This is a genomic window from Novosphingobium decolorationis (assembly GCF_018417475.1).
Classification (GTDB): Bacteria; Pseudomonadota; Alphaproteobacteria; order Sphingomonadales; family Sphingomonadaceae; genus Novosphingobium; species Novosphingobium decolorationis.
This window is the reverse complement of the sequence record NZ_CP054856.1, coordinates 1-110,867: the sequence shown is the minus strand read 5'-3', so window position 1 is coordinate 110,867 and position 110,867 is coordinate 1. Positions and strand designations below refer to the sequence as shown.

The window sequence follows — 110,867 nt, the reverse complement described above, 5'->3', positions numbered from 1 at the left end:
ATGCCGCCGAGGAGCGCCTCGACGATATCGACGCCTTCCGCAGCCGCCTGGAACAGCGCATTGCGCGCACCGTCAGCTACATGAACGAGATCGACGGCTCGAGCCTGCTGCGCGTCACGCACCTGCTGCGCGACGCCTCGGCCCTGCCGCTCGAATGGGACGATGCGGTAGAGGTTCCCTCCGAGCTGACCGATCCCGTGCGCCACTGGGGCCCGGACAGCCTTGCCGCACCGACCGCCCGGCGCATCGTCGCCCCGCCCAGCCCGGTGCGTACATCCACGGTCGATCCCGCAATGATCGCCTACGACCATTCGCAGAAGGCCTACCTCCTGCGCCTTGCCGTCACGCCGCAGAAGATCGCCGACTATGTCGAGCGGAACCTGGGCGAACGCGACGCGCTCGACGCAGACGCCTTCGGCATTGCAACCCCGGAGGAAGCGCTGCTGCTGCAAGGCGCGCGCCAGCTCGACATGTACGCCAGCAAGGACCTCTCCCGGCGGTTTCGCGTCGTCCATGATCCGGGCCGCGTGGTCGAGACCGACTGGTCCGCCTTCACCGCCTTTCGCATCGAACGTCTTTCCCCTGAACCTGCGAGCAACGAGCAATGAACGGCCCCACGCTGTACGATCTTGAAGAGCTGCTGGAGCACCCGCAGAACCGCGACCTCTCCAAGGAGATGATGGTGCGCGCGGCCGACCGCCTGCTCTACCAGCAGTGCCTGTTTCGCGACGACCACAACGCGGCCGGGACCTATGACCTGCTCGTGCGCCACCGGGTCTACTTCGCGGGGCTCTTCGATGCGCTGGGCCGCGATCTGGTGGTCCGCCCGGACGAGATGATGGTCGAGCTGCGCCCGCAGGAGAGCCTGACCCGCACGATCCTCTCGCTCGACGAGACAATCCTCCTGCTCGCCCTACGCGCCACGTTCGAGAACGGCGTCCTCACCATGAGCCAGGAGGAGTTCGGCCACGTCGAGACGACCTCGATGGAGGTCATGGAGCGCTACGACCAGTGGGTCGCGCGCACCCGTCCGCCATGGTCGCGCGTGCGCCGCATCCTCGACAGCTTTCGCCGCCGCCGCTTCATCGACCTGGGCGATGAAATCCCGCAGGAAAACGGCATTGCGATCACCATCCGCCCCTCGATCCGCAGCGTGACGGGCGACGCCTGGCAGACGCGCATCGAGGAATGGATGGAGGCCACCCGCGCCCGCCTCGAGACCGAGGCCGCGCAGGATGAGCCCGAACCTGAGGTCGAGGCCGAAGACGTTGCCGCGCCCACGAACACCGAGGCACAGGCGCCCGACACCGCTCCGGAAACGGACGCCACCACATCCGAAGACGCCAAATCCGAAGACGGGGACGACACCTCGCAGGAGACCACCTCGTGATCACGCTCAGCCGCATCAACCTCATCAACTGGTACACCTTCGAGCGCCTCTCGGTGGACCTGCGCGGCAGCACCTCGCTGATCGGGCCCAACGGCGCGGGCAAGTCCTCGATCCTGGATGCGATCCAGGTCGTCCTCACCGGCAACAACCGCAACTACTTCCAGCTCAACGCCAGCGCCAACGTCACCGCCGGGCAGACCCGCAAGGTGGGCGAGAACCGCTCGGTCTTCGACTACTGCCTGGGCCGGGTCGCCGGTGAAACGCTGCGCACCAATTGCCTCAGCTACGTCAGCCTCGTCTTCGAGCGCGAGAGCGACGGCTACTGCTGGACGGTCGGCATCGCGATGAGCGCGGTCGAGGGGGAGCAGACCGAAACCGTGCTGGGCGCCTTCATCGCGCCGGGCCAGTCGCTGCGCGACGCCGACTTCATCGAGGAGAGCGAGGACGGCGCGTCCTACGTGCTGCCCTATGCCGATCTCGTCACCCGCCTGCGCACGCACGAGGGCTTCGAGAACTTCGGCCACCGCCCGACCCACTTCACCCGCCGCGTGCTCTCGGTGCTCGGCGGCAAGGGCCACCACGCCGACCCGGAAAAGTTCCTCAAGGCCCTGCGCAACGGCCTGCGCATCCGCGAGATGAAGTCCGCAACCGAATTCGTGCGCGAGTTCCTGCTCGATCCCGCCGGACTCGATGTCGATGGCCTGCGCAAGTCGGTCGCCACCTGGCGTGGCCTCCTCAAGAAGATCGACGACCTCGAAATCCAGAAAAAGCAGGTCACCGAAGCCATCGCGGCCTACCGCGAGCTGGACGAGAAGGTCTCCGAGGAAACCCGGATGCGCTGGATCGCCAGCAAGGCCGAGCGCGACCGGCTGGAGGAGCACCTGCGCGTCGTCACCGGCCAGCATGAGGCCAAGCTGGCCGAGCAGGACCTCGTCGACCGCCGCGTCGTGCGGACCCGCGAGACGGTGGGCCGCCTGCGCGAGGAAATCCGCGACATCTCGCGCGCGCTCGACAACGACACGCGCGAGCAGGCGATCCGGGAGTTCCGCGATCTCAACCTGCCCATCGCCGAGCGCGCCTTCACCGAGGCCGATGGCCAGTACCAGGCTTATTTCGCCGCCATCGGCGCGGTCGCCGGGCTCGCCGACCGGATCGTGCGCACCTATGCGGGCGAGGAATACCGCCACGCCAGCGAAGCGCTCGAAGCGCTGAAAGCCCGCATCGCCGATGGCGCGGCGCTCTCCGCGCGCGACATCGACCAGATCGTCGCCCAGCTCCTGCCCCCACTCGAACGCTACGTGACGAGCGCGCAGGACGCACGCGAGGCGCACCTCGCCAGCCTTGCCAGCCTCAGGCAGCAGCTGCGCGAGAACCGCGAACAGCTCCAGGGCCTGGAGCGCGGCGGCGCGCTGATCGAGGGGCCGACCGCACGCCTCATCGACTACCTCGACGAAAACGGCATCACCGCCCGCCCGATCTGCGAACTTGTCGAAGTCATCGACGAGCGCTGGGTCGAGGCCGCCGAGACCTTGCTGGGCGCCGCACGCGACGCACTGGTCGTCGATCCGGCCGACGCGCAACAGGCCATCGGGCTGCTGCGCAAGCGCCGCCGCGACTTTCCCGGCACCCAGATCGTCAACACCACCAAGACGCGCGGCGACTGGCAGGAGCCCGACGCGACGAGCTTGGCCGCGATCATCGCCACCGATGACATCCACGCCCGCGCCTTCGTCAACCGCCGCCTCAACACCGTGCGCCGCGTCGAAACCGAGCGCGAACTGCTCCAGTATGACCGCGCCGTCACCGAGGACTGCCTCTACTCCTCGGGCGGCTCGATCGAAAACCGCCGCCCTGCGCAGGTCCACCGCCTGGGCAAGGAAGCCAGCCGCAAGAACCTGCCCATGCTGGAGGAGCGCGTCGCCGAGCAGGAACGCACGCTCGAACAGACCAGCACCCAGGCTAATCGTCTCAAGGACTTGATCGCCGACATCCAGCGCTTCCTCGAGATCGCGGCCGGGCGCAGCCTCGCCGACCTCGAACGCGCGCGGCAGGACGCAGGCGAAGGCGTCGCCCAGATCCAGGACAACATCCGCAGCCTCGAAGGCGAACGCCCGGTTGAAATCCGCGAGCGCCTGGAAGCGCTCAAGGTCGACCTTGCCGCCTACGAGGAGGAACTCGAGGAAGACGAACGCACCCAGCGCGTGACCGGCCACCACGTCGGCAGCGCCAGCGAGAAGCTGGCCGTCGCGCAGGAGGAATTTGCCAAGGCCGAGGCATCCTTCGCCGAGCGCGACACGCTGGCCGAACTCGCCCGCGAGGATGCCCTGCGCGATTTCGCCTATCTCATGGAGGAACACCGCAAGGTCGTGCCCGCCGTGCGCAACGCCGCCCAGGAACAGGCCGCGCGTGCCCGCGCCCGCGTGACGCAGCTCCTCGGCCAGGCCCCGCAGAAGGCCTATGCCTATGCCCACGATGCGGGCATCGTCGAACAGTTCGACAAGGAAGCCCCCCACGAGGTCCAGCTTGCCTGGCTCGAAAAGCAGCTCGGCGCGATCATCACGAACACGCTGGGCGAATACCGCGAGCAGGCCGAAGAGGCCCGCGCCTCGATCGAGACCTCGCTCAAGACCGACATGCTGGTGAAGCTGCACGACCGCCTCGAAGGCGCCAAGCGGCAGATCCGCAACATCAACCGAAGCCTTCAGATGCGCCCGTTCCACGGCGAACTCTACCGCTTCGAGGTCAAGCCCGACCGCTTCTTCGCCGAAATCGTCGAGATCGCGCGCCTCGTCCAGCTCAACAGCATCGATGTCAGCACCCTCTTCGACGAGGGCGCGAACGAGATCGAACCGAGCCTGATGAAGGGCGTCGAGCGCATCAAGCGCATGATCGATGAGGGCGAGAACGTCGAACAGATCAGCGACTACCGCAACTATCTGCAGTTCGAGCTGCTCACCACCACGCTTGACGGTGAGCGGGTCACCTCGGACTACGCCAAGCGTCAGGGCAGCGGCTCGGGCGGCGAAAAGCAGGTGCCTTTCTACATCGCCATGGCCTGCGCGATGGCCAACGTGTGCCATGGCGCGGAGGACAACCGCGAGCGCCTTGGCTTTGGCATCATCCTCTTCGACGAGGCCTTCAACGCGCTCGACGGCGGCAACGTCAACAGCTGCCTGGCGCTCCTGCGCGAGTTCAACCTGCAGGTCCTGGCCTGCGCCCCGATCGAGAAGCTGGGCGTGTTCATGGAACAGATGGACACCGTGCTCTCGATCCGGCGCGTAGGCACGACGACGATGCTCTATGCCGATTATCTGAAGGACGAAGGCCGCCGTAAATTCCGCGAGGCAAACCCCGCGAACGAACCCTTCGACCTGTTCAAGGAGCGTTTCGCCAAGGACGATGCCCTCGCCCAATCCTGACCGCCAGGGGCCGCCGGGCGATTTGCGCCCGGTGCCGCCCCGGTGCTCTCCGCGCGAGTGACCTCCCCGGCCCCTAGGCCGCCGCACCGCCCGAACACTTCGGGACAGTCTTGAAACGCAGGATTTTCACACGCGGCGCGCGCCATGGCGCGTACGCGGGCACAGACCTGCGCGCCCGTCCCGGCTCCATCCGCATGCAGAGCACGCGCCAAACTTCTTTATTATTGCAACTGATTATCAATCACGTTAGTGCGCCCGCTTATTGAGATCAATTTGCAAAAGGGCCCCAACATGAAACTCGTCCGGTCGCTCGCCATGTGCGGCGCTGCGCATTTCGCCATTCTCCAGCCGTCGCTTGCCATGGCCGAGGACGCCGCCCCGGACACCCCCGCGAGTGAGGACAGCATCATCGTTACCGCGGGCGTCGCAGGCACGAAGACCGAGACCCCGCTGGTCGAGGTTCCCCAGCCGCTGACGGTCATTCCTTCGGAGCGCTACGTCGAACAGGGCGCGATCAACATCAGCGACACGGTGAAGTACGCAGCTGGCGTCCTTGCCAATCCCTACGGCCGCGACACCCGCGTCGACGGCTTCACCATCCGCGGCCTCGACGCCCTCCAGTTCCGCGACGGCATGCGCGATATCTTCAGCTACTACGCGAGCATCACCTCGGACCCGTACAACTTCTCGCGCGTGGAAATCGTGCGCGGGCCCGCCTCGGTGCTGTTCGGGCAGGGCTCGATCGGTGGCCTTGTAAACCTCGTTTCCAAGACGCCGGAATTCCGCACGGAGGGTGAAGTCAGCCTCGTCTACGGCAGCTACGACCGCAAGGAGGCCATGGCCGACCTCAACCTGCAGCTGGCCGACAACCTCGCCATCCGCGGCGTGGGCCGCGTGCGCGACGCCGACACTTATGTCGATCACGTGCCCGACGACCGCGTCATGTTCGCGCCTTCGATCCGCTGGCAGCCGACGCCCGACACCGACATCGTGCTCAACGGCCTCTACCAGGAGGACGACACCGGCTCGACCTCGCAGTTCCTGCCGATCGCGGTCACCATGGGCGCGGATCAGGACAGCACCGCCAACCGTCTCGATCCCTTCACCTTCATCGGCAAGCCAGGTTGGGACCGCTACGACGGCCGCTCGCTCCAGGGCGGCGGCGCGCTCACGCACCGCTTCTCGGACGCCGTGCAGCTGAGCATGAAGGCGCGCTACATCGACAGCGACCTCACCTACTACTCGCGCTACGCCGACAGCTACACCAACCCCACCAACCCGTTCCTGCCCTATGGCGACGATGGGCGCACGATCGGGGTTTCGATCGGTGCCAGCAAGGCGCGCATGAACGTCTTCTCGACCGACAACAACCTGCGCTTCGATTTCAACACGGGCGCCAATATCGAGCACCAGCTCCTCGTCGGGGTCGACTACAGCTGGAACAAGGTGGGCCGCATCGATGTCTATGAAAGCGAGCTGATCGACCTTTACGACATCGACTATGAGGCCATGCGCGAGGTCGAGGCAACCGGCGCGTTTTCCGACACCAGCCAGAAGCAGCTGGGGGTCTACGTCCAGGACCAGATCCGCTTCTTCGACCGCGTCTCGGCCGTCATCGGCGCACGCCGGGACCGGGTGACCTCCTCGAACGGCAATACCGACCACGCGACGACCTTCCGTGCTGGCCTCATCGGCGAACTCGTGGCCGGGATCTCGCCCTTCTTCAGCTACACCGAGAGCTTCCTGCCGGTCGCAGGCCGCATCAACAACGCCGACGGGACCTACGGCGATCCCTACGCGCCGCAGACCGGCCGCCAGTTCGAGGCCGGCCTCAAGTGGCAGCCCGAACCCGGCACTCTCGTCACCGTCACCGCCTTCCATATCAAGGAACGCAACCGTGTCCTCTACCTCGCCAACGGCGCGACCAGCCAGTCGGGCGAACTGACCACCAAGGGCGTCGAGTTCGAGGCCAGCCACACCCTGCCCGGCAACTTCGAACTGCTCGTAAATTACGGCTATAATGAGCTGGAATCCGAAACAAACAGCAGTCTCAACTACATGCCGCGCCATACCGCGTCGGCCTGGTCGACCAAGACGTTCAAGGTCGATGACGAAGCCGCTCTGAAGCTGGGCGCCGGCGTCGTCTATACCGGCAAGAGCCGCTCGACCGGCCCCCTCGATCCCTACGGCCTCGACCCGGAAATTCCGGCCGGGACGCTCTACACCGTGGTGACGCCCTCGCGCACGACGGTCGACGCCATGGCCGAGATCGACTGGCGCAACTGGCGCTTCGCCCTCAATGCGACGAACCTGCTCAACAAGACGTTCTACGCCTCCTGCCTGGCACGCGGCGACTGCTTCGTGGGCGCACCGCGCAACGTCATGGCAACGGTGGGTTACCACTTCTGACAATGCCTCGGGAGGGGAAGGCGGAAGGTCACTTCCGGCCCTGCCCTCTCCTCCCCATACGGCCCATCGGCCAGGTCGCCTGTACGATCAGATGGGCACATCCTCCCGGTCAGGGACATCGAAGCCATAGGTGCGGAAAGAGGCCTGCACGTCCTCTCCGGTAACTGTAATTTCGCAGTATCCCTCGGGCGTGCCGAGGAACGAGCCTCGCCAGTCCGCGCCCGCAACGGCGCCCGGCGAAATGAAGTGCAGGCCATTCAGCGTGATCTGCTCGAAAACATGGCTATGGCCCTGCAGAACGGCAATGACGTTGTAGTCCTGCAGGACGCGCAGGACCTCGCGAGTGTTGACGACGAAGGTCCAGTTGTGCGGGGTGTTCAGCCACGAGACCGGCTCGTAGCACCCCAGCGCCGTCACCAGCGGAATATGCGTGACCACGATGACGCGCTGGCCCCGGGGCTGCCGCGCCAAGTCCGCCTGCAACCAGGCGAGCTGGTCCTCATCGACACGACCTTCGTAGTTGCGGTCGTCGGTCAGGCCGATCGAATCGAGCACCACGAAATGGACGCCCTTGTGGTCGAAGGCATAGTATCTCGGGCCAAAGTGCGCGGTGTAGAAGGCTTTGCCGTAGTCCGGCGCGTCAGGCGCAATCCCGCTCTCGGCAAAGACCCCGAGGCAATCGTGGTTGCCGATGGCGTGATGGACCCTCTTGCGCAGGTGCTTGCGTTCGGTCCGCTGGTAGAGGTCCATCAGCAGGGTGGCGCGTTCGCGGTCCACGCCAAGCGCGTCCTCGATATGATCGCCGCCGTGGATCGCAAAGTCGCAGTCGCTGGCCGAGATCTGTTCGAAGCACATCGCGCAGGCCCGGTCCGCGCCTCCTTCGGGCCGGATATGCGTGTCACTGAGGAAGGCGAAACGAAAGGCATCCTCGCGCCCCTGCGATTGACCAAGTGCAGGCGTGAGGGCTCCGGCAAGCGACAGAGCGGGCGCGCCCAAGGCGGCGTGCAAGAGGTTGCGGCGGTTCATGAGGGGGGCTCCTGGCTGGAACGAAAACGACGAGGCCGACGCGGCGGTGTGCACACGTCGGCCCCGAAGCTCCTGAGGGGGGAGATCAGAAGTGGAGGCGCACGGTGCCGAAGACCTGGCGCGGCGCGGCGGGCTGCAGCGTCGTGTAGGTCCCGCCCGGGTCGGAGGTGACGAAGCCCGCGGTGCCGGTCGAGGCGATATAGCGCTTGTCGAAGAGGTTGTTCACGTTGACCTGCACTTCGATGCCGCCAGCAAAGCGATAGCCCGCCGAGGCGTTGACGTTGATCGCGCCGGGCAGCTTCGCATCGTTGAGGTAGCTGTAGTAGCGCGCGCTGCGGTAGTGCGCGGACACCTGGCCCCAGAGGTGACCATCGTCGTAGTCCAGGTCAACGTTGCCGACATTCTTAGGCGAGGCGACGACCTGCTTGCCCTTGGTCGGCATGATGGCGCCGCCCAGCGGCTGCACGTCATCGTCGTAGCTGGCATCGTTGTAGGCCCAACTTCCATAGACCGACCAGTTGGGAGCGAACTTCCAGTTCGCCGCCGCCTCGACACCGCGCGACGTCACGCTGCCCACGTTCTGGAGCACGTTCTGGTTCCCCACGATCGTGGCGCTGATCGAGGAAGCCAGCAGGCGATTGGTGAATTTGACGTAATAGCCGGTGAGCGAGAACTGGACGTCGCGCCCGTGGAAGCGATAGCCGCCCTCGAAGGTGTTGGTCATTTCCGGCTTCAGGTCGTCGCGGATGTAGTCGAACCCGGCCTGCGAGCTGCTCGAGAAGGGACCGCTCGAGGCCGAGGCGACGAAGGCCGCCATGTTGCGGGTGTAGTCGGCGAAGAGCTCGTGCTGACCATCGAGATCGTAAAGCACACCAACCGTGGGCAGGAACCAGTTCTGCGACTTGATCGAGCCGTCCATCGGCTTGTTGGCGGTAATCGTGCGCGCGCTGCTCGTCGAGACGACACCCTTGACCCCGGCGTTGAGGCGCAGGCTGTCGGTGGCCTGCCAAGTGTCGCCGATGTCGAGCTGAACCGTGTCGGTGTCGAACACGTAGTGCCAGTTGGTGACGAACGGATCGGAGTAGAACTGCTGGAAATTGGGCGGGGTGACGCCCTCTTCCAGACCGTAGAGGTGCGAAGCCTGCTCGAAGCGGTTGTGTTCGTACCACACGCCCCCTTCGATGGTGTGATTGCCCGCCTCGAACGAAAGGCGCGAGATCACACCCTTGCGGTTCACGTCATACCGCAGCGCCGAGACCGAGACCGGCGAGCCGCCATAGGCTTCGGGCGTGGGATCGTAGGGGTCGGCCCAGGTGCCGATACCGTGGTCGAGATGGATGTAGCCGGTGGTCGAGCCCGACAGGCGCGAGCCGATGTCGTAATCAAGGCGCTCGTAGACCAGCAGGTCACGTCGCACGCCGCCGCCATTGTAGACGGCATCGTCGGCGTTGACGTAGGGGGCAGGCACCGCGCCGCCGTTCTGGACCACGCGGGCGAGGTCCTCGGCCAGTGCGAAGGTCGGCACGTTGTCGAAATGCCAGCCGTACTGGTCGATCTTGGCGAGCGAGAGGTCGTTGTAGTCGTCCTCGCGGCGGTCGATCAGGTTGAGAAAGGTGGTCGAGGTCACATTGTCGCCCAGCGGCTGGACATACTTGGCGTTAAGCTGGTCCTGCTCCTGCTTGCCCCAGCCGCGCCACTTGCCCTGCTTGTCGTGCGCGTAGGCCACCATCAGGCGGCCGCCCCAGGGCAGTTCGCCCGAGTTCACCCGTGCAAAGCTGTGCCAGGAATTCTCGCTCCCGTAGCTCTGCGCAAGATCGATGCCCAAGTCCGAGGTCGGCTCGATCGAGGTGAAGTCGATAGTGCCGCCGATGTTGCTGGTGGAGGCCGTACCCAGCGCACCGCTGCCCTGCGAAAGCGTTGCGCCGCCATTGTTCTCGCTGAGAAGGGCGCGGTTGATCGAGAGGCCGTTGTTGTTGCGGTACTGCATGTTGCCCAACGGCACACCGTCGAGCGTGTAGCCCATCTGGTCGGTGATGAAGCCGCGGATCGAGATCTGCGTGGCGGCCTCATAGGTGCCGTTGGCATCCGAGGAATCGAAGTTCACGCCGGGCAGGCGATTGAGCGAACGCAGCGGCGAGGCACCGGCCGTGCTCTTGCTCATGGCCTTGGGGGTGACGGTCTGCACCTGGCGCGACTGGCCATAGCCCAGAACGACGATTTCCTCCTCCTGCGACGTGGCCGCAAGGGGCCTTTCCGGAGCCGAGGAAGCCGTCGAGGCGGCCTTGAGCGCGAACAGCGTGGCGCTCTGGCTGGCCACGACAAGGCCCTGGTCCGCGATCAGGCGGCCGAGCGCCTCGTCACGGGTGTAACGACCGCGCAGAGCCGCAACGCGGCGCCCCTGCACTGCGTCGTACGGAAACGAGAGATGCCCCCCGGCCTGCCGTGCAAACGTGTTCAGCGCGCTGGCCGTATCCGAGGCGGCAATGTCGAAGGAGAACGCGCGCGCTGTGTCCTGGGCATGGGCAGCCGCGGGCAGCACGGCTGCCAGCATGGCAGTCGTCGTCAGGTACTTGAACATGAAATTGGACCCCACAAAGTGCTATTGTCGGGGCAGGGATGAATGGCGCGGAGGAAACCGCCACTTGCGCTCGAAAAAAGTTCAGCTGCGCGTGAGGACGATGCTGCCGGTGCCGTCACGGCGGGTGCGGATGGCAAAGGAGGTCCGCAGCGCCTGAAGGAATTCGGCCGGGTTCGAGGTCGCGAAGGTACCGCCTACGCGCAGGCGGGAGAGGCCGGGATCGCCAATCACGATCTTGTCCTCAAGGTAACGGTTCATCTCCGAGAGGGCATAGTCCAGGCTCTCGCCATTCAGGACCAGCGTGCCGCTGCGCCACGCAGTAACGCGGGCAAGATCCTCTCCATCGTCGCGAACACTGGCCTTACCTGCGGTGGCAAGCGCGGTCTCACCCGTGCGCAGGCCATGTCCGTCCGCCCCGAATGTCCCGCCCCCTTCCAGGACCGTGAGCTCGCAGCTCGCGTCCCGGATGCGGGCGTTGTAGACGCCGGGCACCAGGTGGAAGGTTCCGCCCTGGGTAAGAAGTGCAAGCCTGTGCGCAGCGGTGAGACGTATGGCGATCTCGCCGCGATCCAGCCAGAGCTTGAGCGGATCTCCGTCCTTCCAGAAAATGCGGCTGTCGGTGTTGAGATCGACGGTCATCGCCGAACCGCTCGTCACCCTGGCGCTTTCCCCGATGCCCGTACTTGCGCTCTCACGGGCGGCCGCGCGGTAGGTCAGTCCTGCAGCGCCGAGCGCAAGCGTACCGACAGCGATGCCTGCGCGCAGCACCTTGCGGCGGTTGCCGAAGGGCGCGGGCGCAAGGTCTGCGGCATCGCCCGCGCTGTCCTGCCTGGCGCCAGCATCGAGCGGCGGCGGGGATGGCACCTCGTCCAGAAGGCGCAGGTCACCCATGTCGCTCCACGCGCCCGCGACCTCGGCAAACGCGGCTGCATGACGTGGGTCGGCATCGCGCCAGGCTTCGAAGGCACGCACGTCCGCGGTGCCGGCATCGAGGCCGACAAGCCATCCTGACGCGATTTCGATCAAGTCGATACGCGTCGTGTCGGGGCTGGAATTCTCGGGCACTCTACCTCCGGCCGTGCATTATCGTCACGCCGTGCCCGGGTTACAAGGGCAAGACCCTTGGCAAGATGCTTTTCGACGGTGGAAAGCGAGATGGAGAGCACCTCGGCAATCTGTCCAGGTGCCATGCCCTGGATCTTGCGCATGTGCAGGACCCGCCCACACTGGGGGGGCAGGCTCTCCATGATGCGGGCGAGCTGGCGCAGTTCCGAGCGGCCGGACGAGACCATGAAGGCATCGGGCGCCGGGTCCGCCACGTCGAGCGCTTCGAGCGAGGCCAGATAATCGATGCGCACGACGTTCGCCCGGCGCAGCCGCTCCAGGGCAAGGTTGCGCACGATCGTGAGCACGAAGCCGCGCGGGGACTGGATCGCGCGAAAATCCTGCGTATCCAGGACCCGCGCATAGGCCTCCTGGACGAGGTCGTCGGCTTCGTCCCGGCCGCAAAAATGCGCGGCGCGCGCCCTGTACGCCGCAGCATGGGGCAGCACTTCGGATAGAAACCATCGGTCGATGTCGCGTAGCCAGCCCAAGGCGCACTCCTGTTTGCCGGGCGGCGCTTAGGTGTTCTTTTTGACAGCTTCGGGACATCTAGAGCAGGAGAGCTGCAAGGCGCCATTCAAGCGAGCCCCGTCCATCGAGAGGTGGCCTGGAGGATCTGCACGGTGAAAAAGTTGGATTTTTCTGCTTGATGGCAACATGCCAGCGGCCCATCTTGATGCCCTCTTGGCGCTGGAGATCACGTAGCATCCGGCTTCCCGCGAACGGGAGCACCCGGTGCGACACGTCCATGTGTCGCATGAATGCGAGATCTTCAGGCGAAACCAGCCGGGGCAGACAGTAGGCACTGCCCCGGCTGATCCCCATTTCCTTCGCCTGCCGCTTCACGGGCAAGGTGTGCAAGCGGTCGATCATCGCCTTGCGCTCGGCAACAGACCTGCCTTGCCGCCAATTACCCTCTGGGCGCACCTTCCCAAGAAGATCATTGGCCAACGTCAGCCCACCGATCTTGGCATGCAGCGTTCTTTCGTCGACGGTCGGTTCGTCCGAGGACTTCGCCGCACCGAACACGCCTGTCGCCCCTTCAAATACAGCGTGCGCGACGTCGTGATCTGATTGGGATGCAGGTCATGATCGTGCGCCAGCTCCGCCAGCGTCTTCTCGCCCTTGATTCCGGCAAGCACCACCTTCGCCTTGAGCCGCAAGCCAACGCAGCTGATCCCGAGCCGTGGCCCGGGGGCATCTGCGCATTCTCTGCTCCTGTTCCGCAGCCCATCTGGCTGCCTTCGGAGGCTTTGTTGCGCAAATCAGTCGCAGGGCTGCATTCGGCTTTTGAAGGCATTCGGTTAGGCGATACGCTGAGTTTGGGCCTTTCCGAGCGCATCCCATAGATTGAGGATGGCGGCGTCCGAAAAGACCGGCTGGCGCGGACAGCCACTGCACCCGGGAATCAAACCAGATCTGAAGCGCCCCTCTCTGTGCCAAGGCTACGTTGTAGGCTTTCCAATTCGTCGTGGGGTAGCGGGCGCGGGGCGGTTTGCTCATCGCCAGCCATTAACCGACTGAATTCACAAACGGCATCCCTCCGAAATTTGCGCAACAAAGCCCCCTCAACCCCTGCGAAAGGCCAGGTCGGCTTTACCGGGCCTCTCGGACCGAAAATATCTGGAGCAAGGCTGACGAAGCTGCATTCCACGCCGCAGCATCGCCCCATCTCTCTCTCTTGCCCTGACTCTGGCCCTCTGGACGGGACAGCGCCAAGGCGACATCCTTCAGCTCCCTTGGTCAGCTTATAATGGCGAGACGATTCGCCTACGCCAAAACATGACCAAGATGGCGATTGAAGCCCCTGTCGGCGCTCCGCTCAAAGCGGCTCTCCAGAAGACGCTTGATCGCTACCGCTCGGACAACGTGCCCGTTCCCGAGACGATCCTCGCAACCGAGAGAGGGACTGTGAGAACGGCGGAGCAATATTCGACCACGCTAGCGGCGGGATAGTCCTGCTGCGGGCGGCGTAAAAGTCGTCCACCTTGAAGCCTTTCTGCCAAGTCAGGGAGGTGTGGGGATCTACAGCGTGGAACTTTATCTTCAGGTCCGTTTGGCTTGCGCGGATGGCATGAGCCAGCGGGCGGCGGCGAAGCGTTTCAATGTGTCGCGCGACACGGTGCGCAAGATGCTGTCGTTTTCATCGCCACCGGGTTACCGGCGTCAATCTGTCCCGCAGCGTCCGAAGCTGGACGGGTTTGTGGCGATCATTGATGGATGGCTTGAAGGGGACCGCTGCGTCCCGCGCAAACAGCGCCATACGGCGAAGCGGGTATTCGACCGCTTGCGCGCCGAGCATGGTTTCACCGGCGGCTATACGATCATCAAGGATTACATCCGCGAGCGTGAGCAACGCAGCCGGGAGATGTTCGTGCCGCTGGCCCACCCGGCGGGGGATGCGCAGGCCGATTTCGGGGAAGCGCTGGTGGAGATCGGCGGGGTGCAGCAGAAGGCCTACTTCTTCGCACTCGATCTGCCGCACAGTGATGCCTGCTATGTGCGGGCCTATCCGGCGGCGGTGGCGGAGGCCTGGGTGGACGGACACGTTCATGCCTTCGCGTTCTTCGGCGCGGTGCCGCGCTCGATCGTCTATGACAACGATCGCTGCCTTGTGGCGAAGATCCTGCCAGACGGCACGCGTAAGCGTGCCACGCTGTTCAGCGCTTTCCTGTCGCATTACGTGATCCGCGACCGCTATGCCCGCCCGGGCAGGGAACGAGAAGGCAATGTGGAAGGGCTGGTTGGTTACTGCCGCCGCAATTTCATGGTGCCGATCCCGAAGTTCCCGACACGGGAGGCCTTCAACCTATGGCTGGAGGAGCAATGCCGCAAGCGCCAGCAGGACAAGGTGCGCGGACAGAGCGAGACGATCGGTGAGCGCTTGCAACGCGATCTGGCAGCCATGCAGCCTCTGCCCGCTACACCCTTCGAGGCCTGCGATCAGACGAGCGGGCGGGTCTCCTCGCAATCCCTGGTGCGCTACAGGACCAACGATTATTCGGTTCCGGTGGCACGGGGCCATCAGGAGGTCTGGATCAGGGCCTATGTCGATGAGGTGGTGGTCGGCTGCCGCAGCGAAGTCATCGCCCGTCATCCTCGTTGTTATGCCCGCGAGGAGGTTATCTTCGACCCGCTCCACTATCTCCCGCTGATCGAGCAGAAGATCAACGCATTCGACCGGCCGCGCCTTTGCAGGGCTGGGATTTGCCCAAGCGTTCACGACACTGCAGCGGTTGATGGAAGGCCGCATGCACAAGCATGGCAGGCGTGAATATGTACAGGTGCTGCGCCTGTTGGAAACGTTCACCCTCGCCGATCTCCAGGCGGCGGTGGAACAGGCCATTGATCTTGGCGCCATCGGCTTCGATGCCGTCAAGCACCTCGCCCTGTGCCGGGTCGAACGCGTACCGCCGAGGCTGGACCTGGACGTCTATCCCTTCCTGCCACGCACAACGGTCGAGAAGACCTTTGCCAGAGCCTATCTGAGCCTGCTCTCCGACCAGCAGGAGGCCGCATGAGCGATCAGACCCCGGAGCTTCTTCTCGCTCACAATCTCAAGGCACTCAAGCTGCCTACGTGCCTGCGAGAGCACCACAAGCTCGCCCGGCAATGTGCCGCTGAAGGCGTCGATCATATCCGCTTCCTCGCCCGCCTTGTCGAGATGGAGATGATCGACAGGGAGCGTCGTATGGTCGAGCGGCGCATCAAGGCCGCGCGCTTCCCCGCCGTCAAAAGCCTCGACAGCTTCGACTTCACCGTCATCCCGAGGCTCAACAAGATGCAGGTGCTCGAGATGGCGCGCTGCGAGTGGATCGAGCGGCGTGAGAACGCCATCGCTCTGGGGCCATCGGGCACCGGAAAGACGCACGTAGCGTTGGGGCTCGGACTGGCAGCATGCCAGAAAGGGCTGTCGGTGGGCTTCACCACTGCCGCGGCGCTGGTCAGCGAAATGATGGAGGCGCGCGACGAGCGGCGTCTCCTGCGCTTCCAGAAGCAGATGGTCGGATACAAACTGCTCATCATCGACGAACTGGGCTTCGTACCGCTCTCCAAGACCGGCGCCGAACTGCTGTTCGAGCTGATCTCCCAGCGTTACGAACGCGGCTCCACCTTGATCACCAGCAACCTGCCCTTCGACGAATGGACCGAAACCTTCGGATCCGAGCGTCTCACAGGCGCGCTCCTCGATCGCCTGACCCATCACGTCAGCATCCTCGAGATGAACGGCGAAAGCTATCGCCTCGCTCACAGCCGGGCCCGCAAGGCCAAAATCAGACCCTGAAAAGCAAGCCAATGCCGGGGGGAGTGGCCCTCGGGCTACGCCCTCACGCCACTCCCCCCGGCGTGTAACACGATGGCCTGGTTTTACGCCGCCCCATGGCCGACTTTTGCTCCGCCGTTGACAGCCAGACATCTGAAGGCACCAAAAATCTCTGTCGCCTTTTAGCTGCGTGAAAGCCGACGCATTAATTTGGACCGGTCTCACCGGCTAATCCAGTCGAGTTCTGGAGAGGGCACTGTGAATTGTCAGCTCACCGCATTCGCCGAAGTCTTCTCGCATCGAAATTCCCCCTTTCCGATTGGTAGCTCAGCCCGGAACTTGGCCTTGTTCGCGGCGTTCAACATCAGAGTGAAAATCGCAGGATACATTCGTCACGATGATTGATAAGCAGCTTGATAAGCAACAAGTCATCGAACGTTTCGAGGCATTTATCCGAGATGTCGATTTCCCATGCGTCGGCGCGAAAAGCGCCTTGTCGCGGGGCACGCTCAAAACCATCGTATGTTGGTCGATCGAGAGCGCGTGGGACGACGTTCGCATCCACCGCGAATTGTTAAATTGGGCACATGACTACAAGGCCGATCCGAGTCTTTTTGTAAGCTTGGCTTTCCTCTTCCCGGGGTCGCCGTGGCTAGGGGAGAAGAAGTTCGAAGAGGCTATGTGGGCGCGTATTCAATCGCTTGCGGACAAAGATGCATGGCTCGCCCAGCCGTATGACCAGCGCGTCAGTAGCGATCCGCAAGATCCGCATTTTTCACTGAGTTTTGGCGGAGAGGCCTTCTTCGTCGTGGGGATGCACCCACAGGCAAACCGGCCTGCACGTCGCACACCTTGGCCCGTCCTTGTCTTTAACCTTCACGACCAGTTCGAAAAGCTGCGCGAGGAAGGTCGCTATGAGAAAATACGCGAGACGATCCTCGATCGGGATCGCCTCCTTGCGGGCTCGACCAACCCTATGCTCGCTCGCCATGGAGAGGCTAGTGAGGCTCTACAATACTCTGGCAGGCTGGTTGATGAACAGTGGCAATGCCCATTTCAGGACAAAAGAGCGGATCAATGATTGAACCCTCACGGATACCGCCTCGGAGCGGAATCGCATTTCGTCTCCGTTCTGGCGAAATCCTGGAGGTAATTGATCCCCACGGATGCCAAGTGGCCGATTTGCTAGGTTTCGTGGACAAAGGGTATCCAGAGTTTGACTGAGGCGAGCGCGACGAAGCCAAGGTAGGATTCCTTGGTTTTGTCGTATCGGGTCGCAACGCGCCGCCAGTTCTTGAGTTTGTTGAACAGGCGCTCGATCAGGTTGCGCCATTTGTATTTGGCGCGGTCGTGCGGGACGGGGTCGCGCCGGTTGACCTTGGCCGGGATCACCGCCTCGGCGCCTGCGGCCTCGATTTCCTCGCGGATCGCATCGGCATCGTATCCCCGATCAGCCAGGAAGGCCTCGATCCGATCGGTTATCATGCGGAACAGCGGAGCGAAGCCCTGCACATCGTGCGCCTGTCCCGGTGTCAGCACGAAGCCGAGCGGGAGACCTCTGGCATCGCACCTGGCGTGGAGCTTGGTGGTGAAGCCGCCGCGCGATCGACCAAGCGCCTCGGTTTGTTGAGTCCCCTTTTTATGCCGACGGCACAATGATGTGCCCGGACCACAGTGCTATCGATCATGTCGGCGGCGGTATCGCGCCCTGCCAGCTCGGCCAGCGTCTCGAGCATGGCATCGAACACGCCCGTCGTGACCCATCGTCGATAGCGCCGGAAGACGCTGTTCCACTTGCCATACTCGTCCGGCAGGTGTCGCCACTGCGCGCCGGTTCGCGCGATCCACATCATGCCTTCAAAATAGGGACGGTTATCCTGTGCCGGGCGGCAGCCTCGCCCCCGTTCAGGCGGCAGCAGCGCCCCGATCACTTCCCACTCTTCGTCCGTAACGCCGATCCGTTCGCCCAAGGCCGCCTCCAAAAGCCAGCCTTGAATCAAGGTCCGAGTCCCCAGTCAAGCTTTGTCCACGAAACCTAGCCTATTCCGCAGAAGACGTCGGTGAGGTGATTTCCAACGGACGCACGTTTGATTACGAGGAGACAATCTGCCTCACGACGGGCAATGTTTTGTGGTCCAACCGCTCGCGCAAGATGCTGACTATCCTGGGCGATACCGTCGGTCGCCACGATTTCTTGCTGACTCCCTGTAGCGTGGATACCTTTCATCATTTCTATCCGGACAAGCCAATTCATCACGGATGCTTCGGTAATCTCGCACAAGCACTGGCCCCTTACGGGATCAGTGAAGATGCGATTCCTGTGGCATTTAATTGTTTCATGAATGTCCCCATCCAGAATTCGGGTCGGTTGAGCGTAGAGCGGCCCGTAAGCCGACCGGGCGACTTCATTCAATTGCAAGCAGAGTGCGATCTCATCATCGGACTGACTGCATGCTCTGCCTATTCTAGTGGATTGACCGCAACGAAAGAGTCCGTCTGGGGATTCCCACCGGCTTGCAGGCGTGCCAGTCTCGGAGGATGCGCGATGGGATCAGCTTCACCGTTTCGGCTTCCGACCGTCAACGCCTGGACGACATCGTGTCGGCTCCCTTGAGCCCGCAGAAACATGTCTGGCGCGCCCGTATCGTGCTTTTGAGCAGCGATGGCCTGGGGACCTCGGCGATCATGGCGGCCACAGGCAAGTCGAAGACCTGCGTGTGGCGCTGGCAGGAGCGCTTCATGCACGAAGGTGTAGATGGTCTTCTTCGCGACAAGTCCCGTCCGCCCGGCAAGGCGCCAGTGTTGCCCAAGCGCGTGGCCGAGATTGTCCGGCTGACGCAGGAACCGCCGCCGCATGAGGCAACCCACTGGACGGCGCGCGCGATGGCCAAAGCGGTCGGGCTTGCCGTTTCGACAGTGCAGTCGATCTGGAAGGCGCATGGGCTTGCTCCGCATCGCTGGCGCAGCTTCAAGCTGTCGAACGATCCGGCTTTCGCCGAAAAGCTCACCGAGATCGTCGGCCTCTATGTCGATCCGCCCGCCCATGCGGTGGTCCTGTCGATCGACGAGAAATCGCAGATACAGGCGCTCGACCGCACCCAGCCCGGCCTGCCGATGAAGAAGGGCCGCGCCGGTACCCTGACCCATGACTACAAGCGCCACGGCACGACCACGCTGTTTGCTGCACTCAACGTACTCGACGGAACCGTCATCGGGCAGAACATGCAGCGTCACCGCCACCAGGAGTTCATCCGCTTCCTCAATCGGATCGAGCGCGAAGTGCCCAAGGATAAGGCGATCCACGTGATCCTCGACAACTATGCCGCACACAAGAAGGACAAGGTCCAGGAGTGGCTCGCCCGCCATCCGCGCTGGACTTTCCACTTCACGCCAACTTCTTCCTCATGGCTCAATGCCGTCGAGGGCTTCTTCGCAAAGCTGACCAGGCGGCGCCTCAAGCACGGCGTCTTCCACTCCGTCGTCGAGCTCCAGGCTGCCATCAACCGGTTCATCCGGGAGTACAATGCCGATAACCCCAAGCCCTTCATCTGGAAGGCCAATCCGGATGACATCATCGCCGCTCGAAATCGAGGGTTCCAAACGTTGGAGTCAATCCACTAGTAATGGTGGGTCGTTCAAACCAATAGATTATCGAGTAATCTTGCCTCCGACAGCCCCGAGTGAGCCAGCGGAAGCCGACCAATCGTAGCATTGAGTAGATCAACAACAGGATAACATCTGAAGAGTTTTATAATACGATGAACGATTTTGTACTCACATCCCTTCAATATTATGGCGCCGGTGCCGCTGCCCTTGCAGCCCTGATCCTTTCTTTAAATCTTGGTCGCCTGTGGAGTGGACGCGCGTTCTTGATTTTCGTGACCAGCTCTCTTGCGCTGATCGCGTGGGGTTTTCTCGATGAGAATTCGGAAGGGATCGGCGTTCAAAACGTCATTTTGCTCGTCATCAATTGCGTCGGCGTATACCGCTATTTGATTGCCGGTGAGCGGGGAAAAGAAACGACTCATCAGGGAACTGTTTGATGCATCTGGCGGTTCGCTGTCCCCGAGCGAACGCGATCCAAGGCGCCAGGAGGTTTGCTACCTCACAATCGAGACGGTCTTGGAAATGTTACTGGATGCACTGAGAGACAACCGCCTGACGTCACATGATCCCGGGATTTAGTCGCCACTGTGTTCAGGCTTTCCCTTGCGCTGAGTGCTCGCCATATCTTCGAGCTCGCCCTCGCTCATGGACTGGAACATGTCCCTGGAGGCGCCTTTCAGTGCGGATTTCTTCGTATCGCCGCGTTTGGCCGAAAGCGCCGCGCCGGCGGCTTTTTGCTGCGCCTTGGATTTTGCGGGCATCATGCCTCTCCTTTCTGCGTCAATCCTTTGCGTTGTCCCTATCCGCTGACCACGATCCCGCCATTGGGGTGCAGCACTTGACCGGACATGTAACTTGAATCCTCGCAGGCCAGGAACAGGAAGGCGGGAGCCACTTCATTAGGCTGGCCGGGTCTGCCCATGGGCGTACCCTTGCCGAAATCCTTCATATCCTCAGGTGGCTGACCGCCGAACGGGTTGAGCGGTGTCCAGATCGGGCCGGGCGCTACCGCATTGACGCGGATGCCTTCCTTTACGAGATTTTCGGACAATGAACGTGTGAAGGCAGTTATCGCCCCCTTGGTGGCGGAATAGTCGAGCAGATTATCGGAACCTTTGTACATCGTCACACTGGTACAATTGACGATGGCACTGCCCCGTCGGAGATACGGCCGGGCCGCCTGCGCCAGGAAGAACATCGAAAAGATGTTTGTTTGGAACGTTCGCCGGAGCTGTTGTTCGGTAATGTCTTCGATTTCGTCATCGGGATGCTGTTCGCCCGCGTTGTTGACAAGGATATCGAGCTTGCCAAAGGTGTCGATCGTCTTTGACACCACCTCTTTGGCGAAATCCTGCCTACCCAGATCGCCTTTGAGGCAGAGGGCTTGTCGCCCCTCCTGCTCGACTAGTGCCTTGGTCCTTTCGGCGTCGGGGGTTTCCTCATCAGCAAGATAGACGAGCGTAATGTCTGCGCCTTCCCGTGCGAAGAGGACTGCGACTGCGCGGCCTATGCCGCTGTCTCCTCCGGTGACGATAGCGACCTTGCCTTCCAACCGACCGGATCCACGATAGCGAGGTGTCCAGTCGGGCTTGTCGGCCATCTGCTCTTCCGAGCCGGGCATCCGAGGTTGCTCGTCGATGGGGGGCTGGAATTCCGCTGTTTCCGACATGGTCTTGATCACCTTTGATCTGCGCTGTTTATGAAATCCGAATATCCGCTTTACTACGGCCCACCGACCGGGCTGCTAAAAACGTCGCAAGATGAAGCGGCAAGAAGGCAAGCACGTTCCCCCACCCGCCTCACGATGCTTTCAGTTTGTCGCATGGTGCTAAACATCGAGGGACAAGTGCGTCCTTTGCTGTCTGGCTTCGTTCTCGCATCTTGCATCTCAATGCTCACCTGCCATTTGGCGTTCGAACATGGTGACGAAATGGGGTTTGCCACGCGGCAGATATTTATTGCTGAGCCTCGCGAACCTGCCATTTAATGAGAAGCGCCGCCCCGGTTCGGAGGGCGGCGCTTTTTCAAACGTCGAGAACTTTATTCAGAAGCCCCGCTGCCGGGTTCAGTCGTCTTGGGAGCCTTGCCGTCCTCGATCCGGCCCTCGTTCCGAAGTTCACGACCTTCTTCGGCCTTCTTCTGGCTTTCAGGCGACCTGCCATGCTCATAAGCCTCTTCCTTGATGTAGCCGGCTGCTTCCTTCGCTTTTCCTTCGATGCTCATTGCAAACTCCTTTGGTCTTAGGGGACAAAGCAAGAATGGCGACCACCGCGCGAGGTTCCGAAGGCGATGGGAATGAACGTAAGCGTCCGGGCTCGGTCGCGTTGCGAGGTAAGAGCGTGAAGGTGATGGACCTCCAGTAAGGAGTCTCTTTCTGGACTCCAGAAGGAGGCCAAGTGACAGACCGGGTGGAGATCATCGCGCGCACGGAGCGGCGCAGGAAGTATTCGGATGCGGAGAAGGCCGCGATCCTGGCCGAGGCGGATCAGGAGGGCGTTTCTGTTCGCGATGTTGCCAGGCGCCATGAGATTGCGGAGAGCCTGATCTACAACTGGCGTTCGGCCCGCCGGCAGGCAACGGCGATCGCCAGCGAGCCACTGGAGTTCATTCCCTACGGTTCGATCGTGACGACCGAACCCGCGCCCACGGCGCCGGTGCCAGCCCCTCAGGTGAAGGCCGCGCCGTCTAGTACGCCGATGCCGGAAGACCTGGTGCGTCCGCATCCCGGCGCGAGGCCTGGCGCGATAGACATCGATCTGCCCAGCGGGGTCCGCCTGTCCACGGACAGCTACGTCAACGAGAAGGCGCTGGCCCGCGTTCTTCGTGCGCTTCGGGATGTATCGTGATTTCGCTGGCGCCCGGAACGAAGGTCTATCTGGCAAGCAAGCCGGTCAGCATGCGTCTGGGGTTCGATGGGCTGGCCGCGCTCGTTCGGCCGCTGTTCGCGGTCGAGCCATTCGGCGGGCATGTCTTTTTGTTTCGCAGCAAGAACGGCAACTACCTGAAGGCGCTGCACTGGGATGGCAGCGGCCTTTGCCTTTTTGCCAAGCGCCTGGAGCGTGGCCGTTTTGTCTGGCCTCCGCTCATCGAGGGCGGCGTTGTGCTCACCCCGGCGCAGTTTGCACTGCTGATCGAAGCGATGGACTGGAGGCGTACGGTAGCGCCCGACCCGCCGCGCCTGCCGGTCCAGATTTGATGTATAAAATGGCGTATTTCCGGGCTTTTTTCTTGGGTGCTGAACCCGATTCTGCTAATGGGGGGCGTGTCCCCCGACGATCTCGAACTCCCTACCGATCCCGCAGAACTGCGCGCGTTTGCCGAGGCGATGCGCGCACGTCTGGCCGCTTCGGAACAGGCGCTGGAAGCCGAACGCGAAGCGCATGAGGCGACCCGCAACGCGGTCAAGCTGATCACGCTCCAGATCGAGAAGCTCAAGGTCCAGTTGGCCCGGCTTCGGCGCATGAAGTTCGGCCAATCCTCCGAACGACTTACCCTTCAGGCTGATCAGCTCGAACTCACGCTCGAGGATCTCGAGGCCGAGCATGCCCATGCCGAGTGCGTAATTGCAGGTCATGTGCCCGACGATGCTCCCGCCAAAGCGGCGCAGCGCAAACCCCGCCGTGCACCGCTTCCCGAACATCTGCCCCGCGACGAGGTCATGCACGCAGCGCCCGATGCCGAGGGTTGCTCGGCCTGTGGCGGCACGATGGGCAAGCTCGGCGAGGACGTTACCGAAGTGCTGGAATATATCCCAGGTCGCTTCCGCGTCGTGCGTCATGTCCGCCCTAAGCTTTCCTGCAATCGCTGCGATGCGATCAGCCAGGCCCCTGGACCGGCGCTGCCCGTTCCGCGCGGCCGCGCCGGTCCGGGGCTGCTGGCCCATGTCATCGTATCGAAGTTTGCCGACCATCTGCCGCTCTATCGCCAGTCGCAGATCTACGCCCGCGAAGGTGTCGAGATCAGCCGCTCAACGATGGCGGACTGGCTCGGCGAGGCAAGCTGGCTGCTGCAACCGCTGGTTGATCGGATCTCCGATCACGTCATGGCCAGCGTGAAGGTCCATGCCGACGACACGCCCGTTCCCGTGCTGGCGCCGGGGACCGGGAAGACGGCGACCGGGCGATTATGGGTCTACCTTCGCGACAACCGACAATGGGTCCCTTGGACAAGCCAGCGGCGCTGTTCCGCTACAGCCCAGACCGCAAGGGCGAGAGACCGCGCGAGCATCTCAAGACCTTCACGGGCTTCCTGCAGGCCGATGCCTATGCCGGTTTTGACCGCCTTTATGCGAGTGACCGCAAGCCGGTGCCGATCACACCGGTCGCCTGCTGGGCGCACGCCCGGCGCAAAATCAACGATGTCTACAAGGCGGACCCGCACTCGGCCGCAGGCAGGGCCTGCTCATGATCCGTGACCTTTACGAGATTGAGCGGCAAATTTCCGGTGAGCCGGCCGATACTCGCTGCAGGGCACGCAAGGCGTCACTGCTCAAGGCGATGGATTTCTTCGCACGGGCCAATGACGTGCTGTCCAAGGCGTCCGCCCGATCGCCGCTGGCCGAAGCGCTGCGCTATGCCGTGAAGCTCAAGCCGCAATTGCTCGCTTACACCCAAGACGGCAGGCTCGAGATCGACAACAACCCGGCGGAGAATGCCCTCAGGGGCATAGCCGTTGGCCGCAAGAACTGGATGTTTGCTGGCGCGGACTGCGGCGGCGAGCGCGCCGCCGCCATGTATTCGCTACTGGAAACCGCCAAGCTCAACGGCGTCAATCCGCAGGAATGGCTGGCCGATGTCCTCGATCGGATCGGCAAGGGGCATCCCATCAACCGGATCGATGAACTGCTGCCTTGGAACTGGGCCACGGCGAGCGTGAACGCGCATTTTGGGTGGATTGTGGTCATTGCCGCAATCGGGAACGAAGGTCTGCTATCCGAGATTTCGGTTCAAAAGCTGCCTTTCCGGACACGCCGACAAAGCTGCCGTTGTTCATTTCCACAGAGCCGCTATGATTACCTCATGTCCGGGTTTCGCCATACCATGGCCTTTGCGGCTCTAGTCATGACAGGGACTGTCTCTTTCGCATCGTCGGTCCATTCAGGACCCTTCTATTTGCAGTTCCAGCCGCACAGCGAGAAGCTGACGGAGCCAAGCACAGGTGTGGATGTCATTGCTGATGCAATGCGAGTCTTGCCATATGCAGCATATCTTTGCTCAACTAGCGGCGATCAGCCCTATAGGCGACAGTGGCAGCGGCTAAGAATAGTTCAGAGCGAGCTTGCTGCCGCTGGAGTGTCACGGCGGAAAATCTACATTGGAACGCTCTGCGACCAGTCAGTCAAGGGCAGAGATGCGAGTCATACTCCCAGAGATTCCGTGTTCGTAGCATTAGGCCCGCCTGAAGCCATCAAACGCCTTGCACGATCAATGTGAAACGTCCGCTCCCCCCGACATTGATGCCATAGCGTCCGAAGCGGGGGCTGCTTGAAAGCGGCCGCTCATTTCTCGCGATTTGACTGGCCGACTTGGGGCGTTTCCTGCCGCCAACGGTCCCGGGCGGACGCTTACGAATGAACGCTATGATTAAAGTTAAGATGGGGAGCTATTCGCTGGATCACCGGTTCAAATTGGCGTTCAGATAAGCCCGGACTGGTCGCGGCTTCGGGAGGACGTCATGCAAATCGCGATCATTGCCCACCTCAAATATGCTATATCAGAGCCGTTTTCGGGTGGCCTAGAGATGCATACCCACATGTTGGCCCGCGCGCTTCGGCAGCGCGGTCATGCGGTCACGCTGTTCGCCTCGCTTGCTTCCGACCCGGCGCTTGGTGTCGAGGCGATCTGTGAGCAGACGTCCTTGCTCGAGACCGGCATCGCCGAGGCCAATGACGTGGCCTTCTTCCGCGAGCACCATGCCTATTTGCGCCTGATGACCGAACTGCGCAGTCGTGATTTCGACGTCATCCACAACAATTCGTTGCATTACCTGCCAGTCAGCATGGCCGAGACGCTCGCAACGCCGATGGTCACCACGCTCCACACGCCGCCCTTTTGCTGGCTGGAAAGCGGAATCCGTCTGAATCGGACCCGCATGCATTATGTCGCGGTGTCGGACGCGACGGCACGGATGTGGTCGCATGTGACAAAGGTCGACGAGGTCATTCCCAACGGCATCGACCTTGCTCACTTCCCCTTTAGCGTGGTGCCCGAGCGTGAGCCCTATCTCGTTTGGTACGGTCGTATCGTGCCGGAAAAAGGTCTAGATCTCGCGATCGAGGCGTCGCGGCGCACCGGCCTCCCGCTGCGCATCGCCGGCCCCATCACCGATTCCAGCTATTTCGAGGGTGCGATCGCACCGCTCCTTGGGGTGCACGCTGTCTATGTCGGCCATCTCGATCATGGCGCGCTCGCACAATTGGTCGGCGGAGCGGTCGCCGCGCTGTGCACGCCACGCTGGGAAGAGCCCTATGGCCTGGTGGTTGCCGAGGCGCTCGCCTGCGGTACGCCGGTCGCAGCCTTCCGTCGCGGCGGCGTGCCGGCCCTGCTCGATGAGCACTGTGGCGCGCTCGCCGACCCTGATGATGTCGATGGTCTCGCCGCCGCCGCACACATCGCAATCGCTTGCGACCGCGCGGCTTGCCGCGCACGTGCCGAGCGGCACTGCAACGCGCAGGTGATGGTTGATGCATATGAGGCGCTATATCGTCGGCTCGCTGCACCGCGGTTGGATACCCCGCCGATCGAGCAGGTGCCCCTGGCGATGGCGAGCGTCGCATGAGCCGACCCTTCTGTGTCTGCGTGCCGGCGCGCAACGAAGCGGGACGAATCGCGACGTTGATCGAGGCGTTGGCAGACCAGCAGGATGTGTGCCCTATTCGGCTGGCGCTGCTCGTCAACAACAGCGACGACAGCACCGCGGCGATCGCCAGAGCGGCGGCCAAGCGCACCGACGGTCGTGTTGTGCTCCGCCTCGAAGAACGCGCGTTCCCGGAGCCCGAAGCGCATGCCGGCTCAGCGCGCCGCGCGGCCATGACGATGGGCGTGAACTGGCTCGGCACGGACCAGGGCCTGCTGATCGCAACCGACGCCGACTGCCGGCCACCGCCAGATTGGATCGGCGCCAATCTCGCCGCCGCGCGGGCTGATCATATCGTGGGCGGTGGCATCAGACTCGACGAGCGCGAGCCCGTCGCTGCGGATTTTATGGCGATCCGTGCCGCGCTCGACGCATATTGGCAGGCAGTGCGGGACATCGAGGATAGAGTCGATCCGCTACCCTGGGACCCACCGCCGCGTCATGGCGACCATACCGGTGCGAGCCTCGCACTCGATATCGCCCTATATCGGCGCGCGGGCGGTGTACCGTGCATCGCTACTGGCGAAGACAGAGCGCTTGTTGCAAACGCCATTGGTGCCGGTGGCCGTTTAGTGCACCCCTCCTCGGTCTGGTCCCGTACCTCCGCACGCGATCTCGGCCGTGCAATTGGGGGCATGGCCGAAGAAGTGCGCCGCTGGCATGAGCTCGCCGGGTCTAACCGCCCCCTGCTGGTCCCCGACTTTCGCCACTGGCGCAAAAGGGCACAGTGGCGGCGCGACTGGCGCGCGGCGCATGGCGATGCTGCAGTCCCCGCCGCCGAGGAGAAGCTGGAGCCGATGCCCCACGACATGGCGCTCACCTGGAGGCGTGCGGCATGACCAGGCCGATCGGCTACTATGTCCATCATCATGGCGACGGCCACCGCCAGCGCGCGCTTGCGATTGCCCGAGCGCTTGGCGGTGGGATCACATTGCTCGGTACCGGCCTTGTTGGGCGCACCGAAGGCATTGACGCCATCGGCCTTCCCGACGACCGGATCGCGTTGAATTTTGGCGGCGACGATCGCACCGGCGAAACTCTCAATGAGCGCCCTTCCGCGCTGCACTACGCGCCATTCGATCATGATGGCGTACGGCGCCGGACCGCCGCGATCGCGGGCTGGATTGCCGAGGCGCGGCCCCGGCTATTTGTCGTCGACGTGTCGGTCGAGGTCGCGATGCTCGCGCGTCTGTGCTCGGTTCCCACCGTCTATGTCCGCCTCAGCGGCGTTCGCGACGACCGGCCACACGCCGATGCGTTTGCGAGCGCCAGCGCCCTGCTCGCGCCGTTCCATGCCGCGCTAGAAGATCCCTCCACGCGGCCAGAGATCGTTGCTAAGACCTTCCATGCGCCAGGGATCATTCGGTCCGCGCTGGCCGGGACCGTTGACGAAAGCCTCATTCTGGTTGTGCTGGGCCGCGGCGGCGGCACTGCCGATGGCGAGCGCTGGGCGGAAGCGGCGCGCGCGGCGCCCCATTATCGCTGGGAGGTACTCGGGCCCTGCAGCGTGCCCGCCGAGCCACCCCCAAACCTTCGCTTGCGCGGTTGGGTTGATAATGCCGAAGAGGCGATCGCGGGGGCGGGCCTGGTCGTCGGAGCGGCGGGCGATGGGCTGGTAAGCGCCGTGCTCGCGCACCGGCGGCCTTTTCTCTGTCTGCCGGAAAAACGCCCGTTCGACGAACAGTGCTCAAAGGTACGGCGGCTCGCTGCGCTCGGCGCAGCGGTGGTTGTCTGGACCTGGCCCACTCCTACCGAATGGCCCGCGCTGGTCGCATATGCCGTCGCCCAGCGCCGCGAGGGCTGGCCTGCCGCACTCGCGACCCCGGATGGCCCCGGACGCGTCGTCGACTGGCTCGCGTCGCTGCCGCTGGTGGCCGCTTTGGGGCGGCAAAGCGCGTTATGACCATGCGCCCAAGACCAGAAACGCACTGCGCCGATACCGTTGTAATCCAGCTGGCAGAGCTGGGCGCGCGCTACGATGCGGCGCCGCGCTTTCCTGCTGAAAGCTTGCGCGCCTTACGGGATGCGGGTCTGCATCAACGGTTCGCGCCGCCGGCGGCGGGCGGTGATACGTTCACAGATGGTGGAGCGGCGGCCGCCGCGATGGCCCGCGTACTGCGCGAGGTCGGACGCGGGGACCTAAGCGTGGGACGCCTGTACGAGGGTCATGTCAACGCGCTCGCGCTATTCGGCTGGTATGCCGATAGCCGCCAGCTTGAGTGGCTCAATCAGGTGCTCGATCGCGGGGCGTGGTTCGGCGTCTGGGCAACCGAAGCCCCGCCAGGGGTGCATATCGAGCCGGGCGATCCGCCGGTGCTGCGCGGCACCAAGGTATTCGCCAGCGGCTCGGGCGGCCTCAATTTTGCGCTCGTCACTGCCGCTACTCACGAAGGTGACCCCCGCCTCGCTATCGTCCCGGCCAACGATCCTGCACGCGCCGACCTTGCGCACTGGCGTGTGCGCGGCATGCGCGCCAGCGTGAGCGGGCGCTATGACCTGGACGAACTGGCGCTCGATGCGGCGATGCTGCTTGGCCAGCCCGGCGACTACGATCGCGAGCCACGTTTCACGGCTGGCGGCTGGCGCTTCTGCGCGGTCCAGCTCGGCGGCATCGAGGCCTTGCTCGCCGAGACCCGCGAAGCCATGCGGGATGCAGCGCGGGCCGATCCGGTCCAGCGTGCCCGCTTCGCCGAGGCAGTCGTTGCGATGCGCAGCGCCGGCTTCTGGGTTGCAGAGGCTGCAAAACGGTTCGTCAGTGAGGATCTCGATGCTGTGCACATTGCCCGCTTGACCCGGGGCGTCGTCGAGCAGGCGGGATTGACCGCCATGGACGCCGCCGCGCGTCTGCTCGGCACGCGCAGCGCGTTCGACGGCGAGCGCGCCGACAAGATCATCCGCGACCTATCGCTCTACCTGCGCCAGGCGGGGCCCGATCATGCGCGCGACGAAGCGGCCAAGACACTGCTCGAACGGGATCCGTGGGCGCCCGGTGACCAGCTTTGGTGAGGACGGAGCCGCTGCTCGCTAGCCGCTGGCGCCGGGCGCGATGGCTCGTCCTCGCGCCGCATGCCGATGACGAAACTCTCGGAGCTGGAGCGCTGATCGCGCATGCTGCTGGAACGGGCCGTCTTGCCGGGCTCGTCTACCTGACCGATGGGACCGGGTCGCATCCACCCGGCACGCCGAGGCTTGCCGCCATCCGGCGCAGAGAGGCACAAACCGCCTTACGGCGTCTCGGCGCTGGCGACACGCCGATCGCCTGGCTGGACTGGCGCGACGCGCACCCACATGCAGTCGGCAGCGCTGGGTTTGACAAGGAGGCGCGGCTTCTCGCGACCGTGATGCGCTGGCGCCGGGTCGACGCGGTCGCGGTGTCCGATGCGAGCGAGGCCCATTGCGATCATGCGGCGGCGTTCGCGCTTGCATCAGGCGCTATCCACCATGCCAGGCGCCGTATCGCGCTGTTCGCCTACCATGTCTGGAGCCCTCTCGATCGGCAGCGCCAATACCTTCGCACCCCGCCAATGCTGGTGGGCCGGCGGCGGCAGGCGCTCTGCGCCCATCGCAGCCAGCTTACGGTCCGGTTGGGCGACGGGTTTCGCTTGCCGCGCGCGCGGCTAGCGATGCCGTCCAGCGACCTGCTGGTTCTGCGCGAGCCGCTACGATGAGTGACCGCAGCCTCGACGCCGCCTATTTCGAAGGGATCTTTGCGTCCGACGACGATCCCTGGCAGCTAGCGTCGAGCGCCTATGAGCGCGCCAAGTTCGACCAGACAATCGCCGCGCTCGGCGATTGCCGCTATCGTCGTGCGATCGAAATCGGCTGCGCGCACGGTGTCCTCACCGCGCGGCTGTTAGCCCATTGCGATACGCTGCTCGCCATCGACATAAGCGCTGCCGCAATCGCCAAAGCCCGTTCTCGCCTGGGAACGAAGCCAGGCTTGACGCTCGCGCGTATGGCCTTTCCGCGTGAGGCGCCGCCTGCCACGGGCTTTGAATTGGCGGTGCTGTCGGAGGTGGCCTATTACTGGAGCGATGAGGATCTCGAGCGGGCGGCGCAATGGCTCGAGACGCATGTCGACTCTGGCGGATACATCCTTCTCGTCCATTATACCGGTGAAACCGACTATCCGCAGAGCGGTGATCGCGCGGTGGGCTTCCTGAAGGACGCGCTTGGCGAGGCAGTTGCTGAGGAACGCGGCGACCGCCATGACCGCTACCGCCTCGATCTCTGGCGGCGGCGCTGACCATGCTCTCGGTGCTCACCATCGTCCGCAATCGCGAGGCGCATCTCGCGCAGCTTGTCGAAGGCCTGCGCCGCAGCGTGCGCCAACCCGACGAACTCGTCGTCGTTGACATGAGCGACACGCCGGTCGATCGACCCACGGCGGCCTTTCCGATCCGGGTCGAACGGTTCGAAACGATCGGCCTGCCCCTCGCTGCCGCGCGCAATCGCGCGGGTGCAGTCGCGCGTGGCGATCAATTGCTGTTCCTCGACGTCGACTGCATCGCCATGCGCGACTGCCCGGGACGTCTCTCGACGACGCTTGACGCGCATGATGCGCTGCTCTGTGCGGACGTCCGCTATCTCGGGCCCGGCGATGCGCGGACAGGTTGGGAAGAGAAAGAATTGCTCGCGACCGGCGCCCCGCACCCTGTGCGAGACTTCCCGGTGGACGGCCTGCGCGAAGAGCCCGATGCCGGCCTGTTCTGGTCGCTCGCCTTCGCGATCCGCCGCGCACGATTCGAGGCGCTGGGCGGGTTCGACGAGGCGTTCACCGGTTACGGCGCCGAGGATACCGATTTCGGCTATCGCGCCCGGGCCATGGGATTGCCGCTGCTGTTCGTCGGCGGCGCGATCGCCTGCCATCAATACCATGACAGTCATGATCCTCCGATCCAGCATCTTGAGGACATCGTTGCCAATGCACAGCGCTTTGAAGCACGCTGGCGGGAGTGGCCGATGCGCGGATGGCTTGATCGGTTCGAGGCAATGGGGCTCATCGACTGGCAAGACGGCGCACCGGTCGTTTTGCGGCAGCCTACCGCTGACGAACGCGCCGCGACGCTCTCGACCTGGCCGAAGACCTCTCCGCCAATGTTGGCTTCGGAACGCCGGGCGGTCACACAAGGAACCAACCGCAGCGGCCATTGCCGTTCTCGTGCCAAGCAACGCTGACTTCGTTTGACGATCGATTGACCTCGAAAGCTGTTGCCCTCAGTTTCTGTGGAATCTCGATCAGCTGTGTTAATAAAAGTTAGGACAACTGTTGCGATCCTTGCGCGTCGGTCATTTTGAGCATTACAGTCGGTTCCGATTGCCTCCAACTGCCACAGTCTTGCACATTATGATCGAGAGAAGTGTCGCCCTACGGTAAGTAGCGGCGACCGAAGCGAAACGAAGACGCCATTATTAAGTGGGGGGAAGAAAGCCATCATGTCCGGTGATTGCGAAAATGTGAAGGACCAGGCGGATGTGACGGAGGCGGACTGCATGCGCGAGCGCGTCGCCGCTTTTGACTGGTCGAAGACACCGCTGGGCCCGCGTGAACAATGGCCTTCCGAGCTCAACATAGCCGTCGGCCAAATGCTTGATTCCAGCTTTCCCAAGGCGATTGTTTGGGGTCCAGAGTTCACCACCATCCACAACGATGCCTTTCTGCCGATCCTCGGAAAGAAGTCTACCGCGCTGGGCCGGTCTTTCGCGGACATCTGGGCGGAAGTATGGGAGACGATCGGTCCAATTCTTGAACGTGCGTATGCCGGAGAGCCTACGTATATTGAGGACTTCCCGCTGACGATTAACCGATCGGGCTCAGAGGAGCGGGTATGGTTCACCTTCTGCTATAGCCCCTTGCGGCTTGCCGACGGCACTGTTGCTGGAATGCTCGATACGGTTGTCGAGACAACCCCGAAAATCCGCGCCCAGGAGGAACTGGCTCTGGTCAATCAGGAGCTTGGTCATCGACTGAAGAATACGCTGTCCCTGGTGCAGGCGATTGCGTCGCAAACCCTGCGGGACGCTACGGAGCAGAAGGCAATGGACGCGTTCAATGCCAGGATTGGCGCACTGGGGCACGCACACGACATTTTGCTTCAGGCGGACTGGTTGGCGGCTTCGCTCGAGCAAGTGATCCAAGCCTCAATCGAGCCCCACGACGCGCTCGGCCAAGTCCGGTCCGAGGGACCTAGCCTAGAAATCAACCATCGTTCCGCCGTGGCGCTATCATTGATGATCCACGAACTCGCGACCAACGCGGTCAAATACGGGGCCTTATCGGCCCCGTCAGGGAAGGTTCTCGTATCCTGGAATGTAAGGGGAGATACACTCCAGCTAAGCTGGCACGAAAGTGGCGGCCCGCCAGTTACAGCACCGACATGCAACGGTTTCGGCTCACGGCTTATAGACATCGGGCTCGGCCGCCGCGGCATCGTCGATCGCCGGTTCGAGGCCAACGGATTTAAACTGGACATGCGCGCGCCACTTGCAGACCTGGTCTAAGAAACGGGGCGCCATAGGTATTCCAGGCACTTTCTATCACAGATCGGATTTTTGCTGTGCGGCCGCGTTTGCGGCCGCGATGAGGCTTTCTCCAGTTTGCCTGGCGGCCTCGATAGTCAGCGTGATTGCGATGCCGTCAGGCCCGTCCAGCACGACATGTCCCTCTTCAGCACTGGCGACGCCCGGACTGACAAACGGCTGGGTAGTACGGGTGTCGGACATGGCTGGCATCCTTTCATCGGAGTGGGTCGAGATAGAGATAGTCAGGATCAAAATCGCCTCGTTTGGCGAGCCCGGAGGCATCGGTTATCTCGACCAGCGAGGATTTGAGTACACATAATCCAGCTTCGCGCAGTTGCCGGATCGCGCGATTTGTATGCACCGTCGTGAGACCGCAGACCTCGGCAATGTCTGTCTGCGTGAGGCCAAGCGCGAAACGGCGTCCATCGCTAAGACCAACCGCCAGTAGCCGCGCATTGGTCTCACAGAGAAAATGCGCAACGCGGCCGACGGCATCGAGTCGTCCTACCCGGAACAGCCATGCGCGGTGCAGCGCAGCGTCAAGGAGCGTCGAAAACCAGAGCTTACGGGCGAATTCTTCACGCCCCGCAAGGATTTGCTGCAATGCGTCATGAGGTATAATCGCGACGGTCGCCGCCGTCAGCGTGCCGATGCTGTGGTCGAGGCGATGCATCGGATAGGCGTGAAGATCGACGAATTCACCTGCGACATGAACCGCGACTAGCTGGCGTAGGCCTTTATGGTCATCGATGTAGCGCGACATCATGCCCTCTACGAGTAGAGTACTGATCCCAATCACCTCGCCAGCTCGGACCAAAGTCGTGCGCGGCTCAAGTGTGCGGACCTCGCTGATCGCCGATTCCAGAAGGGCGCGTTCCTCCGCCGTAAGTGCAACTCCGCTACGATTGACGAGGAAACGGTCGGTGAACATGGGTTGCTGATTTTTCCAATATATCTGTGCCTGCTTTCAACACATGAGACGGTCCGGTGATCCCTCAAATGGGCTGACAAATGTGCAGAGTAACAATGATCAATTTGAATTTCGGTGCTAACTCCATTTGCCGCTCTTGCGGCATGGAAGGTCGGCCAGCTAGCCTGATTGCTCGAGAAACCCGGATTGATAAGACGAAATCCTGCCCCGTCGCACCAAGGGCCGGGCCTTCGAACAGCGATAGGGCGAGTAGAAAGCTTCCCCCACGCATGATTTTCGACGACGTCTCCAATCTTGTACGCGTGCTCGTTCTGAGCGTGCTAGCCTATCCCGCATTGATCGCCATTTTGCGTATCAGCGGCAAGCGAACGCTCGCAAAAATGAATGCCTTCGATCTCGTCGTAACGGTCGCACTTGGGTCGACCTTGGCGACGATCCTTCTTAGTAAGGATGTGTCGTTGGTCGAGGGCTTGCTTGCGCTTCTTTCGCTGGTCGCCCTGCAATATGCGATCGCGGGTCTCTCGGTTCGCTCGGCGTTTGTCGAGAGTTTGGCCAAGGCTGAACCTACGGTCTTGCTTCTCGATGGGAGGATCGACGATGCTGCGTTGAGGCGCGAACGGGTTACGCACGATGAGATGAAGGCAGCTTTGCGCGGCGCGGGTCTCGGTGACTTCGCGCTGGCCGCTGCCGTGGTGCTCGAAACAGATGGGAGCCTCAGCGTGGTGTCCGCAGAAGATGCGGGATCACGCGAAGCCTTGCCCGCAACGAGAAATCAGCCGTGAGCCAGGAACGCGACGAACTGGCCGAGAACCGGACCGATCTTGCAGAAGACCGGACGGTGCTCGCGCACGAGCGCAGTTTTGCTAGTTGGATGCGCACCGGCATGGCGTCAGTCGGCATCGGACTCGGGTTCAACGCTCTGTTCCGGATGCTAGATCCAACCTGGGTGGCCAAAGCGATCGCGACCGCTTTCCTTCTGATCGCGATCTTCGTATTCGTTTCCGCTGAGCAACGGGCATGCCATCGCATCGCTCAACTCGAGCCGCACCGCGTCGCTGCACTCAAACCCGTCCGCGTCCGGTTACTCGCTTGGTCGCTTGCCAGTGCAACTGCAAGCCTAGGCGGCGCGATCTGGTGGCTAGCCTGACCGCACCGGCCAGTTATGCGCCCGGATCGCCTTTCGCCCGGTCTTCTGCCGGATAATCCTGCGGCCGTACTGATCCCACCGACGGCCTTTTCTCCAAGGGCTCGGGCGATTGGCCACCGGCGGTTGGCGCTTCGTCCTGATGTTCGGGCCGGGCATCGCCGAGTGGCCCGCGACCCTGGCCGTTTCCGTTGTCTTTCCTGTCGTTCATTGTCCGTCCCTCCAATTATTCGGGAAGTGCGTCGAGATCGACCGTGGGCTCGCGATCCCAGAAGCGGAGCGGCGCCAGCGCCTCCACGAACCTTTTGGCGTCGGCCTTGTTCTTAAGTGGGAGGCAGCCATTGTCGAGATCATCTGCTAGACCCGCCTTGACCAGCAACGGCCGGGTTTCTTTCGAAAGGCCGATGAATTTGCAATGTGCAAAGGCGTCGGTCACGAAATCCTTCGCCGCCGCGTCCATGGCCAGCATCTGTGCGCCGTCATCTGATGCCATCACGGCGACGGCATCATAAAGGACAGATGGTCCACCGTCGATCTTCTGCTGCGCCTCCAAATGCGTCCCGTCCGAAAGGGTTGCGCCGCCGATTTTGGGCGCAATGATCTCGCACATCGCATCGGCGCTTTCCACCGCTGCGACGAGCGCGTTGACAAGGTCCGCGTCGGCGCCATCGGTAATGAGGACGCCCAGCTTGCGACCGGCAAAACTCTGCGGCCCGTTTTTCACGATGCTGAGCGCATCGGACGGCGCCAGATCCTCCATTGTGGGGCGCGCCGCCTGCGCCGGCTTGGGCATCTCAAGGCCCAGCCCCTTGGCAACGGTAGCGGCAAGATTTTCATCTATATTCCTGAGGTGGGAAACCATCCGTGACCGGATGTCAGGGCGTTCGACCTTGGAGAGCTCGAACACCAGTGCATCGCCAATATGCTTCCGCTCGATTGGTGTCTGACTCATATAGAATTGGCGGGCCTGACTGTAATGGTCAGCGAAGCTTTCAGGCCGTATGCGCAGCTTGTCGCCATCGGGCGCCTCCTCGAAGCTGCGGAAGCCACGCGTGGGGTCTTCGCGGGGCCCGCCTTGCGACGGCCCCCAACTGTTCGGCTCATAGTTGGCGCGACCGACTGGATTGCGCATGGCCATGTGTCCATCCTGCTGGAAGTGCGCGAAGGGACAGCGCGGCGCGTTGATCGGAATGTGCGTGAAATTGGGTGATCCGAGGCGCTTAAGCTGGGTATCGAGGTACGAAAAATTGCGTCCTTGGAGCAGTGGGTCGTTGGTAAAGTCGATACCGGGAACGACATTCTGTGTGCAGAAGGCGACCTGCTCGGTTTCCGCGAAGAAGTTGTCAACCAGCCGATCGAGCACCAGCCGACCCACGATGCGGACTGGAACGAGTTCCTCCGGGATTATCTTGGTTGCGTCGAGAACATCGAAATCGAATTTGTCCGCGAATTCCTGGTCGAAAAGTTGCACGCCCAATTCCCATTCGGGAAAGTCGCCAGCTTCGATTGCCGCCCATAGGTCGCGGCGGTGAAAGTCGGGATCGGCGCCGTTGATCTTGACCGCCTCGTTCCAGGCGACCGACTGCAGGCCTAGCTTAGGCTTCCAATGAAACTTGACGAAGGTCGATTTGCCGTCTGCGTCTACCAGCCGGAAGGTGTGGACGCCAAAGCCTTCCATAAAGCGAAACGAGCGCGGAATCGTCCTATCGGACATGATCCACATTACCATATGCATGGATTCGGGACTGAGGCTGATGAAGTCCCAGAAATTGTCGTGGGCGGTCTGCGCCTGCGGGAAGGCGCGGTCGGGCTCAGGCTTCGCGGCATGGATGAGGTCGGGGAACTTCATCGCGTCCTGGATGAAGAAAACCGGGATGTTGTTGCCGACAAGATCCCAGTTGCCCTCCTTGGTATAAAGTTTAACCGCGAAACCGCGCACGTCACGAGCAAGATCGGCGGAACCCTTCGATCCGGCTACCGTGGAGAAGCGCACAAAGGCTTCTGTCTTTTCGCCGACGCGCTGGAAGATATCGGCACGTGTGATGTCGCCAAGGCTCTCGGTTAGCTCGAAATAGCCGTGCGCGCCATAACCCCGGGCATGCACCACGCGCTCGGGAATGCGTTCATGGTCAAAGTGAAACATCTTTTCGCGGAAATGGAAGTCTTCCAGCAGTGCGGGGCCGCGCGCGCCCTGTTTGAGGCTGTTCTGATCGTCGCTAACTGGGACTCCCTGCGAGGTCGTCAGTACGGCAACATCCCCTCCAGCTACCTGGCGCGTTTCACCGCCGTCGCCCTGCGGTTCAGCGAAACTCTCTGATAGAGTCGGCCCGGCCGCAGCTATATTGGTGTCTTTAGGTGGACTAGACTTGGTCTTGGACGTGCGGGGTGATTTGGCCATGATAAGCTCCTGATTGCCGAAAGCCCGGGCGATCTCTTGGTGTCCCACCCAGCCCTATGCGAACGCCTGTCAGGGAATTGGGTTTCTAGGCGGCGCAGCGCATTAACAATTATCGACCTGTTTTAGGTATGGCGGCAAAATAAGGACCGTCAGGCTGAGAATGCGAGGTTGGGCATCGCCGGAACGTCAAGTGTCGGCAATTGCGACTGAAGCACATTGAGGAATGTCAACGGCGGAGCAAAAGTCGGCCATGGGGCGGCGTAAAACCAGGCCATCGTGTTACACGCCGGGGGGAGTGGCGTGAGGGCGTAGCCCGAGGGCCACTCCCCCCGGCATTGGCTTGCTTTTCAGGGTCTGATTTTGGCCTTGCGGGCCCGGCTGTGAGCGAGGCGATAGCTTTCGCCGTTCATCTCGAGGATGCTGACGTGATGGGTCAGGCGATCGAGGAGCGCGCCTGTGAGACGCTCGGATCCGAAGGTTTCGGTCCATTCGTCGAAGGGCAGGTTGCTGGTGATCAAGGTGGAGCCGCGTTCGTAACGCTGGGAGATCAGCTCGAACAGCAGTTCGGCGCCGGTCTTGGAGAGCGGTACGAAGCCCAGTTCGTCGATGATGAGCAGTTTGTATCCGACCATCTGCTTCTGGAAGCGCAGGAGACGCCGCTCGTCGCGCGCCTCCATCATTTCGCTGACCAGCGCCGCCGCAGTGGTGAAGCCCACCGACAGCCCTTTCTGGCATGCTGCCAGTCCGAGCCCCAACGCTACGTGCGTCTTTCCGGTGCCCGATGGCCCCAGAGCGATGGCGTTCTCACGCCGCTCGATCCACTCGCAGCGCGCCATCTCGAGCACCTGCATCTTGTTGAGCCTGGGGATGACGGTGAAGTCGAAGCTGTCGAGGCTTTTGACGGCGGGGAAGCGCGCGGCCTTGATGCGCCGCTCGACCATACGACGCTCCCTGTCGATCATCTCCATCTCGACAAGGCGGGCGAGGAAGCGGATATGATCGACGCCTTCAGCGGCACATTGCCGGGCGAGCTTGTGGTGCTCTCGCAGGCACGTAGGCAGCTTGAGTGCCTTGAGATTGTGAGCGAGAAGAAGCTCCGGGGTCTGATCGCTCATGCGGCCTCCTGCTGGTCGGAGAGCAGGCTCAGATAGGCTCTGGCAAAGGTCTTCTCGACCGTTGTGCGTGGCAGGAAGGGATAGACGTCCGTGTCCAGCCCGGCGGTACGCGTTCGACCCGGCACAGGGCGAGGTGCTTGACGGCATCGAAGCCGATGGCGCCAAGATCAATGGCCTGTTCCACCGCCGCCTGGAGATCGGCGAGGGTGAACGTTTCCAACAGGCGCAGCACCTGTACATATTCACGCCTGCCATGCTTGTGCATGCGGCCTTCCATCAACCGCTGCAGTGTCGTGAACGCTTCGGGCAAATCCCAGCCCTGCAAAGGCGCGGCACGGTCGAATGCGTTGATCTTCTGCTCGATCAGCGGGAGATAGTGGAGCGGGTCGAAGATAACCTCCTCGCGGGCATAACAACGAGGATGACGGGCGATGACTTCGCTGCGGCAGCCGACCACCACCTCATCGACATAGGCCCTGATCCAGACCTCCTGATGGCCCGAGCCACCGGAACCGAATAATCGTTGGTCCTGTAGCGCACCGGGATTGCGAGGAGACCCGCCCGCTCGTCTGATCGCAGGCCTCGAAGGGTGTAGCGGGCAGAGGCTGCATGGCTGCCAGATCGCGTTGCAAGCGCTCACCGATCGTCTCGCTCTGTCCGCGCACCTTGTCCTGCTGGCGCTTGCGGCATTGCTCCTCCAGCCATAGGTTGAAGGCCTCCCAGGTCGGGAACTTCGGGATCGGCACCATGAAATTGCGGCGGCAGTAACCAACCAGCCCTTCCACATTGCCTTTCTCGTTCCCTTGCCCGGGCGGGCATAGCGGTCGCGGATCACGTAATGCGACAGGAAAGCGCTGAACAGCGTGGCACGCTTACGCGTGCCGTCTGGCAGGATCTTCGCCACAAGGCAGCGATCGTTGTCATAGACGATCGAGCGCGGCACCGCGCCGAAGAACGCGAAGGCATGAACGTGTCCGTCCACCCGGCCTCCGCCACCGCCGCCGGATAGGCCCGCACATAGCAGGCATCACTGTGCGGCAGATCGAGTGCGAAGAAGTAGGCCTTCTGCTGCACCCCGCCGATCTCCACCAGCGCTTCCCCGAAATCGGCCTGCGCATCCCCCGCCGGGTGGGCCAGCGGCACGAACATCTCCCGGCTGCGTTGCTCACGCTCGCGGATGTAATCCTTGATGATCGTATAGCCGCCGGTGAAACCATGCTCGGCGCGCAAGCGGTCGAATACCCGCTTCGCCGTATGGCGCTGTTTGCGCGGGACGCAGCGGTCCCCTTCAAGCCATCCATCAATGATCGCCACAAACCCGTCCAGCTTCGGACGCTGCGGGACAGATTGACGCCGGTAACCCGGTGGCGATGAAAACGACAGCATCTTGCGCACCGTGTCGCGCGACACATTGAAACGCTTCGCCGCCGCCCGCTGGCTCATGCCATCCGCGCAAGCCAAACGGACCTGAAGATAAAGTTCCACGCTGTAGATCCCCACACCTCCCTGACTTGGCAGAAAGGCTTCAAGGTGGACGACTTTTACGCCGCCCGCAGCAGGACTATCCCGCCGCTAGCGTGGTCGAATATTGCTCCGCCGTTCTCAATCAACACGCTGTCTTTAGTATCTTTTTTACCGCCTCCCGCTTGCGATTTGTCGCGTACGGTGTGCTCTTCCGTCCCCAGCTTAGAGGGTTAGATCCCAGTGTCATGACCTGCACGGGATCGACGGTTTTGAAATCCCAAGAACAAGGGATGAAGACGATGCCGCTCGATTGCCGATTGTGTTAAAGATCGATCGAGTCCGCCGGCAGGAAGAATGGTGCGCGGACATCCCACCGGGAGCATGGATATGGCGGACGTAACACTGAGCGCGACGCCCAAAGGCAATGGTTTCCAGGCAACCGTTACCTATTCGAACGGCGTGTCGATCAGTTCGGCAGAAGCCTTTCCGACGAAGGCCGAGGCCATTTCAGCAGCGGCCATGAAGGTACTCGACATGCCCGATCGGCTGGAGGAATTCGATGCGTCGGACGCCAAGGGCTGATGCTGCAGGGAATGCTCGCGCGAAACCTACGGGAGCGACAATACGGGACCCGAGCAAATCGAGTAGGGGGGCGCCTCACGGCGCCCCCCTCTCACACCACCGGACGTACGTACTGCGTATCACGGCGGTTTCCGGTACGGTTTAAGGCGGCATGTTGGAGAGCGAGGCTTGAGAGACCTGCCTGATCGAACCATGCGTTGGGCATGCCGTGGGCGGCCTGAGGGCTGCCCGACAGGCGCCACCAGCCCTTTCCCGAGAGCGCGAAGATCCAAGCCTGCCATTCTGGGACGCCGTTTTCCCTTAAGAAAGTGGCGATCGTCATGGTGCGCTTGCACTGTTTGAGCCGGACGCAGCGAAGCTTGCGCCGGAGCCAGCTGTCGATCTCGCGCAAAACCGTCTGAGCCCGGGCGTGTCGGTAGTAGGTGACCCACCCTGTAGTGAAGGCATTGGTCTGTGCGATCATCGCCGCGAGGCTGATGCCTCGGTTGCGGCGCGTAATCGCCCTGAGCCGCTCCTTCAGCCGCGTGAGACTTTTGTTCGCTATGCTCAAAAAGCCTCCCGCTGTCAGACGGTGGCCGAGGAAGGTACGTTCCCGGACGTGTGCAACCGCGCTCTTGGCCTGATTGACGCGGGTCGGAGCTTGCCTTCCAGCAAGGCGGTAACCGAAGCCATGACGCGCTCCCCCGCTGCCTGTGACCGTACATAGATGTTACAGTCGTCGGCGTAGCGGCAGAACCGGTGGCCCCGGCGTTCGAGCTCCTTGTCGAGGTCATCCAGAATGAGGTTAGCGATCAGCGGCGAGAGAGCCGCCTTGCGGGGTCCCCTCCTGCCGTTCGACGTGCACACCACCCGACAGCATCCCGGCCTGTAGAAACCGGCGGATGATGACGAGCAGGCGTGGGTCGGCGATGTGCCGGGCCAGACGGGCCATGACGATGTCGTGGTTCACCCGATCAAAGAATTTCTCGGTCGAGGTCTACGACGATCGCATAGCCGTCCCGCACATAGTCGGGCCTGACGCAGCGCATCGTGTGCGCCGCGTCCGGGGCGGAACCCAAAACTCGATGCCGAGAATGTCGGATCAAGGACGGGATCCAGGACTTGCAGTATCGCCTGTTGTACCAGCCGGTCGACAGCCGTCGGAATGCCCAGCTGGCGCACTCCTTTCCCGCCGGGTTTGGGAATTTCAACTCCGCGCACCAGGCTTGGACGGTAAGTACCGTCGAGTAACGAGGCGATCAGCCTCTCACGGTTTCCTGCAATCCAGTCACGCAGGTCGGGGACGGTCATCCCGTCCACGCCCGGCGCCCCCTTGTTCGCTTTCACCCGCTTGTAGGCTTGGTTCAGGTTGGCCGAGCTGGCCACCTCCTCCATCACGTAACGCGTCAAGGCGAGGGGCTCGGCCCATGCCGTGGGTGATTGCCGCTCCTCGATCGTCCCAGCGCCAGTTCCGCCTTTGCCGGTGACGTCGTGGCCAAGCGATGCCTTCAGGGCTTCATCGAAGAAGTCCTGCTGCTTCCCGCTACCTTGCTGCCGCTCCACACCCATCGAATGTGCCCAGTCTTGCTCCTTGGGTACCGAATTTGGTCCTTCGCCGGCTTGCGCCCGCTACTATGACCGCTGCTGACTTCTCCGGGCCCATCCAGCAACATCACTGCCGCTGTTCTCCGGATCGTCCGGAGAGGCCAGGAGATCTCCCGGGGTAAGACGTTGATCCTTCACTCGGTCGCTGCCGGATTTACCAATGCGCGCGTCTGTCTGGCTATCGGACATCCCCATCCATTGCTGGGTTATCCCGCCGCACCGGCCTTCTATCCGATTCCTGTTCGTCAGCTCCGAGCTTTGCCTCCGGCTTCCTCCCCACCCCGCCTCGCGGCGACGCAGTTGCCTTCAGCTAGCAGTTCCCACCAGCAGGCCTGCAAAGGACTTACACCTCCTGCATCAACGCCGTGCCCGGCACACAAAGAAAGGAGGAAGCCCTGACGGACTTCCTCCTTGTGTGTAGCCTCAGAATTCATCGCTCAGCTTTCCGGGCACAGTGTCGATGACCCGGTCCAGCATGGACTTGGGCAGTGCGCCGTAATCGCCCTCATCGACCGCGATGTAACCTGTCTCACCATCGGTCAGGACATATTGGGTGAAGTAGCTGTGAAGGGACCGGGCATGAGCCTTGTCGAGTGCAGCAACGAAAGCTGCCTGATCTGCCTGGAATGAACCCTGCGCGATATTCAGTGAAGCGTACATGATCTTTCCTCCTGATGTTCGATGCGTCGCATCAGGAGCTGCGAAGATGTGGGTGACGGGCCGGGTCAGGGACCGCGCATAGCGCGGCCGCGAAGCGGCGATGGGGGAAACGATTTTTGCCGGGCTTGCCCGGTAAAAATGGTGGGGCCCCGTCGTCCTTGACGCGGCCCCAAAGCCCGCATCACACTTGGACTTTCTGCGAGAGAGACCTCTCCAACGTCAGCGTGAAAAGCACTGGCATTGCGGCAAAAACCGCTTTCCTACATGGCCCCATGCTGGCACTGTCGCGCGTGGAGGGGACCAACGGCCAGCGAAAGGACAATCTCATGGCCAGGTCCAAACCGAGCGCGCGTAATGCGCTCAAGAAACTGCGTGAACAGCGCGAAGAACTCGATGCACAGGAGGCCAGGCTCCGTGATGAAGCAGCCGGCGAACTGGGCAAGGTTCTTCTCGAATGCGGAGCCGAGACTATCGAACCTGCGCAACTGAAGCAGCTCATCCGCGCATCGCTTACCATCGGGATCGACGATGCTCTCAAAAGGCTCTCCCCCGCCTGACACTTAAACCGCGGCGGGGTGTGGGCTCGATGCTCCGCCCCGCCGATCACGCCCGCGAGCACAAAAAAGGCCCCGATGGCGCGAACCATCGGAGCCTTGTCGTTTGCGGGAGGCTCTCAGTCCTCATCGATGTCGGGCGCACCTTCATTGTTCGACGCTCGGCCCTTGGTGAGGAAGTCCACCTTGTCGGCGAGTACCCATCCGGTGAGCCCCGCCTTGTCCGGCGGGTGAACGACCGGTCTTAAGAGCGCTCGTATGAGCGAGCTTAGGAGCGGAGCATGGGTCAGATCACGGTGATGGCGGGGCCGGAGCGTCGGCGGCGTTGGAGCGAGGAGGAGCGGCTTGATATCCTCGCCGAGGCCTTTGCGCCGGGTGCCTGCGTTGCTGACGTATCCCGGCGGCGCGACGTTTCGACCAGCCTGATCTACACTTGGCGGCGCAAGTTGCAGGAACAGGCGGAAGCAGCGTCGTTGCCGGTACCAAAGGTAACATTTGCGCAGGCCGTGCTCGCCGATGATGAGCAGCCTGCCGATCATGATCCGTGCGCCGCGATCACGGTCGAACTGGGCGAAGGTTGCTGCGTGCGTATTTCGTCGTCTGCATCGGCTACGCTGGTTTCGGCGACATTGAAGGCGCTGCGATGATCCCATCGGGCGCGAGAGTCTGGATCGCGATGGGCCACACGGACATGCGCAAGGGCATGCAGGGGCTGGCCTTGCAGGTGCAACAGGGCCTGAAGCGCGATCCGCATGGCGGCGACCTGTTCGTGTTCCGCGGGCGGACGGGATCGCTGGTCAAGATCATCTGGCACGACGGCATCGGCATGTCGCTCTATGCCAAACGGCTCGAGAAGGGGCGCTTCGTCTGGCCCTCGGCTCGGGAAGGCATGGTCTCGCTGACCAATGCGCAATTGTCCTGCCTGCTGGAGGGGATCGACTGGCGTAATCCCCAGTATTCGTGGCGTCCGCAGAGCGCCGGATAGGTGCGGCATTTTCTTCGTTGGCTAGCGCATTTTTGGCTTTGACCGGAGGCCGATCTGTGATTCCATGCCCCTCATGGACAAGGCCGTATCGCCCCTTCCGGACGACGTCGAAGCGCTCAAGGCGCTACTGGCCGCCGCGGTCTTGCGCGCCGATGATGCCGAGGCCCGCCTTGCCAAGGCCAAGGCCCGCGAGAGTGCGATCGAGGCGCTGATCGCCCACCTCAAACTGCAGATCGCCAGGCTGCGCCGCGAGCAATATGGCGCCAGCGCCGAACGCAGCCGCCATCTGCTCGATCAGCTGGAATTGCAGCTTGAAGATCTCGAGGCCGATGCCTGCGAGAATGATTGCGCTGCCGAAGCCGCTGCGGCGAAGACGAGCGAGGTCGCCGCCTTCGACCGCAAGCGCCCGAGCCGCAAGCCGTTCCCCGAACATCTGCCGCGCGAACGCGTCGTCATCCCCGCGCCCTGTTTGTGCCCGTCCTGCGGCGGCGCGCGCCTGTCGAAGCTGGGCGAGGATATCACCGAGACTCTGGAAGTGATCCCGCGCCAGTGGAAGGTGATCCAGACGGTGCGCGAGAAGTTCTCCTGCCGGGACTGCGAGATGATTATGCAGCCCCCGGCGCCGTTCCATGTCGTGCCACGCGGATGGGCGGGCCCCAGCTTTCTCGCCATGCTCTTGTTCGAGAAGTACGGCCAGCACCAGCCCCTCAACCGGCAGGCCGAGCGCTTTGCCCGCGAAGGCGTTGCGCTCAGCACCTCGACATTGGCCGACCAGGTCGGTGCCGCCGCCTTCGCACTCATGCCGCTCTACCGGCGGATCGAGACCCATGTGCTGGATGCAACCCGGATCCACGGCGACGATACCACCGTGCCGGTCATGGCGAAGGGCAAGACCGATACGGCGCGCCTGTGGGTCTATGTGCGCGATGACCGACCCTTCGCCGGCTGCGATCCGCCAGCGGCCCTGTTCCACTATTCGCGCGACCGGCGCGGCGAGCATCCTCGGGCGCATCTGGCGTCCTGGGCAGGGATTCTGCAGGCCGATGCCTATGGCGGCTACAACGAGCTTTACGCGCCCGGTCGTCAGCCAGCACCCGTGATCGAGGCGGGCTGCTTCGCGCATGCACGCCGCAAATTCTTCGAGCTGGCCGATGTCGAGGGAGCCGCGCGCAGGAGAAGCCGCGGCGAGCACACCGGCATGATCTACCCGATTGCGCTGGAGGCCGTGCAGCGCCTCGATGCCCTGTTCGAGATCGAGCGCGGCATCAATGGCAAGACGGCAGCCGAGCGCGTTGCACTCCGGCAGGAACGCAGCGCGCCGCTGATGGCGGATTTGCACGCCTGGCTCACCGCGCAGCTCGCGAAGCTGTCGCGCAGCCATGATCTGGCGAAGGCGATAGGCTACATGCTCCGGCGCTGGGATGCCTTCACCCGCTTCCTCGATGATGGCCGGATCTGCATCACCAACAATGCCGCCGAGCGGGCACTGCGCTGTGTACCGCTGGGCCGCAAGGCATGGCTGTTCTGCGGTTCGGATCGCGGCGGCCAGCGCGCGGCTGTGCTCTACACGCTGATCCAGACGGCCCGGCTTAACGACGTGGATCCGCAGGCGTGGCTGGCCGATGTCCTCGCGCGCATCGCCGGACATCCCGCGCACCGGATCGATGAACTGCTGCCCTGGAACTGGCGTGCGAACGCAGGAGTGCTATCGCAGGCGGCATGACCGCTCGATCCATGCAGAGGCCCACGGCCATCGACAGCTTCACGCAAATCGCAACGCTGCGCATCGACCTCAAGGACAGCGATCCGCCGATCTGGCGGCAGGTCGAAGTGCCGACCTCGATCACCCTCAAGGTCCTGCATGACATCGTCCAGGCCGCGATGGGCTGGTTCGACTATCATCTCTGGGAGATGGTGATCGACGGCCAGGCATACGGCATCCCGATGGATGACGGCTGGGGCACTCCGCTGCCCAAAAATGCCTCGAGGGTTCGTCTGCGTGATATCCTGGCTCCGGGCACCATCAGGATCGCCTATTCCTACGACTTTGGTGACGACTGGCAGCACACGCTGACCCTGAGTGATGTTCGCCAGGGCGACCCGGCCATAGCCTACCCGCGCTTCATCGCCGGCGAGCGCAATTGCCCGCCCGAAGATTGCGGAGGGATTAGCGGCTTCTACGAAATGCTCGATGCGAGGTCCGATCCCGCGCACGAGGAACATGCTGACATCTGCCGCTGGCTCGAAGACTACGACCCAGAGGAACTGGATATCTTCCCCATCCAGGTCGCGCTCGGCCGTATCGCCGCCAAACGCAACGCCGCCGCAAAGCGCATCATCACAAAATAGGGCGTGTAGCTATCGCGCCGCGGTCCTCACCGGATGGATACGTCGGCGATGATCTCGCAGCCGTAGCGCTTGGTGCCGTCCTGGTCTTCCCACTGCGTATAGTGGATGCGCCCCTCGACCGTCACGAGCTGGCCCTTGGTGCAGTACTTGGCGACGTTCTGGCCGAGACCGTTGAAGCAGGTCACGCGGTGGAATTCGCTGTCCTTGGCAGTGTAGCCGTTTTCGTCCTTGTAGGTCTTGCCGTCCTTGCGTGCGGGACGGTCGGTGACGACCGAGATCGAGGTGATTCTGGTACCGCCCTGGGTCGTGCGGGTTTCGGGATCGCGGGCGATGCGGCCAACGAGGATAACGAGATTGGTCATGGTCTTTCTCCTGATCGAGCATTCCGGGTCCATCCCGGCTGCAAACCCGACTAGGAAGCGGCCACGGCGAAGCGCACCGAAGGGAAACCTCGATCTGGTTCGGGTGGTGCGGGCAGCCGGGCGCAGCCCGGCAACTCGGCCGGACCTGATCGGGGTTGCGCGTCTCGACGGGGATGCTTCAGGAAAGGTTTGCTTACAGGCCGGGTTGGTCCCGAGTGCCTTGCACAGGCCAAGCCATGACTTTTCGCATTAACAGGTTGCCACGTCCCCCCTGACCTCGCTTGCCTTCAAGGCGACATCATATCTCGACTACCGACGCTCCTCCCGAAGCGGACGAAAGCTCCCCTGAAAACGCGCCGCCAGCAGCAGTCTCCACAGTGCCAAGCGGCATAGGCTCGTCCAGACGATGGCCCCGCAACATCCAGTCTTGGGGCGTGATGAGGCGTCCCCAATCCGCAAAGGAAGGAATCGTGCCCAAGTCCTCGCGGACGTGCTGCTCGCCTACAAGGCGAACGGGCACGACACGGCTGTCGGCGTTGAGGATGGTAGGCCCGAACAGCGTTTCGAGCATGAAAATGCCTTCGGCATGGTGCCGAAGGGCCCGGTGCCGCGGATCAGCAAAGATCGCCTTCGACTGGTCAAACCATTGGTGGAGCGGCAGGTAATCTTCCACCACCCCTCCCCATTTCCGGACTGACGATAGGGCGTGATAATAGCAATGAGCCATCACACCTCTCCTAGAGATCAGTCGAATGGTCGTCGGTCGCCGTGTACCGCAGCTGGCAGTCCAGAACGAAACTCGGCATAGCCACGTCGATGACCAGTTCGCCGCAGGCACCATCATTGATTTCCCACCCAGGATGATGGCGTTCGAGAGCAAGGTAAGTCAGTTGCTCGAGGGCGGAATTGAGGCTCTGGTCGTCGCCTTCTCCAGCACAGGCGATCGTCACTTCGGGACACGGAACACTCGCCCCCACGGCGTCAGAGAAGACGCATTCTTCGACCGCACCGCTGTCGCCACACCATCGAAACGGATTTCTACGCGGGCAATTTCGGCATTGCGCAGCGGGGCAATGATAGCTGCCTTGAGCCGTTGGATTTCACTTTGTGCCTGCGCCGCGCGCTCGGCCTGGCGGACAGCAAAATCCGCCATGATCGCCTGAAAATCAGTCATGAAATTTCTCCTGCAATGTGGGGGGAAAGCACCAATCGTCTTGCCCACGATGACAGGCGATTTCTCTCCTCTGACAGGCTGCGCCAGCGCCGATGGCGCTGGCGCGATGCCAGACGCATCAGTCGGTATTCTGAGCCGCGCGCTTGGGTGAAGTGCCAAGCGGACCACGGCGATCAACGACGGTAATCCGACGGGATTTGGCTTCGATGACCAAGCGCTCCAGGACCCCGTTTCCGGGAAAGGCCACGACATAACGGGGGTCGAGCGAGAGCATACGCTCGTTGCGCTTGAAGCCTGCGCGTGCCCCCAGGCGCATGTCGAGGGAGAAGCTGATTTGGGGGATACTGCGTCGTTCCGCCCATGAAGATGCCAGACGGTCAACGCCCTTGGTATCACCGCCGTGGACAAGAACCATGTCAGGAACCCGGTCGTGAACCTTGTCCAGAGTAGCCCAGACGTTGTTGGCGAAAGTGAGAGCGTCCTGCTCGTTTGGATGGCGTGTGCGGCCACCGGCAAAGATCACCGGCGTTCCTTCTGGCATGGCGGCGCGGCGCTTGGCTTCGCACCGGGCTCGGATGAACTCGCGGCCCTCCACAAGCGCGGAAGTCAGCATGGCGCTGTGATTGAAGCGCGAACTCGACACGGGCTTCCACGAGGAGCCGAATTCGTTGAGATAGAGGGCAGCGGCCACTTCGCGCATCTCCTCGAGAGCGATCATGGCCCCTTCGGCACACTGCGCACGCTCAACCTGGGTCTCGAGTTCATGGGTATGAATTTCGGATCCATCTGCAGTGGCCAGGAGCGCTCGGACTTCGTCGGTTGCGCGGTCGACTGCGGTCGATTTGCGGGTCGCGGAACGGTGAAAGATGTTGACGAACGCCCAGCCGAGGTCCTCGGCATCGGCCTCCAGCGCAGTCCCAGAGACCATCGCAAAAAGATCGGACCAGACAGCTTCGAGCGTCTGGACGACCGCTTCGTGGACCGGAAAATCATTGGTGGAAACCGGGGCAGGACCAATCGAAAAACCGGAAAGATCGAGGCCGGCAAGTTGGTCAGAAAATGATGAGTGCATGGGTATTGTCCTCCTGACTGGCGTGAGGCTGACGCACCCGCTCATGGCTGCGCCAGCGAGAGCCCGTCAGGGCCAGCTTGAGGCAGTCTCCGCACCCGACAGGGGAAACCCGCTTGGGCAGGCTGGCGCGGGCAGGCCAACGGCCCACAGGGCCGGGCCAACTCGGGCCTGCGCAAGCCGGGTTGCGGAAGACTGGCGGCTGGCCCAGGGCCTCTCTCGCATGGCTTCAGACCATGAGTGCACATGCAGGCTTGGTCAGTCAGGACTGGTACATGTGTTCGCTCACGATTGAGTGGCGCATTCAGGCCACCCGTTTTGCGTAGACGCCCTCACCGTTCGACATGTGACCGAGGCAGACGTAGTCGCCGAATAACGCTTCAAAGCGCGAGGCGATCTGGGACAGCCAGCGTTGTGCTCTGGGCGATCTGGCCGTGCGCCAATCGGCATCCCAATAGGCGCCATCGTCGCGCTCGACGATCCACACCGCAACCAGGCCGGCGTAAACCGACACGCCGAAATCCGCATAGGCATTGCGCATGAGGATACGGTCTTCGCGGCCTCGCCAACCGTCGTGCGCGATCAGGGAAGGGAATGCCTGCCCTGCGCGCTCGCGCAGATCCTCGCGGAGCCATTCATATTCGAAGTCCCAGTCGTCGTCGTTTTCGACTTCGAGCACGGTGAAGGCGACAATGGCCCCGCTGGGATAGCTGACCGATCGGCCCATGATGCCCTCCTTCAAGCGGCCAGCGCAGCGTCGTCAGACGCTTCGTCAATATCATCGGCAGAGGTCCGTCCCCCGAGTCTGAGCAGAAGCCTTGATGCTTCCTCCGCCTTTGCGGCAGCGGTGAGAATGGCACGGTCATCCTGCTTCAGGAGCTTGAGCCAATGCTCGATATAGCTCGCATGGCTATCCAAGTGTGTGACTGGCAGACCGAGTTCAGCGCCGAGCATGGCGCTCGAAAGTTCGGCAATGAGTTCCTCGGCAGCGTAAGCTGCAGAGCCAAATCGATTCTTGAGATTACGGTCGAGGCGGCTGGCATGACCGGTCCAATGCGATAGCTCGTGCGCGAGCGTCGCGTAATAGGGGTCGAAGCCCGAGAAGAGATGCGCGGGCGGCATTGTCACCCGGTCAGCCACTGGCTCATAATAGGCTTCGTCGCCCTGATGCCGCAGCACGGCCGGAATACGGGCAAAGAATGAGTCGAGTTCAGCCTGACGGCCCTCGGGCTCCACCACCTCAAGCGTCGCGGCGGGATGGAAACGCTCGGGCAGACCTTCGACCTGATCGGCATTGAAAACCGGATAGGCCTTCAGCACACGACGACTTTCGTCGGTCTTTTCGCCGGTTTCGGGGGCTTCGACTTCCTTGGTGTAGCTCTTGTAGAAGATGGCGATGGTGGATTTTTCACCCTTGCGCACCTGTGCGCCCAGTTCTTTGGCCTGATTGTAGGTCATCCAGAACGGCGAGGCGTAACCGCACATGTCGGCAACCATCCAGAGCCAGAATAGATTCATGCCGCGATAAGGGATGCCGCACGCCCGCAATGGGCGCGAGACTGGCACACCGCGCCATGGCTTGATCCACGGCTTCGTGCCTGACTCGAGGCGTGCGATGATTTCCTGGGTGATACGGGCAGCAGGCGACACTCCGCCGCTTTGTCCCTTGCGATAGGCCATGTTGGATCTCCTGAAATGGCCTGACGACAGTTCCGTCGGTCAGTGCCGGAGATCCCGGAGCCCCCTCCGCTCTCTTTCCATGAAGGAAGCGGCCCCCCGGCATGTGCCGGAGGACCGCTTCACGTTGGCGAGCAGCCGTTCCTGTCAGGAGGAGGTCAGGCGGCCAGCTCGCTCGGGGGCTGTTTGTCGTCGTTGGCGACGAACTCCGCGTCGGGACTTTGCGCTTCGTGATCGGCAGGAATTTCCAGCAGGTCGGCAAAGCGCATGACCTCGGGCACCCAGGCGAGGGCCCTTTCCCGAACTTCGACCTCGGTGATGTAGGTCCCCGCGAAGACGCGCTCGGCGCTCATCGCGAGATCGCCCTTTTTCACCGATGCGAAGCGCGAGGACAGTTCCAGGCCGCCGACATCGGTGAGCGCATCGAGGATGACCTGCTTCGAGACGCGGTCGAAGTAGTTTGCTGCGGTCGGACGCCACCATTGCGCCATATCGATGCCGATCGCGCTGCCCAGATGATCCTGGAACGCGATCTGGCGTTCGCCAGGCATGTTGAGGCTCGCCTCGAGTGTGCGAGCGACGACAAAGCCGAGCCATGCTGCGCGACTTTCATCAGCGAGTGCCCGAAACAACTTAAAGCGGGACGAAGCGTCTTCGCCAGATCGCCAGCTCTCATCGAGACCCGAGCGCAGATCCGCAAGAGATGCGCTTGCCGGCGCATCCTTCGCTTCGAACCCGACAATCGGCCCCGCGGGGACGCCGCCACGCAGGGTTGTGGCCGCTCGTGACCGCCAGTCGTGGGTGTCGGCATCCGCGAGGGTGAAGACCATGATGTCGAGCGAAAGGTCGGGATCCGAAGCTACGTGGAGCGCGAGCACATCACGCCGTTGCATCGCAAGTTCGTCGACCAGACGCTTGGAAAGCGCTGCACGGCGCTTGCCATCACTGCCGACACTCGTAACGACTTCGACGCCATCTTCGTCGCCGACGACTTCGATGTCGCGTTCGCCGTAGAACACCGGCTGGAGAACCGGTGTGCCGTCGCGCGAGAGAACGAGGATCATTCCGGCATCGGCCTTCAGTTCGGGTGCCAGCTCCGGGGGCTTTGCCCGAATGTCCTGGCATTCGCGCTCGATTGCTTCGATCGTCGCCTCAGCCGCAGCAATTGCTTCTTCGGCGCTGTCTTCGTCCTCAAGAATGGCCGCATGCTCGTCGTACGAGGCATCGAGCTCGTCAAGGCGGGCCAGTTCGGCGTCAGTCAACGGAGCCGGCTCGGCTGGAAGTCGAATGAGGCCTTCGACGAGATCGTGACTGGCATAGGCGTCAAGCGTCGGCTTGACCCAGGCAAGACCCTGCTCTGCTGCGAGCGCCTTGGCGCGCTTTTCCATCTCCTCCGCGGCGAGCGTTTCGAGAAGCGCGACATCGACCCAGGACTCGCTGTCATCGTCGTCGAAGAGTTCGCGTTCGATCCGGCCACCTGCAGCGATATAGGCTTCGCGACCGACGAGACGGGCCCGAGCATCGCTGCCGCGAACAGTGCCTGAGAGCACCATGCGCCGGATACTGTCGGCGCTGGGCGCATAATAGCCCGAGGACGCCTGTTCATAGACGCGAGCCTGAATTTCTTGGTCGGAGGTCGCGCCGAAAGCTTTGGCGAGATCGAGAGTGATTTCGCCGGATGCCAGAGCATCGAAGACGACGGGTGCAAGGGTCGCGAGACGCAGCCGGCCTTCGACGAAGCGGACCGTCAGTCCGAAGCGGCGCGCGACATCTTCCTTCGAGGCACCAGCATCAATAAGGGCAGCGAACGCCTGCGCTTCATCGGCTGGGTTCATCGCGAGGCGATGGAAGTTTTCGGCCAGGCTCGTTTCGACGGCTATTTCCGCATCGTCCTCAAGCACGAGGCAGGTAACCTCGTAGCCCTTCGGCAGAACTTTCTCTTCGGCAAGCGCCAGCAAGGCGCACCGGCGGCGCTCTCCTGCTTCGACCTCGAATTTTCCACGAGCGGCAGGCCGAACGATGAGGTTCTGCAACAACCCATGAGCTGCAATGCTCGCTTTCAGTTCGGCATCTGCAACTGGGTCACCGTGGCGGCGCACATTGCGAGCAGATTGGACCAACTTGGTCAACGGAATCGACTTGATCATGGGACATACTCCTGATTGCGAGCCCTGGCATCGACCTTCGACGCCCGTTCGGCTCAATCAGAAGCAAGCCCCCTTCCCTCTCTTTGCACTCTGGTCGGATCAATCCTTAATCAGCAATATCAAGGCTGGACGATAGGACGAGTGGTGCCTTGATTGCCGGTATATTCCCAATCGCCGTCAAGCAGATGCAATCCACGATTTTTCGACGGGAGTTACGACTGGTTCATTGCTCTCTTTGCGTTCAGAATAGCGGACGATGAACTGATTTGCATCTGGGCGTAGGCGAACCGAGCAACGCACCAGTTCTTTCATAACATCGACGATCCAGTCGCAATAGCTGGATGGCTTCATCCGCCCGGCTTCATCGAATTCCTCATAAGCCTTGCAACACTCGCGCGGTTGGGGATGGTGGACCGGCGCTGAGATCCAAGACGGGATAAACTCGCGCTTGTCGTGAGCGCAATAGTAGGGTTTGGCAAAAAATCCATCATCACGAGCGACCCTTTGCCTCACACCACAGTTGATATGAGCTGCCGAACACGTAAGTTTCCTCCATGGATAGATCCCCTAACCTCAAGGTATCGAAGTCAAGAACCTACTTCCAACTCCTTATCATCATGAACGTCCTTCTTCTTGCCGCCTCCGCAGCCCTCTTGATCAACCAATCCGCCCCGGTTGCCGAACCACGCGTCGTCACTGCGCGGGGCGATCTTGGCGCGGATGAACGCGCCACTATCGACCTGTTTCGCAATGCGCGCGATTCAGTCGTGTTCATTTCCACACGGCAGCGGGTCGCCGATTTCTGGACACGCAATGTCTATAGCGTGCCGCGCGGATCGGGTTCGGGTCTCGTATGGGACGAGGCCGGCCATATTGTCACAAATTTCCATGTCATCGAAGGCGCCTCCGAAGCGCAAATCCAGCTTGCCGACGGTCGCCAGTTTTCCGCCACGCTGGTCGGTGTTAGCCCACAGCACGATCTTGCTGTCCTGAAAATAGGCGGTGCGGGCTTCACTGCGCCCGCGCGGGTGCCAATCGGGACAAGCAGCGACCTGCAGGTCGGACAGAATGTTTTCGCAATCGGAAACCCGTTCGGACTGGACTGGACCCTGACCAAGGGCATCGTTTCGGCGCTGGATCGTTCGCTGCCGAATGAGAATGGTCCCGACATTCGGCACCTCATCCAGACCGATGCCGCCATAAATCCCGGTAATTCGGGTGGTCCGCTGCTCGATTCCGCGGGCCGACTGATCGGGATCAATACAGCGATCTATAGTCCTTCCGGGGCATCGGCCGGGATCGGCTTTGCCGTGCCGGTCGATACGGTCATACGCGTTGTGCCGCAGCTCATTTCCGAGGGGCGCTATACGCGGCCCAGCCTTGGCGTTGAAAGCGATGACGATATAAACGACCGGCTCAAGCGCGCCTCGGGGATCGAGGGCGTTTTTGTCCTGCGGGTCGATCCCGGGTCATCTGCAGAGCGCGCCGGTCTGGTTGCTGCCCAGCGCACAAGGCGCGGGGTCGCTCCAGGGGACATCGTTACCGCTCTGAACGGCAAACCCGTTTCCAGAGTCGGCGATCTGCTCGCCCGGCTTGACGATTTTCGGGTCGGACAAAGCGTCGAACTTACGCTGATGCGCGGCGGCGAAGAGCGAACAGCCAGGCTCGAACTCGAACCGGGAAGCTGATGCAAGAAGAAGGGCCGGTCCACTGGTAGGACCGGCCCTCACGGCTGCCATTAACCGGCGTTGATCGGGATCGTCTTGCGTCCCTGTGCCGCTTCTGCGGTGCGCGGAACCGTAACGGTCAGAACACCATTGCGGAAGGCCGCCTCGACCTTGTCCTCGTCGATCTGCGAGGGCAGGCCGATGCGACGTTCGAAGCGGCCATAGCTGCGTTCCGAATAGCCGCGTTCCTCGTCGCTGGTTTCGGACTTCTTTTCGCCCCAAATCACCAGTTGGTGATCGTCCAGGCTGATTTCGATGTCCTTTTCTTCCATGCCCGGCAACTCGGCCGTGACCCGGATTTCCTTGTCGTTTTCCGACAATTCGAGCCGCGGCCAGCCAAGGCTGCGTCCGATGGACGGCAGCGACGGCATGGAAAACCCGCGAAACATGTCGTCGAACAAGCGATTGATATCCCGATGAAGCGACATCACCGGATGATCGACCCGCTCCTCCTGCCGGGGAGCGATGTCCTGACCCTGGCTTTTCCAGGGAATGAGATCGCGAATTGCCATCTCGACATTCCTCCTGTTTTCCGACTGGTTCAGGCAAAGCTTCGTCAAGCGGGGCGGGCGCGATTGCACCCACCCCGCCGAGGATTTGCCCTGTGATTAAGGCTTAGGCCGCCTTGTCTTCGGTCAGCTGCGGCGTGTCGTCATTGACATGCTCGCGGCTTCCGATGGCGATCTTGCGCGGCTTGAGCGATTCCGGGACGATCCGCTGGAGCGAAATCGTCAACATGCCGTGCTCGTAGTCCGCATCGCGCACTTCGACATAGTCGGCCAGCTGGAACCGGCGCTCGAACGCACGGGCAGCGATACCGCGATGAACGAATTCGACACCGTCTTCCTCCTTCTCGGTCTTCTGACCAGAGATGACGAGCTGGTTCTGCTGTGCAGTGATGTCGATTTCGTCCGGTCGGAAGCCGGCCACCGCCAGAGTGATCCGGTAGCTGTCTTCGCCGGTGCGGACGATGTCGAAGGGTGGGTAGCCATCCTGCGTCTCGGCGCGGAAGCTGTTCTCGAGCGCATCGAAAAGCCGATCGAAGCCGACCGTCGAGCGGCGATAGGGGGTCAAATCAAATGCAGTTCTCATTTCCAAATCCTCCTTGTTGAGCAATCTGGGCATGAGAGGCGCCGGGAACCAAGAGCCGACGCCCTCTGTCCAACCGGACCCGTTACGGCATCCGGTACTGACAAAATTAGGAAACGCGCAATTGGTTTCAAGACCCGATAAAGATTTTTTGTCGGTTTGTTTTCAGTGCTTTGCAAGGGAAAACCAGGCACACCGATAGAGGTGCGCCTGGCCTTCTTCCAGGAGAGAATGTGATTGGATCCAGTGCGTTTACGCGGTCAGCCGATCGCTGCTCGCGTGATCCGAAGCCCAGCTTTGCATCTGGTCCTTGAGCGCCAGCTTGAGCTTCTTAAGGCGGGCAATCAGAACTTCGTCAGGCCGGGGTCGTTTGCTTTCCAGCCGGATTTCCTCCTCGAGCCGCGCATGTTCGCGTGAAAGATAGTCCAGATACCTGTCGGTCATTATCTCCTCCTCTCTTCGTCGACCGATTTTCCGATGTTGCCGCATTTGGAGCCTGCCTCGCCCAGAACGGCTTGTGCAAGGCGCCCAGGCAGCACTGCCGCCAACGGTGTGCTTGATGATGGGAGAGCGCGGGGTCACACCGCGCTCTCCTCACCGGATTAGAAGTCCATGGCCGGCATCGGTGCGGGCGTACCTTCCTTCGGCAGTTCGGCCACCAGCGCCTCGGTGGTGATCAGCAGCGAGGCGACCGAAGCCGCATCCTGCAGCGCTGTGCGCACCACCTTCGCCGGATCGATGACACCCGACTTCACCAGGTCTTCATATTCGCCGGTCGCGGCGTTGAAGCCGTGGTTGTAGTCGTCGCCTTCGAGCAGCTTGCCGACGATATAGGCACCGTCCTCGCCGGCGTTCTCGGCAATCTGGCGAGCCGGGGCGCGCAGCGCGCGACGCACGATATCGATACCGGACTGCTGGTCGTCATTGGCGGCCTTGAGGCCCTCCAGCGACTTGAGCGACCGGAGCAAGGCGATGCCGCCGCCCGGCAGAATGCCTTCCTCGACCGCCGCACGGGTTGCATGCAGCGCGTCGTCGACACGGTCCTTGCGCTCCTTGACCTCGACTTCGGTCGCACCGCCAACGCGAATAACGGCAACGCCGCCAGCCAGCTTGGCCACGCGCTCCTGCAGTTTTTCGCGGTCGTAGTCGCTGGTCGTGGTCTCGATCTGGGCACGGATCTGGCTGACCCGGGCGTCGATGTCCGCCTTGTTGCCGGCACCATCGACGACGGTCGTGTTGTCCTTGTCGATGATGACCTTTTTGGCCCGGCCGAGCATGCCGATGGTGACATTTTCCAGCTTGGTGCCGAGTTCCTCGCTGACCACATTGCCGGCGGTGAGGATGGCAATGTCCTCCAGCATGGCCTTGCGGCGATCGCCGAAGCCCGGTGCCTTGACCGCCGCGACCTTGAGGCCGCCACGAAGCTTGTTGACCACCAGGGTTGCCAGGGCTTCACCCTCAACGTCCTCGGCGATGATCAGCAACGGCTTGCCCGACTGCACGACCTGTTCCAGCAGCGGAATCATGGCCTGCAGGTTCGACAGCTTCTTCTCGTGGATGAGGATGTACGGATCTTCGAGTTCGACTTTCAGCTTTTCGGCGTTGGTCACGAAATAGGGCGAGAGATAGCCGCGATCGAACTGCATGCCCTCGACCGTTTCGAGTTCGGTCTCGAGGCTCTTGGCTTCCTCGACCGTGATCACGCCTTCATTGCCGACCTTGTCCATGGCTTCGGCAAGGATGCGGCCGACGGTTTCGTCGCCATTGGCGGAAATGGTCGCGACCTGCGCGATTTCGCTGTTGGCGGACACCTTCTTGGCGTGGCTTTCGAGGTCCTTGACCACGGTGCCGACGGCGAGGTCGATACCGCGCTTCAGGTCCATCGGGTTCATGCCGGCCGCAACTGCCTTGGCACCTTCGCGCACGATGGCCTGGGCCAGGACGGTGGCCGTGGTGGTGCCATCACCTGCCTTGTCGTTCTGCTTGCTGGCGACTTCGCGCAGCATCTGTGCGCCCATATTTTCGAACTTGTCCTTGAGTTCGATCTCCTTGGCGACAGTCACGCCATCCTTGGTGATACGAGGGGCACCGAAGCTCTTCTCGATCACCACGTTGCGGCCCTTGGGGCCGAGAGTTACCTTGACCGCATTTGCAAGCGTATCCACGCCGCGGAGCATGCGATCACGCGCATCCGACGCAAATTTTACTTCCTTCGCAGCCATCTGGCCTGCTCCTTTCTCTTCTTTCGATTGAACTGAAGATCGGGTTGATTGCTTACGCCGCCTTCTTGAGCTCGGCGGTGGCTTCGATGATGCCGAGGATGTCGCTCTCCTTCATGATGAGCAGGTCCTCGCCGTCGATCCGCACTTCGGTGCCGGACCACTTGCCGAACAGGATGCGGTCGCCCGCCTTGACGGCAAGTTCCACCAGCTTCCCGGCATCGTCACGCGCACCCGGGCCGACGGCAACGACTTCGCCTTCCATCGGCTTTTCCCTGGCGGTGTCAGGGATGATAATGCCGCCGGCCGTCTTTTCTTCGGCCTCGATACGGCGAACCAGCACGCGATCGTGCAAAGGTCGGAAATGCATGCATAACCTCCATTACAAAGCGAAATGACTTACAGCGCCTTCCCCGGATGATCGGCGAGAGACTTTGGCGATCTAGTTTTGGCGAAAACGGCTTCAAGAGGTCCGAGCAAAATTTTTTGGCACTCACCGATCGCGACTGCCAATAGCCATTTTCCGTTCGCCTTATCAGGGTCTTGACGGTCTAAAATCGACTCACAAAATATCCCGAGCGGAGTAATCCGCGGTGAGTGACCAGCGGCAAGGCAGAAAGGAGGATGTTTCCATGTCGCAACCATTCGCACGCTACCTGCATCCCTTCGATGTAGCGCATCATCCCGCGCTTGAGCCCGAAGTGAAGCGAGCCATCCTGGCTTCCTGGGCGTCTGATCGGCATGCCGTCGAAAACCAGCCGGCGATGCGCCAGCCCCCCGAACTCAAAGGTCCGGTTTCCGTTGACGACGTATTCGCGGCGCTGCGCTCGCTCGACGGCCCGGACAGCCAGCCCACGCTGCAATGACCGATCGCGCTTTCCTGGTTCAGCTGGACGGATACGGACTGACCACGGCAGAAATCTGCTATTTCATGCCGGATCACCCCTCGCTTGTGCAGATCTATGCATGGCAGGAATACGACGCAGCACCGGATTTTCCGGTGTTGTTCGATTTCCTCGCACATTGGCGGCGCGAGATCGAAGCGGAGATCAGGTCAGTCCGTATCGCGCACGAAAAGATGATCCGGCCAGCGAGCTGGCGTTCTGCCGACGGGGTGATTTCCTGGGATTGATCCACGCTGATGGAAGTTCCCGGGATCGGTCCACTTGTCGTATCGGCACAGGTTGCCTGTGTCCCCGCCCCATCCGTCTTTCGATGCGGTCGCAACATGGCCGCCTGGATCGGTCTAGTGCCGCGTCAGAACTCGTCAGGAGGCAAGGCCCGACTGGGGTCGATCACCAAAGCGGGCAACCGCTACTTGCGACAGATGCTGTTCTCAGGAGCGATGGCGGTTGTCCGCCGAGCGATGCAGGGGACCCAGCGGACATGGCTTGTTCGGCTGCTCGAACGGCTCAAGCCTAAGGTCGCTGCCATGGCACTAGCTAACAAGAATGCGAGGATCGCATGGGCCATCATGATGAGCGGTGAGAGGTACAGGGAGCCACAGGTTATCGCAGCCTAGAAACTTACGCCGCCTGGAAGCGGCGAACAGAGGTTGGAAAGGGCATAGGAGCTATTGCACGAAAGCAGGTTGATACCGCCGAACGAGAAGATCCCACTTGCGCCCTGCACCTTTTGAGTGCGCGAAATTGATCGGGAACCTGGTTCGCGGAAGGCATTATGGCCAGCGGCAACAATCAGGCCGCATTACAGGTCGGACACATGGCCGCACCAACCAGCGCTGCAATACTCGAAATCCCTTGCCAACGGAGAGCCGTCCACACATGGGGCGCAAAGCTGCCGGAAACACCCCAGCGGAGCACGGGCGTTGGATTTTCACTCTACGTAGAATCCACCACCCGAAACACCGCCCCTGTACCAGCGTCTCGAACCAGATCGACACCCATTCCGTCCCAGTGATAGTCGAGGTGACGTCCCTGAGTGGGTTCAGATGCGCAATCCGGGTAGAACAAGCCGACACATTCACCACCTGGATGCCGGATGCTCGGATAGACAAAACCGTCGGCCCCGCCCCCTTTGAGTTCAACAGCGAGGGCTTGCGATGCGGCATAGTTGTCGGGATCAAGCGCTGGATCGCCTGCGGCAAGGCTCCTGAGATCATGAAGATCGGCGCCTACCGACAGTACGATCTCACGGAACTGCGAGGTCCAGCCTGGCGCTTCGGCAGTGCGAGCCATGAAGCGGGCATGATGATGGATTGTCTCGAACAGCGCAGTTTCGAATGCATCCCCCGCGTATAGGACGCCGTAGGTCCCATCGGTGAAGCGACTTGGTCGGTCAGTGCTGACATGCGTGAACGGGGCCATCAGATAGGATGCGCCGTTGCCCCCTACCCGGCGATCAGTTGGCACGAGATCGAGATTGCCGATCGTCGCCATGATGCGGGGATTGGTCTTTTGCTCGGCAGAGATCAGCAGCGGCCAATCTGCGGGGTCTGCGATATCTTCGAACAGGTCGATAGGTGGAAAGGCACTGCGGATAATCCGTACAGCACCTTTCCACTCGACCTGGGCAACCGGAATTGCCTTGGGATCAATCACCAGGCACCACGTTCGGCATCAAGATAGCGACGCACCCGCATGACATCAGTCAGCTCGCCGCCCAGCATGACATCGAGCGCGCTCGCTCCGGCAAAGGCGGCGTTACCTGCCTTAATCCAGGCGTAGCCACGTTGGGGTTCGGAAAAGATGATCCTCAGCGCCTTGTGGATACCCATCAGGTTGGAGAGCCGCGCCGCACCATCGCGCGAGACACGGCCCGGCCCCTCAGCTTTCCAGCGCCGATAGGAGCGAACCGGCATGTCGAGCAAAGTCGCGGCTTGTTCGTCGGTTAGTTCCCATTTCCCAAACAGGTTCAGCACGGCGCGGAACATGGCCGCTGCTTCCTCCTGGGTTACAGGATCGGGCCGGAAGGCATGGGGGACGGTATCAACGGGTTGCAGTGCCAACATGAGCATTCTCCATATGGCATCATATATCACTTTAGATGCCAATTGGCAATTTAGGGCTGCCTCATCCGACAAGTCCCGCCAAGACCGCCACAGCGCTCGTCGTCGGGACGAAAAGCCGCGTCTGATAGCGTATGATCTCGGTGAAGCACCCATGTGCCTTGTACCAGTCGAGGCGCGACGCCGACCAACCAGCCAGTTCGAGCCGCTGCGCGCCATTGACGAGGCTGCGCTTGAGAGTAAGCGCTTCGCGGCTTTTGATTTGCATCGGTCGCCCTGTCCCGAGCACCGCATCGACGATTTGCTCTGCCGAAAAGGCATGTTCGTCTTCAAGCCCAAGCGCCTGGCATAGTTCGGGCACGCAATGGAGCGGAACCTCCCGACCTAATAGCGAGCGTCCGTCCCGCGCCGAAATCCGGCTGACACGTACATAGTCGGAAGGGAGTTTGTCCCACACCGGAAGTAGGAGGCCGGTTGCAAGATGCAGGCGCTCGCGCTTGTGATTTGAGGCGGCGTCATCGACCTCCACCTGCCACAGGCGGCGAAATTCGGTTGGATCCACCGCTTCCCAGTTGCTCTCCTCGAGTTGATCGGCAGTGATGTGTCCGTGCTTCAAGGGGCGGACAAGCTCGAAGCGGGCCACACGCGTACCTTCGTCGGTGAGCAGACTTCGCGCTGGGACCAGCAGCCCGATCCGGCCTGAGCGCGCATTACGCAGAAGTTGCTGACGCGAACCTGAAAAGCCGTAGAGCTCTTCCAGTCGTTCGAGACGCAATGGCTTGAGCGCGCGGGCGATCTCGAGTTCCAGGAGGTGCGTAGTCGCACCCGACAGCGCATCAGTGCGCAGTAGCGTGTCGGTCAGCACCTCGTAATGCTCTACCGCAATAGTCTCGACCCCAATGTCGAGCGTGCCGGCCTGCCGTGCTGCATCGATCCGCGCTTCGACGAGGCCGAGAAACTCGTCAAATATGCCGTTTTGCAAAGCAATCGGCAATGCGAGGATGCGATTGAGCCAGCGCTGGATTGTTGGCAGGTCATCGACCATCCCGCCGTCGGGCCCTTCGACCCTGAGCCCGCTCAATTCCTCAAACCGAGAAAGCGTAACGGCTTCCAGCTTGCCTGCGAACAACAGGCCGAACCAGCGATGGAGCGCCTCCTTGGCGTAGGTGCTCTCGAGATTGTCGGCAGGATCGAAGAGGTTCTGCCCACCCGTCTGGCGCTGCCCGCGGGTTAGCGCGCCGAGGCTGTCTAGCCGACGTGCAATGGTCGATATAAACCGACGTTCGCCACGCACATCGGTTGTCACCGGGCGGAACAGAGGGGCCGATGCCTGATTGGTGCGGTTGGTACGGCCAAGGCCCTGAATTGCGGCATCGGCCCGCCAGCCCGGCTCAAGCAGGAAATGGACCCGGCGCATCTGGTTCTTTGCCGCAAGGTCGGCATGATAACTGCGGCCGGTGCCACCGGCATCGGAGAAAACGAGAATTCGCTTGGTTCCGTCCATAAAATCTCGCGTCTCGGCGACATTGGCGCGCGGAGAGCGCGACTGGAGCACCTGGCACCCATCGCGTCCGACGATCAGGCGGCGGGTACGGCCGGTGACTTCGGCGACCTGATCGACACCGAACCGTTCGATGATCGCATCGAGCGCCGTCGCGATCGGCGGCAAGGCACAGAGCTGCTCGATCATGCTATCGCGCGCGGCAAGCGCCGAACGACAGAGAACAGGGGCACCGTTCTCATCACTCATCGGTTCGGACCGGGCATTGCCATTCTCGTCCGTAAACACGGCCATCAACCGAACCGGGAAGCTTTTGGTGAGGTAATCGACCACGTATTCACGGGGGGAGAGATCGATTTCGAGTGCTTCACGTTCCGCATCGGAGAGATCAGCAAGGCGGCGGTTGAGCATGGCTTCGGCGGTCGAGACGAGTTGCATGTCGCGCGACATTCAGGTTGAGAAAGCGCGACAAACAAGATGAGAATCTTGCGTTCCGGGATTGGCGAAGGGCGTAGCCCGTAGCCGATGCCGGAACGCAGGGGGCGCCTTTTGAAGGGTGCCTGTGATGGTCGTGGTGGTCGCTATGCATTGGGTTTTCCTAGGGAGGAGGACCTGACGTGTGGCGGGCCGACACATCAACGATCATCAGGTGAGACTTTTCATGACCCACAGACGTAACGATCCCGTCGCCCTGGCGGCGGCCAAGGCCGGTTTCAGCCCGGCGACAGGCTACCGGGTGCTGCAGGATGCGCGCCTGCCTTCTCAGCGACAGGCGCCGCGCGGCCGACGGCGGCCTGATCCGCTATCAGGCATTTTCGAAGAAGTCGTCGTGCCGATGCTGGAGGCCGCCCCCGGTCTTCGTCCTGTCGCGATCTTCGAGGAACTGCGCCGCCGGTACCCGGATACCGAGTTCGGCTCACGACGAACCCTGGAGAGGCGTATTCGCGACTGGCGCGCTCTGAACGGCCAGGATCGGGAAGTCATCTTCAGGCAGGTTCATGAACCGGGACGGCTCGGCATGTCCGATTTTACGTGCATGAACGATCTGGACGTCGCCATCGCCGGGGCCCCCTTGGATCACTTGCTCTATCACTTCCGCCTGCCTTGCGGTGGCTTTGAACATGGGCACGTCATTCTGGGCGGCGAGAGTTTCGTCGCCCTGGCCGAAGGGCTGCAGAATGCGCTCTGGTCTGCTGGCGGAGCGCCCAGGCTCCACCGTACCGACAGCTTGTCGGCCGCCTTCCGCAACCTGGACGCAGATGCGAAGGCCGACCTGACCAAGCGCTATGACGCCCTATGCGCCCATTATGGAATGGAGCCGACGCGCAACAACACAGGCATTGCCCACGAGAACGGTGCGATCGAGAGCGCCCACGGCCATATCAAGGCTGCAGTCAAGGACGCGCTGTTATTGCGCGGGACCACCGACTTCACCGACCTTGCCGCTTATCGCCGCTTCATCGACGAAGTCGTGACCGCAAGGAACCGGCGCCACGGTCCCGGCATCGATGCTGAGCGCAAGGCGCTGCAATCCCTCCCGAACGCACGGACTACCGATTACGAGGAAGTCCTCGTGACGGTGACGTCCTCGGGCGGCTTCACTCTGCGCAAGGTGTTCTACACGGTCCCCTCGCGCCTGATCGGACATCGCCTGCGCGTGCGCCTTTACGACGACCGTCTCGATGTCTTCATCGGCGGCACAAGGCTCATGACCCTGCAGCGCGGCCGCGCCGGTGTGAACGGTAAGCACGGCCACGTCGTCGATTATCGCCATGTCATTCATTCCCTGCGGCGCAAGCCGATGGCGCTACGGGGATTGGTCTATCGTGACAGCCTGTTCCCCCGCGCGCCCTACCGCCTCATGTTCGAGCACTTGCTGGAAGCTGTGGGCGAGAAAGAAGCCTGCCGGATCATGGTCGAGCTTCTGGCCATGGCCCACGAGCGCGCCTGCGAGGCGGAGCTCGCCCATATCCTGGAGGAGGACCTGGCAATCCGCAGGACCCCATGCCTGTCGGCACTACGGGCCCGCTTCAGCCCCGATCCCGCCACTTTGCCCGAAGTCGTGGTCGAGATGGTCTCGCTCTCGATCTACGACGGGCTGATCGAACAGGGAGAAGCGGCATGAGCACGGCTCTATGATCGACGCACAGCGCCCGGCCTGATGCTCAATGAACTGCGCTTGCCAACCATCAAGCATATCTGGGAGATTTTGCGGCCCGTGCGGACAAGGAAGGATGGCCCGCGAGCCGGTTCCTTGCAGCCCTTGCCGAACATGAACTCGCCGAACGCGATCGCCGCCGGATCGGGCGTCATCTGGCTGAAGCCCACCTGCCGGCAGGCAAGACGTTGGACTGCTTTGCGTTCGAGGCCGTGCCGATGATCTCCAAGGCCCAGGTCATGGCCCTGTGCGCCGGCGATGGCTGGCTCGACCAGGGTTCCAATCTCATCCTGTTCGGCCCGCCAGGCGGCGGCAAAAGCCATCTGGCGGCGGCGATCGGCCTGGCGTTGGTGGAAAATGGCTGGCGAGTGCTGTTCTCCGCACCTCTGACCTCGTCCAGCGTCTGCAGGTCGCTCGCCGCGAACTGACGCTGGAATCCGCAATCGCCAAGCTCGACAAATATCATCTGCTCATTCTCGACGACTTTGCCTACGTCTCACGCGATCAGGCGGAAACCTCCGTCCTCTTCGAACTGATCAGTGCCCGATACGAGCGCAGATCCTTGCTCATCACCGCCAACCAGCCCTTCGGTGAATGGAATCGCGTCTTCCCGGACCCGGCAATGACGCTCGCTGCGGTCGACAGGCTCGTGCATCACGCCACGATCTTCGAGATGAACGTCGAAAGTTATCGCCGGCGCACGGCTCAGGCCCGCCGCACCGGGGCTGGACGTCCTGCCGCCTACACCACTCCGAAAGTCCTCGAGACCATCCGCGACAATCAGGATGAGAACGAGGTCCTTGCCAGCGACAATTAAAATCGGCACTGAATGACGCGCCGCGACAATCACATTCTCATCCTGATTGACGCGCAATCCTCATCCTGTTTGTCGCGCTACAAGTTGCACTACAACAGCGTTGCCGTCGACAAGTGCCGTATCAATCGCAGGCAGCAGGCTCGGCAGCTTCATGGATAAAAGGAGCTGCGCGAAGAAGCGCTGCTTGGTGCCTTCAAACACCGAAAACGCAGCCGATTTGGCACCTGAATTGAGTGTCTCGCCACTGTCAGTGTCGACGATCCGCGTTGCCTCGAGAGCTTCGCGCAGGTTGGCATGAATGATTGCCCAGGCGTCTGCATAGGCGTCATAAACCGCTACCTGGTCGGGGGTCAGGCAATGCTCGAGAATCTCGTACTCAACTCCGGCGAATGAAAGGGCCCTCGCCGCATACAGCCCCAGTGACTTCAGATCGCGCGCGACCAGTTCCATTGCAGCGATACCGCCATCGCGGATATCTGCGACGAAGGCTTCGCGATTGGCAAAAGCCGTTTCGGGACCCCAAAGGCCAAGACGGGTGGCATAGGCGAGATTATTGACGTCGGATGCCCCGGTCGCCGAAGCGTAGAGCACGCGGGCGCGCGGCAGCAGATTCTGGATGCGAACACCGGCAATGCCCTGCTCCGATCCCTTGACCTTACCACGTGAGCCCTCCCCGCCTGCGGCGTTGGCCATCGCATGGGCTTCGTCGAAGACGATGAGCCCGTCGAAGTCCTCCCCTGCCCATTCGAGAATCTGATCGAGCCGGGTCGCATCGCTGCGGCCCGAACGCAGCGTCGGATAAGTCACGAAGAGTATGCCCTCGCGCATCCCGATCGGGACACCGAGCTTCCATTGGCCAAGGGGCTGGACGTCGATGGGAAGGCCGCCGAGCGCGCTCCAGTCGCGGCGGGCATCTTCGAGCAAAGCTTCGTTCTTGGAAATCCAGATGTGGCGCCGTTCGCCCCTCACCCACCGGTCGAGGATGACGGAAGCGACTTGTCTGCCTTTACCTGCGCCAGTTCCGTCACCAAGAAAGTAGCCCATGCGGTAGGCGTGCCCCTCGGCGCTCGCCTTCAAGGCGCAGCCCTTGTCGTCGGGCTCAAACCGTCCCGGCAGATCGCGGGCATGCGCGCTTGCGGCATAGATCAGGGTCTCGGCCTGCGCAGCGGATAAGGCGCCTCCAGCAATGACGCTCGAAGGAAGCTGAGGCACCACTTCGGGCACGGGTGCGGTTATCGAACCCATCGCAACGGATTCGACCAGCGGGGTCGGATGCGGGACCGCATCTGCAATCGAGATCCGGCTCGGTCGGTAAGGCAAATAATGCCCAACCTGACTTTCGATAGGCGCAGGTGCTTCGAGCGGAGTAAAATCAAGCGGCAGGATCGACGGCGCCGCAGCGGCTGGATGGACCTTAAGTGGAACCGGCTTCGTCCTGTTCGCAACCAGCCGAAGTGGCAATGCTGGCTTGATGCCAATGCTGGGTCCCGCGGGCAGGCTTACCCGGTCAGGGAGCATATCGATCAGCAGATGAAGCTCGGCAAAGTTTGCCGGCTGGGCGATGATCGGGCTGGTACCATCCTCAGCCTTGTCGAGAATCAGGAGCCGGGTTGAGATTGAGGTGCCTTGCTTGATGAAACCGCGCTCGATCGTCGCGTTGAGACGCAACGAGACGGGACCAGCGATCCCGGCAAGGAACTTCGGAAGCTCGAACCATTCTGGCATCACTGCGACCAGGCGGCCACCGGGCAGAAGGCGCTTCCAGGCAGAACGCAAGTGCCGGTTGCCAGTGCGGCCATCGTGGCCCCTCTCGATACCGTGTGAATAGGGCGGGTTCATCAGCACCACGCTCGGACCCACGTCGGGCGTGAGAAGTTCGTCGATCAGTTCCGCGTCAAATCCGGTGACTGTCGCTTCCGGAAACACAGCGCCCAGACATTCGCGGCGCAGCGGCGAAATCTCGTTGAGAGCAAGACGCGCAGCTGCCTTTGCCGCCCATACGCCCAGCATCCCGGTCCCGGCCGACGGCTCGAGAACCAGTTCATTGGCAGAAATCTCGGATGCCTTTGCAGCCATCCAGGCCAGACGGGGCGGCGTTGCAAATTGTTGCCACTCGATCTGCTCGTCGCTCCGGTTGGACTGGGTCGGGAGCAGACGTTCAAGGCGCGTAAAGGCCTCATCGGCAGCGCTGGATGGCATCGCGAGAGAGAATTCAGTTGCCTGCACCAAGAATAGCACCTGCGCCAATTCAAGTGCGGCATGGGCATCGCGTACGGACCAGCGTCCTTCGGCGTCGCTACCGCCGAAGTGATCGGCCATTGTTGCATTCACAGTGAGCCGAGAAATTGCTTGATCTGCAGCGAGCCGCGCGCCCAGCGCTCTCGCCGCTGCCAGCACTTGCGGCTCGGCGGGATCGGAGAATGCGAAAGCGGTATTTGCGTGTGACATGAGAGACCTCCTGAAGAAGCCCTGGGTTTGTCCGGGTGTCCGTTCAGATGGATCCGCCCGGGGGCCTCACAAGGCCCCAAGCCCGCTTTCCTCTCACCGACATTCAGACCGCAGCTCGGACTGAGCGCATGAGCACATCATTCCAGTCGTCGCCGGTTACCTCCGGTCGCCTGGTGACAATTAGCCGCCCTTCGCAAGCGTAGGCCTCTCGCGCACGCTCTTCAGCAAGGTGCCCGCCCGCATCATTGTCGACAAAGAGATACAGCTGGTGCACCGATTCCGGGATTGTGGCCAAGCCGAAGCGTTCGTTTCCTAGCGTCGCCCAGCAGGGAACCTTGAACATTTGCATCGCTGAGAGGGCCGTTTCGTTTCCTTCTGCGAGGCCAAGGCGTCCCCCATCCGGGTACGCGAAACGCACCGCGCCAGAACCGGGGCTGCCCAAAGCACGCCTGGGCCGATCGAAAGAAGCCAAGCTGGTTTTGTCGGGGTCAAGGAAGGAGCGGTGCAGCGCCAGAATTCCGGCATCATTGCGCACGGCCGCCACCATCGCGGGTAGAAACCGGACAGCACCCTTTGGCCCCAGCGGCATACGCGGGTGGAAACGTAGCTCCGGCGAAGAAATCGTGATGCCTCTGGACACGAGGTACTTCTCGGCGGGGCTGCCAGCGATGGTCGACGCCTCACGCCAGAGCCTCAGCGCATTGCGATTGGTGACTTCCTCGCGCGGTTCGGCCACGATCGGACCATTCGTGCCATCGAACAGGTCCGCAATTCGTATTCCGAGCCCGGCCATGGCTTCTATCACCGCCTCGTTCGTGCAGCCGGCAAAGCAATGAACAAGGATTGCGCGCTTTCCAAGTGTGATGCTTAGCGAAGGAGTGCGGTCGTCGTGGGCCGGGCAGCAGCACATTCCGCGCGAACGCGACCAGACACCGCCCAGCTGCTCGACTATCTTGCGCCCGCGGTTTTCCAGTTGCAGACCTTGAAATTGGGATGATCGCTGTTGGTGCATGGGGGCATCTCCATCGTAACGTGCCTCCAACCGCGCAGCCTCCGCTCTGCGTCGCTGACGTTTCATTTTCCTACATCAGGTGTTCTATATATGTTCTTTCCCGATTCGACCACCAAAGGATTTGGGAATGAGACTGAAATGGGCAGTAGTTGCAGGGGCAACGACAGGATTTGGGTCCGTCCTCCCCGCTCACGCGCAGGAGATGGAGCCCCCTCAGATGACCGTTGCCTCGGAGTTGACGACCGACGGCTTCCGCGTTGCAGAAGGGACTGATGGCTTCCTGCTCGTCGAACATGGCATTTGGAGAAAGCCTCCAACGGCCTCGTCCGAGCCGCCGGCTACCGATGCGGGTCGAACCTATCTGCCCTATCGATATCCAAAGCCCCAAGGCAGCGCGCCATCGGGCTTCCGTCGGGCTAGCTACCTTCCTCATGTTTACGCTGCTGAGGCTCAATACTCGCTACCAAGCGGCCTTCTCGACGCTCTTGTATGGACGGAATCACGATATAATCCGATGGCCATCAGCAAGGCCGGGGCCGCAGGCTTGGGACAATTGATGCCAGGGACAGCGCGGGACCTTGGCGTTTCAAATCGCTTCGATCCCAAGGCGAACATCTTGGGTGCGGCCCGATACCTACGCCAGATGCTGGACAAGTTCGGGGTGGTTCATCTGGCCCTCGCTGCCTACAACGCAGGTCCAGGTGCCGTCGAGCGCGCAGGCGGTATTCCTCGCAATGGCGAGACGCCGGCCTATGTGCGCGAAGTGCTGCGCCATTGGCGTTTTTGAACGGGGGGTGTTGTGAGCGCGGGTCGAATACGCGTCTCGGGAATTTTAAGCCGCGGTAGACGCGGGATGTTCCTGACCACGACAGACGAAGTCGTCTGGATCATCGAGAGCGAAGAACCCGAATGCGAATTCGTCGAATCAGCGGTGATTGTCGAGGGGGTTGTCGCAGGTCGAGATCGTTTGCGCGCAGACTGGATTGGACCGGTCTGATCGAAGCCATAGTTATCAGGCTGCGCGCTTCCCTGCCTTCTTGATGTCGATCACCTTCCCGCCGCTCAGATAGTCAGCCCAGTCCTGCATCATCCGGCGCCGAGGAGCCAGGTATTCAGCGGCATTGTAAGCTCCACGCACGTCGTTTTTCTCCGAATGCGCGAGCTGTAGTTCGACCCAATCCTCATGGTATTTCCTGATCCACATGGGCGGCTTACCGAACTCGACCAACTGCTCATTGGCCCAAGTGCTCGCCAAGCCCCGGAAGCCGTGTACGGTTTGGCGGCTGTGGTATCCGAGGCGATAGAGCGCGTAGATCATTGTGTTCTCTGAAAGCGGCTTGTTCGGGCCGTTGCCCGGGAAGAGAAACTCGCCAGGCGCTGCTGCTATCATGGATTTCGCGATGTGCGTTGCCTGCTGCGAGAGGGGTACCAAATGCTCTCGTCCCATCTTCATTCGCTCGGCTGGTATCCTCCAGACAGGTGATTTTCCGCCCAGGTCTTCAAACTCGGATTTGGCGGCGAAACGCAGTTCCTTGGTTCGAACCCAAGTCAGGAGCGCAAAGAGAACTGCGTCACGGGTGATCGCGGACCGTCGTTCGCCCTCTTCCTGATAGGCATGCAGCTTCTCGATGAATGCGGGCAACTCGCTGAGAGGCAGCCGGCTCATATGCTTCACTCTTGGACGCGGCTTTAGAGCCCCGCGCAAATGCGTCGTCGGATCGTTCGAGGCAAGACCACACGCGATTGCGAACTGGAAGACTTGCCCCACCCCTTGTTTCGCACGCCGGCTGATATCGAGCGCGCCTCTTGCTTCGATCTTGCGGATCATTGCCAGGACGTCGGGTGCCGTGATTTCATTCACGAGTTTCTCGCCGATGACTGGAAAGACGTCCCTTTCCATGCGCGACCAGACGCGTTCGGCGTGCGCGGCATTCAACGCGCTCTTTCGATTTTCATGCCAACGCTTTGCGACCTCGAAGAAGGTGGCTCCTTCCTGCGAGATCACTTCTCCCTTGGATTTCATTGGATCCTTGCCCTCGGCTAGCAACGCCTTTGCGGCTGTGCGCTTGTCGCGCGCGGCAGCTATCCCGAGATCTGGGTAAGCGCCGAACGAGAGCAACTTCTCCTTGCCCGCGAAGCGGTACTTCATCCGCCATAACTTAGACCCGTTCGGCTGTACGAACAGGAATAAGCCCTCCCCGTCGGCCATCTTGTAGGCGCGCTCGCGTGGCTTGGAATTTCGGGCCTGAATCTCCGTGAGAGGCATTGGGGGTATCGCTCCTTTCCGATACTCCGCGAAAATACCCCCAAAATACCCCCACACCAAATCTGGCTGCATGTGGAAGACCATGGGCGCATGCGGACGCGAATCACCCGCAACCCTCTGCTTTTCTTTCGATTTTTGGAAAAATGCGGAAGCTAGTGGAAGCTTCCGGATCAAGGAATGGTAGCGGAGGAGGGACTCGAACCCCCGACACGCGGATTATGATTCCGCTGCTCTAACCGGCTGAGCTACTCCGCCATACCAATTCCGGCCTTGGCCGGAGCAGTGTGGTGCGCCGCGTCTGCGGGGCAGGTGCGTGCCTCTAGGGGGGTATCGGAGATTGGTCAACACCCTATTTTACAAATTTAGCGATTAAAGTGCAGGTCCTTGATCGGACGCCATAATCCGTCCTCCCAGGCATAGATGCCAAAGCCGCGGAAACGGAAGGTTCGGGGCTCCAGCATAGGGCTCAACTGCGCCTGGAGCGCCCTCGCCTCCTGCGAGGTCACCTTGTTCTGGATCGTGATGTGAAGGCGCAGGGGCTGGGCGTCCTGGCGCGTGAGGAGGCCGTGCATGCGCGCGGCGATCTCGGCGTGGCATTCGACCATCGCGGGCGATTCGATGCGGATCGCCGTGCCCTTGCCCAGCTTCAGCAGACCCACGACCTGAGCCTGCGCTGGCGGAGTGCGCGTCAGGTCCTTGAGGACCTGTATCAACTCCTCCTCCACGCTGGGTGGCAGCGCGTGAAAGAGCGTCACGTGCGCGCGCAGGCGATTGCGTTCAGGCGGGAAATGGGCCGTGCGAAGTGCGTCGGCCCAAGCCTGGATCTCAGGGGGAAGCAGGGCCGTCACCAGCAAGGGAGCGCCCGGCTGACGCTCGGAGCTGAGAACTTTGCCGGGAAGGTTCACCATGGCCGGCCTACCGTCACGCCAGATGCCTCGAATGCATTCAGATCTCGCCGCGCTTGCGCCGGATCTCGAACCATTTCTTCACGTTCTCGTTGTGCGCTTCGAGCGTGGACGCAAAGACGTGCCCACCAGTTCCGTCGGCGACCATATAGAGCGCGTCCGTCTCGGCCGGGTGCAGCACCGCCTCGATCGAGGCGCGGCCCGGATTGCAGATCGGGTGCTTGGGCAGGCCTACCATGGAGTAGGTGTTGTAGTCGTTGATCGCCTGGATCTCGGACTGTCGGATGCGCCGGCCCAGCGGCTTGCCCTTGGTGATGGGGTAGATGATCGTGGGATCGGCCTGGAGCAACATCCCCTGCTTCAGACGGTTGGAATAGAGCCCGGCCACGACAGTGCGCTCCTCGGCCTTTGCCGTCTCCTTCTCCACGATGGAGGCGAGTACCAGCGCTTCTTCAGGCGTCTTGACGACAAGATCGGGCGCGCGCTTTTCCCAGAGCTCGGCCAGGGTACGGCGCATGCCCGCCTGCATCTTGCGCAGGACATCCGCGCGCGCATCGCCTTTCTGGATATCGTAGGTGGCAGGTAGGACCGAACCTTCTTCGGGCACGGCAAGATCGCCGGACAGGGCCTCCTGCGCCATCAGGCGCTCGTAGACCATGATGGAGGGCATGCCCTCCGGGATCATGACTTGGCGACGCACGACGTCATCGCTGGAGATGATCGCCAGGACCCGCGAGGGACTGGCGTGGGCGGGGATCACGAATTCCCCGGCCTTGATCGCGCCACCGCCCCCGAAGAGGCGTGCGCGCAGGGCAAACCCGTCGCCCGAGCGCACCACGCCCTCGTCCTGGAGCTTGTCGGCCACAGCCGAGAGGCTGGCGCCATTAGGGACCACGAAAGCGGAATCCTTCGTGAGCGGGCCGGAACCGAACCAGCCGCCCACGACGTTCCACACCACGATCCCCGCCACCAGGACGAGCGCTGCCACGAGGGCGTACCTGCGCCGTGACATCATGAGGGTTCTTCCCTGGAGCCCGCGCGGAAGGTCAGTCGACCTTCTTCATGATCAGGCTGGCGTTCGTGCCACCAAACCCGAAGCTGTTGTTGAGCACCGCGCGCACTTCGCGCGAACGTGCCACCTTGGGCACCAGGTCGACGCCTTCACAGCCTTCCGAAGGCGTGTCGAGGTTGAGCGTGGGCGGCACGATCTGGTCGCGCATCGCGAGGATGCAGAAGATCGATTCGACCGCGCCCGCGCCGCCAAGGAGGTGGCCGATGGCCGACTTGGTCGAGCTCATCGAGACGCTGTCCATGGCCTCGCCGAACAGACGGCGCACGGCGCCCAGCTCGATGGTGTCGGCCATCGTCGAGGTGCCGTGGGCGTTGATGTAGTCGATATCGGCCGGCGTCATGCCCGCCTTCTTGAGAGCCGCGGCCATCGAACGGTAGGCACCGTCCATCTCCGGGTCCGGAGCCGTCACGTGGTAGGCATCGCCCGAAAGGCCGTAGCCCACGACTTCGGCGTAGATCTTCGCACCGCGCGCCTTGGCGTGTTCGTATTCCTCGAGGACGAGGACACCCGCGCCCTCACCCATGACGAAGCCGTCGCGGTCCTTGTCGTAGGGGCGGCTGGCTTCTTCGGGACGATCATTGAAGCTGCAGTTGAGCGCGCGTGCCTGGGCGAAGCCGGCAATGCCGATGGGGCAGATCGTGCTTTCCGCACCGCCCGCCAGCATGATGTCGGCGTCGTCGTCCTTGATCATGCGCGCGGCATCGCCGATCGAGTGCGCGCCGGTCGAGCAGGCGGTGACGACCGCGTGGTTCGGGCCCTTGAGGCCGTACTTGATCGAGACCTGACCCGAGATGAGGTTGATGAGACGGCCGTGCACGAAGTGCGGCGAGACGCGGCCCGGGCCACGGTTGGCGAGCACGAGCGATTCGCTCTCGATACCGGGAAGACCGCCGATGCCCGAACCGATCGAGCAGCCCGCGCGCAGCTTGGTCTCTTCGTCCATGTCGACAAGGCCGGCGTCTTCGAGCGCCTGGCCCGCGGCATCGATGCCGAAGACGATGAAGGGATCGACCTGGCGCTGGATCTTGGGATCCACGCGCTTGCTGGCATCGAACCCGTACTCGTGATCCGCCGGCTTGACCTCGCAGGCGATCTGGCACTTCTGATCCGACGCATCGAACTTGGTGATGGGGCCCGCCCCGCTCTTGCTGGCGAGGATGTTCTTCCAGGTCGTTTCCACGTCAGCGCCCAGCGGGGTGACGAGGCCAAGTCCGGTTACGACGACACGACGCATTCCAATGCTCTCCGAAACGGCGACAGGCCCGCCCCCTTAGAGGTCGAGCCTGTCAAATTCAATCCAATTGCCCACAAACCGGCGATGGTCCGCCCTGAAAGGACGTTACCGGGACGCTGCGGGCGGGCCGGGATCAGCCCTTGTTCTCGTCGATGTACTTGATCGCATCCGAGACGGTGCTGATCTTTTCAGCGGCATCGTCCGGGATTTCGACGCCGAATTCTTCTTCGAACGCCATGACCAGCTCGACGATGTCGAGCGAATCGGCACCCAGATCATCGATGAAGCTTGCATCTTCGGTGACCTTGTCGGCTTCCACACCGAGGTGCTCGACGACGATCTTCTTAACCCGATCGGCGGTATCGCTCATTTGTATAGACCCCTTCAGAAAGCGGAGGATTAATCTTGGTTGCTTGACGCCCTAGTTCCTAGGGCGCTGGCTGGCAAGTGCCGCCACAGCACGGGCACCGCACTTGTCCCAAGTGCGGCGCCTTTGCAAGGGCGAAAGACCCTCAAGGCGCCGCAAGCTCGGTTTTTGCGTCGATTTTGCCCGTTCAGGCGCCCGGCTTGGGCTGGGGCTCGACGACGCGCATGTGCAGTTCGCGCAACTGACGCGATTCCGCCGGCGTCGGCGCGCCCATCAGAAGATCCTCGGCGCGCTGGTTCATCGGGAACAGCGAGATCTCGCGCAGGTTCTGCGCCCCGCACAGCAGCATCACGATGCGATCGACACCGGCGGCCATGCCGCCGTGCGGCGGAGCGCCGTACTGGAAGGCGCGGTAGAGACCGCCGAAGCGCTCTTCCACATCTGCCTTGGTCAGACCCACCTTCTCGAAGGCGGCAACCATCAGTTCGGGATCCTGGTTACGGATCGAGCCCGAAGCGATCTCGAAGCCGTTGCACACGAGGTCGTACTGGTAGGCCTTGATCGTGAGCGGATCCTGCCCGTTGAGGGCTTCCATGCCGCCCTGCGGCATCGAGAACGGGTTGTGCGCGAAGTCGACCTTCTTGTTGTCTTCGTCCCATTCGTAGAACGGGAAGTCGACGATCCAGCACAGGTCGAAACGATCCTTGTCGATGAGGTCGAGCTGCTCGGCGACGCGAGTGCGCGCAAGGCCCGCCAGCTTGGCGGCCTGCTCGGGCTTGCCCGCGGCAAAGAAGACGCCGTCATTCTCGCCAAGGCCAAGCGCCTCGATCAGCGCCGCGGTCTTTTCCTCACCGTGGTTCTTGGCGATCGGACCGCCGGGCTTGCCATCCTTGATGTTGATGTAGCCAAGGCCCGAGAAGCCCTCGCCGCGCGCCCAGTTGTTCATGTCGTCGAAGAACTTGCGGCTGCCGGCGCCCGCGCCCGGCGCCGGGATCGCGCGGATCACGCCGCCCCCACCAACGATGCTGGCAAAGATGCCGAAGCCCGATTCGACGAAGTGTTCGGTCACGTCCTTGATGAGGATCGGGTTGCGCAGGTCCGGCTTGTCCGAACCGTAGTCAAGCATCGCCTGGGCGTAGGGAATACGGCGGAACTCGCCCGAAGGCGTCACCGGCTTGTCCCCTGCGAACGCGGCGAAGATGCCCTGCATGACCGGCTCCATCGTCTCCCAGATCTCTTCCTGGGTGACGAAGCTCATCTCGAGGTCGAGCTGGTAGAACTCGCCCGGCAGACGGTCGGCGCGCGGGTCCTCGTCGCGGAAACAGGGCGCGATCTGGAAGTAGCGGTCGAAACCGGCGACCATCAGCAGCTGCTTGTACTGCTGCGGCGCCTGCGGGAGCGCGTAGAACTTGCCCGCGTGGATGCGGCTGGGCACGAGGAAGTCGCGCGCGCCTTCGGGCGAGGACGCGGTCAGGATCGGCGTCGAGAATTCGGTGAAGCCGATGCCTTCCATGCGGCGACGCATGTCCGAGATGATCTGGGTGCGCTTGACGATGTTCGCGTGCAGCGTCTCGCGGCGCAGGTCCAGGAAGCGGTACTTGAGGCGGATGTCCTCGGGATATTCCTGCTCACCGGCAACCGGCATCGGCAGTTCGGCAGCCTTGCCCAGCACCGTCACCGAACGGGCGTATACCTCGATCTCGCCGGTGACGAGGTTGGGATTCACCGTCTCGGGAGTGCGCGCCTTGACGGTGCCCTCGATGGTGACGACCGATTCCAGACGCAGTGCGTCGAGGATCTCGAGCGCAGGGCTGTCGCTGTCGGTCACGACCTGGGTCATGCCGTAGTGGTCGCGCAGGTCGACGAACAGGACGCCGCCGTGGTCGCGCTTGCGATGGACCCAACCCGACAGGCGGACCGTCTGGCCGACCTCGGCCGCCGTCAGGGCGCCGCAGGTGTGGGAACGATAGGGATGAGTCATGGCGTCAGGCTTCTTCTTCGCGAAAAACTAAGAGTTCAGGCCGCGTCCCCTAGTCGACTGGCGCGCCGATTTCCAGACACCGTTTGACCCTGCGCAAAAGGTTATCCGCGTAACCCGGTATAAACCATTATCATCTAATTGCCTGACGTTCGGGTCGAATGGAGAACACGATGTTGGCAGAGGTCACGATTGACAGCGCAGAAAACAAGGCTTTTCGACGCTCGATCGAGGACATGGTGCGCAGCCAGCGCGCGGACGAAGCCGCCGATATGCTGCGGGACATGCTGACGGGCGTCTGCTCAGCGCAAGGCCCCCTCCCCGCCGAATTCCTGAACACACGGCCCGAAGCAATCTCGTTCACGGGCTGGAATCTCCTCGCCGACGCGATCTGGAAGCTCGACCAGTGCGGCGAGCCGGTCTCGGCCGTCAGCCTCGACCTCTCCCCCCACACCATCAGCGACGAGGACGGTGAGCCGGTCCTCGCCACCCGCTTCTTCTTCGACACCTCCTGGCCCTTCTCCGAATGCACCCGCGAGGAACTGCTCGAAGGCTTCAACGACTATGGATCGGCCTGGCACAACGACCACGCCGATGCCGAAGAGCGCGTGGTGGGTATCGACGGCCTTGGCACCATGGCCGATGCGCTGGCCGCGCTGCACATGGCCAACACCGCGCGCGAGACACCCAACGCCACCGCCCTCCAGGCCGAACTGCTCGGCACCCTTTACATGGGCGTGCTGTTCCACCTGGCCGTCGAGGACAAGGCCCGCCGCACCGCGCTGCCGCGCCGCATGGCCCTCCTCGCGGTGAGCGAAAGCCCCTTCGCGGCCCTTTCCACCCCCGTCCTTGCCAATTGCGACGCGCCCGAGACGCCAAGCGCGCCGGAGCCCTACGATGGCGCCACAGGTTTCTCGGGAACTTACAACGAGGACGACGAGGAAGAGGACGCTTTCGAGAACGAGGGCGAAGACCACGCCGACACGATGGCCGCGCTGCTTTCGCCTTCCTATTCCGGCGACGCGCAAGGCTCCGCTCCGGGCGATGACCCGGAATCCTGGCACCTCCCGCCACCGGGCATCCATACCACCGGCACGCAGCTGCGCCGCAAGCTGGTGACCGAAGAAAGCATCTCCGAACTCGCCGAATCGGCCCGTCCGGGGCTCCTTGCCCGCCTGTTTCGCCGTTAATAATCGCAAACAAACGCGAAACGGGGCATCGCTGGCGTTGATCCCTTCGCGTCTTCAGCGTAACGCCGCATGCAAATGAAGATACACACCCTGATCACGGACAGCGACGAGCTCGCCCAACTGTGTGACCGCCTGGCAAAGTCGGACTTTGTCGCGGTCGACACCGAGTTCATGCGCGAAAACACCTACTGGCCCGAGCTTTGCCTCGTCCAGATCGCCAACACCGAGGAAGCTGCCGCGATCGACCCGCTCGCCAGCGGCCTCGACATGACGCCGCTCTACGAGCTGCTCACGGACAACCACGATGTTCTCAAGATCTTCCATGCCGGCGGGCAGGACGTCGAGATCATCTTCAACGCGACGGGCAAGACCCCCTCGCCGATCTTCGACACCCAGATCGCGATGATGGCCATCAGCCAGTCGGAACAGATCGGCTATTCCAACCTCGTCGAATCCTGGCTGGGCCTGACCATCGACAAGGGCGCGCGCTTCACCGACTGGTCGCGCCGTCCGCTGACCGAGCGCCAGATCGAATACGCCATCGGTGACGTCACCCACCTCTCGAAGATCTTCCCCAAGATCCTCAAGCGCCTGATCAAGACCGGCCGCGGCATGTGGCTGAACCAGGAAATGGAAAAGCTCGCCGATCCGGACAACTACCGGAACGACCCGACGCTGGCCTGGCGCCGGATCAAGGCCGCGGGCCGCAATCCGCAGATGCTCGGCCGCCTGAAAGCCATCGCCGAATGGCGCGAGATGGAAGCGCAGGGCAAGAACATCCCGCGCGGGCGCATCGCCCGTGACGAGACGCTGGCCGACTTGGCCAGCCATCCGCCCAAGCAGCAGTCCGATCTCGCCAAGGTGCGCGGCCTCTCGCAAGGCTGGCGCGACAACGACATCGGCAAGCGCCTGATGAACACCATCGCCAAGGCCCAGCCACTCGGCGACGACGAGATGCCCCCGCGCCAGCCGCGCGGTGCACCGCTCGGCAAGGAAGGCGCACTGGTTGCCGACCTCCTCAAGCTGCTCCTGAAGATCCGCGCGCGCGAAATCGACGTTGCCGCCCGCCTCCTCACCCGCAGCGACGAGTTGGAAATGCTCGCCTCGGGTGTGCGCAAGAACCTGCCGATCTTGGAAGGCTGGCGCTACGAGGTATTCGGCAAGGACGCGCTCGAACTGGTCGAGGGGCGCCTTGGCTTCGCCGTCGAGAAGGGCCGCCTCAAGATGACCCGGGTCAGTGAGGACGAGGAAATCTTCGCCTCCGCCGGCTCGGACGACGCGGTCGACGAGGAAACCGACGAGAGCGGGGACGACAGCGAATCATGACGGTCTACCAGCCGACACTGAAGCAGCTTCAGTATCTGGTTGCCCTGCATGAACATGGACATTTCGGCCGCGCGGCCGAAGCCTGCTACGTCTCGCAGTCGACGCTCTCGGCGGGCCTGCGCGACCTGGAAACCCTGCTCGACGTGACCCTGGTGGAGCGCACCAAGCGTGCGGTGCGCTTCACGCCGCTGGGCAATACGGTGGTCGAGAAGGCGCACCGCATCCTGCGCGAGACCGAGGAACTGTCCGAACTCGTCCAGTCGAGCGGCAAGCCACTCTCGGGCGAGGTGCGCATGAGCGTGATCCCGACAATCGCGCCGTTCCTGCTCCCGCGCATGTTGCCGCGCCTGCGCCGTGAACGCCCCAACCTCAAGCTCTTCCTGCGCGAGGAACCGAGCCAGGCCGCGATCGAATCGCTGCACCATGGCCGGGCGGACTGCGTGCTCTTGGCCCTCCCCTACCCCACAGGCGAGGTGGAGCAGGAGACGATCGAACTCGACGCCTTCTTCGTGGCCTTCCCGGCCGACGATCCGCGCGACCCGCCCCAGGAAGTGGGGCCCGACATCATCGATGAAAACCGTCTCCTCCTGCTGGAAGACGGGCACTGCCTCAAGGACCACGCGCTCGCGGCCTGCAACCGGCCCGAACTGCGCGCCTCTGCCACGATGATCGGGACCTCGCTGCACACGCTGGTGCAGATGGTGGACAATGGCCTTGGCCTCACGATGCTGCCCGAAATGGCGCTCGATGCAGGCATCCTCAACGGCACCAACGTGGTCGCCCGCCCGCTCATCTCGGCCAACGCGAACCGCGAGATCGCGCTGGTCTGGCGCAAGAATTCGCCCCGCTCGGACGAATTCCGGATGCTGGCGGATGAACTGCGCGCGGGCTGACCGCGCCTTATTGCCCCGCTGACGCAGCCTTGCCGCCGGTGAACTGAAGCGCAACGCAGCACAGGCTGATCGCCGCGCCCAGCGCGCACACGCCCGTCCAGCCCAGGTGCGTCCAGCATGCCATGGCCGCCGCCGAAGCAAGTCCCCCGGCCACGAACATGGCGGTCATGTAGATCGTGTTGATGCGCGAGCGCGACTCGGGCTTCAGTGCGAAGATCACGCTCTGGTTGGAAATCTGGCTCGACTGCACACCGAAATCGAGCGCGACGACGCCCAGCATCACGCCCGCGAGCCCGTCCCACAATCCGAAGATCGCCCAGGAGACCAGTGAGATGCAGGCTGCAGCGGCAATCACCCGGCGCGGGCCCCGACTATCGGCGATGCGCCCCGCGACAGGCGCAGCAAGAACGCCGACCACGCCCAGGATGCCGAAAAGACCCGCTACCTGAGGGCCGAAGCCGAAGCGCGCCTCCAGCCGGAAGGCCAGGATCGACCAGAAGACCGAGAACACGCCGAACTGGCAGCACTGGATCGCCGTTGCCCGCCGGAGCGCGGGAAATTCGCGCCAGAGCCCGACAAGCGAGCCGAGCGTTGCGCGGTAACTCGTGCCAGCCGTTTCCGGCGCGCTGCGCGGCAGGCGCAGCGCCACCATGGCCGCCGTCCCCAGGGCAAGTGGCACCGCGATCCAGAACATGGCCCGCCAGCCAAGGTGCTCGGCCACGAACCCGGCAAGTGTACGGCTGAGCAGGATGCCGCAAAGCAGACCCGCCATGACAACCCCGATCACATGCCCGCGCCGTTCGGGAAGCGCGAGGCTGGCGGCCATCGGGATGATCTGCTGGGCTACCGAGGCAAAGATGCCCACCACCAGCGAGGCGATCAGGACAAGCGCGCCCCCCTGCGCCAGCGCAACACCCGCACAGGCCACGGCCAGTCCGAGACACTTCCACAGGACCAGCCCGCGCCGCTCGAACAGATCGCCCAGCGGAACAAGGAAAAGAAGGCCCAGCGCATACCCGATCTGGGTGGCCGTCGGCACATAGGCCACCCGCCAATCGGCAAGGTCGCCATGCATCTGCTCGAGCATGGGCTGGTTGTAGTAGAGATTGGCCACGGTCAGGCCTGCGGCCAGCGCCATCACCGCAACGACACTCACCGACAGAAGCGCACGATGCTCTCGGGCAGGATGGGAAAGCGAGGAAATGGCAGGGCTCCGCGAACATGCAGGGGCCAGGCAGGCCCGGGATCGAGGCCGAGCCCTAGGCCCGCCTCACCTCTCGCCGCGAATGCAACGAACGCACGCCCTTGCGCGCGCGACGCACGTCGCGGACCTACGCGTCAGTCCATATGCTTGAGGCCGACGCGCAGGTAATCCCAGCCGGTGATGAGCGTCAGCACGGCCGCCCCCCACAAGGTGGTCAGGCCCACGGTGTGCGGGATATTGATCGCCACACCAGCGAACGGCGTGTTCCACCAGGGCATCGCCTTGCCCAGGATCAGCGCGCCCAGCGAGACCATCTGGAACGTCGTCTTCCACTTGGCGAGCTTGCTGACCGGGATCGAGACCCGCAAGGGGCCCAGGAACTCGCGAAGGCCCGAAACCGCAATCTCGCGGATGAGGATGACGAGCCCGGCAATCACGTGCATGTCGCCCACATAGGGCCCGCGCAGGATGCCCTGCGCCGTCAGGACGAGGATGACCGCCGCGACCATGATCTTGTCCGCAATCGGATCAAGGAAGACCCCGAGCTTGGAAACCGTCCCGCTCGAGCGCGCAAGATAGCCATCGAAGTAGTCCGTGATCCCCATCAGGCAGTAGAGCGCAAAGGCAAGCGCATAGCCCAGCACCCAGTCCGGCCACCACAGCAGGAAGGCAAGGAGCGGAACCGCGAAGATTCGCGAAAGGGTCAGGATGTTCGGAAGCGTCAGCATATGGGCTGCCCCATAGCCGGGAATGCGGGGCAGAATAAAGTGTTGATCGGGGGTTGCGGCCTCGGCCTGCCGCTTTAAGGATCCCGTCAACCTGAACGGTGAGAGACCGACAAGACCATTACATGACGCAATCGACCCAACTGCTCCGCGCGCGACGCTTTCTCCCCCTCTTCGTCACGCAGCTTCTGGGCGCGTTCAACGACAACCTGTTCAAGAACGCGATGGTCCTCTTCGTGGTCTACAGCGTCTACAACTCGGAGAGTTCCGAGGCGATCTTCAGCGCGGTGGCCTCGCTGATCTTCGTTGCGCCCTTCTTCCTGTTTTCCGCACTGGCCGGCCAGCTGGCCGACATGCGCGACAAGGCCACGATCATCCGGCTCATCAAGCTGTGCGAGATCTTCATCATGCTGGTGGGCGGGCTTGGCCTTGCCCTCGCGTGGCAGGGTATCGCCCTTCACACCGTGGCGATCCCGCTGCTCCTGGTGGCGGTTTTCGCCATGGGCGTACATTCCACCTTCTTCGGGCCGATCAAGTACGCGATCCTGCCCCAGCACCTCAAAAGCGAGGAAGTCCTCGCGGGCACCGGCCTCGTCGAAGCGGGCACCTATCTCGCGGTCCTGGCCGGTACGATCGTTGCAGGCTGGATCAGCGTGGATGCGGCGGCCATCGCGGTGATCGCGGTTGCCGTGATCGGCTATGTCTCGGGACGCAGCGTGCCCCCAGCCCCGCCCATCGGCAAGATCGAGCCCCTCGATTTCCACCTGGTGCGGGCGCCTGCGCGCCTGATCCGCGCCACCATGAGCGACCGGCGGGTCTACCTTGCCGTGTGCTCGATCAGCTTCTTCTGGGCGCTCGGCACGATCCTCTTCATCCAGTTCCCGCCGCTTGCCAAGAACATCCTGATGGCCGCCAAGGAAGTGGCAAGCCTGTTCCTGGTCATCTTCTCCATCGGCATCGCGATTGGTTCGGTCACGATCAACACGCTCCTGAAAGGCACCGTCTCGGCGCGCTGGTCGCCGCTCTCGGTCATCGCGATGGGGGTGTGCCTGATCGGCTTCGAGCTCGTGTGCGAGGCCTGGCCCGCTTTCGAGGGGCCCGACGCGCTCATGGACGTGGGCACGTTCGTCCTGCAGCCGCTCGCGCTCCCCCTGATGCTCTCCCTCCTGGGCGTCGCCATTGCGGGGGGGATGTTCGTCGTGCCGCTCTACGCCTTTCTCACGACCTTCGTGGAAAAGTCGCAGACCGCGCGCACGATTGCCGCGAACAACGTGGTCAATTCGGGCGCCATGGTGCTGGGCGCGGGCGTGGCTATGGCGCTCAACTTCTTCGGCATGCCGATCGTCAAGCAGTTGCTGGTCGTCGCGGCCGCCTGCCTCGCCTCGGCCTGGCTGGGCTACCGGCTCTACCGCGCCGAACTTACCGCGCGTTAGAGAATGAAGGTAAAGATCGCGAGGAACGAGGCGCAATAGGCCGCGAGGAACTGCTGCCAGTCGCCGCCTCGCATCTTCCAGCGCCGCGCGGCCAGCGCCTCGTCGTCCACGGCAGGGCGCAGGTGCGGCGGCACTTCGAGCACATGGGCCGGAAGGGAGCGGCGAAACGGGTGCCCGGATTGTTCGCTGGAGAGGACCAGCGCGCGACGTTTCTGGGTTCTCATGCCGCAAAGTTAGCTAACGGTTAGTTAACTATCCAGACCAAAATGGCGCGCTTCCCACTTCGGGACGAAAGTCTCCCGACGTGGCGGGCTCACGCGGGAGTGCGCACGAAAAAGGGGCAACCTTGCGGTCGCCCCTGTTCGTACTGGCGCAAGGCTTGGCCTTGGCCTTGGCCTTATCGTGGTCTTGCCGTCAGACCCGGTCGCCCACGGCGCCCTTCACCTTGCCGACGCCCTGCTGGACTTCGCCCTTGCGCTCCTGCGCCTTGCCCTCGGCCTTCTGCTCGGGATCGTTGCGCGCATCGCCTGCGGCCTGCTTGGCGTTACCGGCGATCTCGTTGCCCAGACCCTTGATCGTGTCCTTCAGTTCACCCATGATAACATCTCCTTGTTTCTTCGACACTTACCTGCCGATCTTACACAAGGACAACAGCTCGACCGGGCGGTTCGTTCCCGCCCCGCCGACAAGGCGAGCCTTACGTGAGACAACTGGACAACCCGGTTGAACCCACTCCAGTCACGTGTCAGCCGCCCGCCATTTCCAGGATGTGCGCCCATTCCTCGGGCCGGACCTCGCCGACCGAGAGCCGCGACAGCTTGACCAGTTCCATGTCGGCGAGCGCCGGGTCGGCCTTGATCTGCTTGAGCGTGACGCTGCGCGCCAGTTTGCGCACCGGCTTGACCTTGACCGCGGCCCACTTGCCATCGGGGTCGCTCGGATCGGCAAGTCCCGCCGCGCTCACCTCGACGATCCCCACGATCTCGCGTCCCTCGTTCGAATGGTAGAAGAACGCTTCGTCGCCAACTTCCATCGCACGCAGGTTGTTGGCCGCCCGGTGGTTGCGCACACCGTCCCAGGTCCCCTCCCCCTCGCGCACCAGGTGGCGCCAGCCATAGGCATCGGGTTCGGACTTGAGGAGCCAGTAGCGCTTTGCCATCGTGTGCCTTTCCGTTTCGACTAAGGGCTTCAAAACCTTTACAGCGGCGGCATAGACGATTCTTGATGGAAATATGCAAGACATGGACCTCGCCAATATCCCCGTTCTGAGCCTCGAGGCCGATCGTGACGATCTTCCCGCCCGTATCGGCGAATCGTTCCGCACCTTCGGTTTCGCCATGATCCGCGATCACGGCATCGATCAGGACCTGATCGACCGGGCATGGGCCCTCACCCGCGAATTCTTCGCGCTGCCCGAAGAGACCAAGCGCGCCTACCACCTGGCCGGCAAGGCCGGTGCGCGCGGGTACACCCCGTTCCGCACCGAGGTCGCCAAGGGCGCGACCGAGAAGGACCTCAAGGAATTCTGGCACGTCGGACGCGATCTTCCCGAGGGCTCTCCGCTGGCCGACAGCATGCCGCCCAACATCTGGCCCGGCGAAGTTGAAGGCTTCGAGGAGACCTTCAAGACCCTGTTCGCCCGCTTCGACGCGGTGGGCGCAGAGATCCTCTCGGCTATCGCTGTCCACCTCGGCCTCGATCCGCGCTGGTTCGATCCGGCTATCGACGATGGCAACTCGGTGCTGCGCCTGCTCCACTATCCGCCCGTGGCCGAAGGTGCCGGCGGGGCCATCCGCGCCGGGGCGCATGAGGACATCAACCTCATCACCCTGCTGCTCGGCGCCGAGGAAGCCGGTCTGGAGCTTCTGAGCAAGGATGGCGAGTGGCTTTCGGTCGCGCCGCCCGAAGGCGCGATGGTCATCAACATCGGCGACATGCTGCAGCGCCTGACCAACAACGTCCTGCCTTCGACCACGCACCGCGTGCGCAATCCCGAAGGCGAACGCGCCAGCTACAGCCGCTATTCGATGCCCTTCTTCCTGCACCTGCGCAGCGATTTCCCCTTCGTGACGCTTCCGCAATGCATCAGCGCGGACAATCCCGACCAGTATCCCGATGTCATTACCGCAGACGACTATCTTCAGGAGCGCTTGCGCGAGATCGGATTAAAATACTGAAACGGATAACAATTAGCAAAATCCTGAAGTGAGCGTCCGAGGTGATTTAACCAAAACTTCAGGGGATATCCCTAGAGCTTCCGCTTCCGACGAATTCAGGGAGCTCTGGCTTTGAACGCCAAGGTCACGACGACCACAGACATCAGCGACGACATCCCGGGCAGACGCACCGTGGATGTCGTCGCGTTCGGTATCGTGACATCCGCGATCCTGCTGTTCACGGCGACCGGCAGCGTGATCGGCCCCGATATCGTGCGCGCACTGATGGGCCAGAGCCCGGGGCCCGACCAGTTCGTCCTCAACGCCTTTCTTCTCAACATCGCGATCATCATCTTCGGCTGGAGCCGTTACCGCGAGCTCAACGCCGAACTGGCCGTGCGCACGCGCGAGGAAGCTGCGGCCCGCCGCCTGGCCGAAACCGACCCCCTGACCGGGTTCCTCAATCGCCGCAGCTTCGGCATGCGCGCCGATGTCATGATCGCCAAGGCCCGTGAGAGCGGACGTGCCGTGGCGCTGATGATGATCGATCTCGACAACTTCAAGCAGGTCAACGACTTCAACGGGCACGCCGCAGGCGACCAGTTGCTGCGCCAGTGCGCCGCGCGCATCCGCGAGGTGGTCCCCATCGGCAGCGCCATCGCCCGCATCGGCGGCGACGAGTTCGCCATTGCCATCGAGTACGCACCTGCCCAGAGCGGACACGTCGACCGCCTCGCCGAGATCCTTCTCAGGCAGCTTGCCCGCACCATGCGCGTGGGGGGCACAACAGCCGACATCACCGGCTCGCTCGGGCTTGCCTCCACCGCGCGCAGCCACCGCGCCGCAGAGCCTGCCGACGCGCAGGTCCTGCTCGAATATGCGGATGTGGCGATGTACCATGCCAAGCACCAGGGCCGGAACTCCTTCTCCTGGTTCGAACCGCAGATGGCCGAGGAACTGCACCTGCGCACCGAGCTGGAGGACAAGATCCGCCGCGGCATCCCCGCTGGCGAGTTCGTTCCCTATTACGAGCGGCAGATGGATCTGGGCACGGGTCGCCTGTGCGGCTTTGAAATGCTCGCGCGGTGGCAATCCCCGGATCTGGGCCTCGTCTCGCCCGACATCTTCATCCCGATTGCCGAGGATATCGGCGCCATCGCCGAACTCTCCGAAGAGCTCATCCGACAGGCCCTCCAGGACGCAAAGGGGTGGCCCCGCGAGCTCACTCTCTCGGTGAACATCTCCCCGCTCCAACTGCGGGATCCCTGGTTTGCCCAGAAACTTCTGAAACTTCTTGTCGAATCGAGCTTCCCGGCCGAGCGCCTGGAAATCGAGATCACCGAGAGCTGCCTGCACCAGAACGTGGGACAGGTCCGCTCGCTGCTGACCAGCCTCAAGAACCAGGGCATCAAGGTCAGCCTTGACGATTTCGGAACCGGTTTCAGTTCGCTCGCACAGCTGCGCAGCCTGCCCTTCGACCACATGAAGATCGACCGCAGCTTCATCGAGCGGATCGATACCGACATGGACGCCGCCACCATCGTACGTGGCATCGCGATGATGGGCGAAGGCCTGCATCTTCCGATCACGGCCGAAGGCATCGCCAATGTTCACGTCCTCAACGAACTGCGCAAACTTGGCCCGGTAAAGGGCCAGGGGCACTATTTCGGTGCGCCGCGCCCCGCTTGCGACCTCGGCGACTGGATTAGCGCGGGAACCGCCCCGCGCGGTGGAAGCGTATCCGCGACCCCGGCTGGCCTGGAGCGCACGCCAAGGACGCTCGACCTCGAGACGACGACCTCGAACGAAAGTCGCCGTTCCGGCCGCGTCTGAACACCCCCTATGACCGGGGGCGCCGTCGCACGTCTCTTGATCTGAGGGCTGGACCAATCCTCCCGAAATACCTAGATCGCAGCCCATGCGGATCGACTTCATCAAGATGCATGGCCTAGGCAACGATTTCGTGGTCCTTGACGCGCGCAGCCAGCCCTTGCCCGCCATCGACGGGTCCATCGCCAGTGCGCTTGCGGACCGTCACACCGGCATCGGCTGTGACCAGTTGCTGGTGCTGGAGCCGAGCACTTCGGCCGATTTTCGCATGCGCATCTTCAATCCCGACGGCAGCGAGGTGGAAGCCTGCGGCAACGCCACCCGCGCGGTCGGCCTGCTCCACGGCGAAAGCGCCGCGATCGAGACCCTGGGCGGCATCGTCCACGCATCGCCCGCCGAGGCCGGGATCTCGGTCGAGATGGGCACGCCCCGCTTCGACTGGGACGCGATCCCCCTCGCCTACGCCATGGACACCCACGCCATGCCCGTCGCCTGGGAGGAACTGGTCAACCCCAGCGCCGTCAACGTCGGCAATCCGCACGCCATCTTCTTCGTTCCCGATCCCTACGCCATCGACATGGCGCGCCTCGGCCCGCTGATCGAGAACGACCCCATCTTTCCCGAGCGGGTCAACGTGAACGTCGCCGGAATCACCGCCCGCGATGCCATCACCTTGCGCGTATGGGAACGCGGTGCCGGCCTCACCCGCGCCTGCGGGACGGGAGCCTGCGCCACGGCGGTTGCGGCCATGCGGCGCGGTCTTGTCGACCGCTCGGTCAAGGTCTCGCTCCCCGGCGGCACGCTGCGCATCGACTGGCGCGAGGACGGTGTGATCGTGATGACGGGCCCTGCTACCGAAAGCTTCCGGGGCTCGTTCGCCGCCGCTGACTTCGGCCTTGGCCCCGTGGACAGGACGCGCGCTTGAGCCTCGAAGTCCATTCGCTGGGCTGCCGGCTGAACCTTTCCGAAAGCGAAGAGATGCGCGCGCTGCTGCGCGAGGCGGACGATCTTGTCGTCATCAACTCCTGCGCGGTCACCTCCGAGGCCGTGCGCCAGACGCGCCAGGCCATCCGGCGGGCGCGACGTGCCCGTCCCGACGCGCGCATCGTCGTGACCGGCTGCGCCGCCGAAGTCGAGCGCGAGGCCCTGGCCGCCATGCCCGAGGTCGACGGCCTTGTCGCCAACACCGCCAAGCTCGACCCACGCGCCTGGAACGTTCCTGCGCCCTCCCTGCCCCAACGCCGCGCGGCCTATACCCGCGCCTTCGTCCAGGTGCAGAACGGCTGCGACCATTCCTGCACGTTCTGCGTGATCCCGCAGGGGCGCGGAGCCAGCCGTTCGCGCACGATTGCCGAGGCGCTGGCCGACGTTGCCGTCCACCACGAACGCGGCGTACAGGAAGTGATCCTGACCGGCGTCGATCTCACCTCCTGGGGAGAGGACCTCGATGGCCGCCCGCATCTGGGTGATCTGTGCGCAGCCATTCTCGAACGCTTCCCCGAACTGCCGCGCCTGCGCCTGTCGTCCATCGACGGGGCCGAAGTCGATCCCGTCCTGTTCGAACTTCTCGCCAGCGAGCCGCGCGTCATGCCGCACGTTCATCTCTCGCTCCAGCATGGCGATGACCTCATCCTCAAGCGCATGAAGCGCCGCCACAGCCGCGCCGATGCCGTGAGGCTGGTCGAGAGCCTGCGCACGCGCCGCCCCGAGCTTGCCGTGGGCGCCGATCTCATGGCCGGTTTTCCGACCGAGGACGAGGCCGCGCACGCGGCCAATCTCTCGATCATCGCCGAGCTCGGCATCGTCCACGGCCATGTCTTCCCCTTCTCCCCGCGCCCGGGCACGCCTGCCGCGCGCATGCCGCAGGTCGAGCCTGCGCTGATCAAGCGCCGGGCCCGTGAATTGCGCGAGGCGGTGTCGAAAGAACGTGCGCGCTGGCTTGCCGCGCAGGTCTCTCGCCCGCTATGGGTTCTCGCCGAAAAGGATGGTACCGGCCACGCGGAGAATTTCGCACGGGTCCGGCTGCCAGACGGGACCGTGCCGGGCACCGTGCTGTGCCTCACGCCCGCCAACGTGATCGAAGGAATACTGGAAGCATGAGCGACACCACCCCACCTGCCGGAGGGTCCGCCACGCCGCAGGATGGCGACTGGTCCGACCGGCTCTTTGGCGGGTTTCGCAAGACCTCCGAGCGCCTGAGCGGGAACCTCGCCGGGATCGTGGGCGGCAACCGCCTGACCGACGCGCAGCTCGACGACCTGGAAGACGCGCTGATCATCTCGGACCTGGGACCGCGCGCAGCCGCCCGCATCCGCGAACGCCTTGCCGAGGAACGCTTCGAGCGGGACGCGGATGAGCGCGCGATCATGGAAGTGGTCGCCCGCGAGATTGCCGACATCCTGCGCCCCGTCGCCAAGCCCCTCGACATCGTCGCCTTCCCGCGCCCGCAGGTGATCCTCACCATCGGCGTCAACGGCTCGGGCAAGACGACGACCATCGCCAAGCTTGCCCACCTCTTCCAGGAACAGGACTATGCGGTCATGCTGGCTGCGGGCGACACCTTCCGCGCGGCCGCCATTGGCCAGCTCGCGGTCTGGGCCGAGCGCCTCGACGTGCCCATCGTCAAGGGCCCAGAGGGCGGCGATCCCGCCTCGGTGGTGTTCGATGCGGTCAAGGACGCGACCGAGGACGGCACTGACGTCCTGATCGTTGACACCGCCGGGCGCCTCCAGAACAAGCGCGAGCTGATGGACGAGCTGGCCAAGATCCGCCGTGTGCTGGGCCGCCTCAACCCGGCTGCCCCGCACGATGTCGTGCTCGTGCTCGATGCCACCAACGGGCAGAACGCGCTCGCCCAGATCGAGACCTTCAAGGAAGTGGCAGGCGTAACCGGCCTCGTCATGACGAAGCTCGACGGCACCGCGCGCGGCGGCGTCCTTGTGGCCGCGGCCGAGCAATACGGCCTTCCCATCCACGCCATCGGCGTGGGCGAGAAGATCGACGACCTTCGTCCCTTCGACCCGGACCTCGTCGCCCGCGTCATTGCAGGTATCGCGTAATGGAAAGCCCGAAGGCACAGCAGGACAGCGCCACTACGGCCGAAAAGCCCAAGTCGAGCTGGATCAACCTGGTCGTCGATTTCGGCCCGCTTCTCGTCTTCTTCCTGACCTACCGCCACTTCTCGCCCGAAGAGAGCGGCGATGCCATCGGCACGGTCTCGGCCGTCATCAAGGGCACCATCGCCTTCATGGGCGCTACCGTCGTGGCGCTGGGTGTCTCCAAATGGCGCCTGGGCAAGGTTTCGCCCATGCTATGGCTGACGACGACGCTGATTCTGGGCTTCGGCACGCTCACGGTGATCTTCCGCGAGGCGATCTGGATCCAGCTCAAGCCGACCGCGGTCTACCTGATGTTCTCGGTCGTGCTCTTCATCGGGCTGATGAAGGGCAAGCCGATGCTCAAGTACCTGCTCCAGTCCGCCTTCGAAGGGCTGAACGAGGAAGGCTGGATCAAGCTGTCGCGCAACTGGGCCTGGTTCTTCCTGGTCCTGGCCATTGCGAACACGGCGCTGGTCTACACCGTCAGCTTCGATGCCTGGCTTCAGGCCAAGCTCTGGGGCTTCACGGTCGCCTCGTTCCTCTTCACCTTCTCGCAGCTTCCCATGGTGCTGAAGCACGGCATGGGCGAGACCGAAGCGCGCGAGGACCTTCTCGACAACCCGCCGCACGACTGAGCGCAGCAGGGCATCACCCGGTCAGGGCGCGCTGCTGTCGCGCTCCAGCCGGGTGCCGCGCATGGAAAGCGTCTGCTTGAGCAGCTCGCCCAGCGCCCCCAGGAACATCAGCCCCGAACCGGCGATGAACATCCACACGCCCGCCGTCTGCCAGGCGGCCATGGCAGGCAGGAACAGCACGCTCCCCACCACGAAGAGCAGGTTGCCGACAAGGCCCACCGCGATGTGGAACCAGCGAAAATCGTGAACGAGCGTGCGTAGGAACTGCATGGCGCGAAATCCTAGCGGGCGCGCCCGAAGCTGTCAGCCCGCACCGCCTCAGGTGGGAGCCGTCACCAGGCCCAAGGCAAGCGCGTACTGCGCACCGGCAAAGACCGCGTGGTTGAGCAGCATGAGCGCGATCCGGCGCCCCTGGTCGGGCGTACGCGATGCCAACAGGCCGCCGCCCATGGCCGGTGTCAGGACGCACAGCCCTGCGAGCGTGCTGAGCGCGAAGCCGACGAGGGCAAATGGGCCCACCTTCGGCGCGGCCAGGAAATCCTCGCCCCAGACCAGCGGATAGACCGCCGCGTAGACCAGGCCGACAAGATAGTGGAAGCTCCAGCCAAGCGCGCGTTCGCCCCGGCTTGGCATCGCGAACCCATCGCTCGTGTGGACCATTCGTCCGGCGGGCAATCCGACGAGCCATTGCCCGACCAGGCCCCAGTCGGCACCGGCAATGCCGAACCAGCCCCGCAGCTGCCGCGCCCAGACATCGAGCGCAACGGTCGCGCCCAATCCGACCACGAGCGTGAAGGTCAGCGCCGTTTCCACCGCGTCGATCAGATTTCCAGCTGGCTGCCGAGTTCGACCACGCGGTTGGTGGGCAGGCGGAAGAACACCATGGCGCTCGCCGCGTTGCGCATCATCCAGGCGAAGAGACGTTCCCGCCAAATCGCCATGCCCGGCTTTTCCGAGGCGACAAGGGTCTGGCGGGAGAGGAAGAAGCTGGTCTTCATCATCTCGAAGGGCTGGCCGCACATCTGGTTATGGGCAAGCGCTGCGGGAATATCGGTTTCCTCCATGAAACCGTAGCGCAGCGTCATGCGGTAGAAGCCCTGCCCCAGGTCCTGCACCGAGTAACGCTCTCCCGATTCGACGTAAGGCACGTCCTGAACTTCGACGGTCAGCACCACCACGCGCTCGTGCAGCACCTTGTTGTGCTTGATGTTGTGGAGGAGTGCCGAAGGCACGCCAACGTTGCTCGAGGCCATGAAGATCGCCGTGCCCGGCACGCGCGCGGCGCTGCCGTGGGCGCTCTTGGCAAAGACGTTGAGCGGAAGCGCCGCCTCGGTCATGCGATCGCGCATGAGGCGGCGGCCCTTGTTCCAGGTGGTGAGGAGCGTGAAGGCCACCGCGCCGATCAGCAGCGGGAACCAGCCACCGTCGGGGATCTTGGTCGCGTTCGCGGCGAAGTAGGCGCCGTCGACCACGAAGAAGGTCACCGCCACGGGGATCGCGATCCACAGCTTCCAGCGCCACAGCACGATCAGGAGAACCGTCATCAGGCAGGTGTCGATCAGCATCGCACCGGTCACCGCGATACCGTAGGCCGAGGCGAGGTTCGAGGAGTTCTGGAAGACCAGCACCAGCACGATCACGCCGATCATCAGCGCCCAGTTCACGAAGGGAATGTAGATCTGGCCGACCTCGTGCTCGGAGGTATGGCGGGTCGAAAGGCGCGGGATGAAGCCCAGCTGCATGGCCTGGTGCGTGATCGAGAAGGCGCCCGAAATCACCGCCTGGCTGGCGATGAAGGCGGCGGCGCTGACCAGGATCACGAGCGGCAGGCGCAGCGATTCGGGCGCGAGATTGAAGAACGGGTTCTCCATCGCAAGCGCGGCCTGCGCATCGTCGAGGCTCAGGATCATCGCTGCCTGCCCGAAGTAGTTGATGAGCAGGCACGGCATCACGAAACCAAACCAGGACAGGCGCATCGGGCCGCGTCCGAAGTGGCCCATGTCCGAATAGAGCGCCTCGGCTCCGGTCACGGCCAGCACGACCGAGCCCAGCGCGAGGAATCCCAGCACCTTGTCGGTGAGGAAGAACTGGATCGCGTACCACGGGTTCAGCGCGACGAGCACCTCGGGCATCTGCACGAGGTGGTAGATGCCCAGGACCGCGAGGATCGTGAAATAAGTCACCATGACCGGAGCGAAAAGCGCACCGACCTTGGCCGTACCGCTCTTCTGAAGGACGAACAGACCCACCAGCAGGATCAGCGCGATGGGCATGACAAAGGGCGCGAGGTTCGATTGGACGACGGTCAGGCCCTCGACCGCGGAGAGCACGGAAACGGCGGGCGTAATCATCGAATCGCCGTAGAACAGCGCCGTTGCGAACACGCCCAGCATGACGATAAGCCCGCCATAGCGCGACTTCTTGATCGCACCGGAAATGAGGGCAACGAGCGCGAGACTGCCACCCTGCCCCTTGTTGTCCGCGCGCATGAGAATGCCGACGTACTGAACCGCCACGACAAGCGTCATCGACCAGAAGATCAGGCTGACCACGCCCAGGATGTGCAGTTCATCGATGGCCAGCGGGTGCGGGCCCACGAACGTCTCGCGAAACGCGTAGATCGGGCTCGTGCCGATATCGCCGAAGACGACGCCGACCGCGCCGAAGGCGAGCTTCGCGACGTTTCCGGTGGAATGGCCGTGGGAACCGGATTTTCCGGCATCGGACTGCTTCGCGGCACCCGGCGCACTTGCCGTTCCACCGCCATTCATATCCGTAGTTGCATCACTCATTCGTGCGCCCCGTCATGGACTAGAGACCCCGTTTCGCACTCGCGGCAAGGTTGAAGGCCGTTAGCAGCATGGCAGGTGCCTAGCAATGATGCTCAATCACGCGAAGGGGCCGTTGGTTCCGCGCCCGTACCGTTGCGGGACTCTGGCCCGACCTGCGAATCGGGTGCCGGAGCCGGCGCATTGCCCTTGATGTAGGCATCGAGCCGCTGGAGTTCGGCGGCAAGCACCGGACGCCATTCGGCCTTCTCGGGCGTACGCTCCAGGAGGTCTGCCCACAGTTCGCGCGCTTCGCCGAACTGGCCGGACTGCGCCATCGCCAACCCCAGGAAAAACGCGGGTCCCGGCGCCTTCGGGTCGGCCTTGGCGGCCTGGCGAAAGGCATAGAGCGAAGCGGGTGTCAGGACACCTTCGGAATGGGCGACAAGCGCATTGGCCATGGCCAGCCAGGCGTCCTCGTCCTTGGGATTTTCCTCGACCGCGCCCAAGAGGACGCGCGCCGCCTCGGCCGTCTGACCGTTGCGTGCGAAGCCATCGGCGATGACGACATAGCGATTGGTCGGCGGGATCGTGCGGTTGGTGACCTTGCCACGTGCGGCCACCAGGAACGCGGCTTCCTCGCCGCCTCCTTCGGTCACGGTGCTCGGGCTCGATGGCTGCGAGGGCGAGCCTTGCGTGACATAGCCCGCAACACCCAGCAGCAGCGCAGCGGCCACCGCCTCGCGCCCTCCCACAGGCACTTTGAGGACGACCACCGCCAGCACGAACGCGGCGATGACCAGCAAGGCCAGCAGGAACCAGATCATGCCTCTTCTCCTTCATCGCCCGCGTCACGCTCCGTGGCCTCCCGGCGCAAGGTGAAACGGCGGCGCAGCAGGAGGACCGCGATCAGCAGGAAGACAAGCGGCACGGCGAAAAGCGGCCAGGTCAGCTCGGTCAGCTGCGGCGCGTAACTCACATAGTCGCCATAGCGCTCGATCAGCCAGGCGCGGATGTCCTCCGGGGATTCGCCCGCCTTGATCCGCTCGCGCACGAGACTGCGCATCGAGCCCGCGATGGGCGCGTCCGAATCGGCGATAGACTGCCCCTGGCACTGCAGACAGCGCAGCGTCTCCATCAGATCCATGGCCGCCCGCTCCTCCGCCGGATCGTCCAGCTGACGGTAGGCAAAGGGGGCGGTCGACTGCTCCTCCTGGGCAAGAGCCGGAGCGCCCAGCAGCGCAACGGCAGCCAGAACGGAAAGGACTCGCTTCACTGGCCGGCCTCCTGGATCCGAGCGAGGATCACGTCGAGTTGCTCGGGCCGGATCTCGCCGACGTGCTGGTAGCGAATCACGCCCTTGCCATCGACGATGTAGGTTTCGGGGACGCCCGAAGAGCCCAGCGCAAGCTGCACCTGCCCATCGTCGTCCGCGCCAATGCTGTCGAAGGGATCGCCGTTGGTCGCGAGGAAGCCTTCGAGGTTCTCGCGCGAATCGCGCACCGAGATGCCCTCGATCTCGACACCCGCCCGCTGCAGCTGGGCCAACTGCGGCGCCTCGACCCGGCAGGGGATACACCAGCTGGCGAAAATGTTGACGAGGTGAACCTTGCCGTTGGCCAGCTCAGCGCTGCTCAGGCCCGGCCGTCCAGGCAGCGCGGGCGGCAGATCGAAGCTGGGCATGGGCTTGCCGACGAGCGCGCTGCGCACGGTACGGTCGGCGGGTTTGAGAAGGCCGGTCATCACCAGCGCGACGAAGCCCACGAAGAGCGCGAGCGGGAGCCAGATCGCCCAGCGCGGCGCCCGGGCGCGGCCTTCGGGAGCCTTGTGATTCGCGCTCATGGCCGGTCCTCCCGCAACTTTTCTTCGCCTTCGCGGCGCTCGGCGATGCGATCGCTCTGGACCGAGCGGCGCACATCCGTGGTGACGCGGCCGAGCAGCGCCAGCAGGCCTCCCAGCGCGATCAGCAGACCGCCCAGCCAGATCAACGGAACCAGCGGCTTCCACCACAGACGCAGCTGCCAGCGGCCGTCCTCGCCCTCGCCGCCCAGAACGGCATAGAGCTGGCCGTTCCAGCGTGTCAGCAGCGCCGATTCGGAGGTGTTCTGCGGCGGCGCCCAGAACGTGCGCGACTGCGGGGTAAGGCGCGTGACCTTGCCGTCCGGGCCGTAGCGCACCAGCAGACGCGCTTCGAGCGCGGTCCAGTTGGGGCCTGCGACCGGCTCGATCCGGTCCAGCTTCACGCCCCACGGGCCGACCTGGGTAATCTCGCCTACCTCGACCGCAACGAGCTTCTCGGTGGAGAACGCGCTCTCACTGCTCATGCCGACAAGCACGACCGCAATGCCGAAGTGCGCGACGACCATGCCCCAGACCGCCAGCGGCAGGCGGCGCAGATTGCGCCCGCGCAAGGGAAGCACGCTCGCCCAGGCAAGACCGACACCCAGCACGAGGCCCAGGAATGGCAGGAGCGCGACATCGGCCAGGGCCACCAGAGCCCCGCCCATGACCACCACGAGCATGGCCGGGATGACAAGGTTCTTGCCGATCCGCGCAAAGTCGTCCCGCCGCCAGCGCAGCATCGGGCCGACCGCCAGCACCACCAGCATGGGCACGGCGAAGAGCGCGCTCATCGGGTTGAAGTAGGGCGGGCCGACCGAGACTTGCGCGCCCAGAGCCTCGGCAACGAGCGGGTAGAGCGTGCCGAACAGGACGATGCCCAGGATCGCACAGAGCAACACGTTGTTGATGACGAGTGCACCTTCGCGGCTCATCGGCGCGAAGCGGGCCCCCTCGCTCACCGTCGCGGCGCGCAGGGCAAAGAGGGTGAGCGCGCCGCCGATGTTGATGGCGAGCAGCGCCAAGATGAAGCTGCCGCGCTCGGGATCGACGGCGAAGGCGTGGACGCTCGTCAGGATGCCCGAGCGCACGAGGAACGTGCCCACCATCGACATCGAGAACGCGACGACGCCCAGCATAACCGTCCAGGTGCGCAGCGCATCGCGCGCGGCCAGGACGCTCACCGAATGGAGCAGCGCGGTTGCGGCCAGCCAGGGCATGAGCGAGGCGTTCTCGACCGGGTCCCAGAACCACCAGCCCCCCCAGCCCAGCTCATAGTAGGCCCAGTAGGAACCGGCGGTGATGCCGACCGTCAGGAATATCCAGGCCGCCAGCACCCAGGGGCGCATGGCGCGCGCGAAAGCCGGGCCGACCTCGCGGGTAACAAGCGCCCCGATGGCAAAGCTGAAGGCTACTGAAAGACCGACATAGCCCAGGTAGAGCGTAGGCGGGTGGAAGGCGAGGCCCAGGTCCTGCAGCAAAGGGTTGAGCCCCTGCCCCTCGGCCGGAACCGGCGAGAGGCGCTCGAACGGGTTCGAGGAAAGCAGCAGAAAGGCGTAGAAGCCCAGGCTCACGAACGCCTGTCCAGCCAGCGTTGCAAGCATGGTGCGCTCGGGCAGTCGGCGCTCGATCAGCGCGACAAAACCGCCCGCAACGCCCATGACCGTGACCCACAGGAGCATCGAGCCCTCATGGTTGCCCCAGGCGCCCGCGATCTTGAAGACCAGAGGCTTGAGCGAATGCGAATTGAGCGCGACCAGCTTTACCGAAAGGTCCGTGATCGCAAAGACGTAGATCAGGCAAAAGAAGGCGAAGAGCGCCAGCAGGCCCTGCACCACCGCGACGGGACGAACGACCCGGCCCAGCGCCACACCTTTCGTGGTCAGCCCGAGCGATCCGCCCAGAAGCTGCAATCCCGCCAATGCCGCCGCGAGCCAAAGCGCGGCCAGTCCCAGTTCCGCGATCATTTGCCCTCAGCCATAGCCTGCTGCAGCTCTTCGCCGGTCATGTCCTGCATCTCGCGGGGGACATAGTTCTCGTCGTGCTTGGCGAGGAGATTGTCGGCGACGAACGTGCCGTCGCTGCCCATGTGGCCCTCGGCGACGACGCCCGAACCCTCCACGAAGAGCGAGGGGACGATGCCACGGAAGGTGACAGGCACGCGCGCTTCCTTGTCCTCGACAACGAACGCGATGCTCACGCCGTCGGGCAAGGTGCGGATCGAGCCCTGCTCGACCATACCGCCCAGGCGCACCGCACGCGAGGCCTCGGGCGGGCTCGCCACGATCTCACGCGGGACGTAGAAATAGCTTGCCTGGTTGCGCAGCGCCCAGATCGCCAGGATCGCCGCGCCGATCAGCACGACCATCGCGACGCCGAGCAGCACGAGGCGCTGGTGCTTTGCCTTGATTGCCATCCTCGTCAGCGCTTCCTTGCCTCATCGCGCCGTTTCTCGGCGCGTTTCATCGTCACAAGCGACCAGCCGACCATCGCCGCCGTAGCTCCCACGCCGATGGCGTAGGAGGCAAGGACGAAGGTCCAGGGGTCCATCGCTTCGCGCATTCTCTCGCGTCCTCTCTCAACCGGCCTGGGCCAGCGCCTTGCGGCGCAGCCGCGCCTCGGCCTGCTGGTGTGCCAGGATTGCCCGCATGCGCGCCAGCACGACCCCTGCGAAGATCAGCGTGAAGCCTGTCATCGCAATCAGGAGCGGCCACAGGAAGGCCCCCGACATGGCGGAGCCGCCCGTGGTGATGCTGGGGGGCTGGTGCTGGCTGTTCCACCAGATCACCGAATAATGGATAATGGGAATGTTCACCGCGCCCACGAGGCCAAAGATGGCCGGCGCGCGGGTCCCTGCTCCGTCGGACGCTTCGCTTGCCTGCGAGAGCGCCATCCAGCCGAAGTAGAGGAACAGCAGGACCAGCATCGAGGTCAGGCGCCCGTCCCAGACCCACCAGGTACCCCAGGCCGGACGGCCCCAGAGCGAGCCCGTCACCAGGCACACCGCGGTGAAGACCGCGCCGGGAACCGCGCAGGCGCGTGCGGCAATTCCGGCCAGCGGGTGGCGCCAGACGAGTTCAGTGAAACTGGCAATCGCAATGCCGCTCCAGCCCGCCATGCCCAGCCAGGCGGCGGGCACGTGCAGGTAGACGATGCGGACCGTCTCGCCCTGCAGGCGTTCGGCGGGCGCAAGGAACAGGCCCCATCCCAGGGCGGCGAGGGCGATCACGATACCTGCGCCCAGGCACAGCGGCATGAGCCAGCGTGCGATGCGCAGAAAACGGGCCGGGTTGGCGAAGCCGTGCATAAGCCGCGCTTTCTAAAGACCGTACCGAAAGGAGCAAGCGAATGATGGAAAAGGCTTACGGTTTTTACCCGCCTATTGGGCGAAGGTATCATAAGCTTTCAAGGAATGGGGCGATTGATGGGGTTCGAACCCACGACCTCCGGTACCACAAACCGGCGCTCTGACCAACTGAGCTACAATCGCCACACGTCCCGTTCGACCATCTGCGAACCGGGAGACTTTAACCGCGAACCGAAGTGCGTTGAAGCGTCCTCGGTGCGGGAGCGCGCCTTTGCACACAGATGACGCGTTTGCCAAGCAAAAAAGTGATAAAATCGTCTGGAGAGGCAATTTTCTTGGACGAAGCCAGCGACTATCGTGCGGCGCATGGTCACTGCCACCGAATCATACGCCGTTCCGATCCAGGCTCATCCGGCCGCGCGCAAGGTCCCCTCGTCGCGAATCGAGATGTACATCCTGCCCAATTTCCTCTCGGGCGAGCAATGCGCGCGCCTGATCGACAAGATCGAGACCCAGCACCGTCCCTCCACCATCACCGGGTACAACGGCGACGATGTCTTCCGCACCAGTTCGACCTGCGACCTCTCTCCGCGCGATCCAGACGCGGCCGACCTGCGCGCGCGCCTGTCCGCGCTTTCGGGTATCCCCGAAAGCCACGCCGAGCCGCTCCAGGGCCAGCGCTACGAGGTCGGGCAGGAGTTCAAGGCCCACACCGACTACTTCGAGCCCGACCGGCCGGAATTCGACCAGTTCTGCTCGGTCGCGGGGCAGAGGACCTGGACCTACATGATGTACCTGAACGCGGTCGATGCGGGCGGCGCGACCCGCTTCAAGGTCGCCGACAAGATCGTCCAGCCCGAAGCGGGCAAACTCATCTGCTGGAACAACCTGCGCCCCGACGGATCGCCCAATGCCGCAACACTTCACCACGCGATGAAGGTGCGCAAGGGGGCCAAGTACGTTCTCACGCAGTGGTTCCGGGAAAAACCCTGGGGCTGAACGCGGCAACGCTCCCCCTTCGCGGCCTAGTCGTGGCCTAGTCGTGGCCTAGTCGTGGCCTCGCACGATCCCCTAATTGCCGGTTAGAGCCCGGCTAGGCGCCCTGCGTATAGGCTGCCGCACGTGTCCAGCTACGAATCCGCTTCGCCCGCTCACGCCGCCCCCACGGCCCTGCCCACGCCTGCCGCGCACGACGATCGCCGCCGCGAGACGCGCCACCCCATCCGACAGCGGATCTTCCTGCGCACGGACGGTGTCCCCATCGGGAGAGCCTGGCTGCTCGACCTGTCGGCCAGCGGCTGCTGCGTCCACGCCGAGGGGCTGGACCTGCGCATCGGTCAGTGCCTGAGCCTGCACCGCGGTGCGGGGCTCGCCTTCCTCACCAGTGGCCACGGCGCGGTGGTTCGCTGGACCCATGCGGACATGGCCGGCCTTCAGTTCGAGCGCGCGATCCCCAGCAGCGACACCCTGTGGCAAGGCCTTATCGCGACAAGCGGCGGCTCCTACACGGGCGAGAACCCGGCCCTGCCGTTACAACCGGACGAAGCGCCCCCCGATTCGTGACCCGACGCCCCGCACGCCTCCACAGCCCCAACGAAAAAGGGCGGCCCCGCAAGGCCGCCCTTTTCGCTACAAGGTTCGGATGAACCGTCGTCTCACTTCTTGTTGAGCGAGAGACCACCGAAACGCTTGTTGAACTGTGCCACGCGGCCGCCTTCGTTGACGCGCTGCTGGCCACCGGTCCAGGCCGGGTGCGTGGTGGGATCGACGTCGAGAACGAGCGTGTCACCTTCCTTGCCCCAGGTCGAGCGGGTCTGGAACGTGGTGCCGTCGGTCATCTGGACGGTGATCATGTGGTAGTCGGGGTGCAGATCGGCCTTCATGTCGTAATCTCTCTTGCATATGGCCGGTTCCGACCGGCCTGCCATGGAAAGCGGCGCGCTTACATCGGAACGGGCCCAATGGCAAGTCCCGGCGCACCACCTGCGGCGAAAGGGGCCCGAAAGCCCCCTTCCCTCAGGCGTCGGCGATCATCGCGGTAAAGCTGACTTCGCAGGTCGTCTTCCCGTCAATCGAGGCCGTGCCCGTGAACTTGCAGACCCGCGCGCGCTTCTGGACGAAGCTCACCTTGAGGTCGAGCAGGTGCCCGGGCGTCACGGGGTTGCGGAACTTCGCGTTCTCGATCGCCATGAAGTAGACGAGCTTGCCCGAACCGGCGAGACCCAGGGTCTCGATGGCCAGGATACCCGCCGTCTGCGCCAGCGCCTCGATCTGGAGGACACCGGGCATGATCGGACGGCCGGGGAAATGGCCCTGGAAGAAATCCTCGTTGAAGCTCACCGCCTTGACCGCGTGGATCGACTCCTCATCGAAGGAGACCACCCGGTCGACGAGCAGCATCGGGTAGCGATGCGGCAGCGCCTCGAGGATTTTCGGGATGTCGTAGACCAGTTCGCCCGGTTCGCTCATCGTACAGGTACTTTCGTCTGGAAATTAACGGCCGGCGGGCGCCGCGGTGTTGCCAGCGGCCGGAGCCGGGGCCTGGCCGGCCTGCTGCTGACGCGCGCGCGCTTCACGCACCTGGCGCGGTTCCCAACCCTCGGGCGGGACGATCTGGGCGGTCGGGATCGCGGTGTTGAGCTCGGCCAGGATGTCCTGGTTGAGCGAGTAGGCACCGTCGGTGATCGCCTGGATCGACTGCGGGTTGAGGAGGATGGTGACCTTCTTCTTGGTCATCGCAGCCTTGACCGCATCGTTCAGCTTGTCCTCGATCTGCTCGTTGACATAGGCTTCCGAGAGCGAGACCGGCGCGAGGATCTGCTGCAGTTCCTGCTGGCCCTGCTGCTGGATCTGCTGGATCTGCTGGGCCTGCTGCTGGAGCGACGCCTCGTTCGGGTTCGCCGCGCGGCTGTCGGTCTGGTACTTCTGGATCAGCGGCTGAAGCTGGGCCTGGATCGCGGCGCGACGGCTGTTGGCCTGATCGATCTGCGCCTTGTAGGTGGTCTGGCGCTGCTCACGCGCGGTCTGGTTGGCCGCCGAGCTGAAGACGATGCCCTCGAGGTCGGCCACGCCGATGCCGGGGACCACGGTGCCCGACTGGGCCGAGGCCACGCCCGGAAGCGCGACGGATGCAAGCGCCAGGGTCGAAGCCAGCGCAGCGGACTTGAGAAGAGTTTTCATCAGAATTGCGTTCCCACGTTGAATGAAAAGACCCGGGTGTCGTCGCCATCGCGCTTCAGGAGCACGTGCGACATGTCGATGCGGAAGGGTCCGAAGGGCGAGTTCCAGTTCACGCCGACACCGATGGCCACGCGCGGCAGCCAGGTGTCGCCGAGATAGTTCTCGGTGAAATAACTCGTCGAGCCGGCCGGATTGCGGGTCGCACCGGTGTCCGGATCGATCTGATCGATGCTCGTGCCCACGACGTTGCCGTCATCGTCGAGCACATTGTAGAGCTGGTTGCCGTCCTGGTCACGCTGACCGATGAAGCAGCCATCGCCGCAGTCGCTGAGTTCGGGACGGCGTGTGCCCCAGACCGCGCCGGCATCGACGAAGACCGAGGGGCGAAGCCCCATCTCGCGCGCGCCCGATCCCAGCGGGATCTCCATTTCGGCACGCGCCATGTAGTAGTACTTGCCACCCAGCGCGTCGTCGGAATCGTTGCCCGGCACCGTGTAGTTGCCGTCCTCGTCGGGACCGTAGTACTGGCGGATCACGCGCGGACCGACACCGCGCACAGCAAAGCCGCGCATCTGCGGGTTGCCGAGGTAGAAGCGGTCGGTCAGGCGCACGTAGTCGTCGCCGCCGTAGGGCTCGATGATGCCGCCCTCGCCCTGCAGCGAGAAGATGAAGCCACCGCCCAGCGGCCAGTACTTCGCCGCATTGGCGCGCAGGCGCGCGTACTTCACGTCGCCGCCCAGGCCCGCCACGTCGATGCTGACCTGCGCGGTTTCACCACGCGAAGGACGCACGCGGTTGTCGAGCGTGTCGTAGATCAGCGAGAAGCCGACGATCGAACTCAGGCGCTTGCCGATGGCATCGCACAGGTAGCGGCCCGCACGCAGCGGATCGCACTCGAGCTCGCCGGTATCGCCGATCGAGTAGAACTGGTTCTCCGAGAGCGAGACGTCATCGTAGTTGAGCGTGTAGCGCCCGACCGCGGTGATGTACTCGGTGACCGGAACACCCGCGCGTACCTGGAAACCGGTCGTGGTCTGCTGGTAGGTGGTGTTGCGGTTCGAGTTCTGGAAGTTGAAGTTGTTGTAGTCGCGGCGGTAGAGGTCGACACCGAGCGAAACGTTCTTGTCGAACAGGTACGGCTCGACAAAGCTCGCCTGGACCGAGCGCGAATAGCGCGAATAGCTGCCCGACAGGCCCACCGTCTGGCCGCGGCCACGGAAGTTGCGCTGGCGGATCGATGCCTGGAAGATGAAGCTTTCCAGGCTCGAGAAACCGGCCGAAAGCTGAAGTTCGCCGGTCGGGCGCTCTTCCACGTTGGCTTCCAGGATGATGCGGTCATCGGCCGCACCCGGCTTCTGCTCGACCTCGAACTTCTCCTGGAAGTAGCCGAGCGACTTGATGCGGTTGGTCGAACGGCGCACCTGGAGCGAGTTGAAGGCATCGCCCTCGGCGAGACGGAACTCGCGGCGGATGACCTTGTCCTGGGTGAGCGTGTTGCCGTTGATGTCGATGCGCTCGACGTAGACGCGCGGTGCCTCGCGGATCACGAAAGTCAGACCCATGGTGAGGTCTTCCTTGTTGCGATCGTACTGGGGGCGCACGTCCGCAAAGGCATAGCCGAAGGCACCAGCGGTGTTGTTGAGGCTCTCGATCGTGTCCTCGACCTGCTTGGCGTTGTACCAGTCGCCTGCCTTCATCGGCAGGTTCTGGGACATCTTCTCGCTGGAGAAGTCGCGCAGCTGACTTTCCACCTTCACATCGCCGAACTTGTAGCGCTCGCCTTCCTCCACCACGTAGGTGATGATGAAGTCCTTCTTGTCCGGCGTCAGCTCGGCGACGGCCGAGACAACGCGGAAGTCGGCGTAACCTTCGGTCAGGTAGAACTGGCGCAGCTTCTGCTGGTCGAAGGCCATGCGGTCCGGGTCATAGCTGGTGCCCGAGGAGAACAGACGCCAGAAGCGGGCCTGCTTGGTCACCATCTGCGAGCGCAGTTCGCCGTCCGAGAAGGCCTCGTTGCCGATCACGTTGATCTGGCGGACCTTCGACTTGTCGCCCTCGGTGATCTCGAAGACGATGTCGACGCGGTTCTGGTCGAGCATGACCATCTTGGGCTCGACCGTCGCGGCATAACGGCCCTGACGCTTGTAGAGCTCGATGATGCGGGCAACGTCGGCACGGACCTTGGAACGGGTGAAGATCTGGCGCGGCGAGACCTTGATCTCGGGCAGGATCTTGTCGTTCTTGATGCGCTTGTTGCCTTCAAGAATGATGCGGTTGACAACCGGGTTCTCCTGAACCTCGATCACCACCGCGCCGTTCTCGTTGGTCACCTCGACCGACTTGAACAGCTCGGTCGCGTAGAGATCCTTCAGCGCGCCATCGGCGGCCGCCTTGGTGTAAGGCTGGCCGATGCGCAGCTTCACGTAGGAAAGAACCGTCTGCTGCTCGAGACGCTCGGCACCGCGCACGGTCAGCGAGGTGATCTTCTCGGCTTCAGGCTGCGCGGCGGGCTCGGTCGGAGCGCTCTGCGCGGCCGCGTCCTGGGCAAAGGCGGCCGAGGGCACACCGGCCAGGATCGTGGTCCCAAGGAGCACGGCCGCGACGTGTGACGAGCGGCGAGCCTCAGTGCTGCGAACCATTTCCACTCCGATCATTCCAAGATAATTCCTGATAAGCGCCTCAGCGAGATCCATGACAGTCGGCAGGCCTGCACCGAAACCTGCGCAAGTCCGCAGCCATCTGCCTGATGGAGCCGCGACGATCAAGCAGCCAAACCGGGCGACATTGTGATCCTCGGTAAAATTCCGGCCCTATCCCCCGAAAATCGGCAGGGAGACGATGTCGTTCACCGTAACGAACACCATGAGCGCAAGAAGAAATACCACTCCCGTGCGGATCGCCCACTCCTGGCTGCGACCATCGAGAGGTTTGCGACGAACCCACTCCGCCGCGTAGAAAGCCAGATGTCCTCCGTCGAGCCCCGGGATTGGCAGGAGGTTGATGAATGCCAAGTTAATCGAGATAAACGCCGCGAAAGCCACGAAATTCTCCCAACCAAGCGAGAATTGCTGGCCCGAGGCCTGGGCGATCTTGATCGGCCCGCCAAGCTCCTTGACCGACCGCTCGCCGAAGATGATCTGGCGAAGCCCGGTCACCATGTCGTCAAGCATGTCGAAGCTGCGCGCAAAGCCGATGCCCACCGCGGCGACAGGTCCGACCGGCACCAGCCGACCGACCCGCGCCTCGACGCCGATCATGCCCACATTCTCCTGCTCCCCATCCGCGCCCGGACGGCTTGCCGAGCGCACCGCGACGGGCAGCTCCAGTTCGGCGCCCTCGCGCTCGACGGTGAAGCGAAGCGTGTCCCCGGCGCGCGGCTGCACCAGGTCGATGACATCGTGGAAGCTGGTGACCTCCTGCCCCCCGATACCCACGATCCGGTCACCCACTTCGAAACCGGCCTCTTCGGCCGCAGAATCGGAGGTGAATCCGGCGACGATGGGCTGATCGAACGACACACCCAGGTCGCCGATGCGGGCGGTCTTGCCAAACCCATCGTCGATCTCGCGCGTGGCAATCTCGACCGGCAGGGTCATGGCGCGCCCTTCGCGCTCGACGCCTACGGGAACGCGCCCTTCCGGGTGAAGCAGGATATAGCGTTCCAGATCCTGGACATCGCCCACTGTCTCGCCGGCGATCGAGGTAATGCGGTCGCCAACCTGAAGGCCCGCCTCCTGCGCGACCGAATTCTCGGCGAAGTCGGCAATCACCGGCTCCACCACGCGGTTGCCGTAAGCCATCGTGAAGGCCGCGAAGATCGCTACACACAGGAGAAGATTGGTGAGCGGGCCGGCAAAGACGATCAGCGCACGCTGCCACAGCGGCTTGAACTGGAACATCTGCCCGCGCTGCTCGGCCGGAGCCTCGCTCGCCCCGGCATCCGAGGCGCTGGCCGGGTTCATGTCGCCTGCGAACTGGACGTAGCCGCCCAGCGGGAGCGCGCAGAGCTTCCAGCGGGTTCCGCGCTTGTCGGTCCACCCGGCCAGTTCCTTGCCGAAGCCGACCGAGAACGCATCGGCCTTCACGCCGAAGAAACGGCCGACCAGATAGTGGCCAAGCTCGTGGATGACCACGAGGGGCCCCAGCACGAGCAGAAATGCGAAAACCGTTGTCAGGACGCCCATCAGGCCTGTCCCCTCCCCTCGATCAACTGCCGGGCAGTCATGTACACGGCATCAGGCCCTGCGCGCGCCGACGCGCCTCGGCATCGACGGCGAGCACGTCATCGAGGCTGCCGGGCGGCGGGGGCGCATAGCTTTCCAGCACGTGCGCCACGTCTGCCGCAATCCGGGTGAACCCAATATGACCGCGCAGAAAGGCGTCGACCGCGACTTCGTTCGCGGCGTTGAGAACCGCGGGAATGGCGCCCCCTGCCTGCGCCGCCTCGCGGGCGAGACGGGTGGCCGGAAAGCGCTCCTCGTCGGGCGCACGGAAAGTCAGCTCGCCAATGGCCGCCAGATCGAGCGGACCGCACGGGGCCTCCATCCGCTCGGGCCAGGCGAGGACCGAGGCAATGGGCACGCGCATGTCCGAGGGCCCAAGCTGGGCCAGCGTGGAGCCGTCGCGGTACTCCACCATCGAATGCACGACCGATTGCGGGTGCACGACGATGCGCAGCTTATCGAGGCCAACGGGGAAGAGGTAGTGCGCCTCGATCAGTTCGAGGCCCTTGTTGAACATGGTCGCCGAATCGACGCTGATCTTGGCGCCCATCGACCAGTTGGGATGCTTGACCGCCTGCGCCGGCGTTGCTGCTTCGAGCTGGGCCTGCGACCATTCGCGGAAAGGCCCGCCGCTCGCCGTCAGCGTGATCGCGCGGACGTGGCTCGCCTTGTTGCCCTGTAGGCACTGGAAGATCGCATTGTGCTCGCTGTCGACGGGGAGCAGCGTTGCGCCATGTTTCGCCACGGCTGCCGTCATGATGGGGCCAGCGGAGACCAGCGCCTCCTTGTTGGCAAGCCCGATGAGGCCGCCCTGCTCGATCGCGGCCATCGTCGGGGCGAGCCCGGCACAGCCCACGATCGCGGCAATCGTCATGTCGGCACCGCGCGCGGCGGCCTCGACCAGCGCGGACGCGCCGCCGGCGGCCTCGATGCCTGTTCCGGCGAGCGCCTCGCGCAGCGCCGGAAGGCAGGTCTCGTCGGCGACGACAGCGATCTCGGCCGAGAACTCACGCGCCAGCTTCGCCAGCGCCTCGACGTTGCCGTTCGCGGTCAGCGCGCACACGCGCCAGTCCTGCAGATTGCGCCGCACGAGATCGAGCGTGGAGCTGCCGATGGAGCCGGTCGCTCCCAGAATGGAGATGGTCCGCGGGTTATGCGTCATTGCGCCGATCATGGCTGAAAGAGGATCATGAGGGCAAGCACGAAGAGCACGGCCAGAAGGCCGTCGACACGGTCGAGAAACCCGCCGTGGCCCGGAATGAGATTGCCCGAATCCTTGAGCCCTGCCCGGCGCTTCATCCAGCTCTCGAGGAAGTCCCCCGCCTGTGCGCAGACGGCGAGCAGGATGCCGAAGAGGAGGCACTGGGCAAAGACCGCTACGGGGCTCGCCGTCAGGTACCAGCAGTCCCCGCTCGAGCCCAGGCACGCCTGCGCTCCACCAGCCGGGCCAACCGGCGTTGTCGTGATGCGCCCGCCCTGCCAGAGCATCACTGCCCCGAACAGGACCAGCGTTGCCCCCACGCAGCCACCAATGAGCCCCGACCAGGTCTTGGACGGGCTGATGGCCGGCGCGATCTTGGGTCCACCGAACGTCCGGCCCGCAAAATAGGCCCCGACATCGACCGCGATAACCGAAAGCATCACCGTCAGCAGCGGAGCGAGCGTAAAGGCCGGGTTGCGCAGGAACAGCAGCATGGCCGCGCCCACGCCAACGTAGAACATACCTGCGAAATTCCACAGGCCGCGCTGCATCGGGTCCTGCGTGCCCCGGCGCGCCATGCGCACCCATTCGTAGAGCACGCCGACCGCGACCGCACAGACGAAGGCCATCCACAGCACGCCGCCCACCCAGACCGCCGTTCCGGCCACCGCCAGCATGACCACGGCCGAGACCGCCCGGACACCGAGGTCCGAACTGCCCTTCGCCTTGCGATCAGCGCCCGCCATAACGTCTCTCCCGGCCCGAGAAGCACTGGAGCGCCTCACGCAGGTGGTCCAGCGTGAAATCGGGCCAGAGCACGTCTGTGAAATAGAGTTCCGCGTAGGCGCACTGCCACAGGAGGAAGTTCGACAGGCGTACCTCGCCCGAGGTCCGGATCATGAGGTCGAGCGGCGGCATGTCCGCCGTATCCAGCTCGGCCGAGATCGTCTCGGGCGTGATCGGCCCCTTGGCGGCGGCTTTGGTCGCCGCGCGCGCGATCTCGTCCTGCGCGCCGTAGTTCAGCGCGACAGCCAGCGTCGTGCCGGTATTGGACGCGGTGCGCGCGATGGCCCCGTCGATCAGTTCGACCACGTCAGGCTTGAACGCCGAGTAGTCGCCAATGATCCTGAGACGCACGCCCGCTTGCGCGAACTCGTCGAGGTCGGAGAGGATGAAGCGCTTCATCAGCCCCATGAGGTCCGAGACCTCTTCCTCGGGACGGCGCCAGTTCTCGGTCGAGAAGGCGTAGAGGGTCAGGGCCTCCAGGCCCAGTTCCCGCGCGCCGCGCACCACGCGGCGCACCGCTTCCACGCCGCGCTGGTGCCCCATCGCGCGCGGAAGCAGGCGCTTCTTCGCCCAGCGTCCATTGCCATCCATGATGATGGCGACGTGACGCACGCCAACAGGTTCGCCGGCTCCCATCAGGCCCCCTTCCGCACGAACAGGTCTTGCCTCACTTGCCGAGGATTTCCTTTTCCTTGGCACCGAACGCCTCATCGACGGCCTTGATCTGCTCGTCGGTCAGCTTCTGCACCTCGGCCTCGGCGCGCTTGCGGTCGTCCTCGGAGATTTCCTTCTTGTTCTCGTCGGTCTTGAGCGCTTCCATGCCGTCGCGGCGCACGTTGCGGATCGCGACCTTGGCCTTTTCCGCATACTGGCCCGCGATCTTGGCAAGCTCCTTGCGGCGCTCTTCGGTAAGATCAGGGATCGGGAGACGCAGCGTGGCACCGTCGTTGATCGGGTTAAGACCAAGACCTGCCGAGCGGATCGCCTTCTCGACGGGACCGACATTCGACTTGTCCCAGACCTGCACCGAGATCAGGCGCGGCTCGGGAACCGAGACGGTCGCAACCTGCACCAGCGGCATCTTCGAGCCGTAGACTTCAACCACCACGGGATCGAGCAGCTGGGTGCTGGCGCGGCCCGTGCGCAGACCCGTCAGATCGCCCTTCAGCGATTCCACGGCACCCGCCATGCGGCGTTCGAGATCGTCCTTGTCGTACTTGGCCATCGTCAGGCTCCTTTCTGCACGATCGTCTTGGTGCCCTCTCCCGCCAGAACAGCGGCGAGATTGCCCTGCTCGCGGATCGAGAAGACGACGATCGGAATCGCGTTGTCGCGGCACAGCGCCACGGCGGAAGCGTCCATGACCTTCAGGTTGTCGGCCAGGACGGTGTCGAAATCGACGGTCGCATAGCGCGTCGCCGTCGGGTTGGTCTTGGGATCGCTGTCATAGACGCCATCGACGCTGGTGCCCTTGAGCAGCGCGTCGCACTTCATCTCGGCGGCGCGCAGGGCCGCACCCGAATCGGTGGTGAAATAAGGCGCCCCCACGCCCGCTGCGAAGATCACGACGCGGCCCTTTTCCAGGTGGCGTTCGGCGCGGCGGCGGATCACCGGCTCACAGACCTTGTCCATCTCGATGGCGGACTGCACGCGGGTCGGCACGCCCAGCTGCTCCAGCGCGTTCTGCATCGCAAGCGCGTTCATCACCGTCGCGAGCATGCCCATGTAGTCGGCTTGGGCACGGTCCATGCCCTTGGCCGCACCAGCCATGCCGCGGAAGATGTTGCCACCACCGATCACGAGGCAGATTTCCAGCCCGGTGTCCTTCGCGGCCTTCACTTCCTTGGCCATCTCGGCAACGAACTCAGGGTCGATGCCGAACGGCTGACTTCCCATGAGAACTTCACCCGAAAGCTTGAGCAGAACGCGTTTGTAGGGGAGGAA

114 protein-coding genes, 2 tRNA genes and 7 pseudogenes (1 of these 123 running past the window's edge) are annotated in these 110,867 nt (G+C 63.2%); 52 read left to right on the top strand and 71 right to left on the bottom strand.

Features of this window, described 5'->3' with window-relative positions:
* The 4 genes from HT578_RS00600 to HT578_RS00585 all read left to right on the top strand — a co-directional run.
* Positions 1-608, top strand: the end of a protein-coding gene (locus HT578_RS00600) for a Wadjet anti-phage system protein JetA family protein (protein WP_213501504.1). 850 nt of this gene lie to the left of the window's left edge; the window shows 608 of its 1,458 coding nt (coding positions 851-1,458); its start codon lies beyond the left edge, outside the window; it ends in the stop codon at positions 606-608.
* Positions 605-1,390, top strand: a complete 786-nt coding sequence (locus HT578_RS00595) for a DUF4194 domain-containing protein (RefSeq protein WP_213501502.1) — start codon at positions 605-607, stop codon at positions 1,388-1,390. The genes HT578_RS00600 and HT578_RS00595 overlap by 4 nt, the downstream gene beginning before the upstream one ends.
* A complete protein-coding gene (locus HT578_RS00590; RefSeq protein WP_213501500.1) occupies positions 1,387-4,809 on the top strand; it encodes an SbcC/MukB-like Walker B domain-containing protein in 3,423 nt (1,140 codons plus the stop codon). Before HT578_RS00595 ends, HT578_RS00590 begins: the two co-directional genes overlap by 4 nt.
* Positions 4,810-5,100: 291 nt before the next feature.
* Entirely contained in the window at positions 5,101-7,218 is a 2,118-nt protein-coding gene (locus HT578_RS00585; protein ID WP_213501498.1) for a TonB-dependent siderophore receptor, read from the top strand.
* Between the two features lie 87 nt (positions 7,219-7,305).
* Here HT578_RS00585 and HT578_RS00580 read toward each other — a convergent pair whose 3' ends face one another.
* The 5 genes from HT578_RS00580 to HT578_RS00560 form a co-directional block, all read right to left on the bottom strand.
* Positions 7,306-8,244 carry a metallophosphoesterase family protein gene (locus HT578_RS00580; protein WP_213501497.1) on the bottom strand — a complete coding sequence of 313 codons (939 nt, stop codon included), beginning with the start codon at positions 8,242-8,244 and terminating at the stop codon, positions 7,306-7,308.
* Between the two features lie 85 nt (positions 8,245-8,329).
* Positions 8,330-10,822: a TonB-dependent receptor gene (locus tag HT578_RS00575; protein ID WP_213501495.1), complete on the bottom strand. Its 2,493-nt coding sequence runs from the start codon at positions 10,820-10,822 to the stop codon at positions 8,330-8,332.
* Between the two features lie 81 nt (positions 10,823-10,903).
* A complete protein-coding gene (locus HT578_RS00570) occupies positions 10,904-11,887 on the bottom strand; it encodes a FecR family protein (protein ID WP_213501493.1) in 984 nt (327 codons plus the stop codon).
* Positions 11,845-12,417, bottom strand: a complete 573-nt coding sequence (locus tag HT578_RS00565; RefSeq protein WP_213501492.1) for an RNA polymerase sigma factor — start codon at positions 12,415-12,417, stop codon at positions 11,845-11,847. Before HT578_RS00565 ends, HT578_RS00570 begins: the two co-directional genes overlap by 43 nt.
* A 58-nt stretch (positions 12,418-12,475) precedes the next feature.
* Positions 12,476-12,955: a hypothetical protein gene (locus tag HT578_RS00560; RefSeq protein ID WP_213501490.1), complete on the bottom strand. Its 480-nt coding sequence runs from the start codon at positions 12,953-12,955 to the stop codon at positions 12,476-12,478.
* 59 nt (positions 12,956-13,014) lie between these two features.
* Between HT578_RS00560 and HT578_RS00555 the strand changes: the two genes are divergently transcribed.
* Complete coding sequence (locus HT578_RS00555; RefSeq protein WP_213501488.1) at positions 13,015-13,275, top strand: hypothetical protein; 261 nt, start codon at positions 13,015-13,017, stop codon at positions 13,273-13,275.
* Between the two features lie 10 nt (positions 13,276-13,285).
* Here HT578_RS00555 and HT578_RS22090 read toward each other — a convergent pair.
* Positions 13,286-13,429: pseudogene (locus HT578_RS22090) on the bottom strand (IS5/IS1182 family transposase); the annotation flags it as partial.
* A gap of 288 nt (positions 13,430-13,717) precedes the next feature.
* On the opposite strand from HT578_RS22090, the gene HT578_RS00550 reads away from it, so the two are divergent.
* The 5 genes and pseudogenes from HT578_RS00550 (at position 13,718) to HT578_RS22535 (ending at position 17,414) form a co-directional block, all read left to right on the top strand.
* Positions 13,718-13,882: a hypothetical protein gene (locus HT578_RS00550; RefSeq protein WP_213501486.1), complete on the top strand. Its 165-nt coding sequence runs from the start codon at positions 13,718-13,720 to the stop codon at positions 13,880-13,882.
* A gap of 76 nt (positions 13,883-13,958) precedes the next feature.
* A pseudogene (gene istA / locus HT578_RS00545) lies at positions 13,959-15,447 on the top strand (IS21 family transposase).
* On the top strand, positions 15,444-16,211 hold the full coding sequence (gene istB, locus HT578_RS00540; RefSeq protein WP_213500153.1) for an IS21-like element helper ATPase IstB: 768 nt from the start codon (positions 15,444-15,446) through the stop codon (positions 16,209-16,211). Before istA (HT578_RS00545) ends, istB (HT578_RS00540) begins: the two are co-directional and overlap by 4 nt.
* Positions 16,212-16,587: 376 nt before the next feature.
* Complete coding sequence (gene gntA, locus HT578_RS00535; protein WP_213501484.1) at positions 16,588-17,271, top strand: guanitoxin biosynthesis heme-dependent pre-guanitoxin N-hydroxylase GntA; 684 nt, start codon at positions 16,588-16,590, stop codon at positions 17,269-17,271.
* The gene (locus HT578_RS22535) at positions 17,238-17,414 is read left to right on the top strand and encodes a DUF1989 domain-containing protein (RefSeq protein ID WP_422394363.1); all 177 of its coding nucleotides are present in this window, start codon (positions 17,238-17,240) and stop codon (positions 17,412-17,414) included. The genes gntA and HT578_RS22535 overlap by 34 nt, the downstream gene beginning before the upstream one ends.
* On the opposite strand, the pseudogene HT578_RS00525 reads toward HT578_RS22535, so the two are convergent.
* Positions 17,376-18,121, bottom strand: a pseudogene (locus HT578_RS00525) (IS5 family transposase). The gene HT578_RS22535 and the pseudogene HT578_RS00525 sit on opposite strands and share 39 nt — an antisense overlap.
* A 104-nt stretch (positions 18,122-18,225) precedes the next feature.
* Here HT578_RS00525 and HT578_RS00520 point away from each other — a divergent pair.
* From HT578_RS00520 to HT578_RS00510, 3 genes and pseudogenes are all read left to right on the top strand, one after another.
* Positions 18,226-18,660: pseudogene (locus tag HT578_RS00520) on the top strand (DUF1989 domain-containing protein); the annotation flags it as partial.
* 68 nt (positions 18,661-18,728) lie between these two features.
* On the top strand, positions 18,729-19,811 hold the full coding sequence (locus HT578_RS00515) for an IS630 family transposase (protein ID WP_213501478.1): 1,083 nt from the start codon (positions 18,729-18,731) through the stop codon (positions 19,809-19,811).
* Between the two features lie 137 nt (positions 19,812-19,948).
* Complete coding sequence (locus tag HT578_RS00510) at positions 19,949-20,233, top strand: hypothetical protein (protein WP_129403910.1); 285 nt, start codon at positions 19,949-19,951, stop codon at positions 20,231-20,233.
* Positions 20,234-20,371: 138 nt separating this feature from the next.
* Here the strand turns inward: HT578_RS00510 and HT578_RS00505 are convergent, their stop codons facing one another.
* The 3 genes from HT578_RS00505 to HT578_RS00495 form a co-directional block, all read right to left on the bottom strand.
* Positions 20,372-20,557, bottom strand: a complete 186-nt coding sequence (locus HT578_RS00505; RefSeq protein WP_213503900.1) for a DUF3008 family protein — start codon at positions 20,555-20,557, stop codon at positions 20,372-20,374.
* Positions 20,558-20,595: 38 nt separating this feature from the next.
* Entirely contained in the window at positions 20,596-21,465 is an 870-nt protein-coding gene (locus tag HT578_RS00500) for an SDR family oxidoreductase (RefSeq protein WP_213503899.1), read from the bottom strand.
* A 371-nt stretch (positions 21,466-21,836) separates the two neighbouring features.
* Complete coding sequence (locus tag HT578_RS00495; RefSeq protein ID WP_213501475.1) at positions 21,837-22,019, bottom strand: hypothetical protein; 183 nt, start codon at positions 22,017-22,019, stop codon at positions 21,837-21,839.
* Between the two features lie 173 nt (positions 22,020-22,192).
* Here HT578_RS00495 and tnpA (HT578_RS00490) point away from each other — a divergent pair, with 173 nt between their 5' ends.
* The 11 genes and pseudogenes from tnpA (HT578_RS00490) to HT578_RS00440 all read left to right on the top strand — a co-directional run bounded on the left by tnpA (HT578_RS00490) (position 22,193) and on the right by HT578_RS00440 (position 33,152).
* Complete coding sequence (gene tnpA / locus HT578_RS00490; protein ID WP_213500083.1) at positions 22,193-22,642, top strand: IS66-like element accessory protein TnpA; 450 nt, start codon at positions 22,193-22,195, stop codon at positions 22,640-22,642.
* Positions 22,639-22,992: an IS66 family insertion sequence element accessory protein TnpB gene (gene tnpB, locus HT578_RS00485; protein ID WP_021243391.1), complete on the top strand. Its 354-nt coding sequence runs from the start codon at positions 22,639-22,641 to the stop codon at positions 22,990-22,992. Before tnpA (HT578_RS00490) ends, tnpB (HT578_RS00485) begins: the two co-directional genes overlap by 4 nt.
* A 66-nt stretch (positions 22,993-23,058) precedes the next feature.
* A pseudogene (tnpC, locus tag HT578_RS00480) lies at positions 23,059-24,658 on the top strand (IS66 family transposase); the annotation flags it as partial.
* A gap of 811 nt (positions 24,659-25,469) precedes the next feature.
* Complete coding sequence (locus HT578_RS00475; protein WP_213501473.1) at positions 25,470-26,573, top strand: glycosyltransferase; 1,104 nt, start codon at positions 25,470-25,472, stop codon at positions 26,571-26,573.
* On the top strand, positions 26,570-27,490 hold the full coding sequence (locus HT578_RS00470; RefSeq protein ID WP_213501470.1) for a glycosyltransferase family A protein: 921 nt from the start codon (positions 26,570-26,572) through the stop codon (positions 27,488-27,490). Before HT578_RS00475 ends, HT578_RS00470 begins: the two co-directional genes overlap by 4 nt.
* On the top strand, positions 27,487-28,554 hold the full coding sequence (locus HT578_RS00465; protein ID WP_213501469.1) for a glycosyltransferase: 1,068 nt from the start codon (positions 27,487-27,489) through the stop codon (positions 28,552-28,554). Before HT578_RS00470 ends, HT578_RS00465 begins: the two co-directional genes overlap by 4 nt.
* A complete protein-coding gene (locus tag HT578_RS00460; RefSeq protein WP_213501467.1) occupies positions 28,551-29,657 on the top strand; it encodes an acyl-CoA dehydrogenase family protein in 1,107 nt (368 codons plus the stop codon). The genes HT578_RS00465 and HT578_RS00460 overlap by 4 nt, the downstream gene beginning before the upstream one ends.
* Entirely contained in the window at positions 29,654-30,319 is a 666-nt protein-coding gene (locus tag HT578_RS00455) for a PIG-L deacetylase family protein (RefSeq protein WP_213501465.1), read from the top strand. The genes HT578_RS00460 and HT578_RS00455 overlap by 4 nt, the downstream gene beginning before the upstream one ends.
* A complete protein-coding gene (locus HT578_RS00450) occupies positions 30,316-30,897 on the top strand; it encodes an SAM-dependent methyltransferase (RefSeq protein WP_213501463.1) in 582 nt (193 codons plus the stop codon). Before HT578_RS00455 ends, HT578_RS00450 begins: the two co-directional genes overlap by 4 nt.
* 2 nt (positions 30,898-30,899) lie before the next feature.
* Positions 30,900-31,829, top strand: coding sequence for a glycosyltransferase family 2 protein (locus tag HT578_RS00445; RefSeq protein ID WP_213501445.1), 930 nt, complete (start codon positions 30,900-30,902; stop codon positions 31,827-31,829).
* Positions 31,830-32,087: 258 nt separating this feature from the next.
* Entirely contained in the window at positions 32,088-33,152 is a 1,065-nt protein-coding gene (locus tag HT578_RS00440; protein WP_213501443.1) for a sensor histidine kinase, read from the top strand.
* A 36-nt stretch (positions 33,153-33,188) separates the two neighbouring features.
* Here HT578_RS00440 and HT578_RS00435 read toward each other — a convergent pair whose 3' ends face one another.
* Positions 33,189-33,374: a hypothetical protein gene (locus HT578_RS00435; protein ID WP_213501441.1), complete on the bottom strand. Its 186-nt coding sequence runs from the start codon at positions 33,372-33,374 to the stop codon at positions 33,189-33,191.
* 13 nt (positions 33,375-33,387) lie between these two features.
* Positions 33,388-34,104, bottom strand: a complete 717-nt coding sequence (locus HT578_RS00430; protein ID WP_213501439.1) for a Crp/Fnr family transcriptional regulator — start codon at positions 34,102-34,104, stop codon at positions 33,388-33,390.
* 269 nt (positions 34,105-34,373) lie between these two features.
* On the opposite strand from HT578_RS00430, the gene HT578_RS00425 reads away from it, so the two are divergent.
* Together HT578_RS00425 and HT578_RS00420 are read left to right on the top strand one after the other, a co-directional pair.
* The gene (locus tag HT578_RS00425; RefSeq protein WP_213501437.1) at positions 34,374-34,886 is read left to right on the top strand and encodes a DUF421 domain-containing protein; all 513 of its coding nucleotides are present in this window, start codon (positions 34,374-34,376) and stop codon (positions 34,884-34,886) included.
* On the top strand, positions 34,883-35,251 hold the full coding sequence (locus tag HT578_RS00420; RefSeq protein WP_239026415.1) for a YidH family protein: 369 nt from the start codon (positions 34,883-34,885) through the stop codon (positions 35,249-35,251). Before HT578_RS00425 ends, HT578_RS00420 begins: the two co-directional genes overlap by 4 nt.
* 223 nt (positions 35,252-35,474) lie before the next feature.
* Here HT578_RS00420 and katE read toward each other — a convergent pair whose 3' ends face one another.
* From katE to istA (HT578_RS00405), 3 genes and pseudogenes are all read right to left on the bottom strand, one after another.
* Positions 35,475-37,646 (bottom strand): catalase, encoded by a 2,172-nt coding sequence (gene katE / locus HT578_RS00415; protein WP_213501435.1) that lies wholly within the window; start codon positions 37,644-37,646, stop codon positions 35,475-35,477.
* Positions 37,647-37,993: 347 nt separating this feature from the next.
* On the bottom strand, positions 37,994-38,761 hold the full coding sequence (gene istB, locus HT578_RS00410; RefSeq protein WP_213500153.1) for an IS21-like element helper ATPase IstB: 768 nt from the start codon (positions 38,759-38,761) through the stop codon (positions 37,994-37,996).
* Positions 38,758-40,246 (bottom strand): annotated as a pseudogene (gene istA, locus HT578_RS00405) (IS21 family transposase). The gene istB (HT578_RS00410) and the pseudogene istA (HT578_RS00405) overlap by 4 nt, the downstream one beginning before the upstream one ends.
* Before the next feature lie 366 nt (positions 40,247-40,612).
* Between istA (HT578_RS00405) and HT578_RS00400 the strand changes: the two are divergent.
* Complete coding sequence (locus HT578_RS00400; RefSeq protein WP_213501433.1) at positions 40,613-40,807, top strand: dsRNA-binding motif domain-containing protein; 195 nt, start codon at positions 40,613-40,615, stop codon at positions 40,805-40,807.
* Positions 40,808-40,898: 91 nt separating this feature from the next.
* Here the strand turns inward: HT578_RS00400 and HT578_RS00395 are convergent, their stop codons facing one another.
* The 5 genes from HT578_RS00395 to HT578_RS00375 all read right to left on the bottom strand — a co-directional run bounded on the left by HT578_RS00395 (position 40,899) and on the right by HT578_RS00375 (position 43,051).
* On the bottom strand, positions 40,899-41,357 hold the full coding sequence (locus HT578_RS00395; protein ID WP_213501431.1) for a group II intron maturase-specific domain-containing protein: 459 nt from the start codon (positions 41,355-41,357) through the stop codon (positions 40,899-40,901).
* 14 nt (positions 41,358-41,371) lie between these two features.
* The gene (locus tag HT578_RS22530) at positions 41,372-41,653 is read right to left on the bottom strand and encodes a reverse transcriptase domain-containing protein (protein WP_213501430.1); all 282 of its coding nucleotides are present in this window, start codon (positions 41,651-41,653) and stop codon (positions 41,372-41,374) included.
* The gene (locus HT578_RS00385) at positions 41,592-41,756 is read right to left on the bottom strand and encodes a hypothetical protein (RefSeq protein WP_213501428.1); all 165 of its coding nucleotides are present in this window, start codon (positions 41,754-41,756) and stop codon (positions 41,592-41,594) included. Before HT578_RS00385 ends, HT578_RS22530 begins: the two co-directional genes overlap by 62 nt.
* Positions 41,753-42,355: a reverse transcriptase domain-containing protein gene (locus tag HT578_RS00380; protein ID WP_213501426.1), complete on the bottom strand. Its 603-nt coding sequence runs from the start codon at positions 42,353-42,355 to the stop codon at positions 41,753-41,755. The genes HT578_RS00385 and HT578_RS00380 overlap by 4 nt, the downstream gene beginning before the upstream one ends.
* 459 nt (positions 42,356-42,814) lie before the next feature.
* Positions 42,815-43,051 (bottom strand): hypothetical protein, encoded by a 237-nt coding sequence (locus tag HT578_RS00375; RefSeq protein WP_007011056.1) that lies wholly within the window; start codon positions 43,049-43,051, stop codon positions 42,815-42,817.
* A gap of 272 nt (positions 43,052-43,323) precedes the next feature.
* Between HT578_RS00375 and HT578_RS00370 the strand changes: the two genes are divergently transcribed.
* From HT578_RS00370 to HT578_RS00350, 5 genes are all read left to right on the top strand, one after another.
* Positions 43,324-43,608 carry a DUF6437 family protein gene (locus HT578_RS00370; protein ID WP_229668155.1) on the top strand — a complete coding sequence of 95 codons (285 nt, stop codon included), beginning with the start codon at positions 43,324-43,326 and terminating at the stop codon, positions 43,606-43,608.
* A gap of 278 nt (positions 43,609-43,886) precedes the next feature.
* A complete protein-coding gene (gene tnpA / locus HT578_RS00365; protein WP_008604013.1) occupies positions 43,887-44,252 on the top strand; it encodes an IS66-like element accessory protein TnpA in 366 nt (121 codons plus the stop codon).
* Positions 44,249-44,590: an IS66 family insertion sequence element accessory protein TnpB gene (tnpB, locus tag HT578_RS00360; protein WP_008604014.1), complete on the top strand. Its 342-nt coding sequence runs from the start codon at positions 44,249-44,251 to the stop codon at positions 44,588-44,590. The genes tnpA (HT578_RS00365) and tnpB (HT578_RS00360) overlap by 4 nt, the downstream gene beginning before the upstream one ends.
* Before the next feature lie 73 nt (positions 44,591-44,663).
* Positions 44,664-46,313: an IS66 family transposase gene (gene tnpC, locus HT578_RS00355; protein ID WP_008604015.1), complete on the top strand. Its 1,650-nt coding sequence runs from the start codon at positions 44,664-44,666 to the stop codon at positions 46,311-46,313.
* Positions 46,310-46,939, top strand: a complete 630-nt coding sequence (locus HT578_RS00350) for a plasmid pRiA4b ORF-3 family protein (protein ID WP_239026414.1) — start codon at positions 46,310-46,312, stop codon at positions 46,937-46,939. Before tnpC (HT578_RS00355) ends, HT578_RS00350 begins: the two co-directional genes overlap by 4 nt.
* A gap of 26 nt (positions 46,940-46,965) precedes the next feature.
* Here HT578_RS00350 and HT578_RS00345 read toward each other — a convergent pair whose 3' ends face one another.
* The 8 genes from HT578_RS00345 to HT578_RS00315 all read right to left on the bottom strand — a co-directional run bounded on the left by HT578_RS00345 (position 46,966) and on the right by HT578_RS00315 (position 53,368).
* Positions 46,966-47,301 carry a single-stranded DNA-binding protein gene (locus tag HT578_RS00345; RefSeq protein WP_213501424.1) on the bottom strand — a complete coding sequence of 112 codons (336 nt, stop codon included), beginning with the start codon at positions 47,299-47,301 and terminating at the stop codon, positions 46,966-46,968.
* Positions 47,302-47,599: 298 nt separating this feature from the next.
* On the bottom strand, positions 47,600-48,028 hold the full coding sequence (locus HT578_RS00340; RefSeq protein ID WP_213501423.1) for a DUF6915 family protein: 429 nt from the start codon (positions 48,026-48,028) through the stop codon (positions 47,600-47,602).
* Between the two features lie 10 nt (positions 48,029-48,038).
* Positions 48,039-48,278 carry a DUF6878 family protein gene (locus HT578_RS22445; protein WP_338422158.1) on the bottom strand — a complete coding sequence of 80 codons (240 nt, stop codon included), beginning with the start codon at positions 48,276-48,278 and terminating at the stop codon, positions 48,039-48,041.
* A complete protein-coding gene (locus HT578_RS22085) occupies positions 48,248-48,475 on the bottom strand; it encodes a hypothetical protein (protein WP_239026413.1) in 228 nt (75 codons plus the stop codon). The genes HT578_RS22445 and HT578_RS22085 overlap by 31 nt, the downstream gene beginning before the upstream one ends.
* Positions 48,476-48,593: 118 nt before the next feature.
* Positions 48,594-49,547: a DUF2493 domain-containing protein gene (locus tag HT578_RS00330; protein WP_213503896.1), complete on the bottom strand. Its 954-nt coding sequence runs from the start codon at positions 49,545-49,547 to the stop codon at positions 48,594-48,596.
* Between the two features lie 301 nt (positions 49,548-49,848).
* Positions 49,849-50,271, bottom strand: a complete 423-nt coding sequence (locus HT578_RS00325; RefSeq protein WP_119594991.1) for a hypothetical protein — start codon at positions 50,269-50,271, stop codon at positions 49,849-49,851.
* A gap of 11 nt (positions 50,272-50,282) precedes the next feature.
* Positions 50,283-51,224 carry an ArdC family protein gene (locus tag HT578_RS00320; RefSeq protein WP_213501422.1) on the bottom strand — a complete coding sequence of 314 codons (942 nt, stop codon included), beginning with the start codon at positions 51,222-51,224 and terminating at the stop codon, positions 50,283-50,285.
* A gap of 155 nt (positions 51,225-51,379) precedes the next feature.
* Positions 51,380-53,368 (bottom strand): ParB/RepB/Spo0J family partition protein, encoded by a 1,989-nt coding sequence (locus HT578_RS00315; RefSeq protein ID WP_213501420.1) that lies wholly within the window; start codon positions 53,366-53,368, stop codon positions 51,380-51,382.
* Positions 53,369-53,922: 554 nt separating this feature from the next.
* On the opposite strand from HT578_RS00315, the gene HT578_RS00310 reads away from it, so the two are divergent.
* Positions 53,923-55,056, top strand: coding sequence for a S1C family serine protease (locus HT578_RS00310; RefSeq protein ID WP_213501418.1), 1,134 nt, complete (start codon positions 53,923-53,925; stop codon positions 55,054-55,056).
* A 50-nt stretch (positions 55,057-55,106) separates the two neighbouring features.
* Here the strand turns inward: HT578_RS00310 and HT578_RS00305 are convergent, their stop codons facing one another.
* The 5 genes from HT578_RS00305 to groES form a co-directional block, all read right to left on the bottom strand.
* The gene (locus tag HT578_RS00305; protein ID WP_213501416.1) at positions 55,107-55,607 is read right to left on the bottom strand and encodes an Hsp20/alpha crystallin family protein; all 501 of its coding nucleotides are present in this window, start codon (positions 55,605-55,607) and stop codon (positions 55,107-55,109) included.
* A 103-nt stretch (positions 55,608-55,710) separates the two neighbouring features.
* On the bottom strand, positions 55,711-56,187 hold the full coding sequence (locus HT578_RS00300; protein ID WP_213501415.1) for an Hsp20 family protein: 477 nt from the start codon (positions 56,185-56,187) through the stop codon (positions 55,711-55,713).
* Positions 56,188-56,436: 249 nt separating this feature from the next.
* Positions 56,437-56,628 carry a DUF465 domain-containing protein gene (locus HT578_RS00295; RefSeq protein WP_213501414.1) on the bottom strand — a complete coding sequence of 64 codons (192 nt, stop codon included), beginning with the start codon at positions 56,626-56,628 and terminating at the stop codon, positions 56,437-56,439.
* 158 nt (positions 56,629-56,786) lie between these two features.
* The gene (gene groL, locus HT578_RS00290; protein ID WP_213501413.1) at positions 56,787-58,406 is read right to left on the bottom strand and encodes a chaperonin GroEL; all 1,620 of its coding nucleotides are present in this window, start codon (positions 58,404-58,406) and stop codon (positions 56,787-56,789) included.
* A 52-nt stretch (positions 58,407-58,458) separates the two neighbouring features.
* Entirely contained in the window at positions 58,459-58,773 is a 315-nt protein-coding gene (groES, locus tag HT578_RS00285; RefSeq protein ID WP_047820078.1) for a co-chaperone GroES, read from the bottom strand.
* A 262-nt stretch (positions 58,774-59,035) separates the two neighbouring features.
* Between groES and HT578_RS00280 the strand changes: the two genes are divergently transcribed.
* From HT578_RS00280 to HT578_RS22525, 3 genes are read left to right on the top strand one after another with little or no spacing between them, the layout of a single operon-like run.
* Complete coding sequence (locus tag HT578_RS00280; RefSeq protein ID WP_047820079.1) at positions 59,036-59,269, top strand: hypothetical protein; 234 nt, start codon at positions 59,036-59,038, stop codon at positions 59,267-59,269.
* The gene (locus tag HT578_RS00275; protein ID WP_213501412.1) at positions 59,266-59,535 is read left to right on the top strand and encodes an usg protein; all 270 of its coding nucleotides are present in this window, start codon (positions 59,266-59,268) and stop codon (positions 59,533-59,535) included. The genes HT578_RS00280 and HT578_RS00275 overlap by 4 nt, the downstream gene beginning before the upstream one ends.
* Positions 59,536-59,544: 9 nt before the next feature.
* Positions 59,545-59,925, top strand: coding sequence for a transposase (locus HT578_RS22525; protein ID WP_213501411.1), 381 nt, complete (start codon positions 59,545-59,547; stop codon positions 59,923-59,925).
* 319 nt (positions 59,926-60,244) lie between these two features.
* On the opposite strand, the gene HT578_RS00265 is transcribed toward HT578_RS22525, so the two are convergent.
* The 3 genes from HT578_RS00265 to HT578_RS00255 all read right to left on the bottom strand — a co-directional run bounded on the left by HT578_RS00265 (position 60,245) and on the right by HT578_RS00255 (position 63,166).
* Positions 60,245-60,964, bottom strand: coding sequence for an RES family NAD+ phosphorylase (locus tag HT578_RS00265; protein ID WP_213501410.1), 720 nt, complete (start codon positions 60,962-60,964; stop codon positions 60,245-60,247).
* On the bottom strand, positions 60,961-61,374 hold the full coding sequence (locus HT578_RS00260; RefSeq protein ID WP_213501409.1) for an MbcA/ParS/Xre antitoxin family protein: 414 nt from the start codon (positions 61,372-61,374) through the stop codon (positions 60,961-60,963). The genes HT578_RS00265 and HT578_RS00260 overlap by 4 nt, the downstream gene beginning before the upstream one ends.
* A gap of 61 nt (positions 61,375-61,435) precedes the next feature.
* Entirely contained in the window at positions 61,436-63,166 is a 1,731-nt protein-coding gene (locus tag HT578_RS00255; protein WP_213503895.1) for a strawberry notch C-terminal domain-containing protein, read from the bottom strand.
* Between the two features lie 325 nt (positions 63,167-63,491).
* Between HT578_RS00255 and istA (HT578_RS00250) the strand changes: the two genes are divergently transcribed.
* Positions 63,492-64,997 (top strand): IS21 family transposase, encoded by a 1,506-nt coding sequence (gene istA, locus HT578_RS00250; RefSeq protein ID WP_213501408.1) that lies wholly within the window; start codon positions 63,492-63,494, stop codon positions 64,995-64,997.
* Positions 64,998-65,007: 10 nt separating this feature from the next.
* Positions 65,008-65,847: pseudogene (istB, locus tag HT578_RS00245) on the top strand (IS21-like element helper ATPase IstB).
* Between the two features lie 60 nt (positions 65,848-65,907).
* Here istB (HT578_RS00245) and HT578_RS00240 read toward each other — a convergent pair.
* Together HT578_RS00240 and HT578_RS00235 are read right to left on the bottom strand one after the other, a co-directional pair.
* Positions 65,908-68,295 (bottom strand): strawberry notch family protein, encoded by a 2,388-nt coding sequence (locus HT578_RS00240; RefSeq protein ID WP_239026411.1) that lies wholly within the window; start codon positions 68,293-68,295, stop codon positions 65,908-65,910.
* Between the two features lie 103 nt (positions 68,296-68,398).
* Entirely contained in the window at positions 68,399-69,307 is a 909-nt protein-coding gene (locus tag HT578_RS00235; RefSeq protein WP_213501407.1) for a DUF7146 domain-containing protein, read from the bottom strand.
* A 127-nt stretch (positions 69,308-69,434) separates the two neighbouring features.
* Between HT578_RS00235 and HT578_RS00230 the strand changes: the two genes are divergently transcribed.
* On the top strand, positions 69,435-70,094 hold the full coding sequence (locus HT578_RS00230) for a lytic transglycosylase domain-containing protein (RefSeq protein WP_046902795.1): 660 nt from the start codon (positions 69,435-69,437) through the stop codon (positions 70,092-70,094).
* 12 nt (positions 70,095-70,106) lie between these two features.
* A complete protein-coding gene (locus tag HT578_RS22075; protein WP_277884181.1) occupies positions 70,107-70,304 on the top strand; it encodes a DUF5818 domain-containing protein in 198 nt (65 codons plus the stop codon).
* 15 nt (positions 70,305-70,319) lie between these two features.
* On the opposite strand, the gene HT578_RS00225 is transcribed toward HT578_RS22075, so the two are convergent.
* The 7 genes from HT578_RS00225 to aspS all read right to left on the bottom strand — a co-directional run bounded on the left by HT578_RS00225 (position 70,320) and on the right by aspS (position 77,132).
* Positions 70,320-71,573 carry a tyrosine-type recombinase/integrase gene (locus HT578_RS00225; protein WP_046904789.1) on the bottom strand — a complete coding sequence of 418 codons (1,254 nt, stop codon included), beginning with the start codon at positions 71,571-71,573 and terminating at the stop codon, positions 70,320-70,322.
* 178 nt (positions 71,574-71,751) lie between these two features.
* Positions 71,752-71,828: transfer RNA gene (locus tag HT578_RS00220), tRNA-Met, on the bottom strand.
* A gap of 107 nt (positions 71,829-71,935) precedes the next feature.
* The gene (locus HT578_RS00215) at positions 71,936-72,481 is read right to left on the bottom strand and encodes a 2'-5' RNA ligase family protein (protein WP_213501406.1); all 546 of its coding nucleotides are present in this window, start codon (positions 72,479-72,481) and stop codon (positions 71,936-71,938) included.
* A 37-nt stretch (positions 72,482-72,518) separates the two neighbouring features.
* Positions 72,519-73,493 (bottom strand): endolytic transglycosylase MltG, encoded by a 975-nt coding sequence (mltG, locus tag HT578_RS00210; protein WP_422394362.1) that lies wholly within the window; start codon positions 73,491-73,493, stop codon positions 72,519-72,521.
* A gap of 31 nt (positions 73,494-73,524) precedes the next feature.
* Positions 73,525-74,784: a beta-ketoacyl-ACP synthase II gene (gene fabF, locus HT578_RS00205; protein WP_039394150.1), complete on the bottom strand. Its 1,260-nt coding sequence runs from the start codon at positions 74,782-74,784 to the stop codon at positions 73,525-73,527.
* Between the two features lie 133 nt (positions 74,785-74,917).
* Positions 74,918-75,154, bottom strand: a complete 237-nt coding sequence (locus HT578_RS00200; RefSeq protein WP_028657713.1) for an acyl carrier protein — start codon at positions 75,152-75,154, stop codon at positions 74,918-74,920.
* 184 nt (positions 75,155-75,338) lie between these two features.
* Positions 75,339-77,132 (bottom strand): aspartate--tRNA ligase, encoded by a 1,794-nt coding sequence (gene aspS, locus HT578_RS00195; RefSeq protein ID WP_039394154.1) that lies wholly within the window; start codon positions 77,130-77,132, stop codon positions 75,339-75,341.
* A 170-nt stretch (positions 77,133-77,302) separates the two neighbouring features.
* Here aspS and HT578_RS00190 point away from each other — a divergent pair, with 170 nt between their 5' ends.
* The 3 genes from HT578_RS00190 (at position 77,303) to HT578_RS00180 (ending at position 80,538) form a co-directional block, all read left to right on the top strand.
* Positions 77,303-78,319: a hypothetical protein gene (locus HT578_RS00190; RefSeq protein WP_213501405.1), complete on the top strand. Its 1,017-nt coding sequence runs from the start codon at positions 77,303-77,305 to the stop codon at positions 78,317-78,319.
* 75 nt (positions 78,320-78,394) lie between these two features.
* Positions 78,395-79,645: a ribonuclease D gene (gene rnd / locus HT578_RS00185; protein ID WP_213501404.1), complete on the top strand. Its 1,251-nt coding sequence runs from the start codon at positions 78,395-78,397 to the stop codon at positions 79,643-79,645.
* The gene (locus HT578_RS00180) at positions 79,642-80,538 is read left to right on the top strand and encodes a hydrogen peroxide-inducible genes activator (RefSeq protein WP_039394162.1); all 897 of its coding nucleotides are present in this window, start codon (positions 79,642-79,644) and stop codon (positions 80,536-80,538) included. The genes rnd and HT578_RS00180 overlap by 4 nt, the downstream gene beginning before the upstream one ends.
* Before the next feature lie 7 nt (positions 80,539-80,545).
* Here HT578_RS00180 and HT578_RS00175 read toward each other — a convergent pair whose 3' ends face one another.
* Entirely contained in the window at positions 80,546-81,694 is a 1,149-nt protein-coding gene (locus HT578_RS00175) for an MFS transporter (RefSeq protein ID WP_239026409.1), read from the bottom strand.
* 182 nt (positions 81,695-81,876) lie between these two features.
* Positions 81,877-82,470, bottom strand: coding sequence for a CDP-diacylglycerol--glycerol-3-phosphate 3-phosphatidyltransferase (gene pgsA / locus HT578_RS00170; protein WP_213501403.1), 594 nt, complete (start codon positions 82,468-82,470; stop codon positions 81,877-81,879).
* A 122-nt stretch (positions 82,471-82,592) separates the two neighbouring features.
* Between pgsA and HT578_RS00165 the strand changes: the two genes are divergently transcribed.
* On the top strand, positions 82,593-83,900 hold the full coding sequence (locus tag HT578_RS00165; protein WP_213501402.1) for an MFS transporter: 1,308 nt from the start codon (positions 82,593-82,595) through the stop codon (positions 83,898-83,900).
* Here HT578_RS00165 and HT578_RS00160 read toward each other — a convergent pair.
* The 3 genes from HT578_RS00160 to HT578_RS00150 all read right to left on the bottom strand — a co-directional run bounded on the left by HT578_RS00160 (position 83,897) and on the right by HT578_RS00150 (position 85,059).
* Entirely contained in the window at positions 83,897-84,124 is a 228-nt protein-coding gene (locus HT578_RS00160) for a hypothetical protein (RefSeq protein ID WP_039394168.1), read from the bottom strand. The genes HT578_RS00165 and HT578_RS00160 overlap by 4 nt on opposite strands.
* Positions 84,125-84,314: 190 nt before the next feature.
* Positions 84,315-84,497 (bottom strand): CsbD family protein, encoded by a 183-nt coding sequence (locus tag HT578_RS00155; protein ID WP_039394171.1) that lies wholly within the window; start codon positions 84,495-84,497, stop codon positions 84,315-84,317.
* A 148-nt stretch (positions 84,498-84,645) separates the two neighbouring features.
* Entirely contained in the window at positions 84,646-85,059 is a 414-nt protein-coding gene (locus tag HT578_RS00150; protein WP_213501401.1) for an EVE domain-containing protein, read from the bottom strand.
* Between the two features lie 82 nt (positions 85,060-85,141).
* Here HT578_RS00150 and HT578_RS00145 point away from each other — a divergent pair, with 82 nt between their 5' ends.
* The 6 genes from HT578_RS00145 to HT578_RS00120 all read left to right on the top strand — a co-directional run bounded on the left by HT578_RS00145 (position 85,142) and on the right by HT578_RS00120 (position 91,619).
* The gene (locus HT578_RS00145; protein WP_213503892.1) at positions 85,142-86,077 is read left to right on the top strand and encodes an isopenicillin N synthase family dioxygenase; all 936 of its coding nucleotides are present in this window, start codon (positions 85,142-85,144) and stop codon (positions 86,075-86,077) included.
* Between the two features lie 111 nt (positions 86,078-86,188).
* Positions 86,189-87,889: a putative bifunctional diguanylate cyclase/phosphodiesterase gene (locus tag HT578_RS00140; RefSeq protein WP_239026408.1), complete on the top strand. Its 1,701-nt coding sequence runs from the start codon at positions 86,189-86,191 to the stop codon at positions 87,887-87,889.
* Positions 87,890-87,974: 85 nt separating this feature from the next.
* On the top strand, positions 87,975-88,811 hold the full coding sequence (dapF, locus tag HT578_RS00135; protein ID WP_213501400.1) for a diaminopimelate epimerase: 837 nt from the start codon (positions 87,975-87,977) through the stop codon (positions 88,809-88,811).
* Positions 88,808-89,986 (top strand): MiaB/RimO family radical SAM methylthiotransferase, encoded by a 1,179-nt coding sequence (locus HT578_RS00130; protein WP_213501399.1) that lies wholly within the window; start codon positions 88,808-88,810, stop codon positions 89,984-89,986. Before dapF ends, HT578_RS00130 begins: the two co-directional genes overlap by 4 nt.
* A complete protein-coding gene (gene ftsY / locus HT578_RS00125; protein WP_052322574.1) occupies positions 89,983-90,945 on the top strand; it encodes a signal recognition particle-docking protein FtsY in 963 nt (320 codons plus the stop codon). Before HT578_RS00130 ends, ftsY begins: the two co-directional genes overlap by 4 nt.
* Positions 90,945-91,619, top strand: a complete 675-nt coding sequence (locus HT578_RS00120; RefSeq protein ID WP_213501398.1) for an inner membrane-spanning protein YciB — start codon at positions 90,945-90,947, stop codon at positions 91,617-91,619. The genes ftsY and HT578_RS00120 overlap by 1 nt, the downstream gene beginning before the upstream one ends.
* A gap of 21 nt (positions 91,620-91,640) precedes the next feature.
* On the opposite strand, the gene HT578_RS00115 is transcribed toward HT578_RS00120, so the two are convergent.
* The 11 genes from HT578_RS00115 to HT578_RS00065 form a co-directional block, all read right to left on the bottom strand.
* Complete coding sequence (locus HT578_RS00115) at positions 91,641-91,889, bottom strand: YrhK family protein (RefSeq protein ID WP_052322575.1); 249 nt, start codon at positions 91,887-91,889, stop codon at positions 91,641-91,643.
* 48 nt (positions 91,890-91,937) lie between these two features.
* Positions 91,938-92,432, bottom strand: coding sequence for a DUF2938 family protein (locus HT578_RS00110; RefSeq protein ID WP_213501397.1), 495 nt, complete (start codon positions 92,430-92,432; stop codon positions 91,938-91,940).
* Between the two features lie 8 nt (positions 92,433-92,440).
* Entirely contained in the window at positions 92,441-94,411 is a 1,971-nt protein-coding gene (locus HT578_RS00105; protein ID WP_084592262.1) for a potassium transporter Kup, read from the bottom strand.
* Positions 94,412-94,503: 92 nt separating this feature from the next.
* The gene (locus HT578_RS00100) at positions 94,504-95,214 is read right to left on the bottom strand and encodes a tetratricopeptide repeat protein (protein ID WP_213501396.1); all 711 of its coding nucleotides are present in this window, start codon (positions 95,212-95,214) and stop codon (positions 94,504-94,506) included.
* Positions 95,211-95,663: a cytochrome c-type biogenesis protein gene (locus tag HT578_RS00095; RefSeq protein WP_213501395.1), complete on the bottom strand. Its 453-nt coding sequence runs from the start codon at positions 95,661-95,663 to the stop codon at positions 95,211-95,213. The genes HT578_RS00100 and HT578_RS00095 overlap by 4 nt, the downstream gene beginning before the upstream one ends.
* Positions 95,660-96,229, bottom strand: coding sequence for a DsbE family thiol:disulfide interchange protein (locus HT578_RS00090; RefSeq protein ID WP_213501394.1), 570 nt, complete (start codon positions 96,227-96,229; stop codon positions 95,660-95,662). The genes HT578_RS00095 and HT578_RS00090 overlap by 4 nt, the downstream gene beginning before the upstream one ends.
* A complete protein-coding gene (locus HT578_RS00085; protein WP_213501393.1) occupies positions 96,226-98,193 on the bottom strand; it encodes a heme lyase CcmF/NrfE family subunit in 1,968 nt (655 codons plus the stop codon). The genes HT578_RS00090 and HT578_RS00085 overlap by 4 nt, the downstream gene beginning before the upstream one ends.
* Entirely contained in the window at positions 98,190-98,642 is a 453-nt protein-coding gene (ccmE, locus tag HT578_RS00080) for a cytochrome c maturation protein CcmE (RefSeq protein WP_213501392.1), read from the bottom strand. The genes HT578_RS00085 and ccmE overlap by 4 nt, the downstream gene beginning before the upstream one ends.
* Before the next feature lie 5 nt (positions 98,643-98,647).
* Entirely contained in the window at positions 98,648-98,788 is a 141-nt protein-coding gene (locus HT578_RS00075; protein ID WP_199904437.1) for a hypothetical protein, read from the bottom strand.
* Between the two features lie 16 nt (positions 98,789-98,804).
* Positions 98,805-99,533 (bottom strand): heme ABC transporter permease CcmC, encoded by a 729-nt coding sequence (gene ccmC, locus HT578_RS00070; protein WP_039394200.1) that lies wholly within the window; start codon positions 99,531-99,533, stop codon positions 98,805-98,807.
* Positions 99,534-99,639: 106 nt separating this feature from the next.
* Positions 99,640-99,716, bottom strand: a tRNA-His gene (locus HT578_RS00065).
* Between the two features lie 183 nt (positions 99,717-99,899).
* Between HT578_RS00065 and HT578_RS00060 the strand changes: the two genes are divergently transcribed.
* Positions 99,900-100,532 (top strand): prolyl hydroxylase family protein, encoded by a 633-nt coding sequence (locus tag HT578_RS00060; RefSeq protein ID WP_239026407.1) that lies wholly within the window; start codon positions 99,900-99,902, stop codon positions 100,530-100,532.
* A 123-nt stretch (positions 100,533-100,655) separates the two neighbouring features.
* Positions 100,656-101,096, top strand: coding sequence for a PilZ domain-containing protein (locus HT578_RS00055; protein WP_039394206.1), 441 nt, complete (start codon positions 100,656-100,658; stop codon positions 101,094-101,096).
* 92 nt (positions 101,097-101,188) lie between these two features.
* On the opposite strand, the gene rpmE is transcribed toward HT578_RS00055, so the two are convergent.
* From rpmE to pyrH, 10 genes are all read right to left on the bottom strand, one after another.
* Entirely contained in the window at positions 101,189-101,416 is a 228-nt protein-coding gene (gene rpmE, locus HT578_RS00050) for a 50S ribosomal protein L31 (RefSeq protein ID WP_039394209.1), read from the bottom strand.
* 133 nt (positions 101,417-101,549) lie between these two features.
* Positions 101,550-102,002 (bottom strand): 3-hydroxyacyl-ACP dehydratase FabZ, encoded by a 453-nt coding sequence (gene fabZ, locus HT578_RS00045; protein WP_039394211.1) that lies wholly within the window; start codon positions 102,000-102,002, stop codon positions 101,550-101,552.
* A gap of 24 nt (positions 102,003-102,026) precedes the next feature.
* The gene (locus HT578_RS00040; RefSeq protein ID WP_213501391.1) at positions 102,027-102,713 is read right to left on the bottom strand and encodes an OmpH family outer membrane protein; all 687 of its coding nucleotides are present in this window, start codon (positions 102,711-102,713) and stop codon (positions 102,027-102,029) included.
* Positions 102,713-105,352 (bottom strand): outer membrane protein assembly factor BamA, encoded by a 2,640-nt coding sequence (bamA, locus tag HT578_RS00035; RefSeq protein WP_239026406.1) that lies wholly within the window; start codon positions 105,350-105,352, stop codon positions 102,713-102,715. The genes HT578_RS00040 and bamA overlap by 1 nt, the downstream gene beginning before the upstream one ends.
* A gap of 171 nt (positions 105,353-105,523) precedes the next feature.
* Entirely contained in the window at positions 105,524-106,897 is a 1,374-nt protein-coding gene (rseP, locus tag HT578_RS00030; RefSeq protein WP_213501389.1) for an RIP metalloprotease RseP, read from the bottom strand.
* A gap of 37 nt (positions 106,898-106,934) precedes the next feature.
* A complete protein-coding gene (locus HT578_RS00025) occupies positions 106,935-108,098 on the bottom strand; it encodes a 1-deoxy-D-xylulose-5-phosphate reductoisomerase (protein ID WP_213501388.1) in 1,164 nt (387 codons plus the stop codon).
* Between the two features lie 8 nt (positions 108,099-108,106).
* Positions 108,107-108,883 carry a phosphatidate cytidylyltransferase gene (locus tag HT578_RS00020; protein ID WP_213501387.1) on the bottom strand — a complete coding sequence of 259 codons (777 nt, stop codon included), beginning with the start codon at positions 108,881-108,883 and terminating at the stop codon, positions 108,107-108,109.
* Positions 108,870-109,559 (bottom strand): polyprenyl diphosphate synthase, encoded by a 690-nt coding sequence (gene uppS / locus HT578_RS00015; protein WP_213501386.1) that lies wholly within the window; start codon positions 109,557-109,559, stop codon positions 108,870-108,872. The genes HT578_RS00020 and uppS overlap by 14 nt, the downstream gene beginning before the upstream one ends.
* Before the next feature lie 31 nt (positions 109,560-109,590).
* Positions 109,591-110,148 (bottom strand): ribosome recycling factor, encoded by a 558-nt coding sequence (frr, locus tag HT578_RS00010; RefSeq protein WP_213501385.1) that lies wholly within the window; start codon positions 110,146-110,148, stop codon positions 109,591-109,593.
* 2 nt (positions 110,149-110,150) lie between these two features.
* The gene (pyrH, locus tag HT578_RS00005; RefSeq protein ID WP_213504554.1) at positions 110,151-110,846 is read right to left on the bottom strand and encodes a UMP kinase; all 696 of its coding nucleotides are present in this window, start codon (positions 110,844-110,846) and stop codon (positions 110,151-110,153) included.
* Positions 110,847-110,867: the final 21 nt, after the last annotated feature.

Bases quoted from the DNA above. Each gene is read 5' to 3' on its own strand.
- HT578_RS00085 (WP_213501393.1), bottom strand. From the start codon at position 98,193: ATGATCGCGGAACTGGGACTGGCCGCGCTTTGGCTCGCGGCGGCATTG.
- HT578_RS00555 (WP_213501488.1), top strand. From the start codon at position 13,015: ATGATCGTGCGCCAGCTCCGCCAGCGTCTTCTCGCCCTTGATTCCGGC.
- HT578_RS00345 (WP_213501424.1), bottom strand. From the start codon at position 47,301: ATGACCAATCTCGTTATCCTCGTTGGCCGCATCGCCCGCGATCCCGAA.
- HT578_RS22525 (WP_213501411.1), top strand. From the start codon at position 59,545: ATGGAAGTTCCCGGGATCGGTCCACTTGTCGTATCGGCACAGGTTGCC.
- tnpC (WP_008604015.1), top strand. From the start codon at position 44,664: ATGGACAAGGCCGTATCGCCCCTTCCGGACGACGTCGAAGCGCTCAAG.
- HT578_RS00275 (WP_213501412.1), top strand. From the start codon at position 59,266: ATGACCGATCGCGCTTTCCTGGTTCAGCTGGACGGATACGGACTGACC.
- HT578_RS00350 (WP_239026414.1), top strand. From the start codon at position 46,310: ATGACCGCTCGATCCATGCAGAGGCCCACGGCCATCGACAGCTTCACG.
- HT578_RS00580 (WP_213501497.1), bottom strand. From the start codon at position 8,244: ATGAACCGCCGCAACCTCTTGCACGCCGCCTTGGGCGCGCCCGCTCTG.
- HT578_RS00305 (WP_213501416.1), bottom strand. From the start codon at position 55,607: ATGGCAATTCGCGATCTCATTCCCTGGAAAAGCCAGGGTCAGGACATC.
- tnpB (WP_008604014.1), top strand. From the start codon at position 44,249: ATGATCCCATCGGGCGCGAGAGTCTGGATCGCGATGGGCCACACGGAC.
- HT578_RS00225 (WP_046904789.1), bottom strand. From the start codon at position 71,573: ATGCCTCTCACGGAGATTCAGGCCCGAAATTCCAAGCCACGCGAGCGC.
- HT578_RS00280 (WP_047820079.1), top strand. From the start codon at position 59,036: ATGTCGCAACCATTCGCACGCTACCTGCATCCCTTCGATGTAGCGCAT.
- HT578_RS00550 (WP_213501486.1), top strand. From the start codon at position 13,718: ATGGCGATTGAAGCCCCTGTCGGCGCTCCGCTCAAAGCGGCTCTCCAG.
- rpmE (WP_039394209.1), bottom strand. From the start codon at position 101,416: ATGAAGGCCGATCTGCACCCCGACTACCACATGATCACCGTCCAGATG.
- HT578_RS00215 (WP_213501406.1), bottom strand. From the start codon at position 72,481: ATGGTGAACCTTCCCGGCAAAGTTCTCAGCTCCGAGCGTCAGCCGGGC.
- HT578_RS00105 (WP_084592262.1), bottom strand. From the start codon at position 94,411: ATGAGTGATGCAACTACGGATATGAATGGCGGTGGAACGGCAAGTGCG.
- HT578_RS00330 (WP_213503896.1), bottom strand. From the start codon at position 49,547: ATGCACTCATCATTTTCTGACCAACTTGCCGGCCTCGATCTTTCCGGT.
- HT578_RS00400 (WP_213501433.1), top strand. From the start codon at position 40,613: ATGGCGGACGTAACACTGAGCGCGACGCCCAAAGGCAATGGTTTCCAG.
- pgsA (WP_213501403.1), bottom strand. From the start codon at position 82,470: ATGCTGACGCTTCCGAACATCCTGACCCTTTCGCGAATCTTCGCGGTT.
- HT578_RS00165 (WP_213501402.1), top strand. From the start codon at position 82,593: ATGACGCAATCGACCCAACTGCTCCGCGCGCGACGCTTTCTCCCCCTC.
- groES (WP_047820078.1), bottom strand. From the start codon at position 58,773: ATGCATTTCCGACCTTTGCACGATCGCGTGCTGGTTCGCCGTATCGAG.
- aspS (WP_039394154.1), bottom strand. From the start codon at position 77,132: ATGACTCATCCCTATCGTTCCCACACCTGCGGCGCCCTGACGGCGGCC.
- katE (WP_213501435.1), bottom strand. From the start codon at position 37,646: ATGGCCAAATCACCCCGCACGTCCAAGACCAAGTCTAGTCCACCTAAA.
- HT578_RS00440 (WP_213501443.1), top strand. From the start codon at position 32,088: ATGTCCGGTGATTGCGAAAATGTGAAGGACCAGGCGGATGTGACGGAG.
- HT578_RS00445 (WP_213501445.1), top strand. From the start codon at position 30,900: ATGCTCTCGGTGCTCACCATCGTCCGCAATCGCGAGGCGCATCTCGCG.
- frr (WP_213501385.1), bottom strand. From the start codon at position 110,148: ATGGCCAAGTACGACAAGGACGATCTCGAACGCCGCATGGCGGGTGCC.
- HT578_RS00090 (WP_213501394.1), bottom strand. From the start codon at position 96,229: ATGAGCGCGAATCACAAGGCTCCCGAAGGCCGCGCCCGGGCGCCGCGC.
- HT578_RS00255 (WP_213503895.1), bottom strand. From the start codon at position 63,166: ATGGCCGTGTTTACGGACGAGAATGGCAATGCCCGGTCCGAACCGATG.
- HT578_RS00340 (WP_213501423.1), bottom strand. From the start codon at position 48,028: ATGGCTCATTGCTATTATCACGCCCTATCGTCAGTCCGGAAATGGGGA.
- HT578_RS00100 (WP_213501396.1), bottom strand. From the start codon at position 95,214: ATGATCTGGTTCCTGCTGGCCTTGCTGGTCATCGCCGCGTTCGTGCTG.
- HT578_RS00470 (WP_213501470.1), top strand. From the start codon at position 26,570: ATGAGCCGACCCTTCTGTGTCTGCGTGCCGGCGCGCAACGAAGCGGGA.
- HT578_RS00160 (WP_039394168.1), bottom strand. From the start codon at position 84,124: ATGAGAACCCAGAAACGTCGCGCGCTGGTCCTCTCCAGCGAACAATCC.
- HT578_RS00465 (WP_213501469.1), top strand. From the start codon at position 27,487: ATGACCAGGCCGATCGGCTACTATGTCCATCATCATGGCGACGGCCAC.
- HT578_RS00380 (WP_213501426.1), bottom strand. From the start codon at position 42,355: ATGGGTGTGGAGCGGCAGCAAGGTAGCGGGAAGCAGCAGGACTTCTTC.
- dapF (WP_213501400.1), top strand. From the start codon at position 87,975: ATGCGGATCGACTTCATCAAGATGCATGGCCTAGGCAACGATTTCGTG.
- HT578_RS00460 (WP_213501467.1), top strand. From the start codon at position 28,551: ATGACCATGCGCCCAAGACCAGAAACGCACTGCGCCGATACCGTTGTA.
- HT578_RS00320 (WP_213501422.1), bottom strand. From the start codon at position 51,224: ATGGCCTATCGCAAGGGACAAAGCGGCGGAGTGTCGCCTGCTGCCCGT.
- HT578_RS00425 (WP_213501437.1), top strand. From the start codon at position 34,374: ATGATTTTCGACGACGTCTCCAATCTTGTACGCGTGCTCGTTCTGAGC.
- fabZ (WP_039394211.1), bottom strand. From the start codon at position 102,002: ATGAGCGAACCGGGCGAACTGGTCTACGACATCCCGAAAATCCTCGAG.
- mltG (WP_422394362.1), bottom strand. From the start codon at position 73,493: ATGATGTCACGGCGCAGGTACGCCCTCGTGGCAGCGCTCGTCCTGGTG.
- HT578_RS00370 (WP_229668155.1), top strand. From the start codon at position 43,324: ATGCTGGCACTGTCGCGCGTGGAGGGGACCAACGGCCAGCGAAAGGAC.
- HT578_RS00040 (WP_213501391.1), bottom strand. From the start codon at position 102,713: ATGAAAACTCTTCTCAAGTCCGCTGCGCTGGCTTCGACCCTGGCGCTT.
- HT578_RS00510 (WP_129403910.1), top strand. From the start codon at position 19,949: ATGAACGATTTTGTACTCACATCCCTTCAATATTATGGCGCCGGTGCC.
- HT578_RS00075 (WP_199904437.1), bottom strand. From the start codon at position 98,788: ATGCGCGAAGCGATGGACCCCTGGACCTTCGTCCTTGCCTCCTACGCC.
- bamA (WP_239026406.1), bottom strand. From the start codon at position 105,352: ATGGTTCGCAGCACTGAGGCTCGCCGCTCGTCACACGTCGCGGCCGTG.
- rseP (WP_213501389.1), bottom strand. From the start codon at position 106,897: ATGGGCGTCCTGACAACGGTTTTCGCATTTCTGCTCGTGCTGGGGCCC.
- istB (WP_213500153.1), bottom strand. From the start codon at position 38,761: ATGAGCGATCAGACCCCGGAGCTTCTTCTCGCTCACAATCTCAAGGCA.
- HT578_RS00235 (WP_213501407.1), bottom strand. From the start codon at position 69,307: ATGCACCAACAGCGATCATCCCAATTTCAAGGTCTGCAACTGGAAAAC.
- HT578_RS00450 (WP_213501463.1), top strand. From the start codon at position 30,316: ATGAGTGACCGCAGCCTCGACGCCGCCTATTTCGAAGGGATCTTTGCG.
- HT578_RS00295 (WP_213501414.1), bottom strand. From the start codon at position 56,628: ATGACCGACAGGTATCTGGACTATCTTTCACGCGAACATGCGCGGCTC.
- HT578_RS00495 (WP_213501475.1), bottom strand. From the start codon at position 22,019: ATGAGCATCGAAGGAAAAGCGAAGGAAGCAGCCGGCTACATCAAGGAA.
- HT578_RS00115 (WP_052322575.1), bottom strand. From the start codon at position 91,889: ATGCAGTTCCTACGCACGCTCGTTCACGATTTTCGCTGGTTCCACATC.
- HT578_RS22535 (WP_422394363.1), top strand. From the start codon at position 17,238: ATGCCCATTTCAGGACAAAAGAGCGGATCAATGATTGAACCCTCACGG.
- HT578_RS00025 (WP_213501388.1), bottom strand. From the start codon at position 108,098: ATGACGCATAACCCGCGGACCATCTCCATTCTGGGAGCGACCGGCTCC.
- groL (WP_213501413.1), bottom strand. From the start codon at position 58,406: ATGGCTGCGAAGGAAGTAAAATTTGCGTCGGATGCGCGTGATCGCATG.
- HT578_RS22085 (WP_239026413.1), bottom strand. From the start codon at position 48,475: ATGACTGATTTTCAGGCGATCATGGCGGATTTTGCTGTCCGCCAGGCC.
- HT578_RS00190 (WP_213501405.1), top strand. From the start codon at position 77,303: ATGTTGGCAGAGGTCACGATTGACAGCGCAGAAAACAAGGCTTTTCGA.
- HT578_RS00515 (WP_213501478.1), top strand. From the start codon at position 18,729: ATGCGCGATGGGATCAGCTTCACCGTTTCGGCTTCCGACCGTCAACGC.
- ftsY (WP_052322574.1), top strand. From the start codon at position 89,983: ATGAGCGACACCACCCCACCTGCCGGAGGGTCCGCCACGCCGCAGGAT.
- HT578_RS00310 (WP_213501418.1), top strand. From the start codon at position 53,923: ATGGATAGATCCCCTAACCTCAAGGTATCGAAGTCAAGAACCTACTTC.
- HT578_RS00325 (WP_119594991.1), bottom strand. From the start codon at position 50,271: ATGGGCCGATCGGTCAGCTATCCCAGCGGGGCCATTGTCGCCTTCACC.
- HT578_RS00505 (WP_213503900.1), bottom strand. From the start codon at position 20,557: ATGCCCGCAAAATCCAAGGCGCAGCAAAAAGCCGCCGGCGCGGCGCTT.
- HT578_RS00145 (WP_213503892.1), top strand. From the start codon at position 85,142: ATGGACCTCGCCAATATCCCCGTTCTGAGCCTCGAGGCCGATCGTGAC.
- HT578_RS00020 (WP_213501387.1), bottom strand. From the start codon at position 108,883: ATGGCGGGCGCTGATCGCAAGGCGAAGGGCAGTTCGGACCTCGGTGTC.
- HT578_RS00060 (WP_239026407.1), top strand. From the start codon at position 99,900: ATGGTCACTGCCACCGAATCATACGCCGTTCCGATCCAGGCTCATCCG.
- HT578_RS00180 (WP_039394162.1), top strand. From the start codon at position 79,642: ATGACGGTCTACCAGCCGACACTGAAGCAGCTTCAGTATCTGGTTGCC.
- HT578_RS00300 (WP_213501415.1), bottom strand. From the start codon at position 56,187: ATGAGAACTGCATTTGATTTGACCCCCTATCGCCGCTCGACGGTCGGC.
- HT578_RS00230 (WP_046902795.1), top strand. From the start codon at position 69,435: ATGAGACTGAAATGGGCAGTAGTTGCAGGGGCAACGACAGGATTTGGG.
- HT578_RS00585 (WP_213501498.1), top strand. From the start codon at position 5,101: ATGAAACTCGTCCGGTCGCTCGCCATGTGCGGCGCTGCGCATTTCGCC.
- HT578_RS00200 (WP_028657713.1), bottom strand. From the start codon at position 75,154: ATGAGCGATACCGCCGATCGGGTTAAGAAGATCGTCGTCGAGCACCTC.
- uppS (WP_213501386.1), bottom strand. From the start codon at position 109,559: ATGGGAGCCGGCGAACCTGTTGGCGTGCGTCACGTCGCCATCATCATG.
- rnd (WP_213501404.1), top strand. From the start codon at position 78,395: ATGAAGATACACACCCTGATCACGGACAGCGACGAGCTCGCCCAACTG.
- tnpA (WP_008604013.1), top strand. From the start codon at position 43,887: ATGGGTCAGATCACGGTGATGGCGGGGCCGGAGCGTCGGCGGCGTTGG.
- HT578_RS00575 (WP_213501495.1), bottom strand. From the start codon at position 10,822: ATGTTCAAGTACCTGACGACGACTGCCATGCTGGCAGCCGTGCTGCCC.
- HT578_RS00240 (WP_239026411.1), bottom strand. From the start codon at position 68,295: ATGTCACACGCAAATACCGCTTTCGCATTCTCCGATCCCGCCGAGCCG.
- HT578_RS00150 (WP_213501401.1), bottom strand. From the start codon at position 85,059: ATGGCAAAGCGCTACTGGCTCCTCAAGTCCGAACCCGATGCCTATGGC.
- HT578_RS00315 (WP_213501420.1), bottom strand. From the start codon at position 53,368: ATGATCAAGTCGATTCCGTTGACCAAGTTGGTCCAATCTGCTCGCAAT.
- HT578_RS00435 (WP_213501441.1), bottom strand. From the start codon at position 33,374: ATGTCCGACACCCGTACTACCCAGCCGTTTGTCAGTCCGGGCGTCGCC.
- HT578_RS00595 (WP_213501502.1), top strand. From the start codon at position 605: ATGAACGGCCCCACGCTGTACGATCTTGAAGAGCTGCTGGAGCACCCG.
- fabF (WP_039394150.1), bottom strand. From the start codon at position 74,784: ATGCGTCGTGTCGTCGTAACCGGACTTGGCCTCGTCACCCCGCTGGGC.
- istB (WP_213500153.1), top strand. From the start codon at position 15,444: ATGAGCGATCAGACCCCGGAGCTTCTTCTCGCTCACAATCTCAAGGCA.
- HT578_RS00500 (WP_213503899.1), bottom strand. From the start codon at position 21,465: ATGTCGGAAACAGCGGAATTCCAGCCCCCCATCGACGAGCAACCTCGG.
- ccmE (WP_213501392.1), bottom strand. From the start codon at position 98,642: ATGGCAATCAAGGCAAAGCACCAGCGCCTCGTGCTGCTCGGCGTCGCG.
- HT578_RS00375 (WP_007011056.1), bottom strand. From the start codon at position 43,051: ATGTACGCTTCACTGAATATCGCGCAGGGTTCATTCCAGGCAGATCAG.
- gntA (WP_213501484.1), top strand. From the start codon at position 16,588: ATGATTGATAAGCAGCTTGATAAGCAACAAGTCATCGAACGTTTCGAG.
- HT578_RS00120 (WP_213501398.1), top strand. From the start codon at position 90,945: ATGGAAAGCCCGAAGGCACAGCAGGACAGCGCCACTACGGCCGAAAAG.
- HT578_RS00430 (WP_213501439.1), bottom strand. From the start codon at position 34,104: ATGTTCACCGACCGTTTCCTCGTCAATCGTAGCGGAGTTGCACTTACG.
- HT578_RS00155 (WP_039394171.1), bottom strand. From the start codon at position 84,497: ATGGGTGAACTGAAGGACACGATCAAGGGTCTGGGCAACGAGATCGCC.
- ccmC (WP_039394200.1), bottom strand. From the start codon at position 99,533: ATGCACGGCTTCGCCAACCCGGCCCGTTTTCTGCGCATCGCACGCTGG.
- HT578_RS00475 (WP_213501473.1), top strand. From the start codon at position 25,470: ATGCAAATCGCGATCATTGCCCACCTCAAATATGCTATATCAGAGCCG.
- HT578_RS00260 (WP_213501409.1), bottom strand. From the start codon at position 61,374: ATGTTGGCACTGCAACCCGTTGATACCGTCCCCCATGCCTTCCGGCCC.